Origin of the sequence: Enterobacter huaxiensis (genome assembly GCF_003594935.2) — a bacterium.
In the GTDB taxonomy this organism is placed as follows: Bacteria; Pseudomonadota; Gammaproteobacteria; order Enterobacterales; family Enterobacteriaceae; genus Enterobacter; species Enterobacter huaxiensis.
In genome coordinates, this window is record NZ_CP043342.1 from 4759124 (window position 1) to 4874466 (window position 115343).

A 115343-nucleotide genomic window follows, 5' to 3' on the forward strand; every position below is an offset into this window, starting at 1 on the left:
TGAATTGCAAGGCGACGCTTTAACGTAAACGCGCACGACATATACCGTCGATTGTATGGAGCGCGGCGCTCCGTGTCCAGCGACACGCCGCGCAGATCGCGGTTTGCAACACTTTTAGGTCTGGTCCTGGTGTGTTCGCGTCATATACCCCTAAATTGTTAACTCTTTAGTTAATGAAATGATTCAGCTCACATTCCACCGTTGATGCAAAAACGCGCTTTATGGCGCGAAAACGCTCATTTTATTGACACAGACCACACATTTTGATTTCGATATTTCTCGTTTTTGCTCGTTAACGATAAATTAACACTATGTCTACAGGGCATCGTGGTTGTCACGGGCGACCGCGCTAACAATAAACATTCAATTTTCTTCAGGATTCCGATTATGAGTCAGACATCAACCTTAAAAGGCCAGTGCATTGCCGAGTTCCTTGGTACCGGGTTGTTGATATTCTTCGGAGTGGGCTGTGTCGCAGCACTGAAAGTGGCGGGTGCCAGTTTTGGTCAGTGGGAAATCAGTATTATCTGGGGTCTGGGCGTGGCGATGGCCATCTACCTGACTGCAGGGGTTTCCGGTGCACATCTTAACCCGGCGGTGACCATCGCGCTGTGGCTGTTCGCGTGCTTCGACAAACGCAAAGTGGTTCCTTTCATCATTTCTCAGTTTGCCGGCGCGTTTTGCGCAGCGGCGCTAGTTTACGGGCTTTATTACAATCTTTTCATCGACTTCGAACAGACGCATCATATGGTGCGTGGTAGTGTCGAAAGTCTGGATCTGGCGGGCATCTTCTCAACCTATCCGAACCCGCATATCAATTTTGTGCAGGCGTTCGCAGTTGAAATGGTGATTACCGCTATCCTGATGGGCGTCATTATGGCGCTGGGCGATGACGGCAACGGCATTCCGCGTGGCCCGCTGGCACCGCTGCTGATTGGCCTGCTGATTGCGGTTATCGGTGCATCAATGGGTCCACTGACGGGCTTTGCGATGAACCCGGCGCGTGACCTGGGGCCAAAAACCTTCGCCTTCTTCGCTGGATGGGGCGACGTTGCCTTCACCGGTGGCAAAGATATTCCTTACTTCCTGGTTCCGCTGTTCGGGCCAATCGTAGGGGCGGCGCTGGGCGCATTCGGCTATCGCAAATTAATTGGTCGCCATTTACCGTGCGACACCTGTGTGGAAGACGAGAAAGAATCCACGTCTGCCACACAACAAAAAGCTTCGCTGTAATCTGACTACGGGACACATACCATGACCGAAAAAAAATATATCGTTGCGCTCGACCAGGGCACGACCAGCTCCCGCGCTGTCGTAATGGATCATGACGCGAACATCGTCAGCGTGTCACAGCGCGAATTCGAACAAATTTATCCTCGTCCAGGCTGGGTAGAGCACGACCCAATGGAGATCTGGGCATCACAAAGCTCCACGCTGGTCGAAGTGCTGGCAAAAGCCGATATCAGCTCCGACGAAATTGCCGCCATCGGTATCACTAACCAGCGTGAAACCACCGTGGTCTGGGAGCGCGAAACCGGTAAGCCAATTTATAACGCCATCGTCTGGCAGTGCCGTCGTACCGCAGAAATCTGCGAAAAGCTGAAGCGCGACGGCATGGAAGATTACATCCGTAGCACCACCGGCCTGGTGATTGACCCGTATTTCTCCGGCACCAAGGTGAAGTGGATCCTCGACCACGTGGAAGGCTCACGCGAGCGCGCACGACGCGGCGAGCTGCTGTTCGGTACCGTCGATACCTGGCTTATCTGGAAGATGACTCAGGGACGCGTGCACGTTACCGACTACACCAACGCCTCGCGCACCATGCTGTTCAACATCAACACCCTGGAGTGGGATGACAAGATGCTGGACGCGCTGGACATCCCGCGCGCGATGCTGCCAGACGTGCGTAAATCTTCGGAAGTGTACGGCCAGACCAACATTGGGGGGAAAGGCGGTACGCGTATTCCTATCGCCGGTATTGCCGGTGACCAGCAGGCGGCGCTGTTCGGCCAGCTGTGCGTTAAGGAAGGGATGGCGAAGAACACCTACGGCACCGGCTGCTTTATGCTGATGAACACCGGCGAGAAAGCGGTGAAATCAGAAAACGGCCTGCTGACCACCATCGCCTGCGGACCGCGCGGCGAAGTCAACTACGCTCTTGAAGGCGCGGTGTTTATGGCCGGTGCGTCCATTCAGTGGCTGCGTGACGAGATGAAGCTGATAAGCGATGCATTCGATTCCGAGTACTTCGCGACCAAGGTGAAAGACACCAACGGCGTGTACGTGGTGCCTGCGTTCACCGGTCTGGGCGCGCCGTACTGGGATCCGTATGCGCGCGGCGCGATTTTCGGCCTGACGCGCGGTGTGAACTCTAACCACATTATTCGCGCCACCCTGGAATCCATCGCCTACCAGACGCGCGACGTGCTGGAAGCGATGCAGGCAGACTCCGGCATTCGTCTCCATGCCCTGCGCGTGGACGGCGGTGCGGTAGCGAATAACTTCCTGATGCAGTTCCAGTCCGACATTCTGGGCACCCGCGTAGAGCGCCCTGAAGTGCGTGAAGTGACGGCGCTTGGCGCGGCGTACCTGGCAGGTCTGGCGGTCGGCTTCTGGCAGAACCTGGACGAGCTGCAGGAAAAAGCGGTGATCGAACGCGAGTTCCGCCCTGGCATCGAAACCACCGAGCGTAACTACCGCTACAGCGGCTGGAAAAAAGCGGTGAAACGTGCCCTGGCGTGGGAAGAGCACGAAGAGTAATTGTCCTTAATTCCCTCTCCCCTGGGGAGAGGGTTAGGGTGAGGGGCTCCGACCGCACCGGTCCCCTCACCCCTCCCCACTCTGTGATAAACTTCGTGCAATTCCCTTTGATTGCACGAGTACCTCATGAAACGTGAACTTGCTATCGAGTTTTCCCGCGTCACCGAAGCTGCCGCCCTCGCAGGCTATAAGTGGCTTGGCCGTGGCGACAAAAATACCGCCGACGGTGCAGCCGTCCATGCCATGCGCATTGTGCTTAACCAGGTCAATATCGACGGTACTATCGTGATCGGCGAAGGCGAGATCGACGAAGCGCCGATGCTCTACATCGGTGAAAAAGTCGGTACCGGTAAAGGCGATGCCGTGGATATCGCGGTCGACCCGATCGAAGGCACCCGCATGACGGCGATGGGCCAGGCCAACGCGCTGGCGGTGCTGGCCGTGGGCGATAAAGGCTGCTTCCTCAACGCGCCGGACATGTACATGGAAAAGCTGATCGTCGGCCCCGGCGCGAAAGGCGCTATCGACCTTAGCCTGCCGCTGGAGGAGAACCTGAACAACATCGCTAACGCGCTGGGTAAACCGCTCTGCGCGCTGACCGTCACCATACTGGCGAAACCACGCCACGATGCCACCATCGCGCAGATGCAAAAGCTCGGCGTCCGCGTGTTTGCTATCCCGGATGGCGACGTTGCCGCCTCGATTCTGACCTGCATGCCGGACAGCGAAGTGGACGTGCTTTACGGTATCGGCGGCGCGCCGGAAGGTGTGGTCTCTGCAGCGGTGATCCGCGCCCTGGACGGCGACATGCAGGCGCGCCTGCTGGCGCGTCACGACGTTAAAGGCGACAGCGAAGAGAACCGTCGCATCGGCGAAAACGAGCTTGCACGCTGCGCAGCAATGGGTATTGAGGCCAATAAAGTCCTCGCGCTTAACGACATGGCGCGCAGCGATAACGTGGTCTTCTCGGCGACCGGCATCACCAAAGGCGACCTGCTGGACGGTATCACCCGCAAGGGCAACATGGCGACCACCGAAACGCTGCTGATCCGCGGTAAATCACGCACCATTCGCCGCATCCAGTCGATCCACTATCTCGATCGCAAAGACCCGGACGTACAGGCGCACATTCTGTAAAACCGTTTGATCGATTGAGCTTTCCGGCCCGAACGGGCTGGAAATCGTGACAACAAGTACGGAAGATAGAGCAGAGAAACAGCACAGGAGAAGATCATGGCGGACTGGGTAACAGGTAAAGTCACAAAGGTACAGTTCTGGACCGATGCGCTATTTAGTCTCACCGTCCATGCCCCCATCCACCCGTTTACGGCCGGACAGTTCGCGAAGCTGGGGCTGGATGTCGACGGCGAACGCGTGCAGCGCGCGTACTCATACGTCAACGCGCCGGATAACCCGGACCTCGAGTTCTATCTGGTCACCGTCCCGGACGGCAAGCTCAGCCCGCGCCTTGCGGCACTGAAGCCGGGCGACGATGTACAGATTGTAAGTGAAGCGGCCGGTTTCTTTGTGCTGGACGAAATTCCGGACTGCGACACCCTCTGGATGCTGGCAACCGGCACCGCCATCGGCCCTTATCTTTCCATTTTGCAGTATGGCAAAGACCTTGAGCGCTTTAAAAACATCGTGCTGGTTCACGCCGCGCGCTACGCCGCAGATTTAAGCTACCTCCCGCAGATGCAGGCGCTGGAACAGCAGTATGGCGGGAAGCTGAAAATTCAGACCGTGGTCAGCCGCGAAACGGCGGCGGGTTCACTGACGGGACGCGTGCCGGCGTTGATTGAAAGCGGTGCTCTGGAAGCAGCGGTTGGCCTGCCGATGAACACCGAGACCAGCCACGTCATGCTGTGCGGCAACCCGCAGATGGTTCGCGACACGCAGCAGCTTCTGAAGGACACCCGGCAGATGACGAAACACCTTCGCCGCCGGCCGGGTCATATGACGGCTGAACACTACTGGTGATCAGCGGTACTTCACCTCAAGGGTATCTTTGCCGTATTTGTTTTCGCTCTGGGTGCCGATAAACGCGCCCAGATCGACAACCATCATCACGAAGATAATGCTCGGCACCATCCTGCCAACGACCCACGGCAGGATGGACGGCAGCACTGACCAGTTTCCTGCCACCAGCATCCACGCCAGAATAATCAGAAAGGCCCACGCGCCGGAGCGGCCGCGATCGTGCAGACGCTTTACCACCACGGCTGCGGTTGGCCACAGCAGGCAGACCAGCGCAAATGCCGCCGTTTGTGTGCTCAACCATGCGTTGTAGGCGACAAAAAACAGGAGCAGCATGGCGACGATCCACGTCACCATCCAGACCCAGAAATCACGGCGTCCAATACGCCCTTTGAATGAAAACAGCCACTGCTGTATGGTCATGTAAGGTTCCTTATTCTTGTTTAGCGCGCATTTTACCCTGGAGTTGTGACCTTTTGACAAGCCGACCAGATATCGTTTTAATCATGAGCAGTTACGGCCAGGGACAACATTGATGAAATTTTCGGCACACTCTCTTTTCCTCTGCTTTGCGATGCTTAGCGCCAGCGTTTCCCTGCACGCCGCCGAAACCACCGCCCCGGCGACCGCACCCTATCTCCTGGCGGGCGCGCCGTCGTTCGATCAGTCCATCAGCCAGTTCCGGGAAGCCTTCAACAAAGACAACCCGACGCTGCCGCTGGATGAATTCCGCGCCATTGATAGCGCGCGCGATACGCCGACGCTAACCCGCGCCGCGAGCAAGATTAACGAAAATTTATACGCCTCGACCGCGCTGGAGCGCGGTACGCTAAAAATCAAAAGTATGCAGCTCACCTGGCTCCCTATTCAGGGGCCTGAGCAGAAGGCCGCTAAAGCGAAAGCGCTGGAATACATGAGCGCCGTTTTGCGCGCCTTTACCCCCGCGCTGACCAAAGCACAAAGCCAACAGAAGCTGCAAAAGCTTCTGGCCGCCGGCAAAAACAAGCGCTACTACGCCGATACAGAAGGTGCCGTACGCTATGTCGTCGCGGATAACGGTGAAAAGGGACTGACCTTCGCTGTTGAACCGATTAAGCTGGCACTATCTGACTCACTCGGAGGGGCGAATTAATGACAAAAAGCAAAGCCTTTCGAGGGAAAATCTCTATACTGATTCACAGACCATGCTGCCCATAAGGGTGGCCATATTCCTTAATTCGCTTATTTAGCGTGGAGAATTGAAATGCGACATCCTTTAGTGATGGGTAACTGGAAACTGAACGGCAGCCGCCACATGGTAAACGAACTGGTTGCGAACCTGCGTAAAGAGCTGGCTGGCGTGACCGGCTGTGCGGTTTCTATCGCTCCGCCGGATATGTACCTGGACCTGGCTAAACGCGCCGCTGACGGCAGCCACATCGTGCTGGGCGCGCAGAACGTTGACGTTAACCTGTCTGGCGCATTCACCGGTGAAACCTCTGCTGAAATGCTGAAAGATATCGGCGCGAAATACATCATCATCGGCCACTCTGAGCGTCGCACTTACCACAAAGAATCCGACGAGTTCATCGCGAAGAAATTTGCCGTGCTGAAAGAGCAGGGTCTGACTCCGGTTCTGTGCATCGGTGAAACCGAAGCGGAAAACGAAGCGGGCAAAACCGAAGAAGTGTGTGCACGTCAGATCGACGCCGTGCTGAAAACTCAGGGCGCAGCAGCGTTCGAAGGCGCAGTTATCGCTTATGAGCCAGTCTGGGCGATCGGTACCGGCAAATCTGCAACCCCTGCGCAGGCTCAGGCGGTTCACAAATTCATCCGCGATCACATCGCTAAAGCAGACGCGAAAGTGGCTGAACAAGTGATCATCCAGTACGGCGGTTCCGTAAACGCAGCGAACGCTGCTGAGCTGTTTACCCAGCCGGACATCGACGGCGCGCTGGTTGGCGGTGCATCCCTGAAAGCTGACGCTTTCGCGGTGATCGTTAAAGCAGCAGAAGCGGCTAAGCAGGCGTAATTGCCTCTGTGGCGGGTGGCGCTTGCGCTTACCCGCCCTACGGTTCTGTAGGCCCGGTAAGCGTCAGCGCCACCGGGCTTTTTTACAGCTGTCCCAGTAGGTTAAACCACAGATAATCCAGCGGCAGGAGCACAAGATACGTTGCTATGGCCAGCGCCAGACAGAGCAGCATCCCCGCCTTTGCAGGCACCTTCCCTAAGCCCATCGCCACCACAATCGGCGACGCCTGATACGGCAGCAGCGGCGTGGAATAACCCAGCACCTGAATCATGATCACCGACAGCAGCGGGAAGCCGGTGGCGTCCGAGAAGCTCTGCGCCAGCGTCGTATAGAGCGCCGGAACGCCGTTAGCGGTCATGATAAAGTTGAGCGCCGTGGTGATCCCCGTCAGCGCCAGGAAGCTGGTGAACGGCCTGTCCGCATCCAGCGGCATGATCTGCAGTAAAGCCTCACCCACCGCCGTTCCGATACCGGTTTGCGTCACGGTAATCGCCAGCCCAAGAATACCCGCGACGTAAATGCAGGTGCGCATATTCACGCCCGTGGAAAACTCCTCTCCGGTGATAAAGCCAATGCGCGGCAGCATGACGATGATCGACGCCGCCAGCCCCGTCCACGCCGGTCCAACGCCGTGCCAGCTCTCAGTGACCCACATCACCAGCACCGCCGCCAGCAGCCAGGCGAGGCGTTTTTCGTCGCGTCCCATCGGTCCAGACGGTGCCAAATCTTTTGCCGGTTTGGGGCTGCCGGGGAAAAGCCAGCAGATCAGGCCAATCAAAATCAGCCCCTTGAGAATTCCCAGCACCGGCGTGTGCAGCAGCAGATACGGCACATAGTTCAGGTGAATACCGTACGAGCCTTCCGCCGCGCCGCTCATGACCAGATTCGGGACGTTAGCAGGCAGGATGGTTGCCGAGAGCTGGAAGGTGCCGAACCCGACGGCCAGCGCCAGGCCAAACCAGGCGCGGGACCCGTCGGGAATGCTGGCACGCCTGGCCATTGCCGCGACAATCGGCATCAGAAGCGCAATGCGACCCATGTTTGACGGCATCACAAACGCCAGGGCGTAGCTGAGCAGCACCACGCTGGCGACCATTAATAACCAGGAGTCGGTGAGCTTCGCCGATAGCGCCCGCGCGGCCCTGTCGGCGAGGCCGGTTTTGCGGATCGCCACGCCCAGCACAAAACCGCTGAACACCAGCCAGAAGGCCGATGAGGCAAATCCGCCAAAAATCACCTCCGGCGGGGCAATTTTGGCGACCATCGCCGCCGTGAAGAACAGCAGCGCGGTAAGAAACTCCGGCAGCAGCGACGTCGCCCACAGCACGATGGTGGCGCCAATAATCAATGAGGGCAGCAGCAGAGGATGCGTTAACCAGAGCGACATACCTGTCTCCTGTAGAATTTTTCAGCAAGTCTACGGCGACAGGCAGGACGAGTAAACGCTATTTATGGTGGGGTTACTTCAGGATATCGCATTGATGATCCTGCAGTTCCTCAGCGGAAGCGCGGTTTAGCATAAGCAGATTACGTTCGGTCGCTAAAAGAACAAATGAGCCGTCTGACTGCTGCGCCATCGCCAGCGCGAAGCGCCCCATATGGTCACGCGCTTCCGGCAGCTCTTCGGCCAGCATCATAAACGGGCTGCGCTGCACCAGCTCGTTCTCCGTCACGCGACGGGCAAGATACTCATGCCCTTCCAGCCCGCCGGGGAACGGCAGCCACTGGGTGCTGATTTGCCCCTGAGCCGCGTTAAGCTTCTCGCGCACGTCCGGACGCAGGCAGGAGATATGAATATGGAAATGGTTTTGCGTGCGGCCGGTTGGGGAGTTGATGGTCAGCGAGACCGCGCTGTCAGGCACCTCAGAACCGCGCTTCATGCTCATAAAGCTGCGCGACTGCCACGCCAGCCAGAAGAAGTTCGGCGTGTAAGCTTCGGTCAGAAGCGGGCTTTCGGTACCGTTGATGCGGTACGTGGGCATCAGCAAATACTGCAGCGGCCCGTTGCGGTCTTTAAATACCACGTAGCCAGCGTCGGTTTTCACCTGCGCACAGGGCGCCGGGCTGCGGTTTTGCTGCTGGTTCGGCACGCACTGATCCAGAACGATATGCCGCAACGCGTTCGGGTTACCCGCTTTCATCCAGTACAGGCCGCCAGCGGCGAGGGCAATGATAACCAGGATGGCTAAGATAATTTTTTTCACAACGCGTTCCCTGTTTTCGATAGAGGCGAAAGAGTAACGCAAAATGATGACCAAATAAAAAACCCGGCGGATTTCTCACGCCGGGTCACCGTGTCGTTCTTTAAGAAACGCTTAGCGCTTGCTGATCTGGTCGAACGTACCGCCGTTAGAGAAGTGCTCTTTCTGCGCCTTCGTCCAGCCGCCGAACTCGTCGTCAATGGTGAAGAGCTTCAGTTTCGGGAATTCGCCGTCGTATTTTTTCGCCACAGCCGGGTCGCGCGGACGGTAGAAGTTCTTCGCCGCAATTTCCTGGCCTTCCGGCGAGTAGAGATACTTCAGGTACGCTTCCGCCACCGCTTTGGTGTCTTTTTTCTCGACGACTTTATCAACCACAGAAACGGTCGGCTCGGCGAGGATAGATTCACTTGGGGTGACGATCTCAAACTTATCTTTACCCAGCTCGTTGGTCGCCAGCAGGGCTTCGTTTTCCCAGGCGATCAGCACGTCGCCAATGCCGCGCTCAACGAAGGTATTGGTTGCGCCGCGCGCGCCGGAATCCAGCACTTCGACGTTTTTAAACAGGGATTTGACGAACTCCTGGGCTTTAGCCTGGTCGCCGTTGTTGTGGTGCAGCGCGTAGCCCCAGGCCGCCAGGTAGTTCCAGCGCGCGCCGCCGGAGCTTTTCGGGTTCGGGGTAATCACGGATACGCCCGGTTTGATCAGATCGTTCCAGTCCTTAATCTGCTTCGGGTTGCCTTTACGCACCAGGAAGACGATGGTCGAGGTATAAGGCGCGGAGTTGTCCGGCAGGCGTTTGATCCAGTTTTTATCGATACGGCCGCGTTCAGCAATAGCATCCACGTCATAGGCCAGCGCCAGGGTAACCACGTCGGCTTCAATGCCGTTAATCACGGACGTGGCCTGTTTGCCCGAGCCACCGTGAGACTGACGAATCACCACGTTATCGCCGGTTTCCTGCTTGTAGTGCGCCGCGAAGGCTTTGTTGTATTGATCGTACAGCTCACGCGTCGGGTCGTACGACACGTTAAGTAACTGGATGTCCTTAGCCAGAACGCTGGTCGATGCCAGCAATAATGTTAAACCCACGCCCCATTTATTCATCGCCCAGCTCTCTTATGTAGTGTTTTGATGAATGCAGCGTGCCAGAAAGAGAACCAATGATTAAAGAATAAAAAAAGATTGGCTATAACGAAGGAGAATATAAGAAGTGGATAAGCGGCCTGATGCCCTCACCCCAACCCTCTCCCACGGGAGAGGGCGCAACCATAAAAAACGGTAACCCAAGGGTTACCGTTTTGCATTTACCTTGCCGCCACCCGGCACAATACAGACGCCGATCAGTACAGTTTTTTCGCGCAGTCCAGCCAGTCACCTTTGAACGGACGCTTCATGCTTTCAATCGCGTCGATGATGTCATGGTGAACCAGTTTTTCGTTCTGAATACCCACGCAGCGACCGCCGTGACCCTGCAGCAGCAGATCGATAGCGTACGCACCCATACGGGATGCCAGAATACGGTCGTAAGGACCAGGGGAACCGCCGCGCTGGATGTGGCCCAGTACGGTTGCGCGAGTTTCGCGTTTGGTTTCGGTTTCGATGTATTTCGCCAGCTCGTCCACGTCGCAGATGTGCTCGGTGATGGCAACGATAGCGTGTTTCTTGCCTTTCGCGATACCGGCTTTGATTTCATTCACCAGATCTTCACGGCTGAATTCGACTTCTGGCACCACGATGAACTCGCAGCCGCCCGCAATGGCCGCAGCCAGGGTCAGGTCGCCACAGTAGCGGCCCATCACTTCAACGATGGAGATACGCTGGTGGGAAGAAGAGGTGTCGCGCAGACGGTCAATGGCTTCAACAACGGTACCCAGTGCGGTAAAGAAGCCGATGGTGTAGTCAGTACCTTTGATGTCGTTATCGATAGTGCCCGGCAGGCCGATGCACGGGAAGCCCATTTCGGTCAGGCGTTTTGCACCCATGTAGGAGCCGTCACCACCGATAACAACCAGTGCATCCAGGCCGCGTTTCTTCATGTTTTCGATAGCCACTTCACGAACGCGTTCGTCGCGGAATTCCGGGAAGCGCGCAGAACCCAGGAAGGTGCCGCCACGGTTGATCATGTCAGACACGCTGTAGCGGTCCAGTTGAACCATGCGGTCTTCGTACAGACCCAGGTAACCGTCATAAACGCCAAACACTTCCAGACCTTCCGTCAGCGCTGCACGGACAACGCCACGAATTGCTGCGTTCATGCCCGGCGCATCACCGCCGCTTGTCAACACACCGATTTTCTTAATCATGACTACCTCTGAACTTAGGAATGCAAAATTGAAATCTGCTGCCGGAAGAAACTCTTCAACCGTCGAATACTGCAAATAGTATATCAATCACTTCCAGCTGAATTGATTCAGGTCAGGCCATATGGTGGTAATTTATCCACAAAATGCTGGCCTGGCTCACTTTTTTACACCGAATTACGAAAGCCAACATGTCCGGGTACAACCGAGCAGGGATCCTGGTGAATAATGACGTCTGAACCAGGAAAACGCTGCAATATCGCCTGCTCGACCTGCTCAGCTATGACGTGAGCCTGAACCAACGGCAGGTTGTCTTCCATTTCTATGTGTATTTGAATAAAGCGGGTCGGCCCTGACTGCCGCGTACGAAGATCGTGAGCGCCGCTGACGCCGGGCCAGCGGGTCACGATTGCAAAAATTTCATCACGTTCCGCATCAGGAATAGCACGGTCAAGAAGCGACTGCACAGCCTCATATCCCATCCGCAGGGCGCTATATAAGATATAGACCCCAATCCCTAACGCAAACAACGCATCGGCCCGATGCCAGCCATACCAGGCCAGACCGAGCGCAATAAGAATTGCCCCATTCATCATAACATCAGACTGATAATGAAGCATATCTGCCCGTACAGCCTGGCTTTGCGTTTTGCGGACTACCCAACGCTGGAACGTTACCAGAACGATTGTGCTTATAAGTGCAATTATTGTGACGACCACGCCCACGCCGGGATCTTTCATCGGTGACGGCGAGGCCAGATGCTGGATACCGGTCAAAAACAGGAACAGCGCAGAGCCGGAAATAAACATGCTTTGCGCCAGCGCGGCCAGCGATTCTGCTTTCCCGTGCCCAAAGGTATGTTCCTCATCCGCAGGCTGCAGCGAATAGCGCACCACCAGCAGGTTGGTCAGCGAAGCGGCGATATCGACCAGCGAGTCCACCAGCGCCGCCAGAATACTGACCGAACCGGTGTACCACCACGCGAAAATTTTGATGATCAGCAAACACGACGCCATTACCGTCGCGGCGATTGCGGCCCGGCTTACCAGCCGTCCATAGGATTGATTCATAAACACTCCTGTCATGCCATGGCGCTAGTATAACGGATGGTTGAGGAGTCAAAGGATGAATAAACGGTTAACAAACCTGAACGAAGGGCAAAAAAAACCCCCACATCATGTGGGGGAAGACAGGGATGGTGTCTATGGCAAGGAAAACAGGGTTTACTGGTTACTACGGGTACTGCTATTGCTACTGAAAAACGTTGTTTCTGAGCTTCGCTGCATCCGTGCAACCTCACGCAACTGGTCCATTCGTTGCTGATGTTTGTCGTTCAAAACCGCTTGCTGCTCGGGCGATAGCAGGTGGAACATCTGGTTGCGGACCTTCGCCATCTCTACCTGGCGGGCAACCTGTTCCTGTGCCATTTTTTCTGCCTGAGCGCGAACAGCGCTTTCGTCAAAATTTTCTGCGGTGACAAGGCGATGCATTGTCTCCATTTCGCTAACATTAACAGGGGGCTGCTCGTGTCGTGCCCTCTGCATCAGATCTCGCATCTGTTGACGCTGATGTTCGGTTAAACTTATGCCGTCAAACATATGGCTTTGGCTGCTGTGCTGCGTTGCACCCTCTTGCGAGGGACCGTTATCGCCGATGATAGCTACAGCAGCCTGGCTAAACGCACTGAACGCCAGCGTTGAGGCCATGACGGCAGCGGTAACTTTGCGCATCACTTGCTCCCAAAATCTTTCGTGTCGCGATTCAACGAGAGACAGTCTACGATTCAGGCTGCAAACATGCGTCAGGGGGTGTAAAACAACGTAAAGTCATGGATTAGATAGCCTTGATGTCGTAATTTCTGCCTCGGAGGTATTTAAACAATGAATAAAATCCTGTTAGTTGATGATGACCGAGAGCTCACATCCCTTTTAAAGGAGTTGCTCGACATGGAAGGTTTCAACGTTCTGGTTGCCCACGATGGCGAGCAGGCGCTGAGTCTCCTTGACGACAGCATCGATTTACTTTTGCTCGACGTGATGATGCCGAAGAAAAACGGTATTGATACGTTGAAAGAGCTTCGCCAGACGCACCAGACCCCCGTTATCATGCTGACCGCGCGCGGCAGCGAACTTGACCGCGTCCTCGGCCTTGAGCTGGGCGCGGATGACTACTTACCTAAGCCGTTCAACGATCGTGAACTGGTGGCCCGTATTCGCGCTATCCTGCGTCGTTCCCACTGGAGCGAACAGCAGCAGAATACTGACAACAGTTCACCGACGCTTGAAGTGGACTCCCTGAGCCTGAACCCGGGCCGCCAGGAAGCGAGCTTCGACGGTGAAACGCTGGAACTGACCGGCACCGAGTTCACCCTGCTTTACCTGCTGGCGCAGCATCTCGGCCAGGTGGTATCGCGTGAACACCTGAGTCAGGAAGTGCTGGGCAAACGCCTCACGCCGTTTGACCGCGCCATCGACATGCATATCTCGAACCTGCGCCGCAAGCTGCCGGAGCGTAAAGACGGCCACCCGTGGTTTAAAACGCTGCGAGGTCGCGGTTATCTGATGGTTTCCGCTTCATGATAGGCAGCTTAACCGCCCGCATCTTCGCCATCTTCTGGCTGACGCTGGCACTGGTTTTGATGCTCGTACTGATGCTGCCAAAACTCGACTCACGCCAGATGACGGAGCTTCTCGACAGCGAGCAACGTCAGGGCGTGATGATCGAGCAGCACGTGGAAGCCGAGCTGGCAAACGACCCGCCGAACGATTTAATGTGGTGGCGCAGGCTGTTTCGCGCCATCGACAAATGGGCGCCGCCCGGACAACGCCTGCTGCTGGTGACCAGCGAAGGCCGCGTCATTGGGGCAGAGCGCAATGAAATGCAGATTATCCGCAACTTCATTGGCCAGGCGGATAATGCCGATCACCCGCAGAAGAAGAAATACGGTCGCCTTGAGATGGTCGGCCCTTTCTCCGTGAGAGATGGGGAAGATAACTACCAGCTCTATCTGATTCGTCCTGCCAGCAACTCCCAGACTGACTTTATCAACCTGCTGTTTGACCGTCCGCTACTGCTGCTGATCGTAACGATGCTGCTAAGTTCACCGCTGCTGCTATGGCTGGCGTGGAGCCTGGCGAAGCCCGCACGTAAGCTGAAAAACGCGGCCGATGAAGTGGCACAGGGTAACCTCAGGCAGCATCCGGAGCTGGAAGCCGGCCCGCAGGAGTTCCTTGCCGCCGGTGCCAGCTTTAACCAGATGGTGAGCGCGCTGGAACGTATGATGACCTCGCAGCAGCGTCTGCTGTCGGACATCTCGCACGAGCTTCGTACTCCCCTCACGCGACTGCAGCTTGGCACCGCCCTGCTGCGCCGTCGTAGCGGCGAGAGTAAAGAGCTGGAGCGTATCGAAACGGAGGCTCACCGTCTGGACAGCATGATCAACGATCTGCTGGTGATGTCGCGCAATCAGCAGAAAAACGCGCTGGTGAGCGAAACGGTGAAAGCCAATCACCTGTGGCATGAGGTGCTGGACAACGCGGCGTTCGAAGCGGAACAGATGGGGAAATCCTTCACCGTTAACTTCCCGCCGGGACCATGGCCGCTGTACGGTAACCCCAACACGCTGGAAAGCGCGCTGGAGAATATCGTGCGTAACGCCCTGCGCTACTCGCATACGAAGATTGAGGTGGCGTTCTCGGTGGATAAAGACGGGATCACCATCATCGTTGACGACGACGGTCCTGGCGTCAGCCCGGAAGATCGCGAACAGATTTTCCGTCCGTTCTACCGTACCGACGAAGCGCGAGACCGCGAATCGGGCGGCACGGGGCTGGGGCTGGCGATTGTTGAAACCGCGATGCAGCAGCACCGTGGCTGGGTCAAAGCCGACGACAGCCCGCTGGGCGGCCTGCGGTTAACGCTGTGGCTACCGTTGCATAAGCGTTCGTAGTTTACTCTGGCACCGTAATGTAGGCCCGGTAAGCGCAGCGCCACCGGGCGAAAACAGGTGCAGAGGTACACATGCCGGGTGGTGGCGTCGCCTTACCCGGCCTACTATTTGTAGGGCGCTATTTCCCCCACAATCTCCGCGAATTATCCTCGATCTTCCCGGTTAAACGCCGCTTCTGCATCGTTCTTGTCCAGCTGGTGGATAACCCCGCAGCCGACAGCAGGCGATGATACTGCTCGTCGTCAAACGGCATATGCCACGCAATGGCGCAGGCGTCATACACCGAGACATCGCTCAGGCGCGACGCCAGTTCAAGCGGTGCATCCGCAGAAACCTGCCCGGCCAGCACCACGCGGTACAGCCAGCCGGTTTTGCCCGCTGTTTGCAGCTGCTCGGACATATCGCTAATGCCGAAATGGAAGTTGAGCTTGAAGCACGGCGAGCGCGGCTGCGTCACCTGGATAAGGGCATCGCCCCAGCGGTAAATATCACCGATAAAGACGTTTTTCTCGGTCAGCCCTTCGGTCGAGAGGTTCTCGCCAAACGCGGGCGCGACAAACAGATCCGCCTGCTCGGGGAATTCGGCTTTCCAGTGCTGATAGTGCTCGCGCGGATAGTGGCACAGCGCGCGCTCGGGCCCGCCGTGGATTTTCTTTTCGGCCTGCTCGTCACCCGCAAGCCCAAGGTCGGTTAGCGTCAGCTCGCCGTCGACCTGAATTTTAGCGATGGCGCTCGGGCGGCTGCCGTCATACTCCCTGACCTTGCCTGTAAACACGTTCACCGGGTAATGCATTGCTGCCTCCATTACGCAGATACAAAAAAAGCGAGTCATCAGACTCGCTTCTCACAGGCGTCAATGCAACCTTATTTTTTAGCGGCGAAACGCGCTGCTGCTTCGTCCCAGTTCACCACGTCCCAGAAGGCTTTGATGTAGTCCGGACGACGGTTCTGGAATTTCAGGTAGTAAGCGTGTTCCCACACGTCCAGGCCCACGATTGGGAAGCCGGATGCGCCAGAGATTGCTTCACCCATCAGCGGGGAGTCCTGGTTAGCGGTAGAAACAACCGCCAGCTTGTCGCCTTTCAGGACCAGCCACGCCCAGCCAGAGCCGAAGCGGGTTGCAGCGGCTTTTTCGAATTCCGCTTTGAAGTTGTCTACGGAACCGAAGTCGCGCTCGATAGCCGCTTTCAGGTCGCCCTGCAGAGTGGTACCGGTTTTCAGGCCTTTCCAGAACAGGCTGTGGTTAGCGTGACCGCCCGCGTTGTTGCGCAGCACGGTTTTCTTGTCCGCTGGCAGCTGATCCAGTTTGGTAATCAGTTCTTCTGCGGACAGGTTGGCGAACTCTGGCAGGCTTTCCAGCGCGGCGTTCGCGTTGTTCACATAGGTCTGGTGGTGTTTAGTGTGATGGATTTCCATCGTCTGCTTGTCGAAATGCGGTTCCAGTGCGTCATAGGCATACGGCAGGGATGGCAGTGTATAACTCATAATCCTCTCCATTATTGTCGGGCGGCACAGCTGTTAATGCCGCGTAAGCAGTTGGTTCATTATAGTTAATTAAATGATATTGAAAATGATTATCAATGCCGTAGTTTTTATAAGGTTATTCATTTTTCGATTAATAGCGGAATTGTGAGTCTGCTCACGCGGTTAACGTGCTGATTGCCATCCGGAACGAAAGTGCGGCAACCTTCTGAAGGTTCCCAAACCGCCTAATTTTTACACTCATCAAGTCGGCGGGAAGCCACCGACTATAAAAACGATGAGGATGTAAAAATGAATCATGCGATTACGATGGGTATTTTCTGGCATTTGATAGGCGCGGCCAGTGCGGCCTGTTTCTATGCCCCGTTTAAAAAGGTGAAAGGTTGGTCATGGGAAACCATGTGGTCCGTTGGCGGTACGGTGTCATGGCTGATTTTGCCGTGGACCATTAGCGCCATGCTGCTCCCGGATTTCTGGGGCTATTTCTCCTCCTTCAGCGCCTCTACCCTGCTGCCGGTCTTCCTGTTCGGCGCGATGTGGGGCATCGGCAACATCAACTACGGCCTCACCATGCGCTACCTCGGCATGTCGATGGGTATCGGCATCGCGATTGGCATTACGCTGATCGTCGGGACCCTGATGACGCCTATCCTCAACGGCAACTTCGACGTGCTGATCAACACGCAGGGCGGACGAATGACGCTGCTGGGCGTGCTGGTCGCGGTGATCGGCGTGGGTATCGTCACCCGCGCGGGCCAGCTGAAAGAGCGCAAGATGGGCATCAGGGCCGAAGACTTTAACCTGAAGAAAGGCCTGATGCTGGCGGTGATGTGCGGCATCTTCTCGGCGGGCATGTCGTTCGCCATGAACGCCGCCAAACCGATGCACGAAGCCGCTGCCGCGCTGGGCGTTGACCCGCTGTACGCTGCCCTGCCAAGCTACGTGGTGATCATGGGCGGCGGCGCGCTGGTGAACCTCGGCTTCTGCTTAATTCGTCTGGCAAAAGTGAAGAACCTGTCGGTAAAAGCCGACTTCTCGCTGGCAAAACCGCTCATCATCACCAACGTGCTGCTCTCGGCTCTCGGCGGCCTGATGTGGTATCTGCAGTTCTTCTTCTACGCCTGGGGCCACGCCAGCATTCCGGCGCAGTACGACTACATGAGCTGGATGCTGCACATGAGCTTCTACGTGCTGTGCGGCGGGCTGGTTGGGCTGGTGCTGAAGGAGTGGAACAACGCCGGGCGTCGTCCGGTGGGCGTTCTGAGCCTGGGCTGCGTGGTGATTATCATTGCCGCCAACATCGTTGGCCTCGGCATGGCGAACTGACTAGGCCGCCTTTCGACTACGATGACGCCACTGAACCGGCGTCATCCCCACCTCGCGGTTAAACACCACCGAAAAGTAGTTACTGTCCTCAAAGCCGCAGCGCATCGCCACTTCGCTCACCATCAACTCCGTATGCTGCAGCAGATACTGGGCGTGGCAGATGCGCAGCTGGCGCAGGTAATGGTTGACCGTCATCCCCGTCTGGGTGCGGAACTGCTGGCGCAGCGCGCGTTCGCTGCACTGCTCCTGCTCGCAGAATTTTTCCAGCACGAAGCTTCTGTTCAGACTGCCCGCAAGCGTGGTGATGAGCTTGTCCAGCAGCGCTTCCTGCGTCGTGGCGGAGGGATTATCGGTGGCGTACCGATGGCGCTTCAGCGTCATCACCAGCTGGGCAAAAAGCAGCTCCGCCATCTGGTTAGCGACCGGGTCGCCCTTCTGGCTCTCCTGCTCCAGCTGAGAGATGACCTGCCGCACCTGGGTCATGCCGCTGCTGCTCAACCGCCAGTGCGGTGAACCTTTCACATCCAGAAAACCCGGAATGTTCGCGGCCCAGTCAACGTTAAGCCTGAGCCTTTCCGGGCAGTAAATGACGTTCTGCAGCACCAGGTCGTTAACCGAGGCGTAGGAGTGTTTATCTTCTGCGCGGATGTAGAAAAGATCCCCGCGGGTGATGCGGTAGGGGCGATCGTTGAGGACGTGCAGGCCGTTGCCGCGCCACACCAGCACCAGCTCGCAAAACTCGTGGGTGTGCTCGGCAAAGACGTTTTGCGGGTAGCGATCGGCCACCGCAACGGCCTGGCCGACGGAGGCAAAAAAATCATCTTTGCGAAGAATTAACTGAGCAGCCACACCACAACCTCTACGGCGAATAACCGGACATTATTAGCCTTTTTGCGGCATAAAAACGGTGATTGCCCTCGCGTTACTGAAGTGACGCATCCTTACCCTGGCGTATGTCCCGCGGAGACCAGCTAAACTCCCGGCGAAAAAGCGTCGAAAAGTGGTTACTGTCGCCGAAACCGCAGCGATAGGCGATATCCGTGACGCTTTCGTCAGTATGGCGTAGAAGGTGGCGGGCTTTGATCAACCGCAGGCGGTTAAGGTAGCGCTGGGGCGTCAGCCCGGTGTGCTGTTTGAGCTGGCGATGCAGGGTGCGCAGCGACAGCGAAAAATCCTCCGCCAGCGTTTCCCAACAGACGTCTTCGGAGAAATGTTCTTCAAGCCAGGCCATCAGCTGGTTCAGCCGGGCGTCGTTATTCCCCAGCCCCTCCACCAGGCTGCTGCGGCGCAGCAGCACCAGCAGCTGCATAAACAGCAGCTCGCGGGTGGCAATGACGTGTGTCTCCGGCCCGTCCTCGCTCTGCTCCATCTGGCTCACCAGCTGACGCACCTGCTGCAACGTGGACTGATTCACCCGCCAGTGCGACGGGTAGTGCCCGTCCTTCTCCTGCGGCAGCAGCTGGTTTAATCCAGAAAGGAACTGGAACGCGTCCGGGGAACGATAGAGCACGTTGGTCAGGCACAGGTTGTCGGTATGTTCGTACAGGTGCCTGTCGTGGTCGCGCACAAAGCACACCGTGCCGCCGCTGATGGTGTAAGGCTGCCCGTTAAACACGTGAATGCCCGTGCCGTGCTCAACAATCACAATCTCATGGAAATCATGATGATGTTCCGGGAAAGCGGCCTGAGGGAGCCGCGGCTCAATCGCGACGGGCGAACCTCCCGAAGGAAAAAAATCCACGCTGTGTAGTACGGTCATAACGGCCCCCACCAATGAGAAATGTTCTCAAAATAGTAATGGTGCCCTTTCACGCTCACCTTAAATTTTCGGCAGCAAACCTCGCAAAAGCTGTCCGTTTTTCAAGAAACCGGCGGAAAGATCGGGAAATGCGGTAAGCGTCACACTGCCTGAAAACCGCGCCATTACTGGAAACTGTGAACTCCCTCACGTTCATCTTTGCTTTCTTGCCAGCGCGGGATTTGCCCTGTCAGTGGCGAGAAGGTGCCTTTTTCTTCCCTTTCTTACACTCACCGCTAATGACTTAAGAAAGGACCTGACCATGACTTTTCGCCATTGTGTGGCCGTCGATTTAGGCGCATCCAGCGGCCGCGTAATGCTCGCCACCTGGGACTGCGGCCAGCGCACGCTTTCGCTTCGCGAAATGCACCGCTTCGCCAACTGCCTGCAAAAGCAGGACGGCTTTGAGACCTGGGATATCGATGCCCTGGAGGCGGAGATCCGCACCGGGCTGAACAACGTCTGCGATGCCGGCATTCGTATCGACAGCATTGGCATTGATACCTGGGGCGTGGACTACGTGCTGCTGGACGGTAACGGCGAGCGCGTCGGCCTGCCCGTCTCCTACCGCGACAGCCGCACCGACGGCCTGATGGCGCACGCCATCGCCCAGCTTGGTAAGGACAACATCTACGGGCGCAGCGGTATTCAGTTTCTGCCGTTTAACACGCTGTACCAGCTGCGCGCCCTGGTCGAGCAGCAGCCGGCGCTGGTCGCGAACGTGGCCCACGCGCTGCTGATACCGGACTATCTGAGCTATCGCCTGACCGGCAACATGAACTGGGAATACACCAACGCCACCACCACGCAGCTGGTGAATATCAACACCGATAACTGGGATGAACACCTGCTGGCGTGGACGGGGGCATCGCCTTCCTGGTTCGGTACGCCGACCCATCCGGGTAACGTGATCGGTCAGTGGATTTGCCCGCAGGGGAACGCGATCCCCGTCGTTGCCGTCGCCAGCCACGATACCGCCAGCGCGGTCATTGCCTCGCCGCTTGCCAGCAGCGACGCGGCGTATCTTTCTTCCGGCACCTGGTCGCTGATGGGCTTCGAGAGCAAAACGCCGTACACCAGCGATGCCGCGATGGCGGCGAATATCACCAACGAGGGCGGCGCCGAAGGCCGCTATCGGGTGCTGAAAAATATTATGGGCCTGTGGTTGCTTCAGCGGGTGCTGAAAGAGCAAAACGTTACCGACCTGCCCGCGCTTATCGCAGAAACCGAAAGGCTGAAGGCCTGCACCTTCCTGATTAACCCGAACGACGACCGCTTTATCAACCCGGCGCACATGAGCGCCGAAATCCAGGCCGCCTGCGTCGAGGCCGGGCAGCCGGTGCCGTCCAGCCCGGCCGAGCTGGCGCGCTGCATTTTTGACAGCCTCGCCCTGCTGTATGCCGACACCCTCAGCGAACTGGCCGAACTGCGCGGCAAACCGTTCAGCCAGCTGCACATCGTGGGCGGCGGCTGCCAGAACCAGCTGCTGAACCAGCTCTGCGCCGATGCCTGCGGCATCACCGTGGTGGCGGGCCCCGTAGAGGCCTCCACGCTCGGCAACATCGGTATTCAGCTGATGACCCTGGACGAACTGTCCAACGTTGATGATTTCCGCTCGGTTGTCAGGGCGAACACCAGCCTGACCACCTTCACGCCCCATCCCTGCCATGAGATTGCCCGCTACCGGGCGCAGTCTCAGCAAAAACGACTGACTAAGGAGCTTTGCGCATGACCACTCAACTAGAACAAGCCTGGGACCTGGCTAAACAGCGTTTCGCCGCCGTCGGCGTGGATGTCGAAGAGGCCCTGCGCCAGCTCGACCGTCTGCCCGTCTCTATGCACTGCTGGCAGGGCGATGACGTCGCCGGTTTCGAGAACCCGGGCGGTTCCCTGACGGGTGGTATTCAGGCCACGGGTAACTATCCGGGCAAAGCGCGTAACGCGACCGAGCTACGCGCAGACCTGGAGCAGGCCCTGAGCCTGATCCCGGGGCCAAAACGCCTGAACCTGCACGCGATTTATCTCGAATCCGACGAGCCGGTGGCGCGTAACGAAATTAAACCTGAACACTTTAAGAACTGGGTGGAGTGGGCGAAAGCCAATAAGCTGGGCCTGGACTTTAACCCGTCCTGCTTCTCGCACCCGCTGAGCGCCGACGGGTTTACCCTCGCCCACGCCGACGATGAAATCCGTCAGTTCTGGATCGACCACGTGAAGGCCAGCCGCCGCGTGTCTGCGTACTTTGGCGAGCAGCTCGGCACGCCGTCGGTGATGAACATCTGGATCCCGGACGGCATGAAGGACATTACCGTTGACCGTCTGGCCCCGCGCCAGCGCCTGCTGGCCGCGCTGGATGAGGTCATCAGCGAGAAGCTGGACCCGGCGCACCACATCGACGCCGTGGAGAGCAAGCTGTTCGGCATCGGCGCAGAGAGCTATACCGTCGGCTCGAACGAGTTCTACATGGGCTACGCCACCAGCCGCCAGACCGCGCTGTGCCTGGATGCCGGCCACTTCCACCCAACCGAGGTGATCTCAGACAAAATCTCCGCCGCCATGCTCTACGTCCCGCGCCTGCTGCTGCACGTCAGCCGCCCGGTGCGCTGGGATAGCGACCACGTGGTGCTGCTGGATGACGAAACCCAGGCGATTGCAAGCGAAATCATCCGCCACGACCTCTTTGACCGCGTACATATCGGACTCGACTTCTTCGATGCCTCCATCAACCGCATCGCGGCGTGGGTTATCGGCACCCGTAACATGAAGAAAGCCCTGCTGCGCGCGCTGCTGGAGCCTGTCGGCGCGCTGAAACAGCTGGAGGCTAACGGTGACTACACCGCGCGTCTGGCGCTGCTGGAAGAGCAGAAATCCCTGCCGTGGCAGGCGGTGTGGGAAATGTACTGCCAGCGTAACGACGCGCCTGCGGGCAGCCAGTGGCTGGACAACGTGCGGGCGTATGAGAAAGACGTATTGAATAAGCGCGGGTAATTTTGCCCTCACCCTAACCCTCTCCCACAGGGAGAGGGAACTTTTACCCCCTCTCCCTGTGGGAGAGGGCTGGGGTGAGGGTTCAACCTCACCGCGATAACTGGAAATGAAAACTATGCAGACCATCACCACCTCCTGGTTCGTCCAGGGCATGATCAAAGCCACCTCCGACGCCTGGCTGAAGGGCTGGGACGAGCGCAACGGCGGCAACCTGACGCTGCGCCTGGACGACGCGGATATCGAGCCTTTCGCGGCCGATTTCCACCAGAAGCCGCGCTATATCGCGCTGAGCCAGCCGATGCCGCTGCTCGCCAACACGCCGTTTATCGTCACCGGTTCCGGCAAGTTCTTCCGCAACGTGCAGCTCGACCCGCAGGCCAACCTCGGCGTGGTGAAGGTGGACAGCGACGGCGCGGGCTACCACATTCTGTGGGGCCTGACGGACGAAGCGGTGCCAACCTCTGAGCTGCCGGCGCACTTCCTCTCCCACTGCGAGCGCATCAAGGCGACCAACGGCAAAGACCGCGTGATCATGCACTGTCACGCCACCAACCTGATCGCCCTGACCTATGTGCTGGAAAACAGCGCTGATTTTATTACCCGCAAGCTGTGGGAAGGCAGCACCGAGTGTCTGGTGGTGTTCCCGGACGGCGTCGGCATTCTGCCGTGGATGGTGCCGGGTACCGACGAAATCGGCCAGGCGACCGCCGTGGATATGCAAAAGCATTCTCTGGTGCTGTGGCCGTTCCACGGCGTCTTCGGCAGCGGCCCGACGCTGGATGAAACCTTTGGCCTGATCGACACCGCCGAGAAATCCGCAGAGGTGCTGGTGAAGGTCTACTCCATGGGCGGCATGAAGCAGACCATCACCCGGGAAGAGCTGATCGCCCTGGGCAAACGCTTTGGCGTCACCCCGATGCAGTCCGCGTTAGATCTGTACAAATAACAACATCGCGCCCCGCTCACCGAGACGGGGCGAAAACCACCTGCAATCCCTACAACTAACTCAAGTCAGTGGAGTAAAAGCAATGAAAATAAAGACAAGCTTGATCCTCACCGTTGCCGCTCTGGCGTTGTCCGGTTCCGCTTTAGCAGAAGTGAAAATCGCCCTGGTGGCGAAGTCCTTGGGGAATGGATTCTTCGAAGCAGCGAACGTCGGCGCGCAGGAGGCGGCCAAAGAGTTAGGCGATGTAAAAGTGATTTATACCGGCCCGACCACCACCACGGCGGAAGCGCAGATCGAGGTGCTGAACGGGCTGATCGCTCAGGGCGTGGATGCGATCGCGATTTCCGCGAACGATCCGGACGCCCTGGTTCCGGTACTGAAAAAAGCGATGCAGCGCGGCATTAAAGTAGTCTCGTGGGATTCCGGGGTGGCGAAAGCCGGACGCCAGATCCACCTGAACCCGTCGAACAACGCCCTGATTGGCGAAACCAACGTTAAGCTCGCCGCCGACGCGCTGAAGGCGCTGAACGTAGAGAAAGGCGACGTCGCGGTACTGAGCGCCACGCCAACGTCAACAAACCAGAACACCTGGATTGCAGAGATGAAAAAGGTGCTGCCGCAGTATCCCTCCGTCAATCTGGTGACCGTGGCCTACGGGGACGATCTCTCTGATAAAAGCTACCGAGAGACGGTCGGCCTGCTGAAAACCTACCCTGATTTGAAAGTGATTGTCTCGCCGTCGTCCGTCGGCATTGTTGCCGCCGCGCAGGCGGTTAAAGACCAGGGCAAGATCGGCAAAGTATACGTCACCGGGCTAGGCCTGCCCTCTGAGATGGCGGGCGCGGTGAAGTCCGGTGCGAGCAAAAGCTTTGCCATCTGGAACCCGATTGACCTGGGCTATGCGGCAACCTACCTGGCGGATGACCTGGTGAAAGGCACCGCCACGAAGGGCGAGGCCAGCATGGGCAAGCTGGGCAAAGTGAAGCTGGATGCCGACGGCAACGGGGCAATGGCCGAGCCGTTCGTCTACGATGCCAGCAATATTGATAAGTTCTCGAAAATCTTTTGATCCTTTCCCCCTCTCCCTGTGGGAGAGGGCCGGGGTGAGGGCATCAGGCCGCATTTCCCCTCACCCTAGCCCTCTCCCGAGGGGAGAGGGAATACTACGGAGAACTATCATGACCCCATTGCTACAGCTTTCCGGCATCACCAAGGTGTTCCCCGGCGTGCGTGCCCTTGAGAACGTGCAGCTTGCGCTCTGGCCCGGCAAAGTGACGGCGCTTATCGGCGAAAACGGCGCGGGCAAGTCGACGCTGGTCAAAGTGATGACCGGCATATACCAGCCCGACGAGGGCGAAATCCTCTATAAGGCGATCCCCGTTCATCTCCCGACGCCGGAATCGGCGCATAAGATCGGCATTACCGCTATTCATCAGGAAACCGTCCTGTTCGATGAGCTCTCGGTCACCGAAAATATCTTTGTTGGTCAGTACCTGCACACGGGCTTTTTTAAAAAGCTCGACTGGCCGGAGATGCACCGCCGGGCGCAGGCGATCCTCACCCGGCTTGAGGTGCAAATCGACCCGCGCGCGACGCTGAAAACCCTGAGCATCGCCCAGCGCCATATGGTTGCCATCGCCCGCGCGCTGTCGTTTGAGGCGCAGGTCGTCATTCTCGATGAACCGACGGCGGCCCTGTCGCAGCATGAAATTCTCGAGTTTTACCACATCGTTGAGCGCCTGAAGCAGGAGGGCAAGGCCATCCTGTTTATCTCCCACAAGTTCGACGAGATCTTCGAGCTTGCAGACCACTACACCATCCTGCGCGACGGCGCGTTCGTCGGAGAAGGCGCGATGAGTGCGATAACCGAAGAGCGGATGGTGTCGATGATGGTCGGGCGCGCCATCACCCAGACCTTCCCGAAAACGGAGTGCGAAAAAGGCGAGACGGTGCTGGAGGTAAAGAACCTCTGCCACCCGACCGAGTTCGCCAACATCTCCTTCTCCCTGCGTAAAGGGGAAATTCTCGGCTTCTACGGGCTGGTGGGCGCCGGGCGTACCGAGCTGATGCAGGCGCTTTCCGGCGTCACGCGGCCGTCGTCGGGCGAAATTATCCTCAACGGCCAGCCTCAGCGCTTTCGCCAGCCTGCGGATGCGATCAAAGCCGGTATCGTCTGCGTGCCGGAAGAGCGGCAGAAGCAGGGCGCGATTATCGAGCTGCCGATTGCCCAGAACATCAGCCTGCCGCAGCTCGGCAAGCTCAACCCAAACGGCGTGCTGCACGACGACCGCGAGTGGCGGCTGGCGGACGACTACGCCAGGCGCCTGCAGGTAAAAGCCTTTAGCTGGAAGCAGGCGGTGGAAACGCTCTCCGGCGGCAACCAGCAAAAGGTGGTTATCGCTAAGTGGCTGGCAACGCATCCTGACGTGATCATCCTCGATGAGCCGACAAAAGGCATCGATATCGGCTCAAAGGCAGCCGTTCATCACTTTATGTCCGAACTGGTCGGCCAGGGGCTGGCGGTGATAATGGTCTCCTCCGAACTGCCGGAAGTGATGGGCATGGCGGACCGCATCATCGTGATGCACGAAGGGCTGATGGTGGCCGAATACCGGGCGGGTGACGCGACGGCGGAAACCATCGTCAGCGCCGCCAGCGGTGCAAAACAGGAGGCGGCATAATGCTTAGTTCACTGTTAAAACACCGCGAAGCCCTGCTGGGCGCGGTGATTGTGCTGATGGTCGTCGCCATCGGCAGCCGCGTGCCGTCGTTTGTTGCGCCGGGCAACCTGGTGGAGATGTTTAACGACACCGCCATTCTGATCGTCCTCGCGCTCGGGCAGATGATGGTGCTGCTCACCAAAGGTATCGACCTGTCGATGGCGGCCAACCTGGCGCTGACGGGGATGATTGTCGCCCTGATTAACTTCCACTATCCGCACGTGCCCGTCTGGGCGCTGCCGATCCTCGCGAGCGTACTCGGGCTGCTGATGGGCGCGGTTAACGGCCTGCTGGTGTGGAAGCTGGGCATTCCGGCGATTGTGGTAACGCTCGGGACCATGAGCATCTACCGCGGGATTATCTTTTTGCTCTCCGGCGGCGGCTGGGTGAACGCCAACCAGATGAGCGCGGACTTCCTCGGCCTGCCGCGCGCCTCCGTGCTGGGCCTGCCGGTGCTGAGCTGGTGCGCCGTGGCCGCGCTGCTGCTGGTGGGTTACTTCCTGCGCTACAGCCGTACCGGACGGGCGCTGTACACCGCGGGCGGCAACGCTACGGCGGCGTACTACACCGGGATTAACGCCGGGAAAATGCAGTTCGTCAGCTTCTGCCTCTCCGGGCTGCTGGCCGGGTTCTGCGGGTATCTGTGGATTTCGCGCTTTGCGGTGGCCTATGTCGACGTGGCGAACGGCTTTGAGCTGCAGGTGGTCGCCGCCTGCGTGATTGGCGGGATCAGCACCATGGGCGGCACCGGGCGCGTGCTTGGCTGCCTGTTCGGCGCGCTGTTTCTCGGCGTCATCAACAACGCCCTGCCGGTGATCGGCGTCTCCCCGTTCTGGCAGATGGCAATTTCCGGCACGGTGATCGTCATTGCGGTGCTGCTGAACGAGCGCGGCAGCAGGCGTAAAGGCCGGCTGATTCTGCGCGACGCGGCGCTGGCTCGTCAGAAACTGGCGGTGAAATTATGAGCAAAATGATGACCTCTGAAGAGATCAAAAACGTGCCTGCTGCGCCAGGCATTTTCCAGCGCCTGCTGTGCTGGGAAGGCTTCCTTCTGGCGGTGACGCTGGCGGTATTTGTGGTGAACGCCCTCGCCTCGCCCTACTTCCTCAACGTCTGGAATCTCTCCGACGCGACGTTCAACTTTACCGAAAAGGCGATCGTCGTGTTGCCGATGGCGATGCTGATCGTCGCCCGGGAAATTGACCTGTCGGTGGCGTCCACCATCGCGCTTAGCTCCACGGTAATGGGCTTCTGCGCGGCGGCGGGGGTGGATACGCCGCTGCTGGTCTGCGTCGGGCTGGGCGTGGGGCTGCTGTGCGGACTGTTCAACGGCATTCTGGTGACGCGCTTTAACCTGTCGTCCATCGTTATCACCATCGGCACCATGAGCCTGTACCGCGGGATCACCTACATCCTGCTCGGCGATAAGGCGCTGAACAGCTACCCGGAGAGCTTCGCCTGGTTCGGGCAGGGCTACGTCTGGGGCGCGCTGTCGTTTGAGTTCGCGCTGTTTATCGTGCTGGCTGCGGTATTTGCCTTTGTGCTGCACCGCACCAACTTTGGCCGCCGCACCTACGCCATCGGCAATAACCCGACCGGCGCGTGGTACTCCGGCATCAACGTCAAGCGCCACAGCCTGATCCTGTTCGCGCTGGTGGGGCTGATGTCCGGCCTGGCGTCGGTGCTGCTCACCTCGCGCCTGGGCAGCACGCGCCCGACGATCGCGATGGGCTGGGAGCTGGCGGTAGTGACGATGGCGGTGCTCGGCGGCGTCAATATTCTCGGCGGGTCCGGCAGCATGGTGGGCGTGATTATCGCCGCCTTCCTGATGGGGCTGGTGACCTTTGGCCTGAGCCTGCTTAACGTGCCCGGCATCGTGATGTCGGTGATTATCGGCGCGATGCTGATCGTGGTGATTTCGCTGCCGATTATTACCCGCCGGGTGATGCAGCGAAGACGGATCTCATAGCCGGGTGGCACTGCGTTTACCCGGCCTGCTTAACCGTAGGCCCGCGCAAGCGCAGCGCCGCCGGGCATAAAAATCACAGTAATTAAGGAGAATTATCATGAGCTTTATGTTGGCGCTTCCCAAAATCAGCCTTCACGGCGCGGGCGCAATCGGCGATATGGTCAACCTGGTGGCAAACAAGCAGTGGGGCAAAGCGCTGGTTGTCACCGACGGCCAGCTGGTAAAACTCGGCCTGCTCGACAGCCTGTTTACCGCGCTGGACGCCCATCAGATGTCGTATCACCTGTTCGATGAGGTCTTCCCGAACCCGACGGAGGCGCTGGTGCAGAAAGGCTATGCGGCATATCAGGACGCGGAGTGTGATTACGTGATTGCCTTCGGCGGCGGCAGCCCGATTGATACCGCAAAGGCAATCAAAATCCTCACCGCCAACCCCGGTCCGTCAACCGATTACTCCGGCGTCGGCAAGGTGAAAAACGCGGGCGTGCCGCTGGTGGCGATCAACACCACCGCAGGCACGGCGGCGGAGATGACCAGCAACGCGGTGATTATTGATTCCGCGCGGCAGGTGAAAGAGGTGATCATCGACCCGAACATCATCCCGGATATCGCCGTGGACGATGCCAGCGTGATGCTCGATATTCCGGCCTCCGTGACCGCCGCAACCGGTATGGATGCGCTAACCCACGCCATTGAAGCCTACGTCTCCGTCGGGGCGCACCCGCTGACCGACGCCAACGCGCTGGAAGCCATTCGCCTGATCAATCTCTGGCTGCCGAAAGCGGTAGAGGACGGGCATAGCCTGGAAGCGCGCGAGCAGATGGCGTTTGGCCAGTATCTGGCGGGCATGGCGTTTAACAGCGCTGGCCTTGGCCTCGTTCACGCCCTGGCGCACCAGCCGGGGGCGACGCACAACCTGCCGCACGGCGTGTGCAACGCCATCCTGCTGCCGATCATCGAAAACTTTAACCGCCCGAACGCGGTGGCCCGCTTCGCCCGCGTGGCGCAGGCGATGGGCGTTGATACGCGCGGCATGAGCGACGAAGCCGCCAGCATGTCGGCTATTCAGGCGATTCGCGACCTGAGCGCTCGCGTCGGCATTCCGTCCGGCTTCAGCCAGCTCGGCGTGACCAAAGCGGATATTGAAGGCTGGCTGGATAAAGCCCTCGCCGACCCGTGCGCGCCGTGTAACCCGCGCACCGCCAGCCGCGACGAGGTCCGCGAGCTGTACCTGGAGGCACTATGATCCGCAAAGCGTTTGTGATGCAGGTAAACCCGGAGGCGCACGAGGAGTACGCGCGTCGCCATAATCCCATCTGGCCCGAGCTGGAAGCGGTGCTGAAAGCCCACGGCGCGCACCACTACGCCATTTACCTCGACAAAGCCCGCAGCCTGCTGTTTGCAACCGTGGAGATTGAATCGGAGGAGCGCTGGAACGCGGTGGCAAACACCGACGTCTGCCAGCGCTGGTGGAAACATATGGGTGACGTTATGCCGTCGAACCCGGACAACAGCCCGGTGAGCGCGGCGCTGAAAGAGGTGTTTTACCTGGACTGATTTCCGTCGTTTTCATCAAAATATGCGCATGCTCGCATTTCTCAAAAACCCCTGACTTACCAGGGGTTTTGCTATTGAATGCTAAACGCCCTGTGTTAATTTCACCCAAAACTGGCATACGCCAGTTAATCATGGAGTGATTTAATATGGCTGATTTAAAGGTTGTTACCCTTGGCGGTGGTTCAGGATATACCCCGGAGCTCATCGACGGATTTATTCGCCGTCACCACGAGCTGCCGGTTAGCGAATACTGGCTGGTGGATATCGAAGCGGGTAAAGAGAAGCTGGACATTGTCGGCGCGCTGGCCCAGCGCATGGTGAAGAAAGCGGGCATCAGCATGACCGTGCACCTGACCACGGATCTGGACGCCGCCCTGAAGGGCGCTAGCTTTGTGACCACGCAAATTCGGGTGGGCCAGCTGGCAGCGCGAATTCAGGATGAAAAAATTCCGTTACGTTACGGCGTGCTCGGCCAGGAGACGACCGGACCTGGCGGGTTTATGAAAGCACAACGCACGATCCCCGTGCTGCTGGATTTATGTAAAAAAATGGAAAGGCTGTGCCCGGACGCATGGCTGATAAACTTCACCAATCCCGCAGGAATAGTCACAGAAGCGCTTGCGAAACATAGCCCCGTTAAGTCGATAGGCATTTGCAGCGGGGCGAACAGCATGATGCGCGACGTTGCGAAAGCCTATAGCGTTGACCGGGATGCAGTGAATGCGAGATTTATTGGCCTTAACCACCTGATTTTTGCCGACCGAATCAAAGTACAGGGTCAGGATCGCACGGATGATTTTATTGAGAAACTGGCTCAGGGCGTGGGCCGACACAATCTAAAAAATATCCCGGATGTCGGGCTGCCTGCCGAATTCATCCGCGCCCTACGGCTCTACCCGCTCTCCTATTTAAAATATTACTATCTCAGCCGTGAAATGGTTGAACACGAGCTCGACGAGCTTAAGCACAGCGGCACGCGAGGAGAGCAGTCGCTTGCTATTGAAAAGTCGCTGTTTTGCCTTTACCGCGATACGACGCTGTGTGAAAAACCCGCGGCCCTCTCCGCCCGAGGCGGCGCGCTTTACTCCGATACGGCCTGTTCCATCATCAGTTCGATTTACAACAATAAGCGTGAAATCCACATCGTTAACGTGCCGAACCAGGGCGCCACGCCCGATCTTCCCGATACCGCGGTCATTGAAACCAACGCCATGATCGACGCCAGCGGCGCGCATCCGCTGCGCTATGGGCCCCTTCCGCGCGCCGTCAGAGGATTGATTCAGAGCGTTAAAGCCTTTGAAGAGTTAACCGTTGAAGCCGCCGTCACGGGGGATCGTCGCACGGCGCTGCTGGCGCTGGCCTCACACCCGCTCGTGCCCTCCGTTGCCGTGGCGGAAGCAATCCTACGCGACTATCTCCACGAGAACCGCGATTTCCTACCGCAGTACGCGCGCTGATGCCCTCGGCTATCGACAGGGAGTTCATATGAACCATTTTCTGGAGAATCAGTTAGTGCCGATCATGATGAAAATCGGCAATAACGTCATTCTCGTCGCCGTACGTAACGGTATCGCCTTTACCCTGCCCTTTATCATTGCTGGCAGCGTGTTTCTTATTGTGGCTAATCTGCCCATTCCCGGCTGGAACGGATGGATTGGGCAATATGCGGATTTGCTCAGTGTCCCGGTACAGGTAACCTTTGGCGCAATTGGCCTGATAGCCGCTATCGGCATTAGCTATAACCTGGCCAGGCACTACGGGCTGGATGGCCTAAGCTGCGTCTGTATCACGGTGGCCGTGTTTTTACTATCGCAAATTGACGAGCATCACAGGATTAACGTTGATAACTTCGGCGCTTCGGGGCTCTTTTCGGCCATTATTTTGTCGGTAATAACGGTCTACATTGTGCGCTTTTTTATCCAGCGCAAGATCTACATCACACTGCCGGACGGCGTGCCTCCTGCCGTGCTGCAGTCATTCGTTAGCCTGGCGCCGGCCTTTCTTTGTCTGGTGCTTATTTGGGTCGTGAGGGTAATACTGAAATTTGATATCAATGCCTTTTTCACCCTGATATTAAGCCCGCTCGTTTCGGGGCTCGACACGCTGCCGGGAATGCTGGTGCTGGTGGGGCTAATCTCCCTACTCTGGTGCTGTGGCATTCACGGCACCAACGTGCTGTCGGGCATTACCAGCCCTATTTTCCTGAAATTTATCGCTGAAAATACCGAGGCGTATCTTTCCCATCAGCCGATACCGCACATCAGCGCCGAGGGCTTCTACACCATATTTATCTGTTCAGGCGGTTCCGGCGCAACCCTGGGTTTAGTATTGGCGATGCTGATGTCAAAGAGCCGCTATTACCGATCCGTAGGCCGCGTGTCTGTGGGGCCTTCGCTGTTTTGCATCAACGAGCCGGTTATTTTCGGCGTGCCGATGGTGCTGAACCCGCTGATGATGATCCCGCTGGTGCTGACGCCGATGTTGATCTGCGGCTGCTCGTGGCTGCTGATGGCTTTTGGCATTATCGGCAAGCCGGTGTTTCAAATTCCGTGGACCATGCCGCCGGTCCTGAATGCCTACTTCGCGACCGGTGGAAATATCCCCGCTGCCATCTGGTCCGGATGCATGGTGCTTATCTCCGCGCTGATCTACTACCCTTTCTTCAAAATGCTTGAGAAGAAGCAACTCGCTCAGGAAAAGCGCGAAAATGAGGCCGAACTGCACCGGCTCGGTGAGCAACGTTAAACTTTAGGGCGCAGGTCTGCGCCCGCCTTATCCTTCGGTGATAAACTGCCCGCATTCATGACTGACTGATATTTTCCTCATGGCCGCTCGCTATATTGAAATCAAAAACAGCATCAGAGACGACATTTTGAATAACCGCTATCGGATGGGCGAAAAAATCCCGTCTGAAAGGGAATTGTCTCTCACCTACGGCGTGACCCGCGTGACCCTGCAAAAATCCATGCACCTGCTGGAGCAGGAGGGTTTTATCGAGCGCATCCACGGAAAGGGAATGTTTGTCACGCGCACCATCACCGACGAACTGTACGAGCTGAACAGCGGCACCGGAGATTCCTTTCTGGGCTTTTCCCGCGAGTTCAATCAGGTAGAAGTATCCAGCCGTCTTATCTGCCATCAGCTGTCATTCCCCAGCCCGTCTATTGCCCGGCAGCTGGAGATGCAGGCCGAACACAGCGTTCACTTTATCCGCCGCGTGCGGCTGATTGACCAGACGCCGGTGCTGGTAGAAGACTCATGGATTAACGCAGCGGTGATTGCCAGCATACCCGACGAGACGCTAAACGGCGGCTCGCTGTATGAATACATCGAAACCTATACCGGGAAAAAAATTAAGTTTTATAACTCGGTTATTGAGGGCGATCTGTTTTCTGAGGAATTGTCTAACCTGCTGGGCATCTCGCCGGGGATGCCGATGCTGAAAGTCTCCGGCATCACCAAACTTGAAGACGGCACCGCCTTTAATTATTCCATTGGCTACAACCGCGCGGATAAATTCAAAATAAAAAATAGCTGGGTGGGGAAATAGCGCGCCACGTTACTCTGTGGCGCTTATGTCTTAGCGAGTCATGGGCGCAGCCTGTAGTGCGTCAACGTCTTTACGGCTTGAAAGCGTAAACGCGGATACCAGCGTGACGGCCAGTACGAAGCAGCCCAGCATCAGGTACGTCTCCTGGAAGCCGATCCGGTCATACATATTCCCGGCAAAGGCGGAGAGGAAAATGGCCGCCGACTGTTTAGCAAACTGGAAGCCGATCAGATAGATAGTCGCCGACAGGCGCGTATCAAATACCCCCGTGATGTACTTAAATGCGCCCACCAGCAGGAACGGAACTTCCAGCGCGTGCAGCATCTTGAGGGCAATGACCTCCGCGGCGGTGGTGGCGAACGACGAGCCGATGATGCGCGTCGCCATGATAAGCCCGGCAATCAGCAGCGTGTTTTTCGCGCCGATGCGGTTAATGATCCACGGCGAGCAGAACATGATGATGGCGTTGCAAATTTCCCCCGCCGTGGTGGCAAAACCAAAGGCCCGGGTGCCTTCCTGCGGCGTGGCGAAGAAGGTTTTAAAGAAGGTGGCAAACTGCTGATCGAAAACGTCATACACGCAGGCCACGCCAATCACGTACAGAATGAACATCCACATTCTGCGCTGGCGGAACAGGTTGAACACGGTTTTAGCGGTGATCTGCGGCTGGTTCGCGCCAAGGGCGTTCATGACCTGCGCCGTCTGGTTGGGCTTCGGCTTCGCGACCACCAGCAGCAGCATCAGCAACAGCGCCGCCGCCGATCCCATCCAGAACACGTACGACGGGTCAATGCCGAACAGGATGCCGCCCGTTGAGGCGCACAGCCCCCAGCCGAGACAGCCGAACATGCGCGCCTTGCCGTATTCGAAGAAGCTGTTGCGGCTCACGCGTTCAATGTAGGCCTCAATCGCCCCCGATCCCGCCGAGAAGACAAAGCCGATATATAACCCGCCGCTCAGCGCCCCCAGCCAGATACTGGTTTTCAGCAATGGCGCGAAGACGTACAGGAAGAACGGCGCGAACAGAAACAGCATTACCGCGACTACCCACAGGAGATGTTTTTTCAGCCCCAGCTTGTCCGAAATCACCCCAAGCACCGGCTGGAAGGCGATGGCCGACAGCGAGATGCAGGAGAAGACAATCCCGGTATGGGTTTTGTTCAGGCCAATGATGTCCGACAGCCAGATCGGCAGGAACGGAAAGCAGGTGGCCATGATGAAGAAGTAGAGAAAGAAGAACAGCCCGAAGATCCAGAAGTTAGGGTTGTCTTTGTGGGTACAGGTTGTTGTGTTCATTATTTTTATCCTCAACGGAGGGACGGCTGCCCGGCCCGTCACCCTTACACGCGTTCAACGCCAATCAGAATGGCGGTTTCCGGATCCAGAATCGGCAGCGCAAGACCCGCCTGCATCAGCCACTCGCCGCTCGCCGTTTGCGGCGTTTCCATCCACGACGGCAGCTTGCGCATGGTGTGTCCACCCTCTCCCGTAATCTGGATATTTGGGTGATCGAGCAGCGTGATGCGGTACTGCGCGCTGGCGTCTAACCCAGGCATGCGCAGCGGCATCATCAGGGTGTAATCCGGCATCCTGAGCTGGCTGACGATAAACAGCCCCTGCGTCTTATCTTCGCTCACGATACCCTGTGCCAGGGTGGTGGCGTCCGGCATATCCACGCGCCACTGCGTGCCGTGATGAATGACCTCGCGCCACCGCTTGTGCAGCGCGGCGTAGTGCCGATAGCCTTCACGCTCATCTTCATCGACGGTAAGCGGATCCAGCTCCAGCCCCATATGGCCAAACAGGGCCGTCAGCCCGCGAAACTGAATGCTGTGCTGGCGGAAGGTCGCGTGGCATTTATGATGACCGATATGCGCGCCCATCACCTCCGGCGGGAAGAAGTAGCTCATGCCGCGCTGGATAGCGTTGCGTTCCAGGGCGTCGTTGTTGTCGGACGCCCAGAAGCGGTGGCTGCGTGTCAGCACTTCGTAATCGATTCGCCCGCCGCCGGAGGAGCAGGATTCAAACTCAATATGCGGGAAGCGCTCGCCCAGCACGTCCAGCAGCCGATAGAACTGGCGGGTCTGCGCGTCGGCGGCGGCCTTGCCGTTGTGCCCCGGCTGCACCAGCTCGCGGTTCATGTCCCACTTCACGTAGTCGACCGCGTGCTCGCCCAGCAGCCAGCTCATGCGCTCCACGAGGTAATCAAAGGCCTCCGGGATGTTGAGGTTGAGCACCAGCTGATGACGTCCGGTCGCCTGGGGATAGCCCGGCAGCGCCAGCACCCAGTCAGGATGCGCGCGATACAGATCCGAATCGGGGTTGATCATCTCAGGCTCAACCCAAATGCCAAACTCCATGCCGAGCCGTTTGACGCGATCGATCACCGGCGTCAGGCCGTTCGGGTATTTTTTTTCGTCCAGATACCAGTCGCCCAGCGCGGCGTGGTCGTCGTTGCGGCCCTTGAACCAGCCGTCGTCGATAATAAAGCGTTCCACCCCCAGCGCCGCGGCCTCGTCGGCCATGCGCATGATGTAGTCCGGGTCGTGGTTGAAGTAGATCCCTTCCCAGGTATTGAGATGCACCGGCCGCGGTTTGTCGTCCGGGAAGCGGATAACGTTATCGCGCAGGTAACGGTGGAACTGCTGGCTCATGCCGTTCAGGCCGCGCGTGGAGTAGCTGGCGTACAGGCGCGGCGTCCAGAGCGTGTCGCCCTCTTCCACGGCCATTTCGCCGGGGAGGTAAAGCGCTTCGGCCTGCAGATAGCGACGACCGTCGGTTTTGGCCTCCGCGCGCAGGCGGTGGTTGCCGCTCCAGCCCAGATGCACGCCCCAGACGTCGCCCTGCATTTCGCTGAACGACGGCGTGCCAGAAATCAGCGCCGGGAAGTGCTCGTGGGAGGTTTTACCCCGGCGGTTTTCAATTACGAAGCCGTCGTGTTCAAGCGTTACGCGGTGCGGCTGGAATTCTCTAATCCAGCGTCCGTGGAAGGCCATCACCTCCTGCGCGCGTTCCGCCACCGGCAGCGTGACGGCGAAGCGATCCACCTGCCAGGGGATCGCTTTCAGGTTCGTTAAGCCATGGCGCACTACCAGCACGCCGCTGGCGTCCAGCGCCAGCTCGCTGGTCAGGCGCAGCCCCGCATGCTCATCCTCAGCGGTAATCGTCAGGGTGTTTAATTCCTGCTGCACCTGCGTGGTTTTGAACACAGGGGAACCGTCCAGCCCCTGGCGGTGCCCCTCAATGCCCGGCGAGCCAAACAGGCCGTGCCCCAGCTCCGCCATCAGCGCGACCGGGGAGTCAACGTCCAGCCTGCCGTTCGCAACAGGGCGCGCAATACTCAGCGCATCCTGCGGCGAAAAGTGCTGAAGGTGCGGCCCCCAGTAGAGAATTTCGGCGAACGGGTGGGTTTTAATCACCACGTCTACCGTATTGCTTTCAAGTCGAAAAATGGAATCTTGCATCAGACATCTCCTGTCGTCGGGATGTCCTGAGTGTTGATCCGAAACGTTTCGGATAGAAACCAAAACGTTTCGGATCTGTGATCGGGTTTGGAATTTTGTTGGGTTTAGGCCGTCTGGCCCGGAGAGAATTCAGGCTGCCAGAGCACCTGAAGCTGCTCAATATCGTCGCCGTTAATCAGCTGGCGCACCATGTCGGCAATCTGTTTCCCAACGCCCTGACGGGTGGACTGAATCACCGACGCCACGTCAATATCGACGATGCTGTCCTGCGGTAATCCATCGTAGACCACCAGCGAGACGGCGCTATCGCCGGTTAAGCGCCCCATCTGCGCCAGCGCCATCGCCGCGCCGTCGCCGTGGGTGTTGCAGTCGGTAATGATGGCCGTGGGCGGCTGCGGCAGGGCGAGAAGCTCTTTGGTGGTGGCATACCCTACGCGGCGCGACGGCGGCATGGCGCGCAGCCATTCGCTGGAAAGCCCGGCCTCGCGCAGAGCGTCCAGATAGCCCTGTCGACGCTGGGTGATGAACGCCTGGTTGTTGCTTTCGCCGAGCAGGGCGATGCGCTGATGGCCTTTCTCGATGAGCCAGCGGGTAGCCTGATACGTACCGGCATAGTTGTCGAAGTCAAACCACGCGTACGGCTGCGGGAGATGGCTGCGCCCGAGCGCGAGGAACGGAAAAGCGGCGGCCTGAAGCTGCACAAGACGCGGATCGTGGTCCAGCGTGTGCGCCACAATAAGCGCATCCACGCGGCGGCTTTGCACCATACGCATATAGCTGTGCTTATCGGCCAAATCATCATCGGCAATCAGCAGCAGGTCGATCTCATGTCGCGCCAGTTCGTGGCTAATTTCGCCGACCATGTCCATAAACACGCTGTTATTGAGCGGAACGGGATGCACCGGAAATACCAGCCCGACGGCGTCGATTTTGCCCATCTTGAGGCGGCGGGCGAAGGTGTTCGGTCGGTAGCCACGACGCTGGGCTTCGGCTTCCACGCGGGCGCGCGTCTCGGCGGAGACGTCGTCATATCCGTTGAGGGCACGGCTGACGGTGGTAACAGACAGCCCCAGTTCTTTGGCAATGGCTTTAAGCGACATGATTTTCCGTATCTTCGTTAATTTTGTTCCGCCACCAGCAGCGCGTGCGTATCCGGCTCCAGCGCCTTAAAGATATGCGGCAGGTCAGCGGGATAGCAAATGTAATCCCCCGGCCCCAGCTCTTCCGCCGCGTCGATCAGGCCGACTAACGCCCGCCCCTGGGTCACAATAATGTGCTCAACCGATCCCGGTGGATGCGGCTGGGAAATGCGGTCTGCGCCCGGCTGGGTGAGCAGCAGGTAGACATCGCGTCGCGCGCCCGGCGGGCAGGCGGCCAGCAGAATGGCCTCGTAGTTGGCCTGCCCGGCAATCACCTTCGTGCCTTCACCCCGGCGTAGCACCTGGGTGGCAGGCTGCTGCGGTTCGAACAGCCGGGCGAAGGGAATATCCAGCGCCACGCAAAGCGACCAGAGCGTTTCCAGGCTCGGGTTGCCGTTGCCGGACTCCAGCTGCGAAAGCGTGGACTTTGCTATTCCGGCGCGTCGGGCAATTTCTGCCAGTGATAGCCCGGTTCGCAGGCGTTCCCGCACCAGGCTTTTGGCGATCGCGCTGATTGGCTGCGTCATATAACGGCCTCTTGTTCTATAAATCGAACGAATCGTTCGTCTTGAAAAACGATGTTGATGCGTTCATTATAATGGAAATACGTTCGATATGGCTAAAATTGTATGAAGCATCACCTCTCCTGCCTGAAAGGCGACACGATAAAAGCAATCATCCTGGTGTGCCTCGCGGTGGGCGTGGTCGGGATGTCCTACGGCTCGCTGGCGATGGCCTACGGCTTCCCGGTCTGGGTGCCGTTTGTGCTCTCCATTACCGTGCTGGCGGGCGCGTCCGAATTTATGTTTATCGGCATTGTGGCGAGCGGCGGTAATCCGCTGGCGGCGGCGGCCGGTTTGCTGGTGAACGCGCGTCATGTACCGTTCGGCGTCACGGTACGTGAGCTGGTCGGCCAGCGCGGCCTGAGCTATTTGGGCTGCCACATCATGAACGACGAAAGCGTGGTGTTCGGCCTGTCGCAGAAAACGCCCGAGCAGCGTAAAGCGGCCTACTGGCTGTGCGGTTTGGGCGTGGCGATTATCTGGCCGCTCGGCGCGCTGCTGGGCGCGATGGTCGGCAAGCTGCTGCCCGCCCCGGAAACCATCGGGCTGGATGCGGTATTCCCGGCCATTCTGCTGGCGCTGGTGGTGCCCGCGTTTAAAAACCGCACCACGCTGATCCGCGCCTGCACCGGCGCGGCGCTGTCGCTTGCCGCCGTGCCGTTTGCCCCGGTGGGCCTGCCGGTTCTGCTCTCTTTACTCGGCCTCGCCGCGAGGAAAAAATAATGGAAAACATGACGGTCTTTATTCTCGGCATTGCCGTGCTCTCTCTGGGAACGTATTTGATGCGCCTCGGCGGGGCAAAACTGGGCAACCGGCTGGCGCTTTCCGAGCGTTCACAGGCCCTGCTCTCCGATGCGGCAACGGTACTGCTGTTTTCGGTGGCGCTGGCGACCACGTTTTATGAAGGGGAACATTTCGCCGGCATGGCGCGGGTGCTGGGCGTGGCGTTTGCGGTGTTTTTAGCCTGGCGAAAGATGCCGTTGATCGTGGTGATCGTCGCGGCGGCGGTGGTGACGGCGCTGCTGCGCCTGGCGGGTTTGCATTGATACAATCACTTCCCTGACGATGAATAATTCGTCAGGGAAATGTCTCACCCCAAAGTGTGCCGCAGCCCACAAATAACCCGCTTCACTCCCTGCCCTCTTGTCACGCCTGCCTGACATATTCCCGCTCAAAGCCGACGTATCGCACCCGTAAAATGCCTTAACGCATTCTTCAACGGAGTGATTCGATGGCCCTTCTCACCGCCCACTGTATTGACCTCAATATTCGCGGCAATAGCCCGTATTCCATTCTCAAAGCGCTGGCCGACATGGCTTATCAAAACGGCTTCGTCGGCGATCGCAGCGCATTTTTACAGACGCTGCTCCTGCGTGAAAAACTGCACTCTACCGGTTTCGGCTCCGGCATCGCCGTTCCGCACGGCAAAAGCGCCACCGTCAGGGCGCCGTTCGTACTGTTTGCACGTCAAACCGAGGGGGTGGACTGGCGAGCCAGCGACGACGAGGCCGTTACCTGCTGGATCTGCCTCGGCGTGCCACCGGAAGGGGAGGATGACCAGGTCAAAGTGATTGGCAGCCTGTGCCGCAGAATTATCCACGACGATTTTATCTCACAGCTTAAGCAGGGCGACGCCGACCAGGTGCTGGCGCTGCTCAACAAGACGCTGAGCCAATAAGGAGCACGCCATGGAACCATCCTTAAAACTGGTGGCGATCACCAACTGCCCGGCGGGCATTGCCCATACCTATATGGTGGCCGAGGCGCTGGAGCGTAAGGCGCGCGATCGGGGCCATATCATTCAGGTGGAAACGCAGGGCTCAAGCGGCGTGGAAAATCATTTGAGTGACGACGCCATTCGCGCGGCAGACTACGTAATTCTGGCAACCGGGCGCGGGCTGAGCGCGGACGATCGCGCCCGCTTTGCCGGAAAGCAGGTTTATCAGATCCCGATTTCACAGGCACTCAAAAATATCGACGCCATTTTTGATAATTTAGCCTCTCAATCACAGTTTTTCGCCGCCGATAGCAGTGTGAAGCTGGGTAAACAGGATGTGCAAAAAGGCAGCGTGATGAGCCATCTGATGGCGGGCGTCTCCGCCGCGCTGCCGTTTGTCATCGGCGGCGGTATTCTGGTCGCGCTCGCCAATACGCTGGTACAGCTGGGGCTACCGTACACTGATATGGCGAAAGGCGCGCCGTCGTTTACCTGGGTGGTGGAGTCCATCGGCTACCTGGGCTTTACCTTTATGATCCCGATTATGGGCGCGTACATTGCGCTGTCGATAGCCGACAAACCAGCCTTCGCCCCGGCGTTTCTGGTGTGCTATCTGGCGAATGATAAGGGGCTGCTCGGGACGCAGTCCGGCGCGGGGTTCCTCGGGGCCGTGGTGCTGGGGCTGGCGATTGGCTACTTCGTGCTGTGGTTCCGCAAGGTTAGGCTTGGCAAGGCGCTTCAGCCGCTTCTCGGCTCAATGCTGATTCCGTTCGTGACGCTGCTGGTGTTTGGCGTACTGACCTGGTACGTGGTCGGGCCGCTGATGTCCGATCTGATGGGCGGCCTGCTGCATTTCCTGAATACCATTCCACCGTCGATGAAGCTGGGCGCGGCATTTTTAGTAGGCGCGATGCTGGCGTTCGATATGGGCGGCCCGGTTAATAAAACCGCGTGGTTCTTCTGCTTCTCGCTGCTGGAAAAACATATCTACGACTGGTACGCCATTGTCGGTGTGGTCGCGCTGATGCCGCCCGTCGCGGCGGGTATTGCCACCTATCTTGCCCCGAAGCTGTTTACCGAACAGGAAAAAGCGGCCGCCAGCAGCGCGATTGTGGTGGGCGCGACCGTCGCCACCGAACCGGCCATCCCTTACGCGCTGGCGGCCCCGCTGCCGATGCTGACCGCCAATACCCTCAGCGGCGGGATCGCGGGCATGCTGACTGTTTCATTTGGCATTCAGCGCCTTGCCCCCGGGCTGGGCGTGTTCGATCCGCTGATTGGCCTTATGTCTCCGGCAAGCTCTTTCTATCTGGTGCTGGCGATTGGTCTGGCGCTGAATATCTCGCTGATTATTTTACTCAAAGGCGGCTGGCTGAAGCGGCAGGCCGCGCGAAGGGAGGCAATTCATGAACGCTAATTTACTGAAAGCACTGTGTGACGCCAACGCGGTGAGCGGCGACGAACAGGAAGTGCGCGATATCCTGATCGACACGCTGGAGCCGCACGCCGATGACATCACCTTTGACGGGCTGGGCAGCTTTATCGCCCGTAAAGGCGCACGCGGTCCGAAGGTAGCGATTGTCGGGCACATGGATGAGGTCGGATTTATGGTGACCCATATTACCGACGAGGGCTTTATCCGCTTCGATACCATTGGTGGCTGGTGGAGCCAGTCGATGCTAAACCACCGCGTGACCATCCGCACCCGAAGCGGGAGGAAAATTCCCGGCGTGATTGGCTCCGTTGCGCCACATGCCCTGAGCGAAAAGCAAAAAAGCCTGCCGATGAGTTTTGATGAGATGTTTGTCGATATTGGGGCCAACAGTCGTGAAGAGGTACTGAGCCGCGATATCGCAATGGGGGATTTTATCAGTCCGGAATCAGACTTTTGCAGATGGGGCGAGGATAAGATTGTCGCCAAAGCGCTGGATAACCGCGCGGGATGCGCGCTGATGGCAGAGCTATTTGTGGCGGTCAATAACCCGGACATCACCCTTTTTGGCGTGGGCAGCGTCGAAGAGGAAGTGGGCCTGCGCGGGGCACAAACGTCTGCCGAGCACATTAAGCCGGACGTGGTTATCGTGCTGGATACCGCCGTGGCGGGTGATGTACCGGGCATCGACGCCGTGAAGTATCCACTCAGGCTGGGCCAGGGGCCGGGCGTAATGCTGTTCGACAAACGCTATTTCCCGAACCAGACGCTGCTGAGCGCACTAAAAACCAGCGCAGCCAAACGGGAAACGCCGCTGCAATTCAGTACCATGAAAACCGGCGCGACCGACGGCGGGCGTTATAACGTGATGGGCGGGGGTCGTCCGGTGGTCGCGCTGTGTTTACCCACGCGATATCTGCACGCCAATAGCGGTATGATCTCGACAATGGATTACGATGCGGCCTTCGCGATGGTGCATGAACTGCTGATGTCGCTGAACGAGGAAAAGGTCGCCGCGATGACGCATTTTCGCTAAGGACGCATCATGCTCAATGAACGCCAGTTTGCCCTACTCGACGAACTTGAATCGCAGCCCGTATCGCTTAGCGTGCTGGCGCGGCAGACCGGCGTTTCCGCTCGCACTATCCTACGCGATATCGACTACCTTAACTTTACCCTGAGCGGCAAGGCGCGCATCAGAGCCATGGGCAGCACCCTGTATCAGCTGGATATGATTGACCGCAAAGGCTATTTCCAGCTTTTACAGCGCCATGATAATGATGATCGGATGCTGGCGCTGCTGCTGATCAATCCGGTCATCTCCCGCGCGCAGCTTGCTGACGCGCTGAATTTACCCGACGCCTGGGTGGCCGAGCGTTTACCACGCCTGAAAGTACGTCACGCCCGGGCATTTACCCTCGCAAGCCGCCCCGGTTCTGGCCATTACGTGGCGGTCGGGCAGGATAAGCGCATTATTTTGCTGGCTAACCTGTTTCGAAAAGATCCCTTTGTTTATCCACTCGCAGGCATAACTACCGACACCTTCGCCACGCTTCAGGAGCAGTGTCGTCAGCTCACGGACTGGCCTGACGTGGCGACAGACTATGTGGTGAGTACGATCCTCGCGGCGTACGCCCTGCGCCAGCATCTTATCGACACCTCTTCGTTCCATGGAAATCACGCGTTAAAGCCGTGTACAGAACGTGCGGGCATCTGGATAAACCCTGTGGTCCTCAGCGTGCTGGCTAAACGGCTGGACAGTTTGCAGCAGCAGGCGAACGGCATGACGCCTGAATACGTAACCGAACGGCTTGCCGCCAATACCACGGCGGGTCAACCTCACATCGTCGACGCGCAGCTGATTGAGGATTTAACTGGCCATCTCAAGCGCTGCGTCGCCATGCCGCAATGGCTTGCTGAGAACCGTCAGGGATCAATGAATAATCTTAAAGCCGCGTGGCCGGCGGCGTTCGACATGAGCGTAAAATTCATTAATCATCTGCGAACGGTGGTGGATATACCGCTTATCGACAGCGATCTCCCGGGGCTTTACTTCGCCTGCGCGCTGGAACGACACCATCACGAATCGACCCCGGTTATTCTTCTCTCTGACCAGAATGCGATTGCGACAATTAATAAAATGGCGATTGAACGCGAGGTGTTGAACTGCCGGGTGATGGTGGTACGCACGCCCGAGGCGCTTTGGGCGCTGTGTGATGAGTTGACGCCAGGAGTGGTGATTAACAATAGCCATTACCCGCTGGATGACAGGCAGGACCGCGTGCTGACCATCCGCAATATTATTAGTGCCGCCGGTATCGATCAGATTAAAGATTATCTGGCATCTGCGTTTATCCGCCAGCAGCCGGAGCGCTTTTTCCCACAAGACGGGGATTTTCACTATCACAATGCTCCGGGCGAAAGCTGGGCGCAGATCGTCAATGGTATTACGGCACGGCTGTGCGGTGATAAATGCATGAGTTCAACTGAAGCGCAGCACATTTGTCAGCGAGAGCGGGAAGGCGAGAATTTAATTGTGAATCGGATTGCCATTCCTCACTGCTGGAGCGAACGGCCACAGCCCTTTCGTGGGTATTTTATTACCCTTGAGTCGCCAGTGTGCGTTAACGGTGATGAGGTCAGGCATGTGCTGATGGCCTGCGCCAGCGCAGCGAATCGGCAGGAACTGAAGATATTTAGCTTTTTGGCCAGCGTGCTGAGCCGCCATTCGCCAGAGACGATCGAGAAATTAAAGCACTACGGGGAGTTTATGGCGCTACTACGGTAAGAAACCTGTCCCCGCACCGAAGCGCAAGGGACAGTGGCTACACGGCTTATTTGTTCAGTTCAGCGGTCATGTGTACACGGTTACCGGTGAAGGCCTGAGTAATTTTGTAAGACGATGCGCCTGCTTCCTGAGCCTGTGCGGCGATTTTCGCTTCTGCACCATCAATGGTAGAGGCGGTTGCGGTCACAGACTGTGCAGCGAAAGAACCGAAAGAAGTAGCCAGAGCGATTACAGCGACAAAAGTTTTGATGCTTTTCATAAGATAAACCCTTTCATTAAGTTGTTTAGGTAAGGCGCTTTGCCTTGATGAGATAAATAATAGACCTCATCATGAACAACTAAAAGCGGAAGGATTTGCTATTCTCTTTCAAAATTACTGACCAACAATTAAGCGCTGTGGATGGGTATAAATCGTTGCCCTTCCCGGCTTGCAGAAGCCCACCAGCGTCAGGTTGCAGCGCTCTGCCACTTCTACCGCCAGCGTCGTCGCCGCCGAGACCGCAAACAGGATCTCTACGCCGCACATGGCCGCCTTTTGCACCATCTCATAGCTGGCGCGGCTGGAAACGAGCGCCGCGCCCTGCTGCCAGACGGCATTTTCACGCGCGCGGCGGCCCAGCAGCTTGTCCAGCGCCACGTGGCGACCCACGTCTTCATGACCACCGATAATCTCGCCCGCCGGGAGGACCCACGCCGCCGCATGCGTACAGCCGCTCAGCTGACCAATAGGCTGAACGTCGTTGAGGTGCTCAAGCGCTTTATCGAGGTTCCCAAGGTTAAAGGTCTGGGTAAACGGCAGCGGCGCGACGGGTTTACCGATATCGTTGAGCTGCTCTACGCCGCAAACGCCGCAGCCGGTGCGGCCGGCCAGCGCGCGGCGGCGCTCTTTCAGCCCCATAAAGCGACGGCTTGAGAGTTCGATTTGCACCTCGAGGCCGTTGCAGGCCTGCACCACGTCCATGCCGTAGATCTCCTGCGGATGGTCGATGATGCCTTCCGAGAGGGAAAAACCGATCGCGAACAGCTCAAGATCTTTCGGCGAGGCCATCATCACCACGTGCGAGATCCCGTTGTAAACCAGGGCAACGGGCACTTCCTCCGCCAGAAAATCGGGCGTGGCGTGGGTAATGTGGGGCGGTCTGTGCACCGACAGTTCCACAACGCCCGCAGGCAGGGGTAACGAGTGGGCAGCACGGTTTAGTTTAGACACAACGGTATTCCTGAAAAACCACGGAGGTGAGCCTGCTATTGCACCATAAAGCGCAGGCCTTACGCATAGTATGGATCAACTTTTCAGCACCCATCCTCATCAAGTTTACCTACTCCCTCGGGATAGGTGCAATACAGCGCATGCTACACCCCTTTAACATGCAGGGTTAATATTGTGATTGATATCACATTTTATAATCAATGACGTGATAATACGTTCACTTTGTTTTAACGCCATTGGAACAGGCGTACCGACATTGTGGTATTCTGGTGATATCCCTCGGAGAAATGAGGGATTAACGCAAATTTTTCTCCTTTGCGGTCAATTCTCAACCGCAAAGTAAAACTACAAAGCAATGTCGAAATGAACCAAGGAGTGACCCATGCAGGTCAGCAGAAGGCAGTTCTTTAAGATCTGCGCTGGCGGTATGGCAGGCACAACGGCAGCGGCACTGGGCTTCGCGCCCGGCGTAGCGCTGGCGGAAACACGGCAGTACAAACTGCTGCGCACCCGCGAAACCCGTAACACCTGTACGTACTGCTCCGTCGGCTGTGGGCTGTTGATGTATAGCCTCGGCGACGGTGCAAAAAATGCCAAAGCGTCTATCTTCCACATCGAAGGCGACCCGGACCATCCGGTAAACCGTGGAGCGTTGTGCCCGAAAGGGGCTGGTCTGGTGGACTTTATCCACTCCGAAAGCCGCCTGAAATTCCCGGAATATCGCGCGCCAGGCTCAGACAAGTGGCAGCAAATCAGCTGGGAAGAGGCGTTTGACCGCATCGCAAAACACATTAAAGAAGATCGCGATGCCAACTTTATTGAGAAGAACGGCGACGGCGTCACCGTCAACCGCTGGCTCTCTACCGGCATGCTGTGTGCTTCTGCCTCCAGCAACGAAACCGGTTATTTAACCCAGAAATTCACGCGCGCACTCGGTATGCTCGCGGTCGACAACCAGGCGCGCGTCTGACACGGACCAACGGTAGCAAGTCTTGCTCCAACATTTGGTCGCGGTGCGATGACCAACCACTGGGTCGACATCAAGAACGCCAACCTCATCGTGGTGATGGGCGGTAACGCCGCTGAAGCGCACCCCGTCGGGTTCCGCTGGGCGATGGAAGCCAAAATCCACAACGGTGCGAAACTGATTGTGATCGATCCCCGCTTTACGCGTACTGCGTCAGTGGCGGATTTCTACACCCCTATTCGTTCAGGTACTGACATCACTTTCCTGTCAGGCGTATTGCTGTACCTGATGACCAACGAAAAATATAACCGCGAATACACCGAAGCCTATACCAACGCCAGCCTGATCGTGCGTGAGGACTACAGCTTCGACGATGGCCTGTTCAGCGGGTATGACGCCGAGAAACGCAAATACGACAAAACCAGCTGGAACTACGAGCTGGACGAGAAAGGCTTTGCGAAGCGCGATACCACCCTGCAGCACCCGCGCTGCGTGTGGAACCTGCTGAAAGAGCACGTTTCCCGCTACACGCCGGACGTTGTGGAAAACATCTGTGGGACGCCGAAGGCGGACTTCCTGAAGGTGTGCGAGCTTATCGCCGAAACCAGCGCGAAAGACAAAACCGCGTCGTTCCTGTATGCGCTCGGCTGGACGCAGCACTCCATCGGCGCGCAGAACATCCGCACCATGGCGATGGTTCAGCTGCTGCTCGGCAACATGGGGATGGCAGGCGGCGGCGTGAACGCCCTGCGCGGCCACTCCAACATTCAGGGCCTGACCGACCTCGGCCTGCTCTCTCAAAGCCTGACGGGGTATATGAACCTGCCGAGCGAGAAGCAGACCGACCTGCAGACCTACCTGACGGCCAGCACGCCAAAACCGCTGCTCGAAGGCCAGGTGAACTACTGGGGCAACTATCCGAAGTTCTTCGTCTCAATGATGAAAGCCTTCTTCGGCGACAAAGCGACGGCTGAAAACAGCTGGGGCTTTGACTGGCTGCCGAAGTGGGACAAGGGCTACGACGTTCTGCAGTATTTCGAAATGATGCACCAGGGCCAGGTCAACGGCTATATCTGCCAGGGCTTTAACCCGGTGGCCTCGTTCCCGAACAAAAACAAGGTTGTTGCCTCACTGTCGAAGCTGAAGTTCCTGGTCACAATTGACCCGCTCAATACCGAGACCTCGACCTTCTGGCAGAACCACGGTGAATCGAACGACGTCGATCCGTCGACGATTCAGACCGAAGTGTTCCGTCTGCCGTCCACCTGCTTCGCGGAAGAGAACGGTTCTATCGTTAACTCCGGCCGCTGGCTGCAGTGGCACTGGAAAGGCGCGGACGCCCCGGGCATCGCCATGAACGACGGCGAGATCCTGGCCGGTATCTTCTTACGCCTGCGTAAGATGTATGCGGCAGAAGGCGGCGCGAACCCGGAACCGGTGCTGAACATGACCTGGAACTACTCGACGCCGGAAAACCCTGCGCCGGAAGAAGTGGCGATGGAGAGCAACGGTAAGGCGCTGGCGGACGTTATCGACCCGGCCACCGGCACCGTGCTGGCGAAGAAAGGCGATCAGCTCAGCACCTTCGCGCACCTGCGCGATGACGGCACGACCTCCAGCGGCTGCTGGATCTTTGCCGGCAGCTGGACGCCGAAGGGCAACCAGATGGCCAACCGCGACAACGCCGACCCGTCGGGCCTCGGCAATACGCTGGGCTGGGCATGGGCGTGGCCGCTCAACCGCCGCATCCTCTATAACCGCGCATCCGCTGACCCGCAGGGCAACCCGTGGGATCCGAAGCGTCAGCTTCTGAAGTGGGACGGCGCGAAATGGGGCGGCGTGGATATTCCGGACTACAGCACTGCCGCACCGGGCAGCGACGTTGGGCCGTTTATCATGCAGCCTGAAGGGATGGGACGCCTGTTTGCTATCGATAAGATGGCGGAAGGTCCGTTCCCGGAACACTACGAGCCGTTTGAGACGCCGCTGGGCACCAACCCGCTGCACCCGAACGTGGTCTCTAACCCGGCAGCCCGTATCTTCAAGGGCGACTTTGAAGCGCTGGGTAAAAAGGACAAGTTCCCGTACGTGGGCACCACCTACCGTCTGACCGAACACTTCCACTACTGGACCAAGCACGCGCTGCTTAACGCCATCGCGCAGCCGGAGCAGTTCGTGGAGATCGGCGAGAAGCTGGCGGGCAAGCTCGGCATCGCCCATGGCGATACCGTCAAGGTCTCCTCTAACCGCGGCTACATTAAGGCCAAGGCGGTGGTGACCAAGCGTATTCGCACGCTGAACGTTCACGGACAGCAGGTGGATACCATCGGCATCCCAATTCACTGGGGTTACGAGGGCGTGGCGAAGAAAGGGTTCATTGCGAACACCCTGACGCCGTTCGTCGGCGATGCGAACACGCAGACGCCGGAGTTTAAGGCCTTCCTCGTGAACGTGGAAAAGGTGTAACGGAGACGACTTATGGCTTATCAATCTCAAGACATTATCCGTCGTTCCGCGACAAACAGTTTCACGCCCGCGCCTCAGGCGCGGGACCACCAGCAGGAAGTGGCGAAGCTTATCGACGTGACCACCTGTATCGGCTGTAAAGCCTGTCAGGTGGCCTGTTCAGAGTGGAACGACCTGCGTGACGAAGTGGGTCACAACGTCGGGGTGTACGACAACCCGGCGGACCTGACCGCCAAGTCCTGGACGGTGATGCGTTTCTCGGAAGTGGAGCAGAACGACAAGCTGGAATGGCTTATCCGCAAAGACGGCTGTATGCACTGTGCGGATCCGGGCTGCCTGAAGGCGTGTCCGTCAGAAGGGGCTATCATTCAGTATGCCAACGGCATCGTCGACTTCCAGTCCGAGCAGTGCATTGGCTGCGGCTACTGCATCGCCGGCTGTCCGTTCGACGTACCGCGCCTGAACCCGGAAGACAACCGCGTCTACAAATGCACGCTGTGCGTTGACCGCGTCACCGTCGGCCAGGAGCCTGCGTGCGTGAAGACCTGCCCAACCGGCGCTATCCACTTTGGCTCCAAAGAGGATATGAAAACGCTGGCGGCAGAGCGCGTGGGCGAGCTGAAAACCCGCGGTTACGACAACGCGGGCCTGTACGATCCGTCAGGCGTTGGCGGTACGCACGTGATGTACGTGCTGCACCACGCCGACAAGCCGAATCTGTATCACGGCCTGCCGGAGAACCCGGAAATCAGCGCCACCGTGAAGTTCTGGAAAGGCATCTGGAAACCGCTGGCAGCGGTCGGTTTTGCTGCCACCTTCGCAGCGAGCATCTTCCACTACGTCGGCGTTGGTCCGAACCGCGCGGAAGAGGAAGACGACAACCTGCATGAAGAGAAAGACGAGGTGCGCAAATGAGAAAACGTGACACCATCGTGCGCTACACCGCGCCGGAACGCATCAACCACTGGGTCACCGCCTTCTGCTTCATGCTGGCGGCGATAAGCGGGCTGGGGTTCTTCTTCCCGTCCTTCAACTGGCTGATGCAGATCATGGGGACACCGCAGCTGGCGCGTATCCTGCACCCGTTTGTGGGCGTCATCATGTTCGCGTCGTTCATCATCATGTTTTTCCGCTACTGGCACCATAACCTAATCAATCGGGATGATATCTTTTGGGCGAAGAATATTCGTAAGATCGTCGTCAACGAGGAAGTAGGTGATACCGGGCGTTATAACTTCGGCCAGAAATGCGTATTCTGGGCGGCGATTATCTTCCTGGTCCTGTTGCTGGTGAGCGGCGTGATCATCTGGCGTCCGTACTTTGCGCCTGCTTTCTCAATCCCGGTGATCCGATTCGCGCTGATGCTGCATTCATTTGCCGCAGTGGCGCTAATTGTGGTTATCATGGTGCATATCTACGCCGCCCTTTGGGTGAAAGGCACCATTACCGCGATGGTGGAAGGATGGGTTACCAGCACGTGGGCGAAGAAACATCACCCGCGCTGGTACCGTGAAGTCCGCCAGAAACAGGAAAAGTCATCTGAATGAGTATTCGCATAATCCCGCAAGATGAGCTGGGGTCGAGCGAGAAACGCACGGCGGATTACATTCCGCCGTTGTTATTCCCCAGACTCAAGAACCTCTACAACCGCCGCGCAGAGCGTCTGCGCGAGCTGGCAGAGAATAACCCGCTGGGCGATTTTCTGCGCTTTGCCGCGCTGGTTGCCCACGCGCAGGAAGTGGTGCTGTACGACCACCCGCTGCAAATGGATCTGACCGCGCGCATCAAGGAAGCCAACGTCCAGGGCAAGCCGCCGCTGGATATTCACGTGCTGCCGCGCGACAAGCACTGGCAAAAGCTGCTGAATTCGCTCATTGCCGAGCTGAAGCCGGAAATGAGCGGTACCGCGCTGGCGGTTATCGAGAATCTGGAAAAAGCCTCTGACCTGGAGCTGGAAGAGATGGCGAGCGCGCTGTTCGCGTCCGACTTCTCCCTGGTGAGCAGCGATAAAGCGCCTTTCATCTGGGCTGCGCTGTCGCTCTACTGGGCGCAAATGGCAAGCCTGATCCCGGGCAAGGCCCGCGCCGAATACGGTGAGGCACGTCAGTTCTGCCCGGTCTGCGGCTCAATGCCGGTCTCCAGCATGGTGCAGATTGGCACCACTCAGGGGCTGCGCTACCTGCACTGCAACCTGTGTGAAACCGAGTGGCACGTGGTGCGCATCAAGTGCAGCAACTGCGAACAGACCCGCGATCTGAACTACTGGTCGCTGGAAAACGAAGAAGCGGCGGTGAAAGCGGAGAGCTGCGGCGACTGCGGGACCTACCTGAAGATTCTGTATCAGGAAAAAGACCCGAAAGTCGAAGCCGTGGCCGACGATCTCGCCTCGCTGATTCTGGACGCGAAGATGGAGCAGGAGGGCTTTGCCCGCAGCTCGATTAACCCGTTCCTGTTCCCGGGTGAGGGGGAGTAATCTCCTGTGAGAGTGCCGGGCGGCGCGAGCTTGCCCGGCCTACAGGTGGTAAGGCGTAAGGACCTCGTCAATACCCGCAAAAACTTTCGTGTTGCGAGAAATCAACGGACATTTTCTGCTCTGCGCTGTGGCCAGGATGATAGCATCAGGCAGTTTCATTCCATGCTTCTCACGTAGTAAAACGCTTCTTTCCGCGATATCCCGAGACACATCAATAATTTCAAAAGCGCCCATCACGGCTGCCGTTTTCGCTTCATGACCATGCCTGCGAGCGCCCACCATCACTTCCATCCAGGTAATTAAGCTGACGGCACGATGCGACGCGGTATGCTCAATCGCATCCGCAGCTTCAACACGGTTGTTGAAGAGATCAATGAGAATATTGGTGTCAAACACGGCCATATTCTTCATGATCACCACTCCTCACGCAGCTTACGTTCATACTCAAGCCCGTCCTCTTTTCTGTCTCCCCACAGACCAAGCGCATTTCGGATAACAGAAGAACTCTGCTGGTCGAGATACAGCTCTATCGCTTCCCGAAGCAGTTCAGCACGTGGCTGATTTCGCAATTGCTTGAGGTTATCCAAACGTTGAATCACGTCATCAGACAAATCGATAAGTATTCTGCCCATATCAAGTTCCGCCAAAACGCTCATATATCACCTTAGCATATCATCTTCGGTTAATTTTCAGGCAAAATACTCCTTATCAATTTAGGGTGAAAGGACGTTTTTTAGGGAATGATCGATTTTGCGAGCCGCTTTCCACAATATTCACCTCTTAACATTTCTCTGTTTTCATCTGCTGTAAACCAGGCTATAAACTGTATAAACACACAGTAAAAGGACGTAACCATGGCTCTGGAGAAGGGTATTGATAAGCTGGTACAGGAGTTTATTGCCGCAGGACGACCTTCCTCGCGAAAGCAGAGTATTGATGACCGGAGAAGCGGGTATGTCGCCAGCACAGCGCTGGCCGGAGAAACAGAAACACGTGTCCAGGTTGAGACGCTTGTTCTTGAGGATATGACCTTTCAGGTATTTTCGCCTTTCAATGCCCCTGAAATGTTACCTTCTGCCCTCTACTATCATGGCGGTTGTTTTGTCAGCGGTGGGTTTGAAACCCATGATAATCAGCTTCGCCAACTGGCGTTTTACGGTAACTGCCGGGTCATTGCGGTTCAGTACAGACTCGCACCCGAGCATACGTTCCCCGCTGCGCATGACGATGCAGAGAGAGCGGCAGATCTTGTCTGGCAAAATGCAGAACAATTAGGTGTGGATAAAAACCGGATTACACTTTGTGGAGACAGCGCGGGAGGTCATCTTGCGCTGGTAACGTCATTGCGGCTTAAAGCCAAAGGTCTCTGGGATCCCGCGCAGCTCCTTCTTATCTATCCCATGCTCGACGCTACGGCCAGTTTTGAAAGCTATACCCTCAATGGCATGGATTACGTGATTACTCGCGATACCCTTTTGAGCGGATATGAAATGTATCTGGCCGGGGCCGATCGCCAGCATCCAGAAGCCAGCCCGCTGTGGCGGGATGATCTTAGCGGTCTTCCTCCAGTACACATTATTACCGCTGAATATGATCCGCTATGCGATGAGGGTGAGATGTTGTATCAGCATCTGTCTGAGCAGGGCGTGACATGCACGGCCCAACGGTGGCTGGGCGTGATACATGGCTTCTTTCAGCTTGGCGGCGTGAGCCAGTCAGCGAGGGACGTGATGCGGGATATCGCCTGGCGTATCAGTGCCGCCCGGCGATAAAACCGGGAGGCTACTCCTCCTCGTTCCCGCCCTCTTCATACGCGCCGTACGGCTTCGCAGGAAGAACGATATAGGTTCCTTCGAATACCGCGCCCGCCGTTTCATCGCCGAACAGCTCCACCTGCATCTGCACGCGCGCTTTACGGCCGCGCGCCAGGCGGTCGAGATCGCCGCCCAGTGCGCCAAGGTCGGCCACCGCGCTCGGCTTGCCGCTGATCGGCGCGCTGTAGCGAATGTGGGCATCGGCCAGAATAATGGTGCCGCCCAGATGACGCTCGCGCAGCATGAGCCAGATCAGCCCCCATCCGGTCAGGGTAGCCAGCGAGAAGAGGCTGCCGGCAAACAGGGTATGGTGCGGGTTCTGATTGCCGGTTTCCGGCATCGTAGTGATGAATTTCTGCCCGGTGTACTGCTGAATGCGCACGCCCATTTTCTCACTGAGGGGAATGTGCTCATACCACGCCTGCTGCAGCTGTCCGCACCAGTCGGCGCGATGCAGAATATCGTCCAGGGTGGCGATAGGTTTGATCATCAAAAAGTGGCGAATCGGCGTGGTTTGCGGGGCGGCGATTTCGCCCTGATTCACGAACCCCAGCTTGGCAAAGAACTCGACGGCGTCTTCGCGGGCGCTACAGGTCACGCGCTTAACCCCCTCCTGACGGGCGACGGATTCCAGGGTCATCGCCATCAGGGTGCCGAGACCTTTGTCCTGCACGGAAGGGTGAACGGCCATAAAACGGATAGAGGCTTCGTTATCGGCGTTGATATACAGGCGTCCAACGGCGACGAGATTACCCTCCTCGTCCACCACCATCTGATGGTGCGCCATGGCGTCCCAGGCGTCGCGTTCAGACCCTTGCGGCTGATGTAGTGGCTTGCGCAGCATTTCCCAGCGGAAATGGTAATAGACCTCTAACTCTTCTTCCGTTTGCGGTACTCGAAGGTGATACATAGCTGTACTCTCTCTTGTTACCCGCGGCCGCGCCGCCAGCTGGCTCATACCTGGAGCCAGAATGTGACGGGGCCATCGTTCACCAGCGATACCTGCATATCTGCAGCGAATCGTCCGGTTTGCGTGTTCATGTCCTGCTGGCGGCAGCGCTCAACAAAGTACTCATAAAGTGCTTCTGCTCGGTCCGGCGCTGCGCCTTTCGAAAAGCCCGGACGCATGCCGCGCTCGGTATCGGCCGCCAGCGTAAACTGGGAAACCACCAGCACGCTGCCGCCCGCCTGCTGGACGTTCAGGTTCATCTTGCCATCCGCATCGCTGAAAATGCGGTAGCCCAGCACGCGCTCGCACAGGCGGTTGGCTTTTTGTTCGTCGTCATCCTTTTCGACACCTAACAACACCAAAAGTCCTGGGCCAATTTCACCCGTCACCTTATCCTCCACGGTGACGCTGGCACGGGTTACGCGCTGAATTAATGCAATCATGGTTGGTCTGCTTCTTGTTCTTTTTCAGCAATCGCTGCTTTTTTTAGTTCGCGGTAGACCCCGAGAGTGACAGTTATTTCGGCACCAAGCAAGACGATGCACCAGGTCCAGTAGACCCAGACGAACAAAATGGGGATCACCGCCAGCACGCCGTAAATCAGCTGATACGACGGGAACATGGTGATGTAAAGCGCGAATCCTTTCTTGCCCAGTTCAAAGAGCACTGCCGCCACCAGCGCCCCCACCACGGCATCACGATTGGGAACACGAATGGTCGGCACCACGCTGTAAAGCAGCCAGAACGAGAGCCATGACAAAATCAGCGGGAAGATGCGCAGCACGTTATCAATCACGCTGTTTAAGTCGCTCGCCCAGCGCAGCGAAAGGAGATACGAGCTGATCGCCAGGCTCGCTCCCGCCAGCAGCGGGCCGAGCGTCAAAATCATCCAGTACACGGCAAAGGAGTAAACCTTCGGCCGGACTTTTTTGCTCCGCCAGATGGTGTTGAGCGCGCTGTCGATGGAGTACATCAGCAGCAGCGCGGTGACGATAAGCCCGCACGCCCCTACCGCCGTCATCTTGCTGGAGTTGGCAACAAACTGCTCAATGTAGTTCTGAATGACATCCCCGGTGGCGGGAATGAAATTCGCAAAAACAAAATGGCGAAGCTGGAGGCTGACGTCGGCAAACATCGGAAACGCGGAAAAAAGCGCAAAGATGACCGCCACCAGCGGCACCAGTGAGAGCAGCGACACGTAGGCGAGATTCCCCGCCAGCGTAGTCATATTGTCCTCATCAATGCGGTGCCAGAGCAGTTTCAGCCACGCCCTGAAGGGACGCGTGTGGTGCGTGGCTTTTTGATGAACGGTTTTTAGCATAGCTGCTTCGCAAAATAGTTCGGTATCGTCTCTTTTCCGGTCACCAGAATTGACGTGATACCCAACTGGTTAGCTCCTTCTATATTATCGGCATTGTCGTCGAAAAAGACCGCATCGGCGGCGGAGAATCCTTCTTCCTGCAGAACCGCCTGATAAATACGCGCTTCAGGTTTGCGCATGCCCATCTCCTGGGAAAGATAGATTTTATCCGCCGCCGCGTGAATTTCAGGGTATTCATCCGGCCAGAAGGTGGTATGCAGGCGGTTGGTGTTCGACAGTACTACCACGCGATGCCCCTGCTCGCGCAGTTTATGCATGATGTCGGTGACTTCCGGGCGGATCGCCACAAATACCGCCTGCCAGCCGTGGGAAAACTGTTCGTAGCTTAACGGCAGATCCATTTCATGGCAGAAGCGCTCAGCGAATTCTTCATCGCTGATTTCACCGCGCTCGTGCTGATGGAAGGTTTCTCCCATCTTAAAATTCTGCTTTAACGTCGCCAGCGGTACACGGCTAAAATCGCTCCATGCGCCCAGCACCCGATTGAAATCGATGTCGACGATTACATTTCCTAAGTCAAAGATATAAAGCATGTTTATCTCCTTTCGCCGTGGAAAAGTAACTGTAGCGGGAAAGATAAGGTTTGGCTATGCGTGAGATTCAGCTTAAAGAAACGAATGGCCCGAACGTGAATGTCGGGCCAGGAGAAGGGTTAACCTGCCTGCTGCTCGTCGGTTGAATTTACTTCAACAATTTCAACCTTGCTGGATTTAAGGTGATTTTGCAGCGCCGGGCCGGGCAGCTGGTCTGTGAAGAGCGCCGTCGCCTGCGCCACGTTGCCGATTTCGACCGCCGCAGACGCCTGGTATTTCGTACGATCGGCCGCCAGTAAAATGTGCCGGGCGTGAGCGATCATGGTTTTCACCACGCTGGCCTCATTGACGTCAAATTCCATCATCGCCCCGTCGTGCTCTATCGCTCCGACGCTGGTGACCAGGTAATCCGCGCGGAATCCCGACACGAACGCCGTTGCCGCAGGCCCGATAATGCCTCCGTTGTGCGGGCGCAGCGTGCCGCCGGGCACCATGACCTCAAAGCGCGGGTTCTTATAGAGAATGTGCGCCACCCGCAGGCTGTTGGTGATGATGCGCAGATGATTATGGTTAAGCAGCGCCCGGGCAACGTGCTCCACGGTCGTGCCGATGGTGATAAAAATGGTGGAGCCATCGGGAATGTAGTCGGCAATCGCTTCGGCGATGGCTCGCTTCTCATCGGTAAGCGAGACTTCGCGCTGTTCGAACGCGGTATTAACCACGCTGGATGCCCTGCCCGCACCGCCGTGATGGCGCGTGATAAGCCCCTGCTCGCTGAGCTTGCGGATATCCCGGCGCACCGTCTGCGTCGACACGTCCAGCAGCTGCGCCAGTTCATCAATGTTCATATAGCCGCGATCGGCTATCAGCGTCAGCAGCCGATCGTGACGCGGGTTGCCGGTTAGTTCGGTAGGGCTCATGGGCTGTCCTCTGAATACCATCACGCCCCGCATTTTATACAAAAAGTGACAAAAAAGAGCGGGTTTGATCACAGTCGGGTATACCCGCGCGCCCGCCGGGCTTTGTGCATTTCAGGGCTGCGACGGCGCTGGCAAAACGCACGGCGTCTGCTGCGGACGATTGCTGCCCCAGGCTGACCGCCAGCGCGCCGTGGAAAACGTCGCCTGCCCCGGTAGTATCCACCACGTTTACCTCAAAGCCGGGCTGATGGCACAGCGTGTCATTTTCCAGCCAGAAGCAGCCGTCTCGCCCCTGGGTGACGTAAACATGTCCATTTGTGAGCGTTTGTGCTTTTCTCAGCGCGTCTTCGGTTTTCTCCCGCTGCGTTAAACGCTGCAGCCCCGGCGCGGAAAAGGCGGCGTGATCGCTTAAGGCAATCAGCTCCGCGATATCCTGAGGGGTGACGTCCGCATCAAGCAAGGTCGGCACGCCCTGCTGGCGGGCAAGGATAAATGCCTCTTTTGCCCCGTCGTGCCAGCGCACGTCTGCCAGGACAATATCCCACTGAGAGAAGTCGATTTCACGCAGCCAGTCTGCCGCGGCAGGGAGATCGGGGCTGGGGTAGTTCGCGATAACACGCTCCCCGCGGCCGTCCACCAGCACCGCCGACTGTGACGAACGGGCTCCCCAAAACACGCGCGTAAAGCGGGTATTCACCCCCAGGGATTCCAGCTCCGCGAGCAGCCGTCTGCCGGTATCGTCGTCACCCACCCGACCAATAAAATCCACTTGCGCGCCCAGTTTTGCCGCCGCCACCGCCGCAGTTGCCGCCGGACCGCCGCCCACTTCCGTATAGTCTTTTGCGACATACTTCCCACCTTCTTTCGGTAAATCATCGAGATACCAGATGCGATCCAGCACGGTAATGCCGACACAAACGATGCGAGCCATGGTGATTCCTTCTGCGTTTTCTGATGCTCTCATTTTAATTTCATCAAATGTTTAAAAAGTGACCCGTGTCAATTTTTTGACTATAAATTACAAATACGATCAAAAACAGACAACACAAACGCGCAGAAATTGACACGATGTGACAGGAGAGAGGCATGTCAGCAATCGCATTTATCGGTTTAGGGCAGATGGGCGCGCCAATGGCGAAGAATCTGTTGAAGCAAGGCCACCAGCTTAGCGTCTTTGATGTGAACCCGCAGGCGGTTCAGGCGCTGGTTGAACACGGCGCGCGGGCGGCGGGAACGCCAGCGCAGGCCGTAACGGAGGCCGAATTCGTCATTACCATGCTGCCAAACGGCGACCTGGTGCGCAGCGTGCTGTTCGGCGAGCACGGCGTATGCGAGGAGTTATCCCGCGACGCGCTGGCGATCGATATGTCCACCATTCATCCGCTGCAAACCGACGCGCTGATCCGCGAGATGGCTGAGCGCGGCTTCAGCCTGATGGACGTGCCCGTCGGACGCACCTCTGACCATGCCGTCGCCGGCACGCTGCTCCTTCTGGCAGGCGGCACGGCGCAGCAGGTTGAGCGCGCCACTCCCGTGTTAATGGCGATGGGCAACGAGCTGATTAACGCCGGCGGGCCGGGCATGGGCATTCGCGTGAAGCTTATCAATAACTACATGAGCATCGCCCTGAACGCCCTGTCGGCAGAGGCGGCCGTGCTGTGCGAAGCGCTCGGCCTCTCCTTTGACGTGGCGCTCAGGGTGATGAGCGGCACGCCTGCGGGTAAAGGCCACTTCACGACATCCTGGCCGAACAAGGTGCTGAAAGGGGATCTTTCGCCCGCCTTCATGATCGACCTTGCGCATAAAGATCTCGGGATCGCCCTGGACGTGGCCAACCAGCTCCACGTTCCGATGCCGCTGGGCGCGGCCTCCCGCGAAGTTTACAACCAGGCACGCGCCGCCGGGCGCGGGCGCGAAGACTGGACGGCCATTCTTGAACAGGTTCGCGCATCTGCCGGGCTGAAAAAAACACACTGATACGAAAGGACTGAGGAATGACGATGTACACCCTGAAAGATATCACCCGACCTTCCGGCGGTTTTGCGATGCTGGCCGTGGACCAGCGCGAAGCGATGCGCCTGATGTTTGCTGCGGCAGGCGCGCCGGTGCCGGTAACCGACCAGCACCTGACGGATTTTAAGGTCAACGCGGCGAAAATTCTCTCGCCGTACGCCTCTGCGATCCTCGTGGATCAGCAGTTTTGCTATCGCCAGATTGTAGAGCAGCAGGCCGTTGCCAAAAGCTGCGCGATGATTGTAGCGGCCGACGAGTTTATTCCGGGTAACGGGATCCCGGTCGACAGCGTGGCGATTGACAAGAACATCGACGCGAAGGCGGTCAAACGCGATGGCGGCAAGGCGCTGAAGCTGCTGGTGCTGTGGCGCAGCGATGAAGATCCGCAGCAGCGTCTTGAGATGGTGAAGGCGTTCAACACGCTGTGCCACGACAACGGGCTGCTGAGCATTATCGAGCCGGTTGTACGTCCGCCGCGCCGCGGCGCCGCGTTTGACCGCGAACAGGCAATTATTGATGCAGCCAAAGAGCTGGGCGACAGCGGCGCCGACCTCTACAAGGTTGAGATGCCGCTGTTTGGCAAAGGCACCCAGCAGGCGCTGCTGGCGGCCTCGCAGAAGCTGAACGAGAGCATCGCCATGCCGTGGGTGATCCTCTCCTCCGGCGTGGACGATAAGCTATTCCCGCGCGCCGTCAGCGTCGCCATGCAGGCGGGGGCATCGGGCTTCTTAGCCGGTCGCGCCGTCTGGTCATCAGTGATCGGCCTGCCGGACACCGATCTGATGCTCCGCGATATTTCCGTACCAAAACTGCAGCGTCTGGGTGAGATCGTCGACGAAATGATGGCTCGCCGCTGAGAAAGGACCCGAACATGAAATGGTTTAACACCCTGAGCCATAACCGCTGGCTTGAGCAAGAGACCGACCGCATTCTCGATTTCGGCAAAAACGCCGCCGTGCCGACCGGCTTTGGCTGGCTGGGCAATAACGGCCAAATCCGCAGCGATATGGGCACCCATCTGTGGATCACCGCCCGCATGCTGCACGTGTACGCGGTGGCGGCGAACATGGGCCGCCCCGGCGCGTATGCGCTGGTCGAGCACGGCATTAATGCCCTTAACGGCCCGCTACGCGACAAGCAGCACGGCGGCTGGTACGCCTGCGTGAACGACGAAGGCGTGATTGATGCTTCCAAGCAGGGCTATCAACACTTCTTCGTGCTGCTGGGCGCGGCGAGCGCCGTCACCACCGGCCACCCTCAGGCGCGCACGCTGTTGGACGATGCCATCGAGGCGATCGAGCGCTACTTCTGGAGCGAACAGGAGCAGATGTGCCTGGAGTCCTGGGATGAAGCCTTCAGCAAAACGGAAGACTATCGCGGCGGCAACGCCAACATGCACGCCGTGGAAGCCTTCCTGATCGTCTATGACGTGACCCACGATCGGAAATGGCTCGACCGCGCCCTGCGCATCGCCTCGGTGATTATTCACGACGTGGCACGCAAAGGGGAGTATCGCGTTAACGAGCATTTCGATGCGAACTGGAACCCAATTCGCGATTACAACATCGATAACCCTGCCCACCGGTTCCGCGCCTACGGCGGCACGCCGGGGCACTGGATCGAGTGGGGCCGCCTGATGCTGCACCTGCGCGCCGCGCTGGAAGCCCGCTTTGAAACCCCGCCGGCGTGGCTGCTGGAAGATGCGAAAGGGCTGTTCCACGCCACCATTCGCGACGCCTGGGCCCCCGACGGGGCCGACGGGTTTGTCTACTCCGTGGGCTGGGACGGCAAGCCCATCGTGCGCGAACGCGTGCGCTGGCCGATCGTCGAGGCGATGGGCACGGCCTGGGCGCTCTACACCGTGACCGGCGAGGCGCAGTACGAAGCCTGGTATCAGAAGTGGTGGGATTACTGCATTAAGTATCTGATGGATTACGAAAACGGCTCATGGTGGCAGGAGCTGGACACCAACAACGAAGTGACCACCAAAGTCTGGGACGGCAAGCAGGATATTTACCATCTTCTGCACTGCCTGGTAATCCCCCGCCTGCCGCTGGCGCCTGGCTTAGCGCCTGCCGTAGCCGCCGGATTACTGGATAGCCTGGCCAAATAATAAAGACGGAGTTTTTATGCGTACCCTACACAATATTGACCTGAAAAATAACGAAAGTGGTTTCACCCTGCGCTGGCAGGACCGTCTGATTTTATCCCACACCCCGGCTGAGCCTTGCCTGTGGATCGGCGCCGGCGAGGCCGATATCGAGATGTTTCGCGGCAACTTCAGCATCAAAGACAAGCTCAACGAAAAGATTGCCCTCACGGACGCGACCTTCACGCAGCAACGCGCGGGCTGGGCGATCCGCTTTACCCGCGGCGATGCGGTGAGCGCGACGCTGCTGGTGGGCGTGGATGCGGAAGGCCGTCTGGAGCTGAAGCTCAAAAATGATGCTCCCGGGCATAACCGCATCTGGCTGCGGCTGGCGGCCAAGCCTGAAGATCATATATACGGCTGCGGCGAGCAGTTCTCGTACTTCGATCTGCGCGGCAAGCCGTTCCCGCTGTGGACCAGCGAGCAGGGCGTGGGCCGCAATAAGCAGACCTACGTGACCTGGCAGGCCGACTGCAAAGAGAACGCGGGCGGTGACTACTACTGGACCTTCTTCCCGCAGCCCACCTTCGTGAGCACCCAGAAGTACTACTGCCACGTGGACAACAGCTGCTATATGAACTTCGACTTCAGCGCGCCGGGCTTCCACGAGCTGGCGTTCTGGGAGGATAACGCCACGCTGCGCTTCGAATGTGCAGAAACCTACGTCGAGCTGCTGGAAAAACTCACCGGCCTGCTGGGGCGTCAGCCTGAACTGCCGGACTGGGTTTACGACGGCGTAACGCTGGGCATTCAGGGCGGCACCGGGGTGTGCCAGCAAAAGCTCGACGTTATGCGCCAGGGTGGCGTGAAGGTGAACGGCATCTGGGCCCAGGACTGGTCCGGCATCCGCATGACCTCCTTCGGCAAACGCGTGATGTGGAACTGGAAGTGGAACAGCGAGCTGTATCCGCAGCTTGACGAGCGCATTGCGCAGTGGAAAGAGGAAGGCGTGCAGTTCCTCTCCTATATCAACCCGTACGTCGCCAGCGATAAAGATCTCTGCGAAGAGGCGGCAACGCGCGGCTATTTGACCAAAGACGCCGACGGCAAGGACTACCACGTCGAGTTCGGCGAGTTCTACGCGGGCGTTATCGACCTGACCAACCCGGAGGCCTACGGCTGGTACAAAGAGGTCATCAAAAAGAACCTGATCGCGCTGGGCTGCGGCGGCTGGATGGCCGATTTCGGGGAATATCTGCCGACCGATACCTTCCTGCACAACGGCGTTAGCGCGGAAATCATGCATAACGCCTGGCCTGCCCTGTGGGCGAAGTGTAACTACGAGGCGCTGGAGGAGACCGGCAGGCTCGGAGAGATCCTGTTCTTTATGCGCGCGGGCTACACCGGTAGCCAGAAGCACTCGGTGATGATGTGGGCGGGCGATCAGAACGTCGACTGGAGCCTTGACGACGGTCTGGCATCCGTCGTGCCAGCGGCGCTATCGCTGGCGATGACCGGCCACGGCCTGCATCACAGCGACATCGGCGGCTATACGACGCTGTTCGAGATGAAGCGCAGCAAAGAGCTGCTCCTGCGCTGGTGCGACTTCAGCGCCTTTACGCCGATGATGCGTACGCACGAGGGTAACCGCCCAGGCGATAACTGGCAGTTTGACGGCGACGCCGAAACCGTCGCGCACTTCGCGCGCATGACCACCGTCTTCACCACCCTGAAGCCGTACATCAAAGCCGCCGTCGCGCAGAACGCGAAAAGCGGCCTGCCGGTGATGCGCCCGCTGTTCCTGCACTACGAAGACGATGCGCGCGCCTACACGCTGAAATACCAGTACCTGTTTGGCCGCGACCTGCTGGTGGCGCCGGTCCATGAAGAGGGGCGCCGCGACTGGACGCTCTATCTGCCGCAGGACAGCTGGGTGAACGCGTGGACCGGGGAAACCTGCCGGGGCGGTGACGTGACCGTTGATGCCCCGCTCGGCAAGCCGCCGGTGTTCTATCGCCAGCACAGCGAATGGGCAGATCTGTTTAGCACCTTACGTCATATCTGATAAGGCTCGCCCGCAGGGAAGCCTGCGGGCAGAGGGAGAATAATAATGAGTCAACATACTTCCGATCCGGCAACCCTACGCCTGCCGTTTAAAGAAAAACTCGCCTACGGGATGGGCGACCTCGGCTCTAATATCCTGCTGGATATCGGCACGCTCTATTTGCTGAAGTTTTACACCGACGTGCTGGGGCTGCCCGGCACCTATGGGGGGATCATCTTCCTGATTGCGAAGTTCTTTACCGCCTTCACCGATATGGGCACCGGGATCATGCTCGACTCCCGGCGCAAGATCGGCCCGAAAGGGAAATTCCGCCCGTTCGTGCTGTATGCCGCCTTCCCGGTGACGCTGCTGGCGATTGCCAACTTCGTCGGCACGCCGTTTGAGATGACCGGTAAAACGGTGATGGCGACGGTGCTGTTCATGCTTTACGGCCTGTTTTTCAGCATGATGAACTGTTCCTACGGCGCGATGGTGCCCGCCATTACTAAAAACCCGGACGAACGCGCGTCGCTGGCCGCCTGGCGTCAGGGCGGCGCCACGCTGGGCCTGCTGCTCTGTACCGTGGGCTTTGTGCCGGTAATGAACCTGATTGAAGGTAACGACCAGCTTGGGTATATCTTCGCCGCGACCCTCTTCTCGCTGTTCGGGCTGTTCTTCATGTGGTGGTGCTATAAGGGCGTGACCGAGCGTTACGTCGAGACACAGCCTGCAAACCCGGCGCAAAAGCCGGGCCTGCTGCAGTCGTTTCGCGCCATCGCCGGGAACCGGCCGCTGTTTATCCTGTGCATCGCCAACCTGTGCACGCTGGGCGCCTTTAACGTCAAGCTCGCCATCCAGGTCTACTACACGCAGTACGTGCTGAACGACCCGATCCTGCTGTCGTACATGGGCTTTTTCAGCATGGGCTGCATTTTCATTGGCGTATTTATGATGCCCGGCGCAGTGCGGCGCTTCGGCAAGAAAAAGGTCTACATCAGCGGGCTGATGATTTGGGTGGCGGGCGATCTGCTCAACTACTTCTTCGGCGGCGGCTCGGTAAGCTTTGTCGCTTTCTCCTGCCTCGCTTTCTTTGGTTCGGCCTTCGTGAACAGCCTGAACTGGGCGCTGGTCTCCGATACCGTGGAATACGGTGAGTGGCGCACCGGCGTGCGCTCAGAAGGGACGGTCTATACCGGCTTTACTTTCTTCCGTAAGGTATCGCAGGCGCTGGCGGGCTTCTTCCCTGGGATCATGCTCACGCAGATCGGCTATGTACCCAACGTGGTGCAATCGGCCGGAACGGTTGAAGGGCTGCGGCAGCTGATATTTATCTACCCGAGCCTGCTGGCGGTTATCACCATCGTGGCGATGGGCTGCTTCTACAACCTCAACGAGAAGATGTATGTGCGCATTGTGGAAGAAATTGAGCTGCGCAAACGCACGGCCTGAATGACGTAAGAGCGCGCCCTGCGGGGCGCTTAGGGGATCGACCATGACACACACACCTGATCCGTTAACCCTGAAGTTGAGCCTGCGCGAGAAGTGCGCCTACGGGATGGGCGACTTTGGCTCTAACCTGATGCTTTGTATCGGCACGCTGTATCTGTTGAAGTTTTACACGGACGAACTGGGCATGCCCGCGTTCTACGGCGGCATTATTTTTCTCGTCGCCAAGTTCTTTACGGCGTTTACCGACATGCTGACCGGCGTGCTGCTGGACTCCCGGCGCAACATCGGCCCGAGGGGGAAGTTCAGACCATTCATTCTTTACGCCTCCGTCCCGGTGGCGCTGGTCGCCACGGCGCAATTTATGGCCAACGACTTTAGCCTGACGGTGAAAACGGCCCTGGCCACCGTGCTCTTCATGATGTTTGGCCTGTGCTATAGCCTGATGAACTGCTCCTACGGCGCGATGGTTCCGGCAATGACCAAAAACCCGAACGAGCGCGCGCAGCTTGCAGCGTGGCGTCAGGGCGGCGCAACGGTGGGACTCTTGCTCTGCACCGTCGGCTTTATGCCCATTCAGGCGCTGTTCTTCAGCCAGCCTTCGCTCGGCTACCTGGTGGCCGCGCTGGCCTTCGTCACCGGTGGCCTGTTCTGCATGTGGTGGTGCTATAGCGGGGTGAAAGAGCGCTATGTCGAGATAACGCCCGATCATCATAAGCCCGGCATCCTGAAGTCTTTCTGCGCCATCTTTCGTAACCCGCCGCTGCTGGTGCTGTGTATCGCCAACCTGTGTACCCTCGCCGCGTTTAACATCAAGCTGGCGATCCAGGTCTATTACACCCAGTACGTGCTGAACGATCTGCACCTGCTGTCGTGGATGGGCTTTTTCAGCATGGGCTGCATTCTGATTGGCGTGTTTCTGGTGCCCGGCGCGGTGAAGCGTTTTGGCAAGAAGCCCGTCTATCTGGGCGGGCTGACGCTGTGGGCGGTGGGCGACGTGCTGAATTTCTTCTGGGGGACCAGCTCACTGCTGTTCGTACTGTTTTCCTGCATGGCCTTCTTCGGTACGGCGTTTGTCAACAGCCTCAACTGGGCGCTGGTGCCGGATACGGTTGATTACGGCGAGTGGAAAACCGGCATTCGCGCCGAAGGATCGGTTTATACCGGCTACACCTTCTCGCGCAAAATCTCTGCCGCCCTCGCCGGCTTCCTGCCCGGCATTATGTTGACTCAGATTGGCTACATCCCGCATGCCGTGCAGAGCGCGGGCACGCTGCTGGGGTTGCGTCAGCTTATCTTTCTCTGGCCTTGCGGCCTGGCGATTATCGCCGCCATCACTATGGGACTTTTTTATAAACTCAACGAAGCACGCTTCGCTTACATCATTGAGGAGATTGGAAAACGGAAAAAACAACCCACGCATACCTCTGAGATAACCACCAACAATAAAGCGTCAGCAGTCACTTTATAACAATAAATCCGGCCAGTATTTCCTTCCTGTTAATCAGGAGGGAGGCCTTTCTGTACCTGATACATGGACAAATTATGAAAAGAATCATCACTGTACTGATCGTGTCGTCTGTGTCTTGCCCGGTATTTGCCGGAGCGTATGTCGAAACGCGTGAAGCATACAACACGGCATCTGAGCTGCACGAGGTAATCCTGCGCGCGGGATATAACTTCGACATGGGCGCGGGACTGATGTTCACCAACGCCTATAACGTGGGGAAATGGGATGAGCTCAAGCACAGCTATAACGAAATAGAGGGGTGGTATCCGCTCTTTAAACCGACCGACAAACTCACCTTCCAGCCCGGCGGGTTGATTAACGACAGCAGCGCGGGGTCAGGCGGCGCGGTTTATTTAGATACCAACTATAAATTTACGGACGGGTTCAACCTGACGTTCCGCTATCGCTATAACCATAACAATTATGATACGCCGGACTACAGCGGGCAGATGGATAAGAACGACACCCACGAGTTTGCCAGCTACTGGAATTTCAAAGTGACGGACGCGTTTTTCTACACCTTTGAGCCGCACTTTTTCCAGCGGGTGAACGATTACCACAGCAAGAATGGCAAAGATCATCACTGGGAGATTACCAATAAGTTCAGCTATAAGATCGACAGAAACTGGCTGCCGTATCTTGAGCTGCAGTGGCTGGACAGATGGAATGATTACAACCGTGAGCAGTACCGGATTCGGTTGGGGTTACGGTATTCGTTCTAATAAAAAAGCCGCTGATCTCTCAGCGGCTTTTACATACAGGACAGCGTAAACGCTAACCCGTATTAGTCTTCTTTCGGACCACGCATAGCGCGTTTACGGTCGTTCTCGGTCAGGTGACGTTTACGGATACGAATTGACTGTGGAGTCACTTCGACCAGTTCGTCATCATCGATGAATTCCAGAGCCTGCTCCAGAGTCATCTTGATCGGTGGAACCAGAACCGTTGCTTCGTCAGTACCGGACGCACGCATGTTGGTCAGTTTCTTACCGGTCAGGCAGTTTACGGTCAGGTCGTTAGAACGGCTGTGAATACCGATGATCTGGCCTTCGTAAACTTCTGCACCGTGGCCCAGGAACAGCTTACCGCGGTCCTGCAGGCTGAACAGTGCGAACGCAACCGCTTTACCCTGACCGTTGGAGATCAGAACGCCGTTGTTACGCTGACCTACATCACCCGGACGAACGTCGTCGTAGTGGCTGAAGGTGGAGTACAGCAGACCGGTACCAGAGGTCATGGTCATGAACTCAGAACGGAAGCCGATCAGGCCACGGCTTGGGATCACGTAGTCGAGACGTACGCGGCCTTTGCCATCTGGATTCATGTTTTTCAGGTCGCCTTTACGCTCACCCAGAGCCTGCATTACAGAACCCTGGTGCTGCTCTTCAACGTCCAGCGTTACGTTTTCGAATGGCTCTTGTTTACGGCCATCGATTTCGCGGAAGATAACTTTCGGACGGGAAACCGCCATCTCGAAACCTTCACGACGCATGTTTTCGATCAGAACTGACAGGTGCAGCTCACCACGACCGGAAACGCGGAATGCATCGGCGTCTGGCGTTTCTTCAACGCGCAGTGCAACGTTGTGCACCAGCTCTTTGTTCAGGCGGTCAAGGATCTGACGAGAGGTAACGAACTTACCTTCTTTACCACAGAACGGAGAGGTGTTGACGTTGAAGAACATGGATACGGTTGGCTCATCAACAGACAGGGCTGGCAGCGCTTCAACCGCCTGCGTGTCGCAGATGGTGTCAGAGATGTTCAGCTCACCCAGACCGGTGATAGCGATGATGTCGCCAGCTTCAGCAATGTCGCTCTCGATACGCTCAAGGCCCAGGTGAGTCAGTACTTTACCGACTTTACCGTTACGGGTTTTACCTTCGCTATCGATGATAGTGACCTGCTGGTTAGGCTTAACTTTACCGCGCTTGATACGACCAATGCCGATTACGCCAACGTAGTTGTTGTAGTCGAGCTGAGAGATCTGCATCTGCAGGGTGCCGTCGAGATCAACGTTTGGAGCAGGAACACGGTCAACAATCGCCTGGTACAGCGGGGTCATGTCGTCTGCCATGTCTTCGTGGTCCAGACCTGCGATACCGTTCAGCGCAGAAGCGTAAACGATAGGGAAGTCCAGCTGCTCGTCGGTCGCGTCGAGGTTAACGAACAGGTCAAATACCTGGTCAACAACCCAGTCAGGACGCGCGCCAGGGCGGTCAACTTTGTTGATTACAACAATCGGCTTCAGACCATGGGCAAATGCCTTTTTGGTCACGAAGCGCGTCTGCGGCATTGGGCCATCCATTGCGTCAACGACCAGCAGAACGGAGTCTACCATGGACATTACACGTTCAACTTCACCACCGAAGTCGGCGTGCCCTGGGGTATCAACGATGTTGATACGGTAGTCATTCCATTTGATCGCGGTGTTTTTCGCGAGAATGGTAATACCACGTTCTTTCTCCAAATCGTTGGAGTCCATCACGCGTTCTTGAGTTTCGGCACGAGAGTCGAACGTACCGGATTGCTGCAGCAGCTTATCAACCAGGGTAGTTTTACCATGGTCAACGTGCGCGATGATGGCGATGTTACGCAAATTTTCGATCACAACTTTGCCTCAGGCATTTAGAAATAGCGCGTTATTGTACACGGATTAATCGCACTACAAAACAGGATCACAAACATCCCCCGCAAACAAGTATTGCAGAGATGCTTTGTGATCGCTTTCACGGAGCGGTAAAAGGGCACTTTAACGTAAATTGCACCAATATGGTGCTCAATGTTCACATTGAAGCACTATACTGGTGCAACAAATCCATAGTGGTGCAGCCCTTTTGCACTATGGTGCGCATGATAACGCCTTTTGGGGGTGTTTTAAAAGTTGGCACAGATTTCGCTTTATAAAAAATACGGCAAAAAGATGGCAACCAGCCACCTTGATAGAAGTTGAAGACCTCGTTACCACGACGACAATGACCAATCTGGAGAGTTAAGTATGTCCGCTGAACACGTTTTGACGATGCTGAACGAACATGAAGTGAAGTTTGTTGATCTGCGCTTCACCGATACCAAAGGCAAAGAACAGCACGTCACAATCCCTGCTCATCAGGTGAACGCCGAATTCTTTGAAGAAGGCAAAATGTTTGACGGCTCCTCCATTGGTGGCTGGAAAGGCATTAACGAATCCGACATGGTTCTGATGCCGGACGCGACCACTGCGCTCATTGACCCGTTCTTCGAAGAACCAACTCTGATCATCCGTTGCGACATCCTCGAGCCAGGCACGCTGCAGGGCTACGACCGCGACCCACGCTCCATCGCGAAACGTGCTGAAGAGTACCTGCGTTCTACCGGCATCGCAGACACCGTTCTGTTCGGGCCAGAGCCAGAGTTCTTCCTGTTCGACGACATCCGTTTTGGCGCGTCCATTTCAGGCTCCCACGTTGCTATCGATGATATCGAAGGCGCATGGAACTCTTCCACCAAATATGAAGGTGGTAACAAAGGTCACCGTCCTGGCGTGAAAGGCGGTTACTTCCCGGTTCCTCCGGTCGATTCTTCACAGGACATCCGTTCTACCATGTGTCTGATCATGGAAGAGATGGGTCTAGTCGTTGAAGCGCATCACCACGAAGTGGCGACCGCTGGTCAGAACGAAATCGCAACCCGCTTCAATACCATGACCAAAAAAGCGGATGAGATTCAGATCTACAAATACGTTGTGCACAACGTTGCGCACCGTTTCGGTAAAACCGCGACCTTCATGCCAAAACCTATGTTTGGCGACAACGGTTCCGGTATGCACTGCCACATGTCTCTGTCCAAGAACGGCACTAACCTGTTCTCTGGCGACAAGTATGCGGGTCTGTCCGAGCAGGCGCTGCACTACATCGGTGGTGTTATCAAACACGCTAAAGCGATCAACGCCCTGGCGAACCCAACCACTAACTCCTACAAGCGTCTGGTCCCAGGCTACGAAGCACCAGTTATGCTGGCGTACTCTGCCCGTAACCGTTCTGCTTCTATCCGTATTCCGGTTGTTGCGTCTCCGAAAGCACGTCGTATCGAAGTGCGCTTCCCGGACCCAGCGGCTAACCCATACCTGTGCTTCGCAGCGCTGCTGATGGCCGGCCTGGACGGTATCAAGAACAAGATCCACCCTGGCGAAGCCATGGACAAAAACCTGTATGACCTGCCGCCAGAAGAAGCGAAAGAGATCCCACAGGTTGCAGGCTCTCTGGAAGAAGCACTGAACGCGCTGGACGCAGACCGTGAGTTCCTGACGGCTGGCGGCGTGTTCACCGATGAAGCTATCGACGCTTACATCGCGCTGCGTATCGAAGAGAACGACCGCGTACGTATGACTCCGCACCCGGTTGAATTCGAACTGTACTACAGCGTTTAAGTTTAAGCGGGCTTCGCGCGACCCTTTACGCGCGACCCGCAAGCCGTTTTTAGTTGTTGCCGTGGAAACTTTCAGCCCATCTCCGGATGGGCTTTTTTCTCCACCAACAACCTGATCTCACGCGCTTTTTACGACGAAAAAGCTATACTGCACTAAATTAGTGCAATCAACTCCAGGAGACTGCTGAATGGCAACTGGCACGCTGCCCGATGCTGGGCAGATCCTCAATTCTTTAATTAACAGTATATTGCTGGTCGACGACGAGCTGGCGGTGCATTACGCCAACCCGGCGGCGCAGCAGCTGCTCGCCCAGAGCGCGCGCAAACTGTTTGGCACCCCGCTTCCTGAACTGTTGAGCTATTTTTCGCTGAATATTGGCCTGATGCAGGAAAGTTTGCAGGCCGGTCAGGGGTTCACCGATAACGAAGTGACGCTGGTGATAGACGGGCGCTCGCATATTCTGTCGCTGACGGCGCAGCGGCTGCCTGAAGGGCTAATCCTGCTCGAAATGGCGCCGATGGATAATCAGCGTCGGCTCAGCCAGGAGCAGCTCCAGCACGCACAGCAAATCGCTGCCCGTGACCTGGTGCGCGGTCTGGCACATGAAATTAAAAACCCGCTGGGCGGACTACGCGGCGCGGCGCAGCTGTTGACCAAAGCGCTGCCCGACCCTGCGCTGGCGGAGTATACCAACGTCATCATTGAGCAGGCCGATCGCCTGCGTAATCTGGTCGACCGTCTCCTCGGGCCGCAGCAGCCGGGTATGCACATTTCAGAAAGCATTCATAAAGTGGCCGAGCGCGTGGTGAAGCTGGTCTCTATGGAGCTGCCGGACAACGTTACGCTGGTGCGTGATTACGACCCAAGCCTGCCGGAACTGGCGCACGACCCGGACCAGATTGAACAGGTTCTGCTGAATATTGTGCGCAATGCGCTGCAGGCGCTGGGGCCGGAGGGGGGCGAAATCATTCTGCGTACCCGCACCGCGTTCCAGCTCACGCTGCACGGCGTGCGCTATCGACTGGCGGCACGCATCGACGTAGAAGACAACGGACCGGGCATTCCGCCGCATCTGCAGGATACGCTGTTTTACCCGATGGTCAGCGGCCGCGAAGGCGGCACCGGGTTAGGGTTATCCATTGCCCGCAGTTTGATCGACCAACACTCTGGCAAAATTGAATTTACCAGCTGGCCGGGACATACCGAGTTTTCGGTTTTCCTGCCGATTAAAAAATAAAGGTGACGTTTATGCAACGAGGGATAGTCTGGGTAGTCGATGACGATAGCTCCATCCGTTGGGTGCTTGAACGCGCGCTCACCGGTGCGGGATTGAACTGCACGACGTTTGAAAGCGGCAGCGAGGTGCTTGACGCACTGACGACCAAAACGCCGGATGTTCTGCTGTCGGATATTCGCATGCCGGGAATGGACGGGCTGGCACTCTTAAAGCAGATTAAACAACGCCATCCCATGCTTCCGGTCATCATAATGACGGCGCATTCGGACCTGGACGCTGCCGTGAGCGCGTACCAGCAAGGGGCATTCGATTACCTGCCCAAGCCGTTTGATATTGACGAGGCGGTCGCGCTGGTCGAACGCGCCATTAGCCACTATCAGGAACAGCAGCAGCCCCGTAATACGCCCGATTTTGGGCCCACAACGGATATCATCGGCGAAGCGCCTGCGATGCAGGATGTGTTTCGCATCATTGGCCGCCTTTCGCGTTCCTCCATCAGCGTACTGATTAACGGCGAATCGGGAACCGGTAAAGAGCTGGTTGCCCATGCACTGCACCGCCACAGCCCACGGGCAAAAGCGCCCTTTATCGCCCTGAATATGGCGGCGATCCCAAAGGATTTGATTGAGTCCGAGCTGTTCGGCCATGAAAAAGGCGCATTTACCGGCGCCAATACCATTCGCCAGGGACGTTTTGAGCAGGCAGATGGCGGCACGCTGTTCCTGGATGAAATTGGTGATATGCCGCTGGACGTTCAGACCCGCCTGCTGCGCGTGCTGGCCGACGGGCAGTTTTACCGCGTCGGCGGTTATGCGCCGGTAAAAGTGGACGTGCGCATTATCGCGGCAACGCACCAGAACCTGGAGCTGCGCGTGCAGGAGGGAAAATTCCGTGAGGATTTGTTCCACCGCCTGAACGTGATTCGCGTTCATCTGCCGCCGCTGCGCGAGCGCCGGGAAGATATTCCTCGCCTGGCGCGTCATTTCCTGCAGGTAGCCGCCCGCGAACTGGGCGTGGAAGCCAAACAGCTGCACCCGGAAACGGACGCCGCCCTCACCCGCCTGGCCTGGCCTGGCAACGTGCGTCAGCTGGAAAACACCTGCCGCTGGCTGACCGTGATGGCTGCCGGACAGGAAGTACTGATTCAGGATTTACCTGCCGAGCTGTTTGAAGCCACCGCGCCAGAAAGCAGCACCGGACACGCGCTGCCTGACAGCTGGGCGACGCTGCTGGCGCAGTGGGCAGATCGCGCGCTGCGTTCCGGTCATCAAAATCTGCTCTCTGAAGCGCAGCCAGAGATGGAGCGCACGCTGCTAACCACCGCGCTTCGTCATACGCAGGGCCATAAGCAGGAGGCCGCTCGCCTGCTGGGATGGGGACGTAATACCCTGACGCGCAAGCTGAAAGAGCTGGGAATGGAGTGATCGTACGCCGCTGTGTAAAGGTTATTCATTGAGCGCAAATTGCCGTTATTTTGCGCTTTACTGTTCCGATGAGTTTTGTATGATCGTGCCCGGAAATTGGGGGTGAACATCATGCTGGAAACAATCGTGAATATGCTCTCTAGCGGAGCCGCTGAAAGCCACACGCCACAAACTGCCGTTGCGGCTATGCTGTGCGCGGCGCTGGTTGGGCTGTTTAGCTAGCGAGTTGAACGTAAAAGCCGGGTGGCGGCTTCGCCTTACCCGGCCTACGTTTCGTGCTTTTGGCAATGCGCCTTAAATCACCCGCGAGAACTGCTGCAGGCGCGCCTTCTGGCGCAGGTAGGCGTCAAAGCACATGCAGATATTACGAATCAGCAGACGCCCTTTTGGCGTGACCTCAATGGCACTCTCCGAGACATCCACCAGCCCGTCTTTCGCCAGCGGTGCAATCAGCTTCAGGTCTTCTGCAAAATAATCGCTGAAGTGCAGATCCCACTGCGACTCAACGTCGCTGAAATCGAGACGGAAGTTGCAGATTAGCGCCTTAATGACATCGCGACGGATACAGTCGTCGCGCGTTAACGCAATGCCGCGCCACAGCGCGTTGCCCGTTTCATCAACCTGCTGGTAGTAGCGCTTCAGCTCCTTCTGGTTTTGCGCGTAGCAGTCGCCAATCATGCTGATGGCGGAGACGCCCATTCCCAGCAGGTCGGTATCGCCCTGCGTCGTGTAGCCCTGGAAATTGCGGTGCAGAACGCCTTCACGCTGGGCAATCGCCAGCTCGTCGTCCGGACGGGCAAAGTGATCCATACCGATAAACTGATAGCCAGTCTCGGTCAGCGATGTGATGGTTTCCTGCAGGATATCCAGTTTTTGCTGGGCAGAAGGCAGGTCTGCATCTTTGATTTTGCGCTGAGCGGCAAACAGCGTCGGCAGATGCGCATAGTTGAAGACGCTCAGGCGGTCCGGGTTAAGTTCGGCCACGCGCTTCAGCGTGAAGGCGAAGCTCTCCGGCGTCTGCTTCGGCAGGCCGTAAATCAGGTCGATATTGGTCGACGTAAAGCCGATATCGCGCGCGTGGTTGAGTAAGGCGAAGATAAATTCTTCATCCTGCTCGCGGTTCACCAGACGCTGCACCTCTTTGTTGAAGTCCTGCACGCCCATGCTCAGGCGGTTGAAACCTTCGCCGCGTAAGTGATCCAGTACATCCAGCTCAATTTCGCGCGGATCCACTTCGATCGAGATTTCGGCATCTTCATCAAAATTGAAGTTGCTGCGCAGCAGCGTCATCAGGCGGGTGATTTGCGCTTTATTCAGATAGGTTGGCGTACCGCCGCCCCAGTGAAGCTGGCTCACATGGCGCCCGGCAAACAGCGGCGCGCGATGCAGGATTTCCTGCTCGAGCGCATCGAGATATTGATCGGCTTTATGCTGCTGACGGGTAACGATTTTATTGCAGCCGCAGAAATAGCAGAGTTTGTGGCAGAACGGAATATGGACGTAGAGCGACAGCGGTCGCTCAGGATAGCGCGCGACGGCCTGCTGAAAATCCGCCTCGCCGAAAGCCTCGGAAAACTCCAGCGCGGTGGGGTATGAGGTATAGCGCGGCCCGGAATAGTTATATTTCTGGATTAGGGCCAAATCCCAGTCGATAGTTGGTGCTGACATGCTCACTCCTTCCGTTGGTGTCGCGTTCGCCTACGGCGGCCCGTTCTGGCCCCATTGCGGGCCATCATTCGGGTGCGCAGCAACGTCTGTCGCCGCGACAACCGCCGTAGTTTAACGAATAACCACACCAGATAACATATAACCGGAAGGGTTATAAGCAGGGCAAGCGTACCTGCCGGGTGCAAATGTTAGTTTCCACCCTTCAGAAGACGCATCATATCTTCCTGCTTTTCGTCTTCTTCTTCTTCGTCTTCATCATCGTAAGACAGGCCCAGCTTCTGCATCAGCTCATCAATGCGATCCAGTTTGGCATCAACCCATGTCTGCTCTTCTGCGGTCAGGGCTTCTCCCTCTTCAAGACGTTCCAGCAGCGCGTCCAGGCGCTCATCGTTCTCCAGCAAATCCAGCTCAGCCTGCGGTGAAAGCATAGGTTTCTCGCTCTTTGGTTTGTGCTGCTTAGTGACCGGGGTGTCTGTCACGCCCAGTGGAATGGGAGTTTTACTGCCGATGCGGGGATCTTTCTGCTGTTTGCCTTTTGCAGAGGCACCTGCTGCGCTTTCACCGCTTGCACGGCTACCCGCAGCATGGCCACGATGCTTTTTATCGCGTTTGCGATCGCGCGCTTCCAGGTTCAGTTCTTCGCGCGTTTTGCGGCGTGCTTTTGCAGGGCGTTTCGCGCCCGCTGCGGTAGTCGGTTTTTTCATGATGTTTTATCTTTAAGTCGTTTTCTTCAGTATAGAATTGCGGCGAAATCTAGCAGAAAGCAAGCAAAGAAAAAAGGCGACAGAGCAATCTGTCGCCTTTTTTCCTGACTCATAACCCTTTACGGGCCAGACATTCCATGTTTGCCAACAACAAACCCTGTTTATCCTTTGGCTTAATACCGTCCGTGATACGGTTCCGTTTCCTGTTTAAACGCCTCCAGGCGCTGGTCATCCTGACAATCCTGAGTCTTCGCCTCCTGGCGCTCCTGACCCTTATCCTTAAGTCTTTATCCTGTTGGCATCCTCGCCTTGACGCACACTTTACCTTTTTCCATTAAACTAACAAGCAACGAAAGGGTACAAAAACGGATTTTCGGATTATTACTCATCATCAACTATCTGATTTGTAATAAGTTGCATTTTTTAACGTCTACGATTTCTCTTAAATCTCGCATAGCGCAAAGGGCAAATCTCTTACATTTGCCAGGGTTATCGCTTACAGGCTTATTACGATGTGAAAAGCCTTTTGTCCGCAATCAGGTATAATCCCCCACAGCTTACGATTTTTGGAGACGACCACGTGACTACCTGGAACTACCAACAGACGCATTTTGTCACCAGTGCGCCCGATATTCGCCACCTGCCTTCTGATACAGGAATTGAAGTGGCCTTTGCTGGCCGCTCCAATGCGGGAAAATCCAGCGCCCTGAATGCGCTGACCAATCAGAAGAGCCTGGCGCGTACCTCAAAAACACCTGGCCGTACTCAGCTGATTAACCTGTTTGAAGTGGCAGAGGGCAAACGCCTGGTCGACTTACCAGGATACGGTTTTGCGCAGGTCCCGGAAGAGATGAAGATCAAGTGGCAGCGTGCGCTTGGTGAATATCTTGAAAAACGCCTGTGCCTGAAGGGCCTTGTGGTGCTGATGGATATTCGCCATCCGCTGAAGGATCTCGATCAGCAGATGATCGACTGGGCTGTGGCGAGCGATATTGCCGTACTGGTGCTGTTGACCAAAGCCGACAAGCTGGCAAGCGGGGCGCGTAAAGCGCAGGTGAATATGGTACGCGAAGCCGTACTGGCATTTAACGGTGACGTACAGGTTGAGCCATTCTCATCGCTGAAAAAGCAGGGCGTGGATAAGCTTCGTCAGAAACTCGACACCTGGTTTAACGAGCTGGAACCCGCGACAGAAGCGGAAGAAGAGTAATAACGAGCGCGGCGATGTCCGCGCTTTTTTTTGCCTGACATTTTATTTGCCGCAATAAAAAACGCCCCAGTCATTACTGACTGGGGCGGCTAAAATATTCAGCCAAATCCGATTACGTGAAGTAAAAGGTCTGAAAGATAGAACATCTTACCTCTGTACCCTACGTCGCTAACTCTACCCCTTTTTTAGCTGTAGAAAAAGCACTTTTTGTAGTTTTTTTTCATTCTTTACATAGGGAATTCTAATGATCGTCACAAAACGTGCGTTGTAATGTTGCTAACTTACATAAACGCGCGTTATTCGCCGAACCCTTAGTGAGCCTGATCCCAGTTTTCACCGCTGCCCACTTCCACCAGCAGCGGCACATCCAGTTTCATGCTGCTTTCCATCAGCTCGTGGATCTTCTGAGAGACGCTCTCCAGGTCTTCTTTGTGCACTTCGAACACCAGTTCATCGTGCACCTGCATGATCATTTTCACGCGCGGTTTGTCTTTTTCCAGCCAGGCATCCACGGCGATCATCGCGCGTTTAATGATGTCGGCGGCGGTACCCTGCATCGGTGCGTTGATTGCCGCACGCTCTGCCCCGGCGCGACGCGCCGCGTTGCTGGATTTGATGTCCGGCAGGTAGAGTCGACGTCCGTCCAGCGTTTCAACGTAGCCTTTTTCCTTCGCCTGCGCGCGGGTGCGTTCCATATATTCCAGCACGCCAGGGTAACGCTCGAAGTAGAGATCCATATACTTCTGCGACTCTTTGCGCGGGATATTGAGCTGGCGTGAGAGACCAAAGGCGCTCATGCCGTAGATCAAACCGAAGTTAATTGCCTTCGCACTGCGGCGCTGGTCGTTAGTGACGCTGTCCAGCGGCAAGCCAAATACCTCAGCGGCAGTTGCCCGGTGAATATCTTTCCCTTCGGCAAACGCCGTCAGTAAACCCTTATCACGCGACAGGTGCGCCATAATGCGCAGCTCGATTTGCGAGTAGTCCGCAGAGACAATCAGATAATCTTCTGGCGCAATAAAGGCCTGACGAATGCGGCGGCCCTCTTCATTACGCACCGGAATGTTCTGCAGATTTGGATCGGTTGACGAGAGTCGCCCGGTGGCCGCCACGGCCTGATGATAAGAGGTGTGCACGCGGCCCGTTTTCGGGTTAATCATCAGCGGCAGCTTATCGGTATAGGTCGATTTCAGCTTCGCCAGGCCGCGATACTGCAGAATGACTTTTGGCAGTGGATAGTCCAGCGCCAGCTCTTCCAGCACCTCTTCCGAGGTGGAAGGGGCGCCGCCGGGTGTTTTCTTCAGCGGCTTGATGCCCTGCTTTTCAAACAGGATGGTCTGCAGCTGTTTAGGAGACGAGAGGTTAAACGGCTCGCCTGCAAGCTCATGGGCCTTTTGCTCAAGCTCGGTCAGACGCTGTGCAAGCTCTCCAGAGTGGTTATGCAAAACGGTGGGGTCAATCTTAACGCCGTTGCGCTCAATGCGGGAAAGCACAGGCACCAGCGGCATCTCAATGTGCTGGAACACGTTCAGCGGACCTTCTTGCTTCTGCAGTTTTGGCCACATCTTCAGGTGCAGCTGCAGCGTGACATCGGCGTCTTCCGCTGCGTAACGACCCGCCTCTTCCAGCGCAATCTGGTTAAAGGTCAGCTGATTTTTACCTTTGCCGGCAATCTCTTCAAAGGTGATAGTTTTGTGCTTCAGCCAACGGTCGGATAACGAATCCATATCATGACGCCCCGCCACGCTGTCCAGAATGTAGGATTCCAGCATGGTGTCGAAGGCAATACCGCGCAGCTCAATGCCGTAGTTTTGCAGAATGCCACGATCGTATTTCAGGTTTTGCCCGACCTTCAGCGCCTTGTCATCTTCAAGAATTGGCTTCAGCAGTTCGAGTACGCGGTCGCGCGGGAGCTGATCGGGCGCATCCAGATAGTCATGCGCCACAGGGACATAGGCCGCAACGCCCGGCTCTGTCGCAAAGGACAGGCCCACCATATTGGCAGAGATGTTATCGAGGCTGTCGGTTTCCGTATCGAAGGCAAACACCGGCGCTTTTTTCAGTTTTTCGATCCAGGCGACCAGCTGCGACTCTTCAAGGATGGTTTCGTACTTGTCGAAGGAGAGGGTTACGGCTTCCTCTTCTTCCACCAGCTCTTCGGCATCAGTGACAATCGTCTCTTTTGGCTTCGCCGCAGGTTTTGTACCTTTTGCCTGCAGCCACTTTCCGCTTTCTACGTCAGTGATCCAGCGCTTGAATTCATATTGCTTAAACAGGCTCAGGAGGTCGTCTGCTGAAGGCTGCTGTACCTCAAGCTGTTCACAGCCCAGTTCCAGCTCAACGTCAGTTTTGATGGTAGCCAGCTGATAGGAGAGGTAAGCCACCTCTTTGTTCTCTTCGAGCTTCCCGGCCATATTTTTTGCACCACGGAAGGTGAGCCCGGCGATTTTGTCAGATTCCGCGTATAGCGTATCCAGCCCCCCCAGCCCCTGCAGCAGGGCCTGAGCGGTTTTTTCACCCACGCCCGGCACGCCAGGAATGTTATCTGAGGAGTCCCCCATCAGTGCGAGGAAATCGATAATCAGCTCTGGCGGTACGCCATATTTTGCGACCACCTCTTCTGGCCCCAGAATGGTGTTGGTCATGGTGTTAATCAGGGTGATCCCTGGCGTCACCAGCTGGGCCATATCTTTATCGCCGGTACTGATGAGGACCGGACGACCCAGTTTTTCGGCTTCACGCGCCAGCGTACCGATAACGTCATCGGCTTCTACGCCGGACACGGCCAGCAGCGGGAGACCCATCGCTTTAACCATGGTATGGAGCGGTTCGATCTGCGCGCGCAGATCGTCAGGCATTGGCGGACGGTGGGATTTGTAATGCTCAAAAAGCTCATCGCGGAAGGTTTTGCCCTTCGCATCAAAGACGACGGCCGCGTGAGTGGGCTGATACTGGAGGATCAGGCTGCGCAGCATGTTCAGTACGCCGTACATTGCGCCGGTCGGTTCTCCTGCGCTATTGGTCAGAGGAGGAAACGCATGATACGCCCGATACAGGTAAGAAGAGCCGTCGACGAGAATAAGAGGGTTTTCTGGGATCTGAACCATAATGTCCGTGCCTTTAATCAATTTATGGGTAAAGGATGCCACAGAAGGATGAAAACATCAGTTATTAGGGCCTGAAACGGCAAAAGATTTTGCGATCGTGAGGATCGCTCGCAAAACCAAACTGTGGATAAGTTTGTGAATACTTTAATATCAGATGAATAACAGACAAAATTTCTATATTGAGATTTATTATTTAACAAGTTAAATCAACAAGTTATATATTGATCCTTGATCATTATCACCACCTGATGACAATTTAGTCTATGTGGATATAAGGCCCGCCCTATGGTTTTTCCTGAATAAATCGGGCGTTACGCAGGATTAGCCGCAACTTACCGCGTGAAAGCACCCTGCTGCGGCCTGATTTCTGATAAAATCAGCGCCCTGCGCCGGATAGCCGGCTGAAAATTCATAGCTAACTATCTGAAAAAGCTCATCATGTCGAGATTTCTCGCTCCATTAATATTACTGTTAAGCATCATTTTAACGATTCTCGTTACCGTGGCCTGTTCAGTGCCAATTATCGTCGCCGGAATCATTAAATTGCTGCTACCGGTACCCGCGGTATGGCGAGCCGTTTCCTCTTTTTGTAATTTTATGATGTATTGCTGGTGCGAAGGGCTGGCTATGCTGCTGTGCCTCAATCCGCACCTGAAGTGGGACGTTCAGGGCCTGGAAAGGCTTAACAAAAAGAACTGGTACCTGCTTATCTGCAATCACCACAGTTGGGCAGATATTGTGGTTCTGTGCGTGCTGTTCCGCAAACACATCCCGATGAACAAATACTTCCTGAAACAACAGCTGGCCTGGGTACCTTTTATTGGCCTTGCATGCTGGGCGCTGGATATGCCGTTCATGAAACGCTATTCGCGCGGCTATCTCATCCGCCATCCGGAACGTCGCGGTAAGGATGTGGAAACTACACGCCGCTCTTGCGAGAAGTTTCGCGCACATCCCACAACCATTGTTAACTTTGTAGAAGGCTCTCGCTTTACCGAGGAGAAGCATCAGCAAACGCGCTCGCCCTATCAGAATTTACTCCCACCTAAAGCAGCGGGCATTGCAATGGCACTCAACGTGCTGGGCGATCAATTTGATAAGTTGTTGAACGTCACGCTGTGCTACCCGGAAAATGATACGACACCGTTTTACGACATGCTGAGCGGTAAACTAACGCGCATCGTTGTTCGAATCGATCTCATGGTCGTTGAGACCGAGCTGCACGGTGATTACGTTAATGATAAGAATTTTAAACGTCGTTTCCAGCTGTGGCTTAACGCGCTCTGGAAAGAGAAAGACGAACAGATAGATAATATAAAAGCTTCATACAAAAACGCCGGTCAGTGACCGGCGTTTTTACGTTAAGAATATTATTTCTTCTCAACCAGGAATTTCACGGTATCTGCGTACTGTTGTACAAAGATGTCCATGCTGCTGGTATCCATGCCCTGCATGTTCAGCTGATATTTACCGTTAACAAACATTGCCGGAACGCCCTGCAACTGCAGGTCTGCTGCGGCTTTTTCCTGCTGAGCAACGAGGGATTTCACCACAAAGCTGTTCCAGGCTGCGTCGTACTCTTCACCTTTCACGCCCGCATCAACGAATACTTTGCGGATATCTGCAGTAGTCTGAACAGTCTGGGTTTTCTGTACGGCTTCAAACATTGGAGCAGTAACTTTGTCTTCCACACCCAGCGCCATAGCAACCGCCCACGCCTGAGTCAGATCTTTACCCAACGGGCCCAGGAACTCAACGTGGTACTTGGTCATTTTGGTGCCTTCTGGCAGCTTTTTCTTCACGTTATCCGAAACATGCAGCACTTCTTCAAACTGATAGCAGTGCGGGCAGTAGAACGAGAAGAATTCAAGCACCTGTGGCTCGCCAGCGACGGGTTTTTCCAGCGTGGTGAACTGCTTGCCGTCGGTAAACTGTGCAGCAGAAGCGCTAAATGCCAGAATCATACCTGCCAGCGCCAGCCAAATTTTTTTCATGATCAACTCTCTCCTGGATGTGTCCAATTAATACATAGGCGTTAATTGCAGAGGGGGTTCTTGCAGAACCTTAACCTGCTCAGTAAATGTCGAAATCTGGCTGCGCCAGTAATCTTCCCCGGTGAGCCACGGGAAATTTCGAGGAAATGCGGGGTCATCCCAACGCCTGATTAACCAGGCAAGATAATAAACAAAACGCATCGCACGTAAAGGCTCTATCAGGGCAATTTCGTCTGCATTAAATGGGCTGAACTCTTCATACGCTTCAATAATGGTTTCAAGCTGCATCCTCTGCTCGGCTTTATCGCCATTGAGCAGCATCCACAGATCCTGAACGGCTGGCCCCATGCGCGCATCATCGAGATCGACGAACAGCGGGCCATCGCGCCAAAGGATATTGCCAGCATGGCAATCGCCGTGCAGACGCAGCGTGGAGATATCATCACGCCAGCGCTCTTTAACCGCCACAATAAGTTTATCTGTCGCGTTAAGGAAATTATCCTTTAATTTACCCGGCATAAGCGTCGACGTTTCGAATACCTGTCGCGGCTCGGTGAGATATTCATGAATCCCGATAGTCGGGCGGGCAATAAAGGATTTTTTGCGTCCCGTCTGATGAATGCGTCCCAGATAGCGAGCAACCCACTCCATCTGATCGATATTATCAGATTCAAACTGACGGCCACCCAGACTTGGAAATACGGCGTAGTAAAACCCTTCGTGCGTTAGCAGCGTCTGGTTATTGAATTTCACCGGTGCTGCAACGGGAATTTCGTCGTCAAGGAGATCGTGAGCAAACTGATGCTCCTCCTGAATTTGGTCTGCAGACCAACGCTTAGGGCGATAGAACTTTACGACGAAGCGCTGACGATCCTCGTCCTGAAACTGATAGACGCGGTTTTCGTAGCTGTTTAACGGGGTTAACCCGGAATCCACACGAATACCCTGCTCGAACAGCGCATCCATAATGGTATCCGGGTGTAATGTCTGGAAAGTAAAAGCCTGGTCGTTCATCCGATCATCCGGAAATTATACGAATGATTCAGGATATCATCTTGTGGCGATTTCGGTGGCGCCGCTTACAAGCTTTTACTCTTTAATTACCCCGCGCGCGCGCAGTAATGCGGTTTTAAAATCTTCCTCATAATCTTTCTGAATACCAGGAATAACAGCATCTTTGGCAGAATCGCGCATTTTGAGGTGGTAGATCAGGATGTCGTCAGAAAGGTCTGTCAGTTCGCCGTCAAAACCTGACTCTTTCGCCAGTTTCTGTAAAAATTGCATCAGATTCAGCTCTGGCTCTTTTTGCCAGGCCGGCTGGAGGAGTTCAATAACTTCATTCAGACGTTTACATTTCATGGTGGTGCTCCTTTCATTTAGAGAGACACGTTAGCAGGGTCAATCCCACAATAAAAGAGGCGATATTGGTGAATCAGAGCCGGGAAATTATCGGGGTCGTTCTGGCAGGTGGCAGAGCAACGCGAATGGGAGGTGAAGATAAAGGGCTTCAGCTCCTGAAGGGGAAGCCTTTATGGCAGCATGTCGCTGATACCCTGGCAGCACAGGTATCGGCAATGGCACTCAGCGCCAACCGCCATATTGATATTTACCAGCGCAGTGGGTACCCCGTTTATCAGGATAACCTAACGGGCTATCCGGGGCCGCTGGCGGGGATGCTCTCGGTCATGCAGCAGTCACAGGGGAAATGGTTTCTCTTTTGCCCTTGCGATACGCCTTATATCCCGGCTTGCCTCGCTGAACGTCTGGTGCAGCAGCGCGGCAGCTCTTCTGTGGTCTGGGTTCATGATGGCGAACGCGACCATCCTACTATCGCACTGATGCATAGATCCCTGATACCTGACCTCCAGCATTATCTGGCCACTGGAGAACGACGGGTGATGATGTTTATGCGTCAGGCCGGCGGTCACACCGTTGATTTTAGCGATCTCAAACCTGCGTTTGTGAACGTGAATACAACAGAAGATTTACGGATGATGCAGGAGCATAAATGATCCCGGTATTAGCAATAGCAGCCTGGAGCGGTACAGGTAAAACCACGCTGCTGAAGAAACTGATCCCCGCACTTTGCGCCAAAGGTAAACGTCCCGGACTGATTAAGCATACTCATCACAACATGGATGTCGATAAGCCGGGAAAAGACAGCTTTGAACTGCGTAAAGCGGGCGCTGCACAGACGATGGTGGCAAGCCGTCAACGCTGGGCGCTGATGACTGAAACCCCGGATGAGGCGCCACTGGATCTCGCTTATCTGGTCAGCAGAATGGATCACTCCACGCTGGATCTGGTGCTGGTTGAGGGTTTTAAGCATGAGGAAGTTGCAAAGATCCTGCTGTTTCGAAGCGACGCTGGGCATGAAATCCACGAGTTAACCCTGGATGAACATGTGATTGCAGTAGCCAGTGACGTTGCGCTGTCGCTCGAGGTACCGGTGCTGGATTTGAATGATGTTGATGGGATTGCGGAGTTTATTGTGGGGTGGAGTGCAGTCTGACTTGCCGGGTGGCGGCGTTGCCTTACCCGGCCTACAAAACTCGTCGGTCAGAAACGCAAAAAGGCCATCCTTCCGGATGGCCTCTTCACTTGTTTGATGCCTGGCAGTTCCCTACTCTCACATGGGGAGACCCCACACTACCATCGGCGCTACGGCGTTTCACTTCTGAGTTCGGCATGGGGTCAGGTGGGACCACCGCGCTAAAGCCGCCAGGCAAATTCTGTTAAATCTGTATCAGGCTGAAATTTGATTGTCTGTCTCTCGTCGCCGAAACAGCTTCGGCGTTGTAAGGTTAAGCCTCACGGTTCATTAGTATCGGTTAGCTCAACGCATCGCTGCGCTTACACACCCGACCTATCAACGTCGTAGTCTTCAACGTTCCTTCAGGACCCTTAAAGGGTCAGGGAGAACTCATCTCGGGGCAAGTTTCGTGCTTAGATGCTTTCAGCACTTATCTTTTCCGCATTTAGCTACCGGGCAATGCCATTGGCATGACAACCCGAACACCAGTGATGCGTCCACTCCGGTCCTCTCGTACTAGGAGCAGCCCCCCTCAATTCTCCAGCGCCCACGGCAGATAGGGACCGAACTGTCTCACGACGTTCTAAACCCAGCTCGCGTACCACTTTAAATGGCGAACAGCCATACCCTTGGGACCTACTTCAGCCCCAGGATGTGATGAGCCGACATCGAGGTGCCAAACACCGCCGTCGATATGAACTCTTGGGCGGTATCAGCCTGTTATCCCCGGAGTACCTTTTATCCGTTGAGCGATGGCCCTTCCATTCAGAACCACCGGATCACTATGACCTGCTTTCGCACCTGCTCGAGCCGTCACTCTCGCAGTCAAGCTAGCTTATGCCATTGCACTAACCTCCTGATGTCCGACCAGGATTAGCTAACCTTCGTGCTCCTCCGTTACTCTTTGGGAGGAGACCGCCCCAGTCAAACTACCCACCAGACACTGTCCGCAACCCGGATCACGGGTCTACGTTAGAACACCAGCCATTAAAGGGTGGTATTTCAAGGTTGGCTCCACGCAGACTGGCGTCCACGCTTCAAAGCCTCCCACCTATCCTACACATCAAGGACCAGTGTTCAGTGTCAAGCTATAGTAAAGGTTCACGGGGTCTTTCCGTCTTGCCGCGGGTACACTGCATCTTCACAGCGAGTTCAATTTCACTGAGTCTCGGGTGGAGACAGCCTGGCCATCATTACGCCATTCGTGCAGGTCGGAACTTACCCGACAAGGAATTTCGCTACCTTAGGACCGTTATAGTTACGGCCGCCGTTTACCGGGGCTTCGATCAAGAGCTTCGCGTTGCCGCTAACCCCATCAATTAACCTTCCGGCACCGGGCAGGCGTCACACCGTATACGTCCACTTTCGTGTTTGCACAGTGCTGTGTTTTTAATAAACAGTTGCAGCCAGCTGGTATCTTCGACTGATTTCAGCTCCATCCGCAGGGACTTCACCTACACATCAGCGTGCCTTCTCCCGAAGTTACGGCACCATTTTGCCTAGTTCCTTCACCCGAGTTCTCTCAAGCGCCTTGGTATTCTCTACCTGACCACCTGTGTCGGTTTGGGGTACGATTTGATGTTACCTGATGCTTAGAGGCTTTTCCTGGAAGCAGGGCATTTGTTACTTCAGCACCGTAGTGCCTCGTCATCACACCTCAGCGTTAAAAGAAGTCCGGATTTACCTAAACTTCCCGCCTACATGCTTAAACCGGGACAACCGTCGCCCGGCTAACATAGCCTTCTCCGTCCCCCCTTCGCAGTAACACCAAGTACAGGAATATTAACCTGTTTCCCATCGACTACGCCTTTCGGCCTCGCCTTAGGGGTCGACTCACCCTGCCCCGATTAACGTTGGACAGGAACCCTTGGTCTTCCGGCGTGCGGGCTTTTCACCCGCATTATCGTTACTTATGTCAGCATTCGCACTTCTGATACCTCCAGCACCCCTCACAGGACACCTTCAACGGCTTACAGAACGCTCCCCTACCCAACAACGCATAAGCGTCGCTGCCGCAGCTTCGGTGCATGGTTTAGCCCCGTTACATCTTCCGCGCAGGCCGACTCGACCAGTGAGCTATTACGCTTTCTTTAAATGATGGCTGCTTCTAAGCCAACATCCTGGCTGTCTGTGCCTTCCCACATCGTTTCCCACTTAACCATGACTTTGGGACCTTAGCTGGCGGTCTGGGTTGTTTCCCTCTTCACGACGGACGTTAGCACCCGCCGTGTGTCTCCCGTGATAACATTCTTCGGTATTCGTAGTTTGCATCGGGTTGGTAAGCCGGGATGGCCCCCTAGCCGAAACAGTGCTCTACCCCCGAAGATGAGTTCACGAGGCGCTACCTAAATAGCTTTCGGGGAGAACCAGCTATCTCCCGGTTTGATTGGCCTTTCACCCCCAGCCACAAGTCATCCGCTAATTTTTCAACATTAGTCGGTTCGGTCCTCCAGTTAGTGTTACCCAACCTTCAACCTGCCCATGGCTAGATCACCGGGTTTCGGGTCTATACCCTGCAACTTAACGCCCAGTTAAGACTCGGTTTCCCTTCGGCTCCCCTATACGGTTAACCTTGCTACAGAATATAAGTCGCTGACCCATTATACAAAAGGTACGCAGTCACCTAACAAGTAGGCTCCCACTGCTTGTACGTACACGGTTTCAGGTTCTTTTTCACTCCCCTCGCCGGGGTTCTTTTCGCCTTTCCCTCACGGTACTGGTTCACTATCGGTCAGTCAGGAGTATTTAGCCTTGGAGGATGGTCCCCCCATATTCAGACAGGATACCACGTGTCCCGCCCTACTCTTCGAGTTCACAGCATGTGTGCTTTCGTGTACGGGACTATCACCCTGTACCGTGCGACTTTCCAGACGCTTCCACTAACACACAAGCTGATTCAGACTCTGGGCTGCTCCCCGTTCGCTCGCCGCTACTGGGGGAATCTCGGTTGATTTCTTTTCCTCGGGGTACTTAGATGTTTCAGTTCCCCCGGTTCGCTTCGTTAAGCTATGTATTCACTTAACGATAGTGTGTCGGAACACACTGGGTTTCCCCATTCGGAAATCGCCGGGTCAAAGGTTCATATCACCTCGCCGGCGCTTATCGCAGATTAGCACGTCCTTCATCGCCTCTGACTGCCAGGGCATCCACCGTGTACGCTTAGTCGCTTAACCTCACAACCCGAAGATGTCTCTTTCGACACATCATCGACTTGCGAAAATTTGAGAGACTCGAACACACCCTTAAAGGTGTGTCGTTTCAATTTTCAGCTTGATCCAGATTTTTAAAGAGCAAATATCTCAAACATCACCCGAAGATGAGTTTTGAGATATGGGGGTCGGCGACTTTCACTCACAAACCAGCAAGTGGCGTCCCCTAGGGGATTCGAACCCCTGTTACCGCCGTGAAAGGGCGGTGTCCTGGGCCTCTAGACGAAGGGGACACTGAAGTCTCAATCGCAAGACGCCTTGCTATTTACTTTTCATCAGACAATCTGTGTGGACACTACAAAGGCAGGTTCTTTAAGGTAAGGAGGTGATCCAACCGCAGGTTCCCCTACGGTTACCTTGTTACGACTTCACCCCAGTCATGAATCACAAAGTGGTAAGCGCCCTCCCGAAGGTTAAGCTACCTACTTCTTTTGCAACCCACTCCCATGGTGTGACGGGCGGTGTGTACAAGGCCCGGGAACGTATTCACCGTAGCATTCTGATCTACGATTACTAGCGATTCCGACTTCATGGAGTCGAGTTGCAGACTCCAATCCGGACTACGACGCACTTTATGAGGTCCGCTTGCTCTCGCGAGGTCGCTTCTCTTTGTATGCGCCATTGTAGCACGTGTGTAGCCCTACTCGTAAGGGCCATGATGACTTGACGTCATCCCCACCTTCCTCCAGTTTATCACTGGCAGTCTCCTTTGAGTTCCCGGCCGGACCGCTGGCAACAAAGGATAAGGGTTGCGCTCGTTGCGGGACTTAACCCAACATTTCACAACACGAGCTGACGACAGCCATGCAGCACCTGTCTCAGAGTTCCCGAAGGCACCAATCCATCTCTGGAAAGTTCTCTGGATGTCAAGAGTAGGTAAGGTTCTTCGCGTTGCATCGAATTAAACCACATGCTCCACCGCTTGTGCGGGCCCCCGTCAATTCATTTGAGTTTTAACCTTGCGGCCGTACTCCCCAGGCGGTCGACTTAACGCGTTAGCTCCGGAAGCCACTCCTCAAGGGAACAACCTCCAAGTCGACATCGTTTACGGCGTGGACTACCAGGGTATCTAATCCTGTTTGCTCCCCACGCTTTCGCACCTGAGCGTCAGTCTTTGTCCAGGGGGCCGCCTTCGCCACCGGTATTCCTCCAGATCTCTACGCATTTCACCGCTACACCTGGAATTCTACCCCCCTCTACAAGACTCTAGCCTGCCAGTTTCGAATGCAGTTCCCAGGTTGAGCCCGGGGATTTCACATCCGACTTGACAGACCGCCTGCGTGCGCTTTACGCCCAGTAATTCCGATTAACGCTTGCACCCTCCGTATTACCGCGGCTGCTGGCACGGAGTTAGCCGGTGCTTCTTCTGCGGGTAACGTCAATCGACAAGGTTATTAACCTTATCGCCTTCCTCCCCGCTGAAAGTACTTTACAACCCGAAGGCCTTCTTCATACACGCGGCATGGCTGCATCAGGCTTGCGCCCATTGTGCAATATTCCCCACTGCTGCCTCCCGTAGGAGTCTGGACCGTGTCTCAGTTCCAGTGTGGCTGGTCATCCTCTCAGACCAGCTAGGGATCGTCGCCTAGGTGAGCCGTTACCCCACCTACTAGCTAATCCCATCTGGGCACATCTGATGGCAAGAGGCCCGAAGGTCCCCCTCTTTGGTCTTGCGACGTTATGCGGTATTAGCTACCGTTTCCAGTAGTTATCCCCCTCCATCAGGCAGTTTCCCAGACATTACTCACCCGTCCGCCGCTCGTCACCCAGGAGCAAGCTCCCTGTGCTACCGCTCGACTTGCATGTGTTAGGCCTGCCGCCAGCGTTCAATCTGAGCCATGATCAAACTCTTCAATTTAAGTTTGATGCTCGTGAATTAAACTTCGTAATGAATTACGTATGTTCACTCAGAGACTTGGTATTCATTTATTGTCCGAAGACATTAAGAATCCATGTCACTTTGAGTGCCCACACAGATTGTCTGATAAATTGTTAAAGAGCAGTGCAACGCGGCTTTCGCTCACCGTTGCGAGGTCCCGTATAATACGTTTTCCTCATTCAGAGTCAAGCGCTTATTTTCGCTTTTCTCTGTCGGCGTTCATCGCTGAACCCCGCTAACCCGGCGGCCTGTAAGCCGTTGTTCCGTGTCAGTGGAGGCGCATTATAGGGAGTTATTCCGAAGTAACAAGCGGAAATTTAAAAAAAGTTTCTGACCGTGTTTTTTTTCACCAACAGGGATGAAATCAAGCTACAAATTGTTCTATTTGATGTATCTGCAACCACAATCACACTCGAGGTGGCATACTTACCAGCATGAATCATTAAGGAATAAACGCGATGCCCTTAAGCGCACAACAGCTGGCAGCACAAAAAAACCTTTCCTATGTGCTGGCAGAAAAGCTGGCTCAGCTGATCTTAGTGGGTAAATATGCCCCGGGCAGCATCCTGCCGGGTGAGCTGGAGCTGGGCGAGCAGTTCGGGGTAAGCCGTACCGCCGTTCGCGAAGCAGTGAAAACCTTAACAGCAAAAGGGATGGTGCTTCCGCGTCCCCGCATTGGCACTCGCGTGATGCCTCAGGCTAACTGGAACTTCCTCGATCAGGAATTACTCTTCTGGTGGATGAATGAAGATAACTTGAACCAGGTCGTCGATCATTTCCTGGTGATGCGCAGCAGTCTCGAACCTCAGGCCTGCCTGCTTGCCGCCTCGCTCGGTACCGCAGAGCAAAAAGCGCAGTTGAATACCTTAATGGAAGAGATGGTGTTTCTGAAAAAGCACTTCAACCGCGAGCGCTGGATTGAGGTGGATATGGCCTGGCATGAACATATCTATATGATGAGCGCCAATCCGTTCCTTACCTCCTTTGCCTCTTTATTCCATTCGGTGTACCACACCTACTTCACCTCTATTACCCAGGATGAAGTCGTAAAGCTGGATCTGCATCAGGCGATAGTTGATGCCATTCAGGAGAGCGACGGGCAGAAAGCCCTGAGTGCGTGCCAGGCATTACTTGCCGCACCAACCCACCAGCAGGTAAATAAATGACAGAGAAAAAAGCGCGCAGCATGGCCGGATTGCCGTGGATTGCAGCCATGGCTTTTTTTATGCAGGCACTGGATGCCACTATCCTCAATACTGCACTTCCCGCCATCGCACAAAGCCTTAACCGTTCGCCGCTGGCAATGCAGTCCGCCATTATCAGCTACACCCTGACGGTTGCCATGCTGATCCCGGTCAGCGGCTGGCTGGCAGATCGTTTCGGCACCCGAAAAGTCTTCATGCTCGCGGTGACGCTTTTCACCCTTGGATCTCTGGCCTGCGCGCTCTCCACCTCCTTAACGGAGCTGGTAATTTTCCGCGTGCTCCAGGGGGTAGGCGGGGCGATGATGATGCCCGTCGCGCGTCTGGCACTACTGCGCGCCTATCCGCGCAGCGAGCTGCTGCCCGTTCTCAACTTCGTCACCATGCCTGGCCTGGTCGGCCCGATACTTGGCCCCGTGCTGGGCGGTGTGCTCGTCACCTGGGCAAGCTGGCACTGGATTTTCCTGATTAACATTCCGATTGGCGTGGCGGGCCTGATTTATGCCCGCAAATATATGCCGAACTTCACCACGCCAAGACGCAGCTTCGATATGGGCGGTTTTTTCCTGTTTGGCCTGAGCCTGGTTCTGTTCTCCAGCGGCATGGAGCTGTTTGGTGAGAAAATTGTCGCGACGTGGCTGGCGCTGACCGTCATCTTCAGCGGTATTTTGCTGTTCCTTCTTTATATACGTCACGCACGCCGCCATCCGACACCGCTGATCTCTCTGTCTCTCTTTAATACCCGCACCTTCTCGGTCGGCGTGGCGGGTAACATTGCCTCGCGCTTGGGTACGGGCTGTGTTCCCTTTCTGATGCCATTGATGCTGCAGGTCGGTTTCGGTTATCCGGCGTTGATTGCCGGTTGCATGATGGCGCCCACGGCGATGGGATCGATTCTGGCGAAATCAACGGTAACGCAGGTGCTGCGCTGGTTTGGCTATCGTAAAACGCTGGTTGGCGTGACGGTCTTTATCGGCCTGATGATTGCCCAGTTCTCACTGCAGTCCGCCGCGTTACCCGTCTGGATGCTGATCCTGCCGCTGTTTGTGCTGGGTATGGCGATGTCGACGCAGTTCACGTCGATGAATACAATCACCCTTGCCGACCTCACCGACGAGAACGCCAGCAGCGGCAACAGCGTGCTGGCCGTCACGCAACAGCTGTCGATAAGTCTTGGCGTTGCCGTGAGTGCGGCAGTGCTGCGGTTTTATGAAGGGGTCGACGGTACGAATACCGTCGAGCAGTTCCACTATACCTTTATCACCATGGGCGCGCTTACGGTGGTATCGGCGCTGGTCTTTATGCTGTTAAAACCGAAGGACGGCCGGAACCTGATAAAAGAACGTCATAAAGAGAAAGCTAAACCGAACCGCGTTCCATCAGAACAGGAGTAAGCTGCAGGCGTTGCTGCTGCAGCGTGGGCTGCGCCATACGGTGAATCAGTACATCAATGGCCAGCTCGCCCAGTTCATCCTTCGGCTGATGGATGGTGGTGAGCGGCGGCGTCATATAGCGCGCCAGCTCGATATCGTCGTAGCCAATTACCGCCATATCGTCCGGCACGCGCAGCCCAGCCTGATACAACGCCTGATAGGCACCAAACGCCATCGCATCGTTACCGATAAAAACCGCCTGCGGGCGCGGCTCCTGCGCCAGCAACGTCTGCATCGCCTCGAAGCCGCCGTTAAATTCAAAATCACCGGTGATCCGGTAACCATCAGGAATGGCAAGCCCGGACCGTTCCATGGCGGAAAGATACCCTTCCAGACGCAAGCGTGCCGGGGTTTTGTCCAGCGGACCGGTGATGCAGGCGATGCGGGTATAGCCTTTATCAATAAGATGCTGAGTCGCCATATCGCCGCCCAGCAGGGAGTTATCCTGAATCAGATCGCTGGTTCCGTCGAACGGTGCCCAGTCCATCATGACCGTCGGGATAGAAGGATAGCGCTGGATAATCTCTTTCGAGGGCTGATGCGTTTCGGTACACAGCAGCAGTAGCCCATCGACGCGTTTTTGCATTAGCGTCTCAAGGTTGCGATTCATGCGCTGCTCGTCGCCTTCGGTATTGCACAACACCAGGCTATAGCCACGTTCGAAGCAGCTGCGCTCTACGCCGCGCACAAGTTCAGAATAAAAAGGGTTGGTACTGGCCGTAATCAGCATGCCGATAGTGCGCGTCTGATTGAGCTTCAGGCTGCGTGCCAGCGCAGACGGCGCATAGTTGAGATCTTTTACTGCAGCTTCGACTTTCTCCCGTATCGCCTCACTGACGAAGCGATCCTTATTAATGACGTGGGAGACCGTCGAAGTAGAAACGCCCGCCATGCGGGCGACATCTTTCATCGTAGCCAAGCGTTACCCCTGCTGACTTAAGAATTCATCAATCTCTTTACGCCACGGAACGGAAGGCTGCGCGCCTTTACGCGTTACCGCGATCGCGGCTGCAGCATGGGCAAAGCGAATCGCGTCATCCATACCCTTACCTTCCAGCAGCGCAGTCACTAATGCCCCGTTGAACGTATCTCCCGCTGCGATGGTATCAATGGCTTTGACCTTAAAGCCCGGCACGCGGCGGCCTTCACCGTTTACGCTTGCCCATACCCCGCGGCTGCCGAGGGTAATGATCACCGTTCCAATGCCTTTCCCGTGCAGCACTTTTGCTGCACGCGCGGCATCGTCATCATTTTCAACGCGAATACCCGTCAGTTTTTCTGCTTCGGTTTCGTTCGGGGTGATGATGTCCACCAGCGCCAGCAGCTCGTCTGATAATACACGGGCTGGAGCCGGGTTAAGTACGACAGTGGTATGATTTTCATGCGCAATTTTCGCGGCGGCCAGCACGCTTTCAACTGGGGATTCCAGCTGCATCAGCAGGGCTTGCGCATCCGCGACGATCTCGCGCTGCGCTTCAACACGTTCAGTCGTCAGCGCGGCGTTAGCGCCCGCATGAATACCGATAACATTCTCACCTTCAGCGTTGACGAAAATCAGCGCCACGCCGGTGGATTCCCCTTCGACCACGCTCACCGGCGCAACATCGATGTTGTCGCTTGCCAGCTGTTTGCGTACGCGCTCGCCGGTATCGTCATCGCCGGTACAGGCGATAAACGCGATATTCGCCCCGCTGCGTCCGGCGGCGACGGCCTGGTTTGCGCCCTTACCGCCGAAGGCCACCTGGTACTGATTACCGGTGACGGTTTCGCCCGGCGTCGGGAAGGTTTCAAGGTTAAGAATGTGATCGGCATTGATACTGCCAAGGACGACGAGGTTGCCTGCGGTTTTCATGTATTGAGGTGTCCATCTGAGAGCGCCACCGGTGTTACCCGGTGGCGTATGCCACACTTTTCTTTTTAGGGTGTCCCTCAGGCAGCCAGCGACTGCCTGAATCGCCTTTTTACTGCTTGATGACCAGCTTCAGGTCAACGGGGTATTTGGCCTGAACTTTTTCGCCCTTCAGCACTTTATCGGCAGTTTCAACGCCAGTGGCGCCAATCTGCTCTGGCAGCTGAGCGATGGTCGCAGCCAGTTTGCCATCATTTACCGCTTTTTCACCATCCGGCGTGCCGTCAAATCCGACAACCATCACATCAGATTTACCTGCGGTCTGCAGGGCACGCAGTGCGCCCAGCGCCATTTCGTCGTTCTGGGCGAATACGGCCTGCACGTCAGGGTGCGCGGTCAGCAGGTTCTGCATCACGTTCAAGCCTTTAGTACGGTCGAAGTCTGCCGGCTGGCTGGCCAGTACGTTAAATTTGTGCGCTGCAACGGCCTGCTGGAAGCCTTCACCACGCTCACGCGCTGCGGAAGTCCCGGCGATGCCCTGCAGTTCGATAACTTTCGCGCCTTCACCGGCTTTCTTCGCGATGTAATCACCCGCGATTTTGCCGCCCAGCACGTTATCAGAAGCAATGTGGCTGACCACCTCACCTTTAGACGCCTGACGGTCGAGGGTGATCACCGGAATTTTCGCCTGGTTTGCCATCTTCACGGCGTTACCTACGGCATCAGAATCGGTTGGGTTGATCAGCAGAATTTTGGTGCCACGAACGGTTAAGTCCTGAACGTTGGCCAGCTCTTTCGCCGGGTTGTTCTGCGAATCCAGCACCACCAGGTTGTAGCCCAGTTTGTCCGCTTCTTTCTGCGCGCCGTCCTTCAGGGAGACGAAGAACGGGTTGTTCAGGGTAGAGACAACCAGCGCGATGGTGTCTTTTGCCATTGCGTTAGCACTTACGGTTGCGCTCAGCGCGACTGCAGAAACCAGGGTAGCCAGTTTTTTCATGTTCATATCTAAGATGTCCTGTAGTGTCGTCAGTTACTGTTTTTTGTTGTCTACCAGTACCGCCAGCAAAATCACCACTGCCTTAACGATCATCTGGTAATAGGAGGAAACACCTAACAAATTCAAACCATTATTCAGGAAACCGAGGATCAGTGCGCCGATCAAAGTCCCAACAATGCGACCTTTACCGCCCGCAAGACTCGTACCGCCCAGAACCACTGCCGCAATGGCATCCAGCTCATATCCCGTACCCGCCGTTGGCTGCGCGGAAGAGAGGCGCGCCACTTCGATGATGCCCGCCAGAGACGCCAGCAGACCGCACAGGGAGTAAACGATAATTTTGACTTTATTGACGCTGATACCGGACAGGCGCGTTGCCGCTTCGTTACCGCCCAGGGCGTAGATATAACGGCCCAGACGGGTGTGGTGCAGCATGTACCACGCCGCCAGGAAGACGATAGCCATGATCCAGACCGGCGTCGGGATCCCCAGCGGGCGGCCGATACCAAACCAGCCAAACAGATCGGCGTTATCCGTAAAGCCCGTGTTCACCGGGCTGCCGTTGGTGTAAACCATGGTCACACCGCGCAGCAGGAGCATCATCACCAGCGTGGCGATGAACGCCTGAACGCGGCCTTTCGCCACAATCACCCCGGTCACGGCGCCAATCGCAGCGCCCGCAGCCAGCGCTGCTGCAACGGCCACCAGCGCGTTGACCTCAATCCCTACAATTGAAGCGGCAATCGCACCGGTGAGCGCCAGCAGGGAACCGACGGACAGATCGATACCCGACGTCAGAATCACCAGCGTCATACCGACCGCCATAATGGCGTTGACGGACGTCTGCTGAAGAATGTTGAACAGGTTATTTACGGTAAAAAAGTTCGGGCTCATGGTGGAGACAATCGCGATCAGCACCAGCAGGGCAATCAGCGATTTTTGTTCCAGCAGCCATGCCTTAGTGAAATAGCGGCGACCAGAAACAGCCTGGGTAGTCATCTTCTTACTCCTGATTCACGCGATTAAGCTTGCCCACAGCGGCAGCCATCAGAACTTCCTGGGTGGCCTGCTCGCGAGTGAATTCACCGCCGAGATGCCCTTCATGCATAACGATAATGCGATCGCTCATGCCTAATACTTCTGGCATCTCGGAAGAGACCAGAATGATGCTCAGACCGTCGGCCTTGAACTGGTTAATCAGCTGATAAATTTCTTTCTTCGCGCCCACGTCCACGCCGCGGGTTGGCTCATCGAGGATCAGCACTTTCGGGCGCGTCATCAGCCCGCGCGCAATCGCCACTTTCTGCTGATTACCGCCGGATAAGAGGCCAATCGCCTGCTCCATCGACGGGGTTTTAACGTTAAAGAGACGGATAAAATCGCTGACCGCCTGCTGTTCGTCTTTGTGCTTCAGCGTACCGCCGCTATGGCTGAAATAGCGCAGCGCGGTGAGCGACATGTTCTCTTTTACCGACATGCCCAGCACTAAGCCATCGCGCTTGCGGTCTTCAGAGATATAGACGATGCCGTTCGCCAGGCCATCCTGCGGGGATCGCGTCACCACTTCATGACCGTCGAGGGTGACATAGCCGCTTGCACGCGGCAGGGCGCCGTAAAGCACTTTCATCAGCTCGGTACGGCCCGCGCCCATCAGGCCCGCCACGCCCAGGATCTCGCCCTGGCGCAGGGTAAAGGTCACGTCGTTCACGCCAGGACCGCAGAGATTGTCCACCTTCAGGCGGATCTCACCCGGCGCTTTGTCCAGATGCGGATACTGATCTTCGAGCTTACGCCCCACCATCATTTCGATAAGCGAATCTTCGATCAGCGTCGCCACTTCGCGCTCGGCAATAAACTGTCCGTCGCGGAAGACGGTAACGTCATCGCAGATTTCGAAGATCTCTTTCATACGGTGTGAGATATAGACAATCCCGCGCCCCTGCGATTTCAGCTCGCGGATCACGCGGAACAGGGATTCGGTTTCGGTATCGGTGAGGGCGTCGGTTGGTTCATCCATAATGATGACCTTCGACTCAAAGCTCAGCACCTTCGCTATTTCCACCATCTGCTGATCGCCGATAGAGAGATCGCCCACCAGGCGGTCGCTCTTGAAGCGCAGGTTCAGCTTCGCCAGCAGCTTGTCCGCTTCGGCGTACATCGTTTTCCAGTCGATTTTGCCGAACCGGTTCACAAACTCGCGGCCCAGGAAGATGTTCTCCGCAATGGTGAGCTGCGGGATCAGGTTCAGTTCCTGGTGGATAATGCCGATGCCCGCTTCCTGAGAGGATTTCGGGCCGGTGAAGGTGGTCTCTTTACCCAGCCAGACGAGCGAACCCGCATCGCGCTGATAGATACCGGTCAGCACTTTCATCATGGTGGATTTGCCGGCACCGTTTTCGCCCACCAGCGCCATGACGCGCCCGGCGTATACGTTCAGTGCCGCACCTGAGAGGGCTTTTACGCCCGGGAAGGATTTATCGATCCCTTTAAGCTGCAGTAATGCGTCCATGATGGCCTCAGAAGGTGACGCCAGCACAGAGAATGATATTCGCATACGGGGAACACTCCCCGCTGCGAATCACCGCCTGACTGTCTGCGGTTTGTTGTTTGAACTGCTCGTGCGTTGTGTAACGAATTTCTATAGTGTTTCCCTGGTGTTGCTGCAGTTGCTCAATGTGGCTGAGCAACGTTTCGTGGAGCTGCGGATTATGTTGTTTAATTTCCGTCGCGAGAATGGCCGCCTCAACCTCCATCTCCGCCGTCACTACGCCCAGTACCTGCATAAACGAAGGGACACCCTGCGTTAACGCCATATCGATACGGGTTGTGCTGCGCGGAACCGGTAAGCCTGCATCGCAAACCACCAGCGTATCGGTATGCCCAAGACGGGAAATAACCGATGAGATTTCTGAGTTGAGAACCGTGCCTTTCTTCATTTTCTTGCTCCACTAGCGAAACGTTTCGCTAAAAGTAGTGTAGCCTCAGAAATGTTCAGAAAACCATCATGACGTAACGGAATTGTGATCAACGTCGAAACGTTTCGCTAAGTGAAATATGGAGGAGAGGTAAATGCAAAACGGTAACCCTCAGGTTACCGTTTTTTATGTTTGCACCCTCTCCCTGTGGGAGAGGGTCGGGGTGAGGGCATCAGCCCGTACGGAGGATTAGATCTCGACCTGCGTTCCCAGCTCAATCACGCGGTTAGGCGGGATCTCAAACTGGTCAGGCGCACGCAGGGCGTTACGTTGCAGGATAAGGTAAAGCTTGCCGCGCAGGCGCAGATACCACGGACGTTTGCCGATAATCAGCGACTCGTGAGACATAAAGAACGACGTCTCCATCATGCGGCAGCTCAGCCCTTCCAGACCGCAGCGGTGGAATACCTCTTCCACGTTCGGCGTTTCGCGCCAGCCGTAGCTTGCCACCACGCGCCAGAAGGTCGGCGACAGTTGCTCAATCTGCACGCGACGCACGTTATGAACGTATGGCGCATCCTCGGTACGTAGCGTCAGGAGGATCACGCGCTCGTGCAGCACTTTGTTGTGCTTGAGGTTATGCATCAGCGCAAACGGGATCACGTTCAGCGCGCGGGACATATACACCGCCGTGCCCGGCACGCGCACCGGCGGGGATTTCTCCAGCGAGGCAATCATCGCCTCCAGAGAATTGCCGTGCTCGTGCATGCGGCGCAGCAGGCGGAAACGCTCGCTCTTCCACGTCGTCATCACAATGAACATCACCAGACCCAGCGTCAGCGGCAGCCAGCCGCCGGAGACAATCTTGTCGAGGTTGGCGGAGAACAGCGGCACGTCGATGCACAGGAAGGCCACCAGAATCAGCCCCACAAGGAGTTTATTCCAGTGCCAGTTCCGGTAAGCCACCGTGGTGGAGAGGAATGTCGTCAGCACCATCGTACCGGTCACCGCAATACCGTACGCCGCGGCCAGGTTGCTGGAGTGTTCGAAGCTGACGATAACAATCACCACCGCGAAATAGAGCAGCCAGTTAATGAAAGGAATGTAGATCTGGCCGGACTCCATTTCCGAGGTGTGGATAATACGCATTGGAGAGAGATACCCCAGACGCACGGCCTGACGGGTCAGCGAGAACACACCGGAAATGACCGCCTGAGACGCAATCACCGTCGCCAGCGTGGCGAGGATCAGCATCGGCACCAGCGCCCAGTCAGGTGCCAGCAGGAAGAACGGGTTCTTAATCGCTTCCGGGTGTTTGAGCAGCAGCGCGCCCTGGCCGAAGTAGTTCAGCACCAGCGACGGCAGTACCACGCTAAACCACGCAACGCGGATAGGCAGCTTCCCGAAGTGGCCCATATCGGCATACAGGGCTTCAACGCCCGTGATGGAGAGCACAACTGCGCCGAGCGCCACAAAAGAGACAACTTTATATTCAAGGAAGAAATGCACCGCCCAGTACGGGTTCAGCGCATGCAGCACGTCCGGGTTGGCAATAATGCTGCGCAAGCCCAGCACGGCCAGGATCAGGAACCAGGCCAGCATAATTGGCGCGAACAGTTTGCCCACCAGCCCCGTGCCGTGCTTTTGAATAGCGAAAAGCAGCGTCAGGACGATGATGGCGAGCGGAACCACCCACGTATCCAGCTGTGGCGCGATAATCTCCAGCCCCTCAATCGCCGAGAGCACCGAGATGGCGGGCGTTATCACCACTTCCCCATAGAAGAAGCTGCCGCCAATCAGGCCGATGATGACCAGCACCGAGGTCATTCTGGCGGACGTATTGCGCCCGGCCAGCGACATCAGCGTCAGGATCCCCCCTTCACCCGCGTTATCTGCGCGCATAACGAAGGAGAGATATTTTACCGAGACGACAAGAATCAGGAGCCAGAAGATGAGAGACAGGAAACCAAAGACGGCATCACGTTCAACACCAAAACCAAACTGGCCAGACAGACATTCACGAAGCGTATAAAGCGGGCTGGTGCCAATATCACCGTAGACAACCCCGATCGCCGCAAGCGTTATTGCGGGTAATGATTGCTTATTATCAGTGCTCATAGACTAGTCTTTTCGTTTAAATAACAAATGTGTGCTTAGTCCCTTGGCCCACAAAAAGCGCACAGTATGCACGATTCATTGCAAAATCGTACCCCTAAATGCAACCGCGTTAATGTAGCGCAAAGAAAATAGCGCCGCACTTCAGTCTATTACCAGCCCTGACTGAAACGTCTATACTCGCTTCAATTGGCCGCCACGACGGCGAAAGGATGCAAAACTATTATGGCTTACTCACATTTATTAGCAGAAAGAATTTCCCGTCTCAGCAGCGCGCTGGAGAAAGGCCTTTACGAGCGTAGCCACGCCATTCGTCTCTGTTTACTGGCGGCGCTGAGCGGTGAGAGCGTGTTTTTGCTGGGTCCGCCGGGCATTGCCAAAAGCCTGATTGCCCGCAAGCTGAAGTTTGCCTTTCAGAATGCGCGCGCCTTTGAATACCTTATGACCCGCTTCTCCACCCCTGAGGAAGTGTTCGGCCCGCTCTCCATTCAGGCGCTAAAGGATGAAGGACGCTATGAGCGCTTAACTGCAGGATATTTACCCGAAGCTGAAATTGTCTTTCTGGATGAAATCTGGAAAGCTGGCCCGGCCATTCTGAACACCCTGCTGACGGCAATTAACGAACGTCGGTTTCGCAATGGCGCCAGCGAAGAGAAAATCCCGATGCGCCTGCTGGTGGCCGCCTCAAACGAACTGCCGGAAGCCGACAGCAGCCTCGAAGCATTGTATGACCGCATGCTGATCCGCCTGTGGCTGGACAAAGTACAGGATAAGTCCAACTTTCGCTCCATGCTGGTGAGCCAGCAGGATGAGAATGAGAACCCGGTTCCTGCATCTTTGCAGGTCTCGGATGAGGAGTATTACCAGTGGCAGCAGGACATCGGCAAAATCACGCTGCCAGATGCCGTCTTTGAACTGATCTTCATGCTGCGCCAGCAGCTCGATTTACTGCCGTCAGCGCCGTATGTGTCCGATCGTCGCTGGAAAAAGGCGATCCGCCTGCTACAGGCCAGCGCGCTGTTCAGCGGGCGTGATGCCGTCGCACCAATCGACCTGATCCTGCTGAAAGACTGCCTGTGGCACGATGCTGAAGGCATGAACCTGATGCAGCAACAGCTTGAAGTATTGATGACCGGGCACGCCTGGGGCCAGCAGTCGATGCTCAATCAGCTGGGCGCAATTGCCCAGCGTCGCATTCAGCTCCAGCAGCAGCAAAGTGATAAAACGGCGCTGAAGGTGAGCCGCCTTGGCGGCATGTTTGCGCGCAAACCGCACTATGAACTCCCTGCCGATCTCACCGGCACCACGCTAACGCTGCTGCTTCAGCAGCCGCTCAAACTTCACGACATGCAGGTAGTCCACATTACGATGGAGCGCGAAGCGCTGGCGCAGTGGCTGGATAAGGGCGGTGAGATCCGCGGCAAGCTGAACGGTATTGGTTTTGCGCAACAGCTCACTATGGAAGTGGACAGCAGTCAGCATCTGGTGATCCGCGACGTCAGCCTGCAGGGATCGCGTCTTGCGCTGCCGGGAACCGCCTCCGACAGCGTACCGGAAGAGATTAAGCAACAGCTGGCAGCGCTGGATACCGAATGGCATCAGCAGCACACGCGCTTTAGCGATCAGCAAAAATGCCTCTTTATCCATAGCGACTGGCTAGGTCGCATCGAAGCCAGCCTGCAGGACGTCAGCGCGCAGATCAAACAGGCGCGTCAATGCTAACGCTGGACACGCTTAACGTCATGCTGGCGGTCAGCGAGGAGGGGTTGATCGAGGAGGTGGTTATTACCCTTCTGGCCTCCCCCCAGCTGGCGGCCTTTTTTGAGAAATTCCCAAAGCTCAAAAAGGCGATGACCGACGATCTCCCACGCTGGCGCGATAGCCTGCGTCAGCGATTTAAGGAGACGGAAGTCCCGCCCGAACTGACGGAGGAGGTCGCCGGCTATCAGCAGTGCCAGCGGCTGTCGACAACGCAGTTTATCGTTCAGTTACCGCAAACCCTGACGCTGCTCGATAAAGTCCACTCGCCGTTTGCCAGCCAGGCCCGCGCGCTGGTCACGGATAACGCCACCTTTACCCCGGCGCTGCATACCCTCTTTTTACAGCGCTGGCGGCTGAGCCTGGTCGTTCAGGCCACCACCCTTAACCAGCAGCTGCTGGATGAGGAGCGAGAGCAGCTGCTCAGTGAAGTTCAGGAGCGGATGACGTTGAGCGGCCAGCTCGAAGAGGTGCTGGTAGAAAACGAAAATGCCGCCGGACGCCTCTGGGACATGAGCGCCGGACAGTTGAAGCGCGGAGACTACCAGCTGATCGTAAAGTACGGCGACTTTCTGGCACAACAGCCGGAGCTGATGAAGCTCGCGGAACAGCTGGGCCGCTCGCGGGAGGCAAAATCCGTCCCAAAGAAAGATGCGCCGATGGAAACCTTTCGTACCCTGGTACGCGAACCGGCCACGGTGCCGGAACAGGTGGACGGCCTCCAGCAGAGCGATGACATCCTGCGCCTTTTGCCCACCGAGCTGAGCACGCTGGGGATGACGGAGCTGGAATATGAGTTTTACCGCCGGCTGGTGGAAAAGCAGCTTCTCACCTATCGTCTCCACGGCGAAGCCTGGCACGAGAAGTTAAGCCAGCGCCCGGTCATTCATCAGGATTTTGATGAACAGCCGCGCGGCCCCTTTATTGTGTGCGTGGATACATCCGGATCGATGGGCGGTTTCAACGAGCAGTGTGCGAAAGCATTCTGCCTGGCCCTGATGCGCGTCGCGCTCGCCGACCGGCGTCGCTGCTTCATCATGCTCTTTTCCAGCGAAGTGGTGGGCTATGAGCTGACGAACCAGCAGGGTATCGAGCAGGCGATCCGCTTTTTGAGCCAGCGTTTTCGCGGCGGTACCGATCTGGCCAGCTGCTTTCGCAGCATCGTCGAACGTATGCAGGGCGGCGACTGGTACGACGCCGACGCAGTGGTGATTTCCGATTTTATTGCCCAGCGGCTGCCGGATGACGTGGTGAATAAAGTGAAGGAGTTGCAGCGGGTGCACCAGCACCGTTTCCATGCCGTCGCGATGTCGGCACATGGAAAACCCGGCATCATGCGCATCTTCGATCATATCTGGCGCTTTGATACCGGGTTGCGTAGCCGCCTGCTCAGACGCTGGCGGCGCTAATTACAGAAGGGAACCGACGCTTTCACGAACCTGCTGCGGCCAGACGCCACACTGCACCTGACCAATATGGGAGAGCTGCAGAAGAAGCATAGTCAGACGAGACTGGCCAATACCGCCGCCGATGGTTTGCGGCATTTCACCGCGCAGCAGCGCCTGGTGCCACTCCAGCTGCAGACGATCTTCATCACCGGTCACCGCCAGCTGACGCTTAAGCGCATCGGCATCCACGCGGATCCCCATAGAAGAGAGCTCAAACGCATCTTCCAGAATCGGGTTCCAGACCAGAATATCACCGTTCAGCCCGGCAAACTCGCTCTCACCCGTAGTGCTCCAGTCATCATAATCCGGAGCGCGCACGTCATGGCGCTTACCGTCAGACAGGTTGCCGCCGATCCCAATCAGGAACACGGCGCCCAGCTCTTTGGCAATCGCACGCTCGCGGCCTTTGGCATCCAGATCCGGGAAGCGGCTCAGCAGTTCCTGGCTGTGAACAAAGTGGATCGATTCCGGCAGGAACGGTGCCAGACCAAATTCTTTGCTCACTGCCGCTTCGGTCGCTTTGATCCCGGCGTAAATCGCCTCAACGGTGGATTTCAGCGTACCCAGGTGGCGTTCGCCGTCGCCCATTACGCGCTCCCAGTCCCACTGGTCAACGTAGACAGAGTGAATAGCCGTCAGGCGGTCTTCATCGGGGCGAAGGGCTTTCATGTGCGTGTAGAGCCCTTCGCCCGCGCTGAAGTCGTGTTGTCCCAGGGTTTGACGCTTCCACTTCGCCAGAGAATGCACCACTTCGAACTGGGCATCTGGCAGTGTTTTCACTTTCACCTGTACCGCTTTTTCGCATCCAGACAAGTTATCCTGGGTCCCGTCACCCACGCGGCTCAGAATCGGCGCCTGGACTTCAATCAGCCCAAGCTTGTCTTCCAGCTGGCGAGAAAAATGGGATTTAACGAAACTGATCTGGCGTTGTTTTGCGATGTAAGCGGTTTTCATTATTTATACTCCTGCGTCCTGTTGGTATTGATTAAGCAACAGAAATGGCACTCAATTCAATAATCAAACAACAAAAAGCCTGCTTCACTTTTGATTCGTTAAAATAAGGCGCTAGAATAGAAACATTCATTAATCTTCATAAGAAAAAGCTATGGAAAATTATCAGATCGACAATCTGGACCGCGGCATCCTGGAAGCCTTAATGGCCAATGCACGCACCGCCTACGCCGAGCTGGCGAAACAGTTTGGCGTCAGCCCGGGGACAATCCACGTTCGCGTTGAGAAGATGAAGCAGGCCGGGATCATCACCGGCGCGCATATCGATGTGAGCCCTAAACAGCTGGGCTACGACGTCTGCTGCTTCATTGGCATTATTCTTAAAAGCGCGAAAGACTATCCTTCCGCACTGGAGAAACTGAACGCGTTAGACGAGGTCACCGAGGCGTATTACACCACCGGTCACTACAGCATCTTTATTAAGGTAATGTGCCGATCTATCGATGCGCTCCAGCAGGTACTTATCAACAAGATCCAAACAATTGATGAAATTCAATCCACCGAGACGCTGATCTCCCTGCAAAACCCGATCATGCGCACCATCCGCCCATGATCGGGCAAAACCATTCCCACATTTTCCACAGGTAGATCCCAGCTCGTTCACAGCGTACAATGGCCGCCTCTTTATCTGAGCGAGCGATCAATGGCGGACATTACCCTTATCAGCGGCAGCACCCTTGGCGGTGCGGAATACGTAGCGGAACATCTGGCTGAGAAGCTGGAAGATGCGGGCTTTTCTACAGAAACCCTGCACGGACCGTTACTTGAAGATCTCCCGTCTGACGGGGTCTGGCTGCTGATTACCTCCACGCACGGCGCGGGCGATATCCCGGATAATCTGCAACCTTTATATGATGAACTGCAGGAACAGCAGCCTGACCTCTCAAACGTCCGTTTTGGCGCGGTTGGGATCGGCAGCCGTGAATATGACACCTTCTGTGGTGCTATAGAGAAAGTAGAAGCCGCGGTCACCTCTTGTGGAGCCAAACAATTGGGTGAAACGCTCAAGATCAACATCCTCGATCATGATATTCCGGAAGATCCAGCCGAGATCTGGCTAGCAGATTGGAAAAATTTACTCAAAAACGCTTAAAGATCGCGCAAACAGATGTGGATAACTCTGGTTAAAAGCTCGGATTAACCCGTAGTTATCCCAAGAATAACTCTGCAGCCATTTTGAGCCTGTGGATAAAGTGCCCTTTTGATCCCAGCTTATACTGTCCAGGATCACCGATCACTCACAGCAAACGATCCTTTCTAACCGCATGATCTTATTTATGAGATCGGGCTTATCCACAGAGGTCCGCGATCCTAATAAGAGATCACAATAGAACAGATCTCTAAATAAAAAGATCTTCTTTTTAATAGCCCAGGATCCCAATGCTTTCTCGAAAGACTAAAGTTGAGTAGAATCCACGGCCCGGGCTTCAATCCATTTTCATACCGCTTTATGCGAGGCAGACCACCATGTTTTATCAGGATCCTTTCGACGTCATCATCATTGGCGGGGGTCACGCAGGCACTGAGGCAGCAATGGCCGCAGCGCGCATGGGTCAACAGACCCTGCTTTTGACACACAATATCGACACGCTGGGACAAATGTCCTGTAATCCGGCGATTGGCGGCATTGGGAAAGGACACCTGGTAAAAGAAGTGGATGCACTTGGCGGCCTGATGGCGAAAGCGATCGATCGTGCAGGCATCCAGTTTAGGATACTAAACGCGAGTAAAGGCCCTGCCGTTCGGGCCACCCGCGCTCAGGCAGACCGCGTGCTTTACCGTCAGGCAGTACGCACCGCCCTGGAGAACCAGCCTAACCTGATGATCTTCCAGCAGGCGGTTGAAGATCTGATCGTCGAGAACGATCGCGTTGTGGGCGCAGTGACCCAGATGGGCCTCAAGTTCCGCGCAAAATCGGTTGTATTGACGGTCGGGACATTCCTGGACGGTAAAATTCATATCGGGCTGGATAACTACAGCGGTGGTCGTGCTGGCGATCCGCCGTCGATTCCCCTGTCTCGCCGCCTGCGTGAACTGCCGCTGCGCGTGAGTCGTCTGAAGACCGGTACGCCGCCGCGTATTGATGCGCGCACCATTGATTTCAGCGTGCTGGCACAACAGCACGGTGATAACCCAATGCCGGTCTTCTCGTTCATGGGCAATGCGGCGCAACATCCGCAGCAGGTACCGTGCTACATCACGTATACCAACGAAAAAACCCATGACGTGATCCGTAATAACCTCGATCGCAGCCCAATGTATGCTGGCGTGATCGAAGGGATCGGCCCGCGCTACTGTCCGTCGATCGAAGATAAAGTCATGCGCTTTGCCGATCGTAATCAGCACCAGATCTTCCTGGAGCCGGAAGGATTGACCTCAAACGAAATTTACCCGAACGGCATCTCCACCAGCCTGCCGTTCGATGTACAGATGCAAATTGTCCGCTCAATGCAGGGCATGGAGAACGCAAAAATCGTTCGTCCCGGCTACGCTATTGAGTACGATTTCTTCGATCCGCGAGACCTGAAGCCAACCCTGGAAAGCAAATTCATTCAGGGGCTATTCTTCGCCGGCCAAATTAACGGCACCACCGGTTACGAAGAAGCGGCTGCCCAGGGTCTGCTTGCGGGTCTCAACGCTGCGCGTTTCTCTGCTGAGAAAGAAGGCTGGGCGCCAGGCCGTTCTCAGGCCTATCTGGGCGTGCTGGTTGACGATCTCTGCACCCTGGGGACCAAAGAACCGTACCGCATGTTTACCTCTCGTGCTGAATATCGCCTGATGCTGCGTGAAGACAACGCCGACCTGCGTCTGACCGAAATGGGCCGCGAGCTGGGTCTGGTGGATGACGAACGCTGGGCACGCTTCAACGAGAAGCTGGAGCGCATCGAGCAGGAACGTCAGCGCCTGAAAACGACCTGGGTGAATCCGCAGGCGGAAACCGCTGCCGAAGTGAATGCTCACTTAACAGCGCCGCTCTCGCGCGAAGCCAGCGGTGAAGATTTACTGCGTCGCCCGGAAGTGACCTATCAGAACCTGGTCAAACTGACCGCGTTCGCGCCGGGTCTTGAAGACGCTGAAGCCGCTGAACAGGTTGAAATCCAGGTGAAGTACGAAGGTTATATCGCGCGTCAGCAGGATGAGATCGACAAACAGCAGCGCAACGAAAACACGCTGCTGCCGGAAATGCTGGACTACCGTCAGGTGACGGGCCTGTCCAACGAAGTGATCGCCAAGCTGAACGATCACAAACCTGTGTCGATCGGCCAGGCCTCACGTATCTCCGGCGTCACACCTGCCGCGATTTCGATTCTGCTGGTGTGGTTGAAAAAGCAAGGAATGCTGCGCCGCAGCGCGTAGTGCTCTGAACAAAGCCCGGTGGCGCTGCGCTTACCGGGCCTACTGAACCCGTAGGGCGGGTAAGCGAAGCGCCACCCGCCACTTTAGTATCTCAACAGGTATTCACCGTGCTCAATAAACTCTCTCGTCTGCTCGAAGAAGCAGGTATTTCGCTCACCGATCGCCAGAAAGACCAGCTGGTGGCCTATGTCGATATGCTGAACAAATGGAACAAAGCGTACAACCTGACGTCTGTGCGCGATCCCAACGAGATGCTGATCCGCCATATTCTCGACAGTATCGTGGTGGCCCCATACCTCAACGGAGAGCGCTTTATCGACGTAGGCACCGGCCCAGGTTTGCCAGGGATCCCGTTGTCTATTGTTCGCCCGGAGAGCCATTTCACGCTGCTGGACAGCCTTGGCAAGCGCGTACGTTTCTTACGCCAGGTTCAGCACGAGCTGAAGCTTGAGAACATCACCCCTGTTCAGAGCAGGGTAGAGGCGTTCCCGGCCGAACCGCCGTTTGACGGTGTGATTAGCCGCGCATTTGCCTCGCTCAACGACATGGTGAGCTGGTGCAAGCATTTGCCTGCCGGCGATGGCCGTTTTTACGCCCTTAAGGGACTCGTTCCTCAGGACGAAATTGAGCAGCTTCCGGAAGGTTTTGCCGTGGAATCAATCGAGAAATTACGGGTGCCTCACCTCGACGGCGAGCGTCATCTGGTGATTCTTAAGGCAAACAATTTTTAAAAATTAAATAAAAAATGGGGAATTTGTGCTGTTCTTATTGTGTTAAAAAGCAGCACATCCTCAAGATGACATCTGAAGTAAATTTAACCTTGTCGTTACCGTGGGTTTTCTTGTGGTTAACGTTATGCCTATTGTTTCCCCTGAAGATAGTCAACTGTGAAAATATCAGTCTGCTAAAAGTGGAAAGTGGCAACAAGAATGCAATGTTAAATTTTTATTAAGAATGTCAATGAAAGGTTTTTGTTGTATAGAGGGTTGTTTTGAAAATAGTTGCGATATTTTATCTTTAATTTCATAAGGATGAAATAAAGTGATTTACGTCTTTGATAAATACAACCTTATCGTAAATGTGCATTTTGTGATCTCGTGCACGCTTTATCGCCAACGTTTTCGCGCTGTTTGCAGTTTTGCCTGAAGGTGAACGCTAATGACAAAAGTTAAAAAATAGCGGCGGGGAAAAATATTTAAACATTTATTCACCTTTTCGCTACTTAATGTTTGAAATCACGGGTACGCACCGTATAATTTGACCGCTTTTTGATGCTTGACTCTGAGCCTTAAAGGACGTTTTATACGACTCGCGGCATACCTCGAAGGGAGCAGGAGTAAAAACGTGATGTCTGTGTCGCTCTTGAGTAGAAACGTTGCTCGTAAGCTTCTGTTCATTCAGTTTCTGGCCGTGATAGCAAGTGGACTGCTGTTTAGCCTCAAAGACCCCTTCTGGGGCATCTCCGCCGCGTGCGGGGGTTTGGCGGTGGTTCTGCCAAACATGTTATTTATGATTTTTGCCTGGCGTCATCAGGCGCATACACCCGCCAAAGGCCGTGTGGCCTGGTCCTTCGCTCTTGGCGAAGTGTGTAAGGTGTTGCTGACCTTTGCTTTGCTGGTGATGGCGCTGGCGGTTTTAAAAGTGGTATTCATGCCGCTGATAGCTACGTGGGTTTTGGTGCTGGTGGTACAAGTTCTGGCTCCAGCTGTAATCAATAACAAAGGGTAAAAGGCATCATGGCTTCAGAAAATATGACGCCGCAGGATTACATAGGTCACCATCTGAATAACCTTCAGCTGGACCTGCGTACATTCTCGCTGGTGGATCCACATAACCCCCCGGCCACCTTCTGGACGATCAACATCGACTCCATGTTTTTCTCGGTGGTATTGGGTCTTCTGTTCCTGGCCATTTTCCGCGGTGTTGCTAAAAGGGCGACCAGCGGTGTTCCAGGGAAATTCCAGACGTTCGTCGAAATGATTATCGGCTTCGTCCATGGCAGCGTGAAAGACATGTACCACGGCAAGAGCAAGCTGATTGCTCCGCTGGCGCTGACCGTGTTCGTTTGGGTCTTCCTGATGAACCTGATGGACCTTCTGCCTATCGATTTCCTGCCGTGGATTGGCGAACATGTCCTCGGTCTGCCAGCACTGCGCGTGGTTCCGTCCGCTGACGTGAACATCACCCTGTCGATGGCGCTGGGCGTCTTTATCCTGATTCTTTTCTACAGCATCAAAATGAAAGGCGTAAGCGGCTTTGTGAAAGAGCTTACCTTGCAGCCGTTCAACCACTGGGCGTTTATTCCGGTCAACCTGATCCTGGAAGGCGTTAGCCTGCTGTCCAAACCTGTTTCACTGGGTCTGCGACTGTTCGGCAACATGTATGCGGGTGAGCTGATTTTCATTCTGATCGCGGGTCTTCTGCCGTGGTGGTCACAGTGGATTCTTAATGTGCCATGGGCCATTTTCCACATCCTGATCATTACGCTGCAAGCCTTTATCTTCATGGTTCTGACGATCGTCTATCTGTCGATGGCGTCTGAAGAGCACTGATTTTTTACCAACACTACTACGTTTTAATTGAAACAAACTGGAGACTGTCATGGAAAACCTGAATATGGATCTGCTGTACATGGCTGCCGCTGTGATGATGGGTCTGGCGGCTATCGGTGCTGCGATCGGTATCGGCATCCTCGGGGGCAAATTCCTGGAAGGCGCAGCGCGTCAACCGGATCTGATTCCTCTGCTGCGTACTCAGTTCTTTATCGTTATGGGTCTGGTGGATGCAATCCCAATGATCGCTGTAGGTCTGGGTCTGTACGTGATGTTTGCTGTCGCGTAGTAGTAGTTTTAAAACCCCAAGCCACAGAAATTAAAGAGGTATTGTGCTGTGAACATGAACGCAACAATCCTCGGCCAGGCCATCGCGTTTATTCTCTTTGTCTGGTTCTGCATGAAGTATGTATGGCCGCCTTTAATGGCTGCCATCGAAAAACGTCAGAAAGAAATTGCTGACGGTCTGGCTTCTGCAGAACGCGCTAAGAAAGATTTGGACCTTGCACAGGCCAACGCGACAGACCAGCTGAAAAAAGCGAAAGCTGAAGCTCAGGTAATCATTGAACAGGCTAACAAACGCCGTTCTCAGATTCTGGACGAAGCCAAAGCTGAAGCAGAACAGGAACGTACTAAGATCGTGACACAAGCTCAGGCTGAAATTGATGCCGAGCGTAAACGTGCTCGTGAAGAACTGCGTAAGCAGGTTGCGATTCTGGCTGTTGCTGGCGCCGAGAAGATCATCGAACGTTCCGTGGATGAAGCTGCTAACAGCGACATCGTGGACAAACTTGTCGCTGAACTGTAAGGAGGGAGGGGCTGATGTCTGAATTTGTTACGGTAGCTCGCCCCTACGCCAAAGCAGCTTTTGACTTTGCTGTCGAACACCAAAATGTCGATCGCTGGCAGGATATGCTGGCGTTTGCCGCTGAGGTGACGAAAAACGAACAAATGGCCGAGTTGCTGTCTGGTGCATTAGCGCCTGATACCCTCGCCGCGTCGTTTATCGCCGTGTGCGGAGAGCAACTGGATGCCAACGGCCAGAACCTGATTAAGGTTATGGCTGAAAATGGTCGTCTCCGTGTGCTCCCGGATGTTCTCGAGCAGTTTGAGCACTTACGTGCGCTGAGTGAAGCTACTGCCGAAGTCGAAGTGACTTCTGCGACTGAACTGAGTAACGAACAGCTTGCGAAAATCACCGCTGCGATGGAAAAACGTCTGTCACGCAAAGTTAAGCTGAATTGCAAAATCGATAAGTCTGTAATGGCAGGCGTAATCATCCGCTCGGGTGATATGGTCATTGATGGCAGCGTACGCGGCCGTCTTGAACGCCTTGCAGACGTCTTGCAGTCTTAAGGGGACTGGAGCATGCAACTGAATTCCACCGAAATCAGCGAACTGATCAAGCAGCGCATTGCTCAGTTCAATGTTGTGAGTGAAGCTCACAACGAAGGTACTATTGTTTCTGTAAGTGACGGTGTTATCCGCATTCACGGCCTGGCCGATTGTATGCAGGGTGAGATGATTTCCCTGCCGGGTAACCGTTACGCTATCGCACTGAACCTGGAGCGCGACTCCGTAGGTGCAGTTGTGATGGGTCCATACGCTGACCTCGCCGAAGGCATGAAGGTTAAGTGTACTGGCCGTATTCTGGAAGTACCGGTTGGCCGTGGCCTGCTGGGCCGCGTAGTTAACACCCTGGGTGCACCAATCGACGGTAAAGGTCCGGTTGAGCACGATGGCTTCTCTCCAATCGAAGTTATCGCTCCGGGCGTTATCGACCGTCAGTCCGTTGATCAGCCAGTGCAGACTGGTTATAAGTCCGTTGATGCCATGATCCCAATCGGTCGTGGTCAGCGTGAACTGATCATCGGTGACCGTCAGACCGGTAAAACCGCGATGGCAATCGATGCCATCATCAACCAGCGTGACTCCGGCATCAAATGTGTGTACGTGGCTATCGGCCAGAAAGCGTCCACCATTTCTAACGTGGTTCGTAAACTGGAAGAGCACGGCGCACTGGCTAACACCATCGTTGTTGTGGCGACCGCTTCTGAATCTGCTGCACTGCAATACCTGGCGCCATACGCCGGTTGCGCAATGGGCGAATACTTCCGTGACCGCGGTGAAGATGCACTGATCGTATACGATGACCTGTCTAAACAGGCTGTTGCTTATCGTCAGGTTTCCCTGCTGCTCCGTCGTCCACCAGGACGTGAAGCATTCCCGGGCGACGTATTTTACCTCCACTCTCGTCTGCTGGAGCGTGCTTCCCGCGTAAACGCGGAATACGTCGAGAACTTCACCAAAGGTGAAGTGAAGGGTAAAACGGGCTCTCTGACCGCTCTGCCGATCATTGAAACCCAGGCGGGTGACGTTTCTGCGTTCGTTCCGACCAACGTAATCTCCATTACCGATGGTCAGATCTTCCTGGAAACCAACCTGTTTAACTCCGGTATTCGTCCGGCGGTTAACCCAGGTATCTCCGTATCCCGTGTTGGTGGTGCTGCTCAGACCAAGATCATCAAGAAACTGTCCGGTGGTATCCGTACCGCGCTGGCACAGTATCGTGAGCTGGCTGCGTTCTCTCAGTTCGCATCCGATCTGGACGAAGCAACCCGTAAACAGCTGAACCACGGTCAGAAAGTGACCGAGCTGCTGAAGCAGAAACAGTACGCTCCAATGTCTGTTGCTCAGCAGGGCCTGGTGCTGTTCGCGGCTGAACGCGGTTACCTCGAAGATGTGGAACTGGCGAAAATCGGTAGCTTCGAAGCCGCTCTGCTGGCTTACGTCGACCGTGATCACGCTCCGCTGATGCAAGAGATCAACCAGACCGGTGGCTATAACGACGAAATCGAAGGCAAGCTGAAAGCTATCCTCGATTCCTTCAAAGCAACCCAGTCCTGGTAATCGTCCGGCGGCTTGTCTCACGACAAGCCGCCTGGCATTGAGGAGAAGCTCATGGCCGGCGCAAAAGAGATACGTAGTAAGATCGCAAGCGTCCAGAACACGCAAAAGATCACTAAAGCGATGGAGATGGTCGCCGCTTCCAAAATGCGTAAATCGCAGGATCGCATGGCGGCCAGCCGTCCTTATGCAGATACCATGCGCAAAGTGATTGGTCACCTTGCGAACGGTAATCTGGAATATAAGCACCCTTACCTGGAAGAACGCGACGTTAAGCGCGTGGGCTACCTGGTGGTGTCGACCGACCGTGGTCTGTGTGGCGGCTTGAACATTAACCTGTTCAAAAAACTGCTGGCGGATATGAAAGCATGGTCCGAGAAAGGCGTTCAGTGCGATATCGCAATGATCGGCTCTAAGGGCGTTTCTTTCTTTAACTCCGTGGGTGGCAACATTGTTGCCCAGGTGACCGGTATGGGTGATAACCCGTCCCTGTCCGAACTGATCGGTCCGGTTAAAGTGATGTTGCAGGCCTACGATGAAGGCCGTCTGGACAGACTGTATGTTGTCAGCAACAAATTTATTAACACGATGTCTCAGGTTCCAACCATCACTCAGATGTTGCCTTTACCGGCTTCAGAAGATGACGAGTTGAAGCAAAAAGCCTGGGATTACCTGTATGAACCTGATCCGAAACCGCTGCTGGATACCCTGCTGCGTCGTTACGTTGAATCACAGGTTTATCAGGGCGTAGTTGAAAACCTGGCCAGCGAGCAGGCCGCACGTATGGTGGCGATGAAAGCCGCGACCGACAATGGCGGCAGCCTGATTAAAGAGCTGCAGTTGGTATACAACAAAGCTCGTCAGGCCAGCATTACTCAGGAACTCACCGAGATCGTCGGTGGTGCATCCGCGGTATAACCAGGTTAATTCGTAGAGGATTCAAGATGGCTACTGGAAAAATTGTCCAGGTAATCGGCGCCGTGGTTGACGTCGAGTTCCCTCAGGATGCCGTACCGCGCGTGTACGATGCTCTTGAGGTACAGAATGGTAACGAGAGCCTGGTGCTGGAAGTTCAGCAGCAGCTCGGTGGTGGTATCGTGCGTACCATCGCAATGGGTTCTTCCGACGGTCTGCGTCGTGGTCTGGAAGTAAAAGACCTTGAGCACCCGATCGAAGTCCCGGTAGGTAAAGCAACACTGGGTCGTATCATGAACGTATTGGGTCAACCAATCGACATGAAAGGCGACATCGGTGAAGAAGAGCGTTGGGCTATCCACCGCGCAGCACCTTCCTACGAAGAGCTGTCCAGCTCTCAGGAACTGCTGGAAACCGGCATCAAAGTTATCGACCTGATGTGTCCGTTTGCGAAGGGCGGTAAAGTTGGTCTGTTCGGTGGTGCGGGTGTAGGTAAAACCGTAAACATGATGGAGCTGATCCGTAACATCGCGATCGAGCACTCCGGTTACTCTGTGTTTGCGGGCGTAGGTGAACGTACTCGTGAGGGTAACGACTTCTACCACGAGATGACCGACTCCAACGTTCTGGACAAAGTATCCCTGGTTTACGGCCAGATGAACGAGCCACCAGGAAACCGTCTGCGCGTTGCGCTGACCGGCCTGACCATGGCTGAGAAGTTCCGTGACGAAGGTCGTGACGTACTGCTGTTCGTTGATAACATCTACCGTTACACCCTGGCCGGTACTGAAGTATCTGCACTGCTGGGTCGTATGCCTTCTGCGGTAGGTTATCAGCCTACGCTGGCGGAAGAGATGGGTGTTCTTCAGGAACGTATCACCTCGACCAAAACCGGTTCTATCACCTCCGTTCAGGCGGTATACGTACCTGCGGATGACTTGACTGACCCATCTCCAGCAACCACCTTTGCTCACTTAGATGCAACCGTGGTACTGAGCCGTCAGATCGCGTCTCTGGGTATCTACCCGGCCGTTGACCCGCTGGACTCCACCAGCCGTC

104 protein-coding genes, 1 tRNA gene and 3 rRNA genes (1 of these 108 cut by a window edge) are annotated in these 115343 nt (G+C 56.1%); 63 read left to right on the top strand and 45 right to left on the bottom strand.

All coding sequences use genetic code 11. The features are described from left to right. The first annotated feature begins 387 nt into the window (after nucleotides 1-387). The 4 genes from D5067_RS22655 to fpr all read left to right on the top strand — a co-directional run bounded on the left by D5067_RS22655 (nucleotide 388) and on the right by fpr (nucleotide 4743). Nucleotides 388-1233, top strand: coding sequence for an MIP/aquaporin family protein (locus D5067_RS22655; protein ID WP_119938134.1), 846 nt, complete (start codon nucleotides 388-390; stop codon nucleotides 1231-1233). Between the two features lie 21 nt (nucleotides 1234-1254). Then, complete coding sequence (gene glpK, locus D5067_RS22660; RefSeq protein WP_119938133.1) at nucleotides 1255-2763, top strand: glycerol kinase GlpK; 1509 nt, start codon at nucleotides 1255-1257, stop codon at nucleotides 2761-2763. 126 nt (nucleotides 2764-2889) lie between these two features. Further along, the gene (gene glpX / locus D5067_RS22665) at nucleotides 2890-3900 is read left to right on the top strand and encodes a class II fructose-bisphosphatase (RefSeq protein WP_119938132.1); all 1011 of its coding nucleotides are present in this window, start codon (nucleotides 2890-2892) and stop codon (nucleotides 3898-3900) included. A 96-nt stretch (nucleotides 3901-3996) separates the two neighbouring features. Continuing rightward, a complete protein-coding gene (gene fpr, locus D5067_RS22670) occupies nucleotides 3997-4743 on the top strand; it encodes a ferredoxin--NADP(+) reductase (RefSeq protein WP_119938131.1) in 747 nt (248 codons plus the stop codon). Here fpr and D5067_RS22675 read toward each other — a convergent pair whose 3' ends face one another. Beyond that, complete coding sequence (locus tag D5067_RS22675; protein WP_119938130.1) at nucleotides 4744-5163, bottom strand: DUF805 domain-containing protein; 420 nt, start codon at nucleotides 5161-5163, stop codon at nucleotides 4744-4746. 112 nt (nucleotides 5164-5275) lie between these two features. On the opposite strand from D5067_RS22675, the gene D5067_RS22680 reads away from it, so the two are divergent. Together D5067_RS22680 and tpiA are read left to right on the top strand one after the other, a co-directional pair. Continuing rightward, nucleotides 5276-5872 (top strand): DUF1454 family protein, encoded by a 597-nt coding sequence (locus tag D5067_RS22680; protein ID WP_119938129.1) that lies wholly within the window; start codon nucleotides 5276-5278, stop codon nucleotides 5870-5872. Between the two features lie 111 nt (nucleotides 5873-5983). Then, nucleotides 5984-6751, top strand: a complete 768-nt coding sequence (gene tpiA, locus D5067_RS22685; protein ID WP_119938128.1) for a triose-phosphate isomerase — start codon at nucleotides 5984-5986, stop codon at nucleotides 6749-6751. An 82-nt stretch (nucleotides 6752-6833) separates the two neighbouring features. Here tpiA and D5067_RS22690 read toward each other — a convergent pair whose 3' ends face one another. The 6 genes from D5067_RS22690 to cpxP all read right to left on the bottom strand — a co-directional run bounded on the left by D5067_RS22690 (nucleotide 6834) and on the right by cpxP (nucleotide 12982). Beyond that, nucleotides 6834-8138, bottom strand: coding sequence for an SLC13 family permease (locus D5067_RS22690; RefSeq protein ID WP_119938127.1), 1305 nt, complete (start codon nucleotides 8136-8138; stop codon nucleotides 6834-6836). Nucleotides 8139-8211: 73 nt separating this feature from the next. After that, nucleotides 8212-8955, bottom strand: a complete 744-nt coding sequence (locus D5067_RS22695; protein WP_119938126.1) for a CDP-diacylglycerol diphosphatase — start codon at nucleotides 8953-8955, stop codon at nucleotides 8212-8214. Nucleotides 8956-9066: 111 nt separating this feature from the next. Then, a complete protein-coding gene (locus D5067_RS22700; protein WP_119938125.1) occupies nucleotides 9067-10056 on the bottom strand; it encodes a sulfate ABC transporter substrate-binding protein in 990 nt (329 codons plus the stop codon). A gap of 236 nt (nucleotides 10057-10292) precedes the next feature. Beyond that, nucleotides 10293-11255: a 6-phosphofructokinase gene (gene pfkA / locus D5067_RS22705; protein WP_119938124.1), complete on the bottom strand. Its 963-nt coding sequence runs from the start codon at nucleotides 11253-11255 to the stop codon at nucleotides 10293-10295. A gap of 164 nt (nucleotides 11256-11419) precedes the next feature. Beyond that, complete coding sequence (gene fieF, locus D5067_RS22710) at nucleotides 11420-12322, bottom strand: CDF family cation-efflux transporter FieF (RefSeq protein ID WP_119938123.1); 903 nt, start codon at nucleotides 12320-12322, stop codon at nucleotides 11420-11422. Nucleotides 12323-12475: 153 nt separating this feature from the next. Further along, on the bottom strand, nucleotides 12476-12982 hold the full coding sequence (cpxP, locus tag D5067_RS22715) for a cell-envelope stress modulator CpxP (RefSeq protein WP_119938122.1): 507 nt from the start codon (nucleotides 12980-12982) through the stop codon (nucleotides 12476-12478). Between the two features lie 150 nt (nucleotides 12983-13132). On the opposite strand from cpxP, the gene cpxR reads away from it, so the two are divergent. Then, a complete protein-coding gene (cpxR, locus tag D5067_RS22720; protein ID WP_003862004.1) occupies nucleotides 13133-13831 on the top strand; it encodes an envelope stress response regulator transcription factor CpxR in 699 nt (232 codons plus the stop codon). Further along, nucleotides 13828-15201, top strand: coding sequence for an envelope stress sensor histidine kinase CpxA (gene cpxA / locus D5067_RS22725; RefSeq protein ID WP_119938121.1), 1374 nt, complete (start codon nucleotides 13828-13830; stop codon nucleotides 15199-15201). The genes cpxR and cpxA overlap by 4 nt, the downstream gene beginning before the upstream one ends. 118 nt (nucleotides 15202-15319) lie before the next feature. Here cpxA and yiiM read toward each other — a convergent pair whose 3' ends face one another. Beyond that, nucleotides 15320-15994, bottom strand: coding sequence for a 6-hydroxyaminopurine reductase (gene yiiM / locus D5067_RS22730; protein ID WP_119938120.1), 675 nt, complete (start codon nucleotides 15992-15994; stop codon nucleotides 15320-15322). Between the two features lie 71 nt (nucleotides 15995-16065). Further along, on the bottom strand, nucleotides 16066-16686 hold the full coding sequence (sodA, locus tag D5067_RS22735) for a superoxide dismutase [Mn] (RefSeq protein ID WP_010436906.1): 621 nt from the start codon (nucleotides 16684-16686) through the stop codon (nucleotides 16066-16068). Nucleotides 16687-16974: 288 nt separating this feature from the next. Here sodA and rhaT point away from each other — a divergent pair, with 288 nt between their 5' ends. Beyond that, nucleotides 16975-18009 (top strand): L-rhamnose/proton symporter RhaT, encoded by a 1035-nt coding sequence (gene rhaT, locus D5067_RS22740; RefSeq protein ID WP_119938119.1) that lies wholly within the window; start codon nucleotides 16975-16977, stop codon nucleotides 18007-18009. Here rhaT and rhaR read toward each other — a convergent pair whose 3' ends face one another. Together rhaR and rhaS (D5067_RS22750) are read right to left on the bottom strand one after the other, a co-directional pair. Next, nucleotides 18010-18858, bottom strand: coding sequence for an HTH-type transcriptional activator RhaR (gene rhaR, locus D5067_RS22745; protein WP_119938118.1), 849 nt, complete (start codon nucleotides 18856-18858; stop codon nucleotides 18010-18012). Nucleotides 18859-18931: 73 nt separating this feature from the next. After that, complete coding sequence (rhaS, locus tag D5067_RS22750) at nucleotides 18932-19768, bottom strand: HTH-type transcriptional activator RhaS (protein ID WP_119938117.1); 837 nt, start codon at nucleotides 19766-19768, stop codon at nucleotides 18932-18934. Between the two features lie 301 nt (nucleotides 19769-20069). On the opposite strand from rhaS (D5067_RS22750), the gene rhaB reads away from it, so the two are divergent. The 12 genes from rhaB to D5067_RS22810 all read left to right on the top strand — a co-directional run bounded on the left by rhaB (nucleotide 20070) and on the right by D5067_RS22810 (nucleotide 33537). After that, complete coding sequence (gene rhaB / locus D5067_RS22755; RefSeq protein WP_119938116.1) at nucleotides 20070-21539, top strand: rhamnulokinase; 1470 nt, start codon at nucleotides 20070-20072, stop codon at nucleotides 21537-21539. Then, the gene (gene rhaA / locus D5067_RS22760) at nucleotides 21536-22795 is read left to right on the top strand and encodes an L-rhamnose isomerase (protein WP_119938115.1); all 1260 of its coding nucleotides are present in this window, start codon (nucleotides 21536-21538) and stop codon (nucleotides 22793-22795) included. The genes rhaB and rhaA overlap by 4 nt, the downstream gene beginning before the upstream one ends. Before the next feature lie 115 nt (nucleotides 22796-22910). Continuing rightward, nucleotides 22911-23741, top strand: a complete 831-nt coding sequence (gene rhaD / locus D5067_RS22765) for a rhamnulose-1-phosphate aldolase (RefSeq protein WP_119938114.1) — start codon at nucleotides 22911-22913, stop codon at nucleotides 23739-23741. Between the two features lie 82 nt (nucleotides 23742-23823). Then, nucleotides 23824-24810, top strand: a complete 987-nt coding sequence (gene rhaS, locus D5067_RS22770; protein ID WP_119938113.1) for a rhamnose ABC transporter substrate-binding protein — start codon at nucleotides 23824-23826, stop codon at nucleotides 24808-24810. Between the two features lie 109 nt (nucleotides 24811-24919). Further along, nucleotides 24920-26422, top strand: a complete 1503-nt coding sequence (locus D5067_RS22775) for a sugar ABC transporter ATP-binding protein (protein ID WP_119938112.1) — start codon at nucleotides 24920-24922, stop codon at nucleotides 26420-26422. Next, nucleotides 26422-27426 carry an ABC transporter permease gene (locus tag D5067_RS22780; RefSeq protein WP_119938111.1) on the top strand — a complete coding sequence of 335 codons (1005 nt, stop codon included), beginning with the start codon at nucleotides 26422-26424 and terminating at the stop codon, nucleotides 27424-27426. Before D5067_RS22775 ends, D5067_RS22780 begins: the two co-directional genes overlap by 1 nt. Then, nucleotides 27423-28430 carry an ABC transporter permease gene (locus D5067_RS22785; protein WP_119938110.1) on the top strand — a complete coding sequence of 336 codons (1008 nt, stop codon included), beginning with the start codon at nucleotides 27423-27425 and terminating at the stop codon, nucleotides 28428-28430. The genes D5067_RS22780 and D5067_RS22785 overlap by 4 nt, the downstream gene beginning before the upstream one ends. 97 nt (nucleotides 28431-28527) lie before the next feature. Continuing rightward, nucleotides 28528-29676, top strand: a complete 1149-nt coding sequence (gene fucO / locus D5067_RS22790; RefSeq protein WP_119938109.1) for a lactaldehyde reductase — start codon at nucleotides 28528-28530, stop codon at nucleotides 29674-29676. Further along, complete coding sequence (gene rhaM, locus D5067_RS22795; protein ID WP_119938108.1) at nucleotides 29673-29987, top strand: L-rhamnose mutarotase; 315 nt, start codon at nucleotides 29673-29675, stop codon at nucleotides 29985-29987. Before fucO ends, rhaM begins: the two co-directional genes overlap by 4 nt. 146 nt (nucleotides 29988-30133) lie before the next feature. Then, the gene (locus D5067_RS22800) at nucleotides 30134-31444 is read left to right on the top strand and encodes a 6-phospho-beta-glucosidase (RefSeq protein ID WP_119938107.1); all 1311 of its coding nucleotides are present in this window, start codon (nucleotides 30134-30136) and stop codon (nucleotides 31442-31444) included. A gap of 28 nt (nucleotides 31445-31472) precedes the next feature. Continuing rightward, entirely contained in the window at nucleotides 31473-32732 is a 1260-nt protein-coding gene (locus D5067_RS22805) for a PTS sugar transporter subunit IIC (RefSeq protein WP_119938106.1), read from the top strand. A gap of 79 nt (nucleotides 32733-32811) precedes the next feature. Then, complete coding sequence (locus tag D5067_RS22810) at nucleotides 32812-33537, top strand: GntR family transcriptional regulator (RefSeq protein WP_119938105.1); 726 nt, start codon at nucleotides 32812-32814, stop codon at nucleotides 33535-33537. A gap of 30 nt (nucleotides 33538-33567) precedes the next feature. Here D5067_RS22810 and D5067_RS22815 read toward each other — a convergent pair whose 3' ends face one another. From D5067_RS22815 to D5067_RS22830, 4 genes are all read right to left on the bottom strand, one after another. Next, nucleotides 33568-34833, bottom strand: coding sequence for an MFS transporter (locus D5067_RS22815; protein WP_119938104.1), 1266 nt, complete (start codon nucleotides 34831-34833; stop codon nucleotides 33568-33570). A 44-nt stretch (nucleotides 34834-34877) separates the two neighbouring features. Further along, a complete protein-coding gene (locus D5067_RS22820) occupies nucleotides 34878-37001 on the bottom strand; it encodes an alpha-galactosidase (RefSeq protein ID WP_119938103.1) in 2124 nt (707 codons plus the stop codon). Nucleotides 37002-37105: 104 nt separating this feature from the next. Further along, nucleotides 37106-38101, bottom strand: a complete 996-nt coding sequence (locus tag D5067_RS22825) for a LacI family DNA-binding transcriptional regulator (RefSeq protein ID WP_119938102.1) — start codon at nucleotides 38099-38101, stop codon at nucleotides 37106-37108. Nucleotides 38102-38118: 17 nt separating this feature from the next. Further along, entirely contained in the window at nucleotides 38119-38667 is a 549-nt protein-coding gene (locus D5067_RS22830) for a helix-turn-helix domain-containing protein (protein ID WP_119938101.1), read from the bottom strand. 102 nt (nucleotides 38668-38769) lie between these two features. On the opposite strand from D5067_RS22830, the gene D5067_RS22835 reads away from it, so the two are divergent. From D5067_RS22835 to D5067_RS22860, 6 genes are all read left to right on the top strand, one after another. Continuing rightward, on the top strand, nucleotides 38770-39426 hold the full coding sequence (locus tag D5067_RS22835; RefSeq protein ID WP_119938100.1) for an AzlC family ABC transporter permease: 657 nt from the start codon (nucleotides 38770-38772) through the stop codon (nucleotides 39424-39426). Beyond that, complete coding sequence (locus D5067_RS22840) at nucleotides 39426-39749, top strand: AzlD domain-containing protein (RefSeq protein ID WP_119938099.1); 324 nt, start codon at nucleotides 39426-39428, stop codon at nucleotides 39747-39749. The genes D5067_RS22835 and D5067_RS22840 overlap by 1 nt, the downstream gene beginning before the upstream one ends. 185 nt (nucleotides 39750-39934) lie before the next feature. Then, entirely contained in the window at nucleotides 39935-40381 is a 447-nt protein-coding gene (locus D5067_RS22845) for a PTS fructose transporter subunit IIA (RefSeq protein WP_119938098.1), read from the top strand. Between the two features lie 10 nt (nucleotides 40382-40391). Further along, nucleotides 40392-41837 (top strand): PTS fructose-like transporter subunit IIBC, encoded by a 1446-nt coding sequence (locus D5067_RS22850; protein WP_119938097.1) that lies wholly within the window; start codon nucleotides 40392-40394, stop codon nucleotides 41835-41837. Beyond that, nucleotides 41827-42888 (top strand): aminopeptidase, encoded by a 1062-nt coding sequence (locus D5067_RS22855; protein ID WP_119938096.1) that lies wholly within the window; start codon nucleotides 41827-41829, stop codon nucleotides 42886-42888. Before D5067_RS22850 ends, D5067_RS22855 begins: the two co-directional genes overlap by 11 nt. 9 nt (nucleotides 42889-42897) lie before the next feature. Then, nucleotides 42898-44640 carry a putative frv operon regulatory protein gene (locus D5067_RS22860; protein WP_119938095.1) on the top strand — a complete coding sequence of 581 codons (1743 nt, stop codon included), beginning with the start codon at nucleotides 42898-42900 and terminating at the stop codon, nucleotides 44638-44640. Nucleotides 44641-44686: 46 nt separating this feature from the next. On the opposite strand, the gene D5067_RS22865 is transcribed toward D5067_RS22860, so the two are convergent. Beyond that, nucleotides 44687-44899: a YdgH/BhsA/McbA family protein gene (locus D5067_RS22865; protein ID WP_119938094.1), complete on the bottom strand. Its 213-nt coding sequence runs from the start codon at nucleotides 44897-44899 to the stop codon at nucleotides 44687-44689. 114 nt (nucleotides 44900-45013) lie between these two features. Then, complete coding sequence (gene fdhD / locus D5067_RS22870) at nucleotides 45014-45850, bottom strand: formate dehydrogenase accessory sulfurtransferase FdhD (RefSeq protein ID WP_119938093.1); 837 nt, start codon at nucleotides 45848-45850, stop codon at nucleotides 45014-45016. Nucleotides 45851-46232: 382 nt separating this feature from the next. Between fdhD and fdnG the strand changes: the two genes are divergently transcribed. From fdnG to fdhE, 4 genes are read left to right on the top strand one after another with little or no spacing between them, the layout of a single operon-like run. After that, the gene (fdnG, locus tag D5067_RS22875) at nucleotides 46233-49283 is read left to right on the top strand and encodes a formate dehydrogenase-N subunit alpha (protein WP_119938092.1); all 3051 of its coding nucleotides are present in this window, start codon (nucleotides 46233-46235) and stop codon (nucleotides 49281-49283) included. 12 nt (nucleotides 49284-49295) lie between these two features. Then, nucleotides 49296-50198: a formate dehydrogenase subunit beta gene (fdxH, locus tag D5067_RS22880; RefSeq protein ID WP_064328011.1), complete on the top strand. Its 903-nt coding sequence runs from the start codon at nucleotides 49296-49298 to the stop codon at nucleotides 50196-50198. Then, nucleotides 50195-50830, top strand: coding sequence for a formate dehydrogenase cytochrome b556 subunit (fdoI, locus tag D5067_RS22885; RefSeq protein ID WP_008501832.1), 636 nt, complete (start codon nucleotides 50195-50197; stop codon nucleotides 50828-50830). Before fdxH ends, fdoI begins: the two co-directional genes overlap by 4 nt. Further along, on the top strand, nucleotides 50827-51756 hold the full coding sequence (fdhE, locus tag D5067_RS22890) for a formate dehydrogenase accessory protein FdhE (protein ID WP_119938091.1): 930 nt from the start codon (nucleotides 50827-50829) through the stop codon (nucleotides 51754-51756). Before fdoI ends, fdhE begins: the two co-directional genes overlap by 4 nt. Nucleotides 51757-51795: 39 nt before the next feature. Here the strand turns inward: fdhE and D5067_RS22895 are convergent, their stop codons facing one another. Together D5067_RS22895 and D5067_RS22900 are read right to left on the bottom strand one after the other, a co-directional pair. After that, complete coding sequence (locus tag D5067_RS22895; RefSeq protein ID WP_119938090.1) at nucleotides 51796-52167, bottom strand: PIN domain-containing protein; 372 nt, start codon at nucleotides 52165-52167, stop codon at nucleotides 51796-51798. Between the two features lie 2 nt (nucleotides 52168-52169). After that, on the bottom strand, nucleotides 52170-52412 hold the full coding sequence (locus D5067_RS22900; protein ID WP_015569912.1) for a ribbon-helix-helix protein, CopG family: 243 nt from the start codon (nucleotides 52410-52412) through the stop codon (nucleotides 52170-52172). A gap of 198 nt (nucleotides 52413-52610) precedes the next feature. Here D5067_RS22900 and D5067_RS22905 point away from each other — a divergent pair, with 198 nt between their 5' ends. Beyond that, entirely contained in the window at nucleotides 52611-53528 is a 918-nt protein-coding gene (locus D5067_RS22905; protein WP_119938089.1) for an alpha/beta hydrolase, read from the top strand. 10 nt (nucleotides 53529-53538) lie between these two features. Here the strand turns inward: D5067_RS22905 and fabY are convergent, their stop codons facing one another. The 6 genes from fabY to D5067_RS22935 all read right to left on the bottom strand — a co-directional run bounded on the left by fabY (nucleotide 53539) and on the right by D5067_RS22935 (nucleotide 58284). Continuing rightward, nucleotides 53539-54480 carry a fatty acid biosynthesis protein FabY gene (fabY, locus tag D5067_RS22910; RefSeq protein ID WP_158616507.1) on the bottom strand — a complete coding sequence of 314 codons (942 nt, stop codon included), beginning with the start codon at nucleotides 54478-54480 and terminating at the stop codon, nucleotides 53539-53541. A gap of 44 nt (nucleotides 54481-54524) precedes the next feature. Further along, entirely contained in the window at nucleotides 54525-54962 is a 438-nt protein-coding gene (gene dtd, locus D5067_RS22915; protein WP_119938087.1) for a D-aminoacyl-tRNA deacylase, read from the bottom strand. Continuing rightward, entirely contained in the window at nucleotides 54959-55840 is an 882-nt protein-coding gene (locus D5067_RS22920; RefSeq protein ID WP_119938086.1) for a virulence factor BrkB family protein, read from the bottom strand. Before D5067_RS22920 ends, dtd begins: the two co-directional genes overlap by 4 nt. Then, entirely contained in the window at nucleotides 55834-56433 is a 600-nt protein-coding gene (gene yihX, locus D5067_RS22925) for a glucose-1-phosphatase (protein WP_119938085.1), read from the bottom strand. Before yihX ends, D5067_RS22920 begins: the two co-directional genes overlap by 7 nt. Nucleotides 56434-56552: 119 nt before the next feature. Then, the gene (locus D5067_RS22930) at nucleotides 56553-57353 is read right to left on the bottom strand and encodes a DeoR/GlpR family DNA-binding transcription regulator (RefSeq protein ID WP_119938084.1); all 801 of its coding nucleotides are present in this window, start codon (nucleotides 57351-57353) and stop codon (nucleotides 56553-56555) included. Nucleotides 57354-57387: 34 nt separating this feature from the next. After that, on the bottom strand, nucleotides 57388-58284 hold the full coding sequence (locus tag D5067_RS22935; RefSeq protein ID WP_119938083.1) for a sugar kinase: 897 nt from the start codon (nucleotides 58282-58284) through the stop codon (nucleotides 57388-57390). 155 nt (nucleotides 58285-58439) lie between these two features. Here D5067_RS22935 and yihU point away from each other — a divergent pair, with 155 nt between their 5' ends. From yihU to ompL, 7 genes are all read left to right on the top strand, one after another. Then, nucleotides 58440-59330 carry a sulfolactaldehyde 3-reductase gene (gene yihU / locus D5067_RS22940; protein WP_119938082.1) on the top strand — a complete coding sequence of 297 codons (891 nt, stop codon included), beginning with the start codon at nucleotides 58440-58442 and terminating at the stop codon, nucleotides 59328-59330. Nucleotides 59331-59347: 17 nt separating this feature from the next. Next, a complete protein-coding gene (gene yihT, locus D5067_RS22945) occupies nucleotides 59348-60223 on the top strand; it encodes a sulfofructosephosphate aldolase (protein ID WP_119938081.1) in 876 nt (291 codons plus the stop codon). A gap of 14 nt (nucleotides 60224-60237) precedes the next feature. Further along, a complete protein-coding gene (gene yihS / locus D5067_RS22950) occupies nucleotides 60238-61479 on the top strand; it encodes a sulfoquinovose isomerase (protein WP_119938080.1) in 1242 nt (413 codons plus the stop codon). A gap of 16 nt (nucleotides 61480-61495) precedes the next feature. Continuing rightward, nucleotides 61496-63520 (top strand): alpha-glucosidase, encoded by a 2025-nt coding sequence (locus D5067_RS22955; RefSeq protein WP_119938079.1) that lies wholly within the window; start codon nucleotides 61496-61498, stop codon nucleotides 63518-63520. Between the two features lie 45 nt (nucleotides 63521-63565). Next, nucleotides 63566-64948 carry an MFS transporter gene (locus D5067_RS22960; protein WP_049138041.1) on the top strand — a complete coding sequence of 461 codons (1383 nt, stop codon included), beginning with the start codon at nucleotides 63566-63568 and terminating at the stop codon, nucleotides 64946-64948. A 43-nt stretch (nucleotides 64949-64991) separates the two neighbouring features. Then, the gene (locus D5067_RS22965; protein ID WP_119938078.1) at nucleotides 64992-66416 is read left to right on the top strand and encodes an MFS transporter; all 1425 of its coding nucleotides are present in this window, start codon (nucleotides 64992-64994) and stop codon (nucleotides 66414-66416) included. Nucleotides 66417-66490: 74 nt separating this feature from the next. Beyond that, entirely contained in the window at nucleotides 66491-67177 is a 687-nt protein-coding gene (ompL, locus tag D5067_RS22970) for a porin OmpL (protein WP_119938077.1), read from the top strand. A gap of 62 nt (nucleotides 67178-67239) precedes the next feature. Here the strand turns inward: ompL and typA are convergent, their stop codons facing one another. Then, the gene (gene typA, locus D5067_RS22975) at nucleotides 67240-69063 is read right to left on the bottom strand and encodes a ribosome-dependent GTPase TypA (protein ID WP_119938076.1); all 1824 of its coding nucleotides are present in this window, start codon (nucleotides 69061-69063) and stop codon (nucleotides 67240-67242) included. Between the two features lie 387 nt (nucleotides 69064-69450). Between typA and glnA the strand changes: the two genes are divergently transcribed. The 4 genes from glnA (at nucleotide 69451) to D5067_RS22995 (ending at nucleotide 73743) form a co-directional block, all read left to right on the top strand. After that, on the top strand, nucleotides 69451-70860 hold the full coding sequence (gene glnA, locus D5067_RS22980) for a glutamate--ammonia ligase (protein ID WP_010436828.1): 1410 nt from the start codon (nucleotides 69451-69453) through the stop codon (nucleotides 70858-70860). Between the two features lie 187 nt (nucleotides 70861-71047). Beyond that, the gene (glnL, locus tag D5067_RS22985; protein WP_119938075.1) at nucleotides 71048-72097 is read left to right on the top strand and encodes a nitrogen regulation protein NR(II); all 1050 of its coding nucleotides are present in this window, start codon (nucleotides 71048-71050) and stop codon (nucleotides 72095-72097) included. 11 nt (nucleotides 72098-72108) lie between these two features. Further along, nucleotides 72109-73521: a nitrogen regulation protein NR(I) gene (gene glnG, locus D5067_RS22990; protein WP_119938074.1), complete on the top strand. Its 1413-nt coding sequence runs from the start codon at nucleotides 72109-72111 to the stop codon at nucleotides 73519-73521. Nucleotides 73522-73632: 111 nt separating this feature from the next. Next, complete coding sequence (locus D5067_RS22995) at nucleotides 73633-73743, top strand: YshB family small membrane protein (protein ID WP_023333898.1); 111 nt, start codon at nucleotides 73633-73635, stop codon at nucleotides 73741-73743. 72 nt (nucleotides 73744-73815) lie between these two features. Here the strand turns inward: D5067_RS22995 and hemN are convergent, their stop codons facing one another. Both hemN and yihI read right to left on the bottom strand, forming a co-directional pair. Then, nucleotides 73816-75189, bottom strand: a complete 1374-nt coding sequence (gene hemN, locus D5067_RS23000; protein WP_119938073.1) for an oxygen-independent coproporphyrinogen III oxidase — start codon at nucleotides 75187-75189, stop codon at nucleotides 73816-73818. A gap of 188 nt (nucleotides 75190-75377) precedes the next feature. After that, nucleotides 75378-75893, bottom strand: a complete 516-nt coding sequence (gene yihI, locus D5067_RS23005; protein WP_119938072.1) for a Der GTPase-activating protein YihI — start codon at nucleotides 75891-75893, stop codon at nucleotides 75378-75380. 580 nt (nucleotides 75894-76473) lie between these two features. Here yihI and yihA point away from each other — a divergent pair. Continuing rightward, entirely contained in the window at nucleotides 76474-77103 is a 630-nt protein-coding gene (gene yihA / locus D5067_RS23010) for a ribosome biogenesis GTP-binding protein YihA/YsxC (protein ID WP_119938071.1), read from the top strand. Nucleotides 77104-77201: 98 nt separating this feature from the next. Here yihA and spfP read toward each other — a convergent pair whose 3' ends face one another. Both spfP and polA read right to left on the bottom strand, forming a co-directional pair. Beyond that, the gene (gene spfP / locus D5067_RS24225) at nucleotides 77202-77249 is read right to left on the bottom strand and encodes a small protein SpfP (protein WP_071892919.1); all 48 of its coding nucleotides are present in this window, start codon (nucleotides 77247-77249) and stop codon (nucleotides 77202-77204) included. A 165-nt stretch (nucleotides 77250-77414) separates the two neighbouring features. Beyond that, nucleotides 77415-80210 (bottom strand): DNA polymerase I, encoded by a 2796-nt coding sequence (gene polA, locus D5067_RS23015; RefSeq protein ID WP_119938070.1) that lies wholly within the window; start codon nucleotides 80208-80210, stop codon nucleotides 77415-77417. 438 nt (nucleotides 80211-80648) lie between these two features. On the opposite strand from polA, the gene yihG reads away from it, so the two are divergent. Next, the gene (gene yihG / locus D5067_RS23020) at nucleotides 80649-81557 is read left to right on the top strand and encodes a 1-acylglycerol-3-phosphate O-acyltransferase, YihG family (RefSeq protein WP_119938069.1); all 909 of its coding nucleotides are present in this window, start codon (nucleotides 80649-80651) and stop codon (nucleotides 81555-81557) included. A 23-nt stretch (nucleotides 81558-81580) separates the two neighbouring features. On the opposite strand, the gene dsbA is transcribed toward yihG, so the two are convergent. The 3 genes from dsbA to D5067_RS23035 all read right to left on the bottom strand — a co-directional run bounded on the left by dsbA (nucleotide 81581) and on the right by D5067_RS23035 (nucleotide 83563). Further along, nucleotides 81581-82204 carry a thiol:disulfide interchange protein DsbA gene (gene dsbA, locus D5067_RS23025; protein WP_119938068.1) on the bottom strand — a complete coding sequence of 208 codons (624 nt, stop codon included), beginning with the start codon at nucleotides 82202-82204 and terminating at the stop codon, nucleotides 81581-81583. 27 nt (nucleotides 82205-82231) lie between these two features. Further along, a complete protein-coding gene (locus D5067_RS23030) occupies nucleotides 82232-83218 on the bottom strand; it encodes a serine/threonine protein kinase (RefSeq protein WP_119938067.1) in 987 nt (328 codons plus the stop codon). A gap of 75 nt (nucleotides 83219-83293) precedes the next feature. Beyond that, complete coding sequence (locus D5067_RS23035) at nucleotides 83294-83563, bottom strand: YihD family protein (protein ID WP_010436801.1); 270 nt, start codon at nucleotides 83561-83563, stop codon at nucleotides 83294-83296. A 68-nt stretch (nucleotides 83564-83631) separates the two neighbouring features. Here D5067_RS23035 and mobA point away from each other — a divergent pair, with 68 nt between their 5' ends. Both mobA and mobB read left to right on the top strand, forming a co-directional pair. Further along, nucleotides 83632-84216: a molybdenum cofactor guanylyltransferase MobA gene (gene mobA / locus D5067_RS23040; protein WP_119938066.1), complete on the top strand. Its 585-nt coding sequence runs from the start codon at nucleotides 83632-83634 to the stop codon at nucleotides 84214-84216. Continuing rightward, a complete protein-coding gene (mobB, locus tag D5067_RS23045) occupies nucleotides 84213-84716 on the top strand; it encodes a molybdopterin-guanine dinucleotide biosynthesis protein MobB (RefSeq protein ID WP_119938065.1) in 504 nt (167 codons plus the stop codon). The genes mobA and mobB overlap by 4 nt, the downstream gene beginning before the upstream one ends. Nucleotides 84717-84814: 98 nt before the next feature. Here the strand turns inward: mobB and rrf are convergent. The 4 genes from rrf to D5067_RS23065 form a co-directional block, all read right to left on the bottom strand. Next, a 5S ribosomal RNA gene (gene rrf, locus D5067_RS23050) occupies nucleotides 84815-84930 on the bottom strand. A 74-nt stretch (nucleotides 84931-85004) separates the two neighbouring features. Beyond that, nucleotides 85005-87910: ribosomal RNA gene (locus D5067_RS23055) — 23S ribosomal RNA — on the bottom strand. A 193-nt stretch (nucleotides 87911-88103) separates the two neighbouring features. After that, nucleotides 88104-88179 (bottom strand) — tRNA-Glu (locus D5067_RS23060). Nucleotides 88180-88264: 85 nt separating this feature from the next. Beyond that, nucleotides 88265-89804: ribosomal RNA gene (locus tag D5067_RS23065) — 16S ribosomal RNA — on the bottom strand. Together the 16S, 23S and 5S rRNA genes with 1 tRNA gene alongside form the textbook arrangement of a ribosomal RNA operon. A 479-nt stretch (nucleotides 89805-90283) precedes the next feature. Between D5067_RS23065 and D5067_RS23070 the strand changes: the two genes are divergently transcribed. Together D5067_RS23070 and mdtD are read left to right on the top strand one after the other, a co-directional pair. Then, a complete protein-coding gene (locus D5067_RS23070) occupies nucleotides 90284-90991 on the top strand; it encodes a FadR/GntR family transcriptional regulator (RefSeq protein ID WP_119936504.1) in 708 nt (235 codons plus the stop codon). Beyond that, on the top strand, nucleotides 90988-92421 hold the full coding sequence (gene mdtD, locus D5067_RS23075; RefSeq protein WP_119936503.1) for a multidrug transporter subunit MdtD: 1434 nt from the start codon (nucleotides 90988-90990) through the stop codon (nucleotides 92419-92421). Before D5067_RS23070 ends, mdtD begins: the two co-directional genes overlap by 4 nt. Here mdtD and rbsR read toward each other — a convergent pair. From rbsR to kup, 7 genes are all read right to left on the bottom strand, one after another. Continuing rightward, entirely contained in the window at nucleotides 92387-93379 is a 993-nt protein-coding gene (rbsR, locus tag D5067_RS23080; RefSeq protein ID WP_119936502.1) for a ribose operon transcriptional repressor RbsR, read from the bottom strand. The genes mdtD and rbsR overlap by 35 nt on opposite strands. 3 nt (nucleotides 93380-93382) lie before the next feature. After that, a complete protein-coding gene (gene rbsK, locus D5067_RS23085) occupies nucleotides 93383-94312 on the bottom strand; it encodes a ribokinase (protein WP_119936501.1) in 930 nt (309 codons plus the stop codon). A gap of 109 nt (nucleotides 94313-94421) precedes the next feature. After that, nucleotides 94422-95312 (bottom strand): ribose ABC transporter substrate-binding protein RbsB, encoded by an 891-nt coding sequence (gene rbsB / locus D5067_RS23090; protein ID WP_023333911.1) that lies wholly within the window; start codon nucleotides 95310-95312, stop codon nucleotides 94422-94424. A 27-nt stretch (nucleotides 95313-95339) separates the two neighbouring features. Next, complete coding sequence (gene rbsC, locus D5067_RS23095; protein WP_119936500.1) at nucleotides 95340-96305, bottom strand: ribose ABC transporter permease; 966 nt, start codon at nucleotides 96303-96305, stop codon at nucleotides 95340-95342. 4 nt (nucleotides 96306-96309) lie between these two features. Continuing rightward, nucleotides 96310-97815 (bottom strand): ribose ABC transporter ATP-binding protein RbsA, encoded by a 1506-nt coding sequence (gene rbsA, locus D5067_RS23100; RefSeq protein WP_119936499.1) that lies wholly within the window; start codon nucleotides 97813-97815, stop codon nucleotides 96310-96312. Between the two features lie 7 nt (nucleotides 97816-97822). After that, nucleotides 97823-98242 carry a D-ribose pyranase gene (rbsD, locus tag D5067_RS23105; protein ID WP_119936498.1) on the bottom strand — a complete coding sequence of 140 codons (420 nt, stop codon included), beginning with the start codon at nucleotides 98240-98242 and terminating at the stop codon, nucleotides 97823-97825. 228 nt (nucleotides 98243-98470) lie between these two features. Further along, nucleotides 98471-100339 carry a low affinity potassium transporter Kup gene (gene kup / locus D5067_RS23110; RefSeq protein ID WP_119936497.1) on the bottom strand — a complete coding sequence of 623 codons (1869 nt, stop codon included), beginning with the start codon at nucleotides 100337-100339 and terminating at the stop codon, nucleotides 98471-98473. A 222-nt stretch (nucleotides 100340-100561) separates the two neighbouring features. Here kup and ravA point away from each other — a divergent pair, with 222 nt between their 5' ends. Further along, a complete protein-coding gene (gene ravA, locus D5067_RS23115) occupies nucleotides 100562-102058 on the top strand; it encodes an ATPase RavA (protein ID WP_119936496.1) in 1497 nt (498 codons plus the stop codon). Further along, complete coding sequence (viaA, locus tag D5067_RS23120; protein WP_119936495.1) at nucleotides 102052-103503, top strand: ATPase RavA stimulator ViaA; 1452 nt, start codon at nucleotides 102052-102054, stop codon at nucleotides 103501-103503. The genes ravA and viaA overlap by 7 nt, the downstream gene beginning before the upstream one ends. Here viaA and asnA read toward each other — a convergent pair whose 3' ends face one another. Then, the gene (gene asnA / locus D5067_RS23125; RefSeq protein ID WP_119936494.1) at nucleotides 103504-104496 is read right to left on the bottom strand and encodes an aspartate--ammonia ligase; all 993 of its coding nucleotides are present in this window, start codon (nucleotides 104494-104496) and stop codon (nucleotides 103504-103506) included. A gap of 151 nt (nucleotides 104497-104647) precedes the next feature. Between asnA and asnC the strand changes: the two genes are divergently transcribed. From asnC to atpD, 12 genes are all read left to right on the top strand, one after another. Further along, complete coding sequence (asnC, locus tag D5067_RS23130; RefSeq protein WP_119936493.1) at nucleotides 104648-105106, top strand: transcriptional regulator AsnC; 459 nt, start codon at nucleotides 104648-104650, stop codon at nucleotides 105104-105106. Nucleotides 105107-105196: 90 nt separating this feature from the next. Next, nucleotides 105197-105646: an FMN-binding protein MioC gene (gene mioC / locus D5067_RS23135; RefSeq protein WP_119936492.1), complete on the top strand. Its 450-nt coding sequence runs from the start codon at nucleotides 105197-105199 to the stop codon at nucleotides 105644-105646. A 374-nt stretch (nucleotides 105647-106020) separates the two neighbouring features. Continuing rightward, a complete protein-coding gene (gene mnmG / locus D5067_RS23140) occupies nucleotides 106021-107910 on the top strand; it encodes a tRNA uridine-5-carboxymethylaminomethyl(34) synthesis enzyme MnmG (RefSeq protein ID WP_119936491.1) in 1890 nt (629 codons plus the stop codon). 107 nt (nucleotides 107911-108017) lie between these two features. Further along, nucleotides 108018-108641 carry a 16S rRNA (guanine(527)-N(7))-methyltransferase RsmG gene (rsmG, locus tag D5067_RS23145; RefSeq protein ID WP_119936490.1) on the top strand — a complete coding sequence of 208 codons (624 nt, stop codon included), beginning with the start codon at nucleotides 108018-108020 and terminating at the stop codon, nucleotides 108639-108641. A gap of 616 nt (nucleotides 108642-109257) precedes the next feature. Further along, nucleotides 109258-109638 carry a F0F1 ATP synthase subunit I gene (atpI, locus tag D5067_RS23150; RefSeq protein WP_112012391.1) on the top strand — a complete coding sequence of 127 codons (381 nt, stop codon included), beginning with the start codon at nucleotides 109258-109260 and terminating at the stop codon, nucleotides 109636-109638. Nucleotides 109639-109646: 8 nt separating this feature from the next. Further along, entirely contained in the window at nucleotides 109647-110462 is an 816-nt protein-coding gene (gene atpB / locus D5067_RS23155) for a F0F1 ATP synthase subunit A (protein WP_119936488.1), read from the top strand. A 49-nt stretch (nucleotides 110463-110511) separates the two neighbouring features. After that, nucleotides 110512-110751, top strand: a complete 240-nt coding sequence (gene atpE, locus D5067_RS23160) for a F0F1 ATP synthase subunit C (RefSeq protein WP_000429386.1) — start codon at nucleotides 110512-110514, stop codon at nucleotides 110749-110751. Between the two features lie 48 nt (nucleotides 110752-110799). After that, nucleotides 110800-111270, top strand: coding sequence for a F0F1 ATP synthase subunit B (atpF, locus tag D5067_RS23165; RefSeq protein WP_014072436.1), 471 nt, complete (start codon nucleotides 110800-110802; stop codon nucleotides 111268-111270). 14 nt (nucleotides 111271-111284) lie between these two features. Beyond that, entirely contained in the window at nucleotides 111285-111818 is a 534-nt protein-coding gene (gene atpH / locus D5067_RS23170; RefSeq protein WP_047347410.1) for a F0F1 ATP synthase subunit delta, read from the top strand. A 12-nt stretch (nucleotides 111819-111830) separates the two neighbouring features. After that, nucleotides 111831-113372, top strand: a complete 1542-nt coding sequence (atpA, locus tag D5067_RS23175) for a F0F1 ATP synthase subunit alpha (RefSeq protein WP_119936487.1) — start codon at nucleotides 111831-111833, stop codon at nucleotides 113370-113372. A 51-nt stretch (nucleotides 113373-113423) separates the two neighbouring features. Then, a complete protein-coding gene (gene atpG, locus D5067_RS23180; RefSeq protein WP_119936486.1) occupies nucleotides 113424-114287 on the top strand; it encodes a F0F1 ATP synthase subunit gamma in 864 nt (287 codons plus the stop codon). A gap of 26 nt (nucleotides 114288-114313) precedes the next feature. Continuing rightward, a protein-coding gene (gene atpD, locus D5067_RS23185) for a F0F1 ATP synthase subunit beta (protein WP_006177559.1) crosses the window boundary here: on the top strand, nucleotides 114314-115343 show its 5' portion. Its footprint extends 353 nt past the window's final position; 1030 of the gene's 1383 nt are visible here — the first part of the coding sequence; it begins with the start codon at nucleotides 114314-114316; its stop codon lies off the right edge, out of view.

Coding starts and splice junctions, on each gene's coding strand:
- rhaB (WP_119938116.1), top strand. CDS start 20,070: ATGACTTTTCGCCATTGTGTGGCCGTCGATTTAGGCGCATCCAGCGGC.
- D5067_RS22805 (WP_119938106.1), top strand. CDS start 31,473: ATGAACCATTTTCTGGAGAATCAGTTAGTGCCGATCATGATGAAAATC.
- D5067_RS22800 (WP_119938107.1), top strand. CDS start 30,134: ATGGCTGATTTAAAGGTTGTTACCCTTGGCGGTGGTTCAGGATATACC.
- cpxA (WP_119938121.1), top strand. CDS start 13,828: ATGATAGGCAGCTTAACCGCCCGCATCTTCGCCATCTTCTGGCTGACG.
- asnC (WP_119936493.1), top strand. CDS start 104,648: ATGGAAAATTATCAGATCGACAATCTGGACCGCGGCATCCTGGAAGCC.
- mdtD (WP_119936503.1), top strand. CDS start 90,988: ATGACAGAGAAAAAAGCGCGCAGCATGGCCGGATTGCCGTGGATTGCA.
- D5067_RS22855 (WP_119938096.1), top strand. CDS start 41,827: ATGAACGCTAATTTACTGAAAGCACTGTGTGACGCCAACGCGGTGAGC.
- fieF (WP_119938123.1), bottom strand. CDS start 12,322: ATGAATCAATCCTATGGACGGCTGGTAAGCCGGGCCGCAATCGCCGCG.
- D5067_RS22865 (WP_119938094.1), bottom strand. CDS start 44,899: ATGAAAAGCATCAAAACTTTTGTCGCTGTAATCGCTCTGGCTACTTCT.
- fdoI (WP_008501832.1), top strand. CDS start 50,195: ATGAGAAAACGTGACACCATCGTGCGCTACACCGCGCCGGAACGCATC.
- rhaT (WP_119938119.1), top strand. CDS start 16,975: ATGAATCATGCGATTACGATGGGTATTTTCTGGCATTTGATAGGCGCG.
- D5067_RS22895 (WP_119938090.1), bottom strand. CDS start 52,167: ATGAAGAATATGGCCGTGTTTGACACCAATATTCTCATTGATCTCTTC.
- rbsD (WP_119936498.1), bottom strand. CDS start 98,242: ATGAAGAAAGGCACGGTTCTCAACTCAGAAATCTCATCGGTTATTTCC.
- D5067_RS22960 (WP_049138041.1), top strand. CDS start 63,566: ATGAGTCAACATACTTCCGATCCGGCAACCCTACGCCTGCCGTTTAAA.
- rbsA (WP_119936499.1), bottom strand. CDS start 97,815: ATGGACGCATTACTGCAGCTTAAAGGGATCGATAAATCCTTCCCGGGC.
- D5067_RS22775 (WP_119938112.1), top strand. CDS start 24,920: ATGACCCCATTGCTACAGCTTTCCGGCATCACCAAGGTGTTCCCCGGC.
- yihS (WP_119938080.1), top strand. CDS start 60,238: ATGAAATGGTTTAACACCCTGAGCCATAACCGCTGGCTTGAGCAAGAG.
- D5067_RS23035 (WP_010436801.1), bottom strand. CDS start 83,563: ATGAAATGTAAACGTCTGAATGAAGTTATTGAACTCCTCCAGCCGGCC.
- rbsB (WP_023333911.1), bottom strand. CDS start 95,312: ATGAACATGAAAAAACTGGCTACCCTGGTTTCTGCAGTCGCGCTGAGC.
- yihX (WP_119938085.1), bottom strand. CDS start 56,433: ATGCTTTATATCTTTGACTTAGGAAATGTAATCGTCGACATCGATTTC.
- atpH (WP_047347410.1), top strand. CDS start 111,285: ATGTCTGAATTTGTTACGGTAGCTCGCCCCTACGCCAAAGCAGCTTTT.
- D5067_RS22810 (WP_119938105.1), top strand. CDS start 32,812: ATGGCCGCTCGCTATATTGAAATCAAAAACAGCATCAGAGACGACATT.
- rhaD (WP_119938114.1), top strand. CDS start 22,911: ATGCAGACCATCACCACCTCCTGGTTCGTCCAGGGCATGATCAAAGCC.
- glnG (WP_119938074.1), top strand. CDS start 72,109: ATGCAACGAGGGATAGTCTGGGTAGTCGATGACGATAGCTCCATCCGT.
- dtd (WP_119938087.1), bottom strand. CDS start 54,962: ATGATTGCATTAATTCAGCGCGTAACCCGTGCCAGCGTCACCGTGGAG.
- D5067_RS22840 (WP_119938099.1), top strand. CDS start 39,426: ATGGAAAACATGACGGTCTTTATTCTCGGCATTGCCGTGCTCTCTCTG.
- atpA (WP_119936487.1), top strand. CDS start 111,831: ATGCAACTGAATTCCACCGAAATCAGCGAACTGATCAAGCAGCGCATT.
- yihI (WP_119938072.1), bottom strand. CDS start 75,893: ATGAAAAAACCGACTACCGCAGCGGGCGCGAAACGCCCTGCAAAAGCA.
- viaA (WP_119936495.1), top strand. CDS start 102,052: ATGCTAACGCTGGACACGCTTAACGTCATGCTGGCGGTCAGCGAGGAG.
- D5067_RS22815 (WP_119938104.1), bottom strand. CDS start 34,833: ATGAACACAACAACCTGTACCCACAAAGACAACCCTAACTTCTGGATC.
- atpB (WP_119936488.1), top strand. CDS start 109,647: ATGGCTTCAGAAAATATGACGCCGCAGGATTACATAGGTCACCATCTG.
- D5067_RS22820 (WP_119938103.1), bottom strand. CDS start 37,001: ATGCAAGATTCCATTTTTCGACTTGAAAGCAATACGGTAGACGTGGTG.
- fucO (WP_119938109.1), top strand. CDS start 28,528: ATGAGCTTTATGTTGGCGCTTCCCAAAATCAGCCTTCACGGCGCGGGC.
- rhaA (WP_119938115.1), top strand. CDS start 21,536: ATGACCACTCAACTAGAACAAGCCTGGGACCTGGCTAAACAGCGTTTC.
- sodA (WP_010436906.1), bottom strand. CDS start 16,686: ATGAGTTATACACTGCCATCCCTGCCGTATGCCTATGACGCACTGGAA.
- D5067_RS22900 (WP_015569912.1), bottom strand. CDS start 52,412: ATGAGCGTTTTGGCGGAACTTGATATGGGCAGAATACTTATCGATTTG.
- tpiA (WP_119938128.1), top strand. CDS start 5,984: ATGCGACATCCTTTAGTGATGGGTAACTGGAAACTGAACGGCAGCCGC.
- mobB (WP_119938065.1), top strand. CDS start 84,213: ATGATCCCGGTATTAGCAATAGCAGCCTGGAGCGGTACAGGTAAAACC.
- mnmG (WP_119936491.1), top strand. CDS start 106,021: ATGTTTTATCAGGATCCTTTCGACGTCATCATCATTGGCGGGGGTCAC.
- D5067_RS22935 (WP_119938083.1), bottom strand. CDS start 58,284: ATGGCTCGCATCGTTTGTGTCGGCATTACCGTGCTGGATCGCATCTGG.
- hemN (WP_119938073.1), bottom strand. CDS start 75,189: ATGTCAGCACCAACTATCGACTGGGATTTGGCCCTAATCCAGAAATAT.
- glpK (WP_119938133.1), top strand. CDS start 1,255: ATGACCGAAAAAAAATATATCGTTGCGCTCGACCAGGGCACGACCAGC.
- rhaS (WP_119938113.1), top strand. CDS start 23,824: ATGAAAATAAAGACAAGCTTGATCCTCACCGTTGCCGCTCTGGCGTTG.
- D5067_RS22965 (WP_119938078.1), top strand. CDS start 64,992: ATGACACACACACCTGATCCGTTAACCCTGAAGTTGAGCCTGCGCGAG.
- D5067_RS22930 (WP_119938084.1), bottom strand. CDS start 57,353: ATGAGCCCTACCGAACTAACCGGCAACCCGCGTCACGATCGGCTGCTG.
- D5067_RS22835 (WP_119938100.1), top strand. CDS start 38,770: ATGAAGCATCACCTCTCCTGCCTGAAAGGCGACACGATAAAAGCAATC.
- yihG (WP_119938069.1), top strand. CDS start 80,649: ATGTCGAGATTTCTCGCTCCATTAATATTACTGTTAAGCATCATTTTA.
- polA (WP_119938070.1), bottom strand. CDS start 80,210: ATGGTTCAGATCCCAGAAAACCCTCTTATTCTCGTCGACGGCTCTTCT.
- kup (WP_119936497.1), bottom strand. CDS start 100,339: ATGAGCACTGATAATAAGCAATCATTACCCGCAATAACGCTTGCGGCG.
- D5067_RS22785 (WP_119938110.1), top strand. CDS start 27,423: ATGAGCAAAATGATGACCTCTGAAGAGATCAAAAACGTGCCTGCTGCG.
- mioC (WP_119936492.1), top strand. CDS start 105,197: ATGGCGGACATTACCCTTATCAGCGGCAGCACCCTTGGCGGTGCGGAA.
- fabY (WP_158616507.1), bottom strand. CDS start 54,480: ATGTATCACCTTCGAGTACCGCAAACGGAAGAAGAGTTAGAGGTCTAT.
- D5067_RS22850 (WP_119938097.1), top strand. CDS start 40,392: ATGGAACCATCCTTAAAACTGGTGGCGATCACCAACTGCCCGGCGGGC.
- rbsC (WP_119936500.1), bottom strand. CDS start 96,305: ATGACTACCCAGGCTGTTTCTGGTCGCCGCTATTTCACTAAGGCATGG.
- D5067_RS22845 (WP_119938098.1), top strand. CDS start 39,935: ATGGCCCTTCTCACCGCCCACTGTATTGACCTCAATATTCGCGGCAAT.
- cpxR (WP_003862004.1), top strand. CDS start 13,133: ATGAATAAAATCCTGTTAGTTGATGATGACCGAGAGCTCACATCCCTT.
- pfkA (WP_119938124.1), bottom strand. CDS start 11,255: ATGATTAAGAAAATCGGTGTGTTGACAAGCGGCGGTGATGCGCCGGGC.
- D5067_RS22955 (WP_119938079.1), top strand. CDS start 61,496: ATGCGTACCCTACACAATATTGACCTGAAAAATAACGAAAGTGGTTTC.
- rhaS (WP_119938117.1), bottom strand. CDS start 19,768: ATGACCGTACTACACAGCGTGGATTTTTTTCCTTCGGGAGGTTCGCCC.
- atpE (WP_000429386.1), top strand. CDS start 110,512: ATGGAAAACCTGAATATGGATCTGCTGTACATGGCTGCCGCTGTGATG.
- D5067_RS22995 (WP_023333898.1), top strand. CDS start 73,633: ATGCTGGAAACAATCGTGAATATGCTCTCTAGCGGAGCCGCTGAAAGC.
- asnA (WP_119936494.1), bottom strand. CDS start 104,496: ATGAAAACCGCTTACATCGCAAAACAACGCCAGATCAGTTTCGTTAAA.
- D5067_RS22920 (WP_119938086.1), bottom strand. CDS start 55,840: ATGCTAAAAACCGTTCATCAAAAAGCCACGCACCACACGCGTCCCTTC.
- cpxP (WP_119938122.1), bottom strand. CDS start 12,982: ATGCGCAAAGTTACCGCTGCCGTCATGGCCTCAACGCTGGCGTTCAGT.
- atpG (WP_119936486.1), top strand. CDS start 113,424: ATGGCCGGCGCAAAAGAGATACGTAGTAAGATCGCAAGCGTCCAGAAC.
- ravA (WP_119936496.1), top strand. CDS start 100,562: ATGGCTTACTCACATTTATTAGCAGAAAGAATTTCCCGTCTCAGCAGC.
- D5067_RS22905 (WP_119938089.1), top strand. CDS start 52,611: ATGGCTCTGGAGAAGGGTATTGATAAGCTGGTACAGGAGTTTATTGCC.
- fdhE (WP_119938091.1), top strand. CDS start 50,827: ATGAGTATTCGCATAATCCCGCAAGATGAGCTGGGGTCGAGCGAGAAA.
- D5067_RS23070 (WP_119936504.1), top strand. CDS start 90,284: ATGCCCTTAAGCGCACAACAGCTGGCAGCACAAAAAAACCTTTCCTAT.
- yihU (WP_119938082.1), top strand. CDS start 58,440: ATGTCAGCAATCGCATTTATCGGTTTAGGGCAGATGGGCGCGCCAATG.
- ompL (WP_119938077.1), top strand. CDS start 66,491: ATGAAAAGAATCATCACTGTACTGATCGTGTCGTCTGTGTCTTGCCCG.
- D5067_RS22680 (WP_119938129.1), top strand. CDS start 5,276: ATGAAATTTTCGGCACACTCTCTTTTCCTCTGCTTTGCGATGCTTAGC.
- atpI (WP_112012391.1), top strand. CDS start 109,258: ATGTCTGTGTCGCTCTTGAGTAGAAACGTTGCTCGTAAGCTTCTGTTC.
- D5067_RS22655 (WP_119938134.1), top strand. CDS start 388: ATGAGTCAGACATCAACCTTAAAAGGCCAGTGCATTGCCGAGTTCCTT.
- glnL (WP_119938075.1), top strand. CDS start 71,048: ATGGCAACTGGCACGCTGCCCGATGCTGGGCAGATCCTCAATTCTTTA.
- D5067_RS22825 (WP_119938102.1), bottom strand. CDS start 38,101: ATGTCGCTTAAAGCCATTGCCAAAGAACTGGGGCTGTCTGTTACCACC.
- D5067_RS22675 (WP_119938130.1), bottom strand. CDS start 5,163: ATGACCATACAGCAGTGGCTGTTTTCATTCAAAGGGCGTATTGGACGC.
- dsbA (WP_119938068.1), bottom strand. CDS start 82,204: ATGAAAAAAATTTGGCTGGCGCTGGCAGGTATGATTCTGGCATTTAGC.
- yiiM (WP_119938120.1), bottom strand. CDS start 15,994: ATGCATTACCCGGTGAACGTGTTTACAGGCAAGGTCAGGGAGTATGAC.
- D5067_RS22700 (WP_119938125.1), bottom strand. CDS start 10,056: ATGAATAAATGGGGCGTGGGTTTAACATTATTGCTGGCATCGACCAGC.
- fpr (WP_119938131.1), top strand. CDS start 3,997: ATGGCGGACTGGGTAACAGGTAAAGTCACAAAGGTACAGTTCTGGACC.
- glpX (WP_119938132.1), top strand. CDS start 2,890: ATGAAACGTGAACTTGCTATCGAGTTTTCCCGCGTCACCGAAGCTGCC.
- D5067_RS22690 (WP_119938127.1), bottom strand. CDS start 8,138: ATGTCGCTCTGGTTAACGCATCCTCTGCTGCTGCCCTCATTGATTATT.
- D5067_RS22860 (WP_119938095.1), top strand. CDS start 42,898: ATGCTCAATGAACGCCAGTTTGCCCTACTCGACGAACTTGAATCGCAG.
- D5067_RS22780 (WP_119938111.1), top strand. CDS start 26,422: ATGCTTAGTTCACTGTTAAAACACCGCGAAGCCCTGCTGGGCGCGGTG.
- rbsK (WP_119936501.1), bottom strand. CDS start 94,312: ATGAAAACCGCAGGCAACCTCGTCGTCCTTGGCAGTATCAATGCCGAT.
- D5067_RS23030 (WP_119938067.1), bottom strand. CDS start 83,218: ATGAACGACCAGGCTTTTACTTTCCAGACATTACACCCGGATACCATT.
- fdxH (WP_064328011.1), top strand. CDS start 49,296: ATGGCTTATCAATCTCAAGACATTATCCGTCGTTCCGCGACAAACAGT.
- yihT (WP_119938081.1), top strand. CDS start 59,348: ATGACGATGTACACCCTGAAAGATATCACCCGACCTTCCGGCGGTTTT.
- glnA (WP_010436828.1), top strand. CDS start 69,451: ATGTCCGCTGAACACGTTTTGACGATGCTGAACGAACATGAAGTGAAG.
- rhaM (WP_119938108.1), top strand. CDS start 29,673: ATGATCCGCAAAGCGTTTGTGATGCAGGTAAACCCGGAGGCGCACGAG.
- D5067_RS22830 (WP_119938101.1), bottom strand. CDS start 38,667: ATGACGCAGCCAATCAGCGCGATCGCCAAAAGCCTGGTGCGGGAACGC.